Below are 115,343 nucleotides of genomic sequence, written 5' to 3'. Positions count from 1 at the left end.
GGCTCGAGGACGTTCCTGAAGATCACAGGCTGTTGCGCGAAGAGGTCTTCGGGCCGGTGGCGACGTTCGAGACCGTCACCGGAACGCCGCAGCTGTTGCGGCGTCTCGCCGAAGCGGGCGATGCCCTTCATGCAGCGATTTTCACGCGTTCGTTGGAAACATCGTTGTCCGCGTATGGCGCGGCGAATGCAGCGGCGGTCATCGTCAACGACAGCACCGATTTCAGGATCGATGCCATGCCGTTCGGCGGTGGCGGCGCGGCCGGCCTCGGCCGTGAAGGTGTCGCCGATGCCATCGAAGCCATGGCGGAAAAGAAGATGTATGTAGTTCGGCGCACCGCCTGATCCGGTGCGAGCCTACGGCTCCGCCCATAGCCTCCAGAGATTGGAGCAGGACTTTGCAAGCGAATCGAAGTGCGGCGTTTTGCCCTGTTGCTGAAACAGCTGACGGCGCAGCACTTCCAGATCGAACAGGATCTGCCGCTGGCGCGGATCGCGGATCAGGCATTGCACCCAGCCGACCGCGACCTGCCGGACGCCGGACTTGACCGTTGCCACTCGATGCAACGTATCCGAAGGGTAGAGCACCAACGCACCGGCCTCGAGTTTGTATTCGTGAGTGCCTTGCGTGCTCTCGATCACCAACTCGCCACCGTCATAGTCTCCAGGTGATGACAGGAACAGTGTGAAGGAGAGATCCGATCGCACGCGCGGCTCCTCACCCATGAGGGCGTTATCGACGTGGTCGCCGTAGCTCATGCCAGCGCTGTAGCGGCAGAAGAGTATGGGCCGTAGTGCCTTGGGCATGGCGGCGAGCGCGAATACTTCGTTTGCTGCCAGTGCTCCCACGATGAGTTGCTGCAATTTCTCGTAGTGCCTCGCTCCCGGATCGAGCTGTTCATTGTTCTTTACCAGCGCGGCGGCCCATCCGGCCGTCTTGCTCCCAGTGTGATACGGCTGTTCGGCGAGCAGCCGGTGGACTTCGTGAAGCTGCGTAGGCGTGAGGATATCGGCGATACAGAACATCGGGATCCGCCTGTCAGGTGGCGCTACTGAGAATAATTGTACCAATGTGTCTGGGGCGGATGGCGCTAGAGTGGCTTTTTATTCAAAAATAAATCCACTATACTCTGCCGAGGCCAAGTTGCAGCGGAGCCGGATTCCTCAGCCATGATCTCTACTCCTCAAGGACGCGCGCGTGCCCGTCACGACACGGGTTTCTGGTTTTCCACGCCGAATGGGGTGGCGGCCGAGTTGGCTGCGGCCCGCGGCTTCGGTTACGCCGTGCTCGATCTGGAACATGGCGCGTTCGATCAGAGCGCCCTCGATCTCTTCATTCCGTTGTGCCGGGCGCTTGGGCTGCGCGTGATGGCAAAGGTGCTCGGCCCGCAGGCCGAGGCGATCCAGCAGGCGCTGGATTTCGGCGCCGATGGCGTCATCGTGCCGCACGTGTTGGATATCGATCATGCCCGCGCCGTTTGCGCGCACGCGTCTTATCCGCCACGTGGCGATCGCAGCTATGCGGCAGGCCGCATCGTCGGCTACGGCAAACCACCGACTGGCTTTTTCGCGGCCGAGAACGAGCGAGTCATCTGTCTGCCCATGATCGAGTCGGCCCAGGCGCTTCGGGACGTCGAGCTCATCCTGGCTTTGGAGACTGTCGACGGAGTGTTCGTCGGACCGACTGACCTTGCTCTGTCGCGGGGACGAAGCGAATACGTTTTCAACGGCGAAGACCAACGAGATATCGAGCGAATTGCCGTGGCGGCGCGTGCTGCTGGCAAGCCTTGGGTGTTACCCGCGTGGTCTCCTGCCGAGCGCAGCTTCGCGGCCGCTCATGGCGCGAGCTGGACCGTAGTGGTGGACGAACGCGGCGCGCTCGTCGCCGGACTGGATGGCTTCTTGGATCGCCTGCAGCAGGAGCGCGCGGCATGACTGCTTTTCCGATGATTCGATTGGCGGGCGGTCCGCGGGAGCGCGGCGTAGAGCACGGTCGCCAGGCAGCCGATCGAATTGCGCTGGCGCTGGATTTGTATCGCGCGGAATTCGCGCGTAAGGGCGTGGCATGGGAGGAGGCGCTCGCGTTGGCCAGTGAGTTTCTGACTCACATGCGTGCTTATGATGCGGAGCTCGTTACCGAGCTCGAAGGAATTGCGCACGGCGCGCGGCAGCCACTGCCGGCGATTGTGATCATCAACGCGCGCACCGAGATCATGTATTGGAAAGCGGGCAAGCAGAAGACGCGAGAAGCGCTGGTCGGTGCCGACGAATGTACCAGTGCCGTTGCCATGCCGGAGGCCACGGCCGATCGACGCACGCTGCACGCCATGAATTGGGATTGGCAGGTCGACTGCGCGGAGCTGATCGTCGTGCTCAACATTGCCGCCACCGCCGATGCGCCCGCGATCCTGACGAGCGTGGAGGCCGGGCAGCTCGCACGTCACGGATTCAACGGTGCCGGTATCGCCATCACGATCAACGGGCTGCACAGTAGCCAGGACTACGGTCGCTTCGGCATTCCCAGCCCGATGATACGGCGACGTATGCTGATGAGTACGCGGTTGGCCACGGCGATGTACGCGCTCAACAATGCGCCGCGCGCATTCTCACATTACGTAGCGGTAAGTCACGCGGGCGGCGAAGCGTTCGGTATCGAAGCGACGCCGGATGATCTGTTCGTCCTGTCGCCGCAGAATGGTGTCCTGGTGCACGCGAATCACTTCCAGAGTCCGATCGCTCAAATCAAGCTCACCGATCTGAACATCGCGCGTTTACCGGAAACATTGTACCGCGAGCGCCGCGTGGCTCGGCACCTCGAGAAAGCCGCGGGATCGATCACTGTCGACACAATCAAGGCAGCGCTGGCGGATTCCTATGGCAGTCCCGACGCGGTGTGTCGCAGCCCATCACAGCGGCCCGGAGGCATGGTAACGGGGACTGTCTATACCCTTGTGATGGACGCCGGCGCAAAATCGATGTTGCTGGCGCCCAAGCCCTACCTGGGCGCGCACTACACCGAGTATCGTCTGGATGCTTAGAGCGGGCCGAGTTGGTTGGCCGCGGCACGCGCACCTCACAATATTCATGTGGGGTTGCGTGTGTTTCGCCTGGTTGCTACGTGCCGAGGCGCAGCCCGAGCCTATGCTGCGCGTCGCGCTCGCCAGCGACCTGCGCAGTACCAATCCGGGCATCAATCGCGACTCCGTCACGGATTGGGTAATGACCCATGTCGTCGAGGGGCTGGTCGCGGTGAACGCCGAACTCGCTCCAGCGCCCATGCTTGCGGAGTCGTGGCGCGTTTCTGACGACGGTCGCGAGTACACCTTCCGTCTGCGTTCCAACGTGAAGTTCCAGAATGGCGCGACCCTGCGGGCCGAGCAGGTCGTGTGGAGCTGGCGACGCATGCTCGATCCGCAGACGCGCTGGCCCTGCCTGTCGTGGTACGACGGCAAAGGAGATTCGCGCGTCCTCATCGAATCGGTGGATGAGCTCGACGATCTCACCGTGCGCTTCCGCCTGCGTGAGCCTGATCCGCTGTTTGTGTATCGGCTCGCGGACGTCCAATGCCATGTCGCCATCGTTCACCCGGATTCGCTCGATGCCGGCGGCAAATGGCGCTGGCCTATCGGCACCGGTCCCTATCGGCTCAAGGAATGGCGCCGCGGTCGTTACATCGAGCTGGAGCGCTTCGATGACTACTCGCTCGCGGCTGGGCCCGCGAGTGGCTTCACCGGTCGCAAGGAGGCGATCGTTCGCACGGTCCGACTGGTCGTGATTCCAGACGCGAGCTCCGCGAAGCTGGCTGTGCTCTCCGGCGAAATCGACCTTTGGCCACTGACCGCTGCCGAGGCGTTGCCTGAGCTGCGTCGTGATCCAGGTGTCGAGCTGTTGCACGAAGCATCCCGCGACTGGAGCGTGCTGCTGATGCAGAACCGCGAGGGTGTGATGAGCAATGCCACGCTACGCGCCGCCATTGCGAGCGCTCTCGATCCAGCATTGATCGCGCAGTCGACCATGTACGCCGAGCGGCCGCTGCGACCCTATGGCGTTCCCGCGGAAGACATCGCTCCCGAGATGCTGGCGCGAATCCCGCGCGCCTATCAGCCACAGAGCACACAAGATCTGTTACGACAAGCAGGCTATCGAGGAGAACCCATCGAGATCGATGTGAGTCGTGAGACCGGCAACTACTTCAATGACGCCATTGTCGTGCATGCGTTGCTGGTGCGTGCTGGTATCAATGCACGGATACGCAGCATGGACTGGGCTACGCAATTCAAACGTTATCTCGGACACGAATATCAGCTGAGCCTGTTCGGCTATACGGGCCGCGCCACGGGCCCGATGATGTATTCGGTGTTCGTTTGCGATCCTGCGAAGCGCGCCAACTGTGTCGTAAATACGCCGCGTGCGCTGGACATCGTCCGTGAAATCAACAAGGCAGCTTTGCCCGAGCAGAGATCCGCGTTGATGGGCGAGCTTGAAATCGAAATCGCGCGTGATCGTTCCATCATCGGTTTGTATGCGCCGCTGCGTATCACGACGGTCCGTCGCTCGGTCGTGGGATACGAGACCTGGGCACTCGGCATGCCGCGGTTCTGGGGCGTGAGCGTGACCGCATGGTGAGCTTCATCCTGAGGCGCATCGCGCAGGGGCTGCTTACGTTGGCAATCGCGGGCACGGCGGTGTTCCTGCTGATTCGCGTGATTCCAGGCGATCCGGCGCAGATGCTGGTGGGCGATGTCGGCGATCCCGCCATGGTCGCGTCGATGCGCGCGAGTCTTGGGCTCGACCGGCCATTGCCGCAGCAATGGTTGCTGTTTGTCACCGACCTTGCGCGCGGCGATCTGGGTGCGTCCATCATGACCGGCGAGCAAGTGCGCGACGTGATCATGCAGGCGTTTCCCGTCACGGCCTCGGTGGTGTTGTTGGCAACGACGATTGCGGCGTTGATCGGCATCCCCGCGGGCATGTGGGCCGCATGGCGACAGGGGCGGGCAGCCGACTATCTGTTGATCGGTATCACATCGCTGTTGTTGTCGGTGCCCACGTTCTGGTCTGGCTTGATCGTGCTCGTGATCTTCTCGGTCGAGCTCGGCTGGTTGCCCGCGCTGGGATATGTGCCGCTGACCGAGGATCTGCGCGCGGGCTTGATCGCGTTGATCATGCCGGTCGGCGTGCTGACGCTCGCGGAGCTCGCGACGCTAGCGAGAATGATGCGTTCCTCGACGCTCGAAGTCCTGCGGCTCGACTACATCACCAGCGCGCATGCCCGCGGCATCGCGCCCTGGTCGGTACTGCTACGTCACGTGTTTCGTAATGCATTCGCGCCGACCCTGACGACGCTGGGCTTGATGCTCGGCCACTTGCTGGGCGGCGTGGTGGTCATCGAGAAGATCTTCGGCCTGCCCGGGATCGGCCGCCTGTTGGTGGACTCCATCGTGCAGCGTGACTATCCCATCGTGCAGGGCTGCCTGTTGTTTGTCGCATTCGTCTTCGTGATCGTGAACTTGATCGTGGATCTGCTGTACGCCGCGCTCGATCCGCGGGTCAGGGTTTGAGCATGCGTGGCTTCAAACTTGGCATGGGTGGAATGAGTGGCGCCGTGTTGCTCGGGGTCATGGTGTTCGTGACGCTCGTCGGGTTGGTGGTGTTGCCGCACGATCCGATCGCATTGGACTTCACGCGACGGCTGGTGGCGCCGTCCGCTACGAACTGGTTGGGAACGGATCAGTTCGGGCGCGACGTGCTCAGTCGCGTCATGCTCGGCGGGCGCGGCAGTCTGTCGGTCGCCTCGCTCACGGTGCTGATTACGGTCGCGATTGGCCTGCCTTTTGGCGCGCTCGTGGCATACATCGGCGGCTGGTTCGAGCGCGTGAGCATGACGATACTCGACGCATTGCTCGCATTCCCCAGCTTGCTGATCGCACTCGGCATCATGGCCGTGATCGGTCCGTCCACTTCGGGTGTCGTCGTCGCACTCACGATTGCATATACGCCAGGTGTGGTGCGCGTGACTCGATCGGTCGCGCTGAGCGTGCGCGAAACGGGATTCGTGCAGGCGAGCGAAGTGTTGGGTCACAGTTCGGCACACGTAGTTTGGCGGCATGTCATTCCCAACTGCATCGCACCGATCGCGGTCATGGCCACGTCTTTGTTTGCAGCGGCGTTGCTTGCGGAGAGCGCGCTCAGCTTCCTGGGCGTTGGTTTGCCGCCGCCGACGCCCACGTGGGGCGGGATGCTCGCGGACGGTCGGCCGTTTCTTTCCGAGGCGTCCTGGCTATCACTGTTCCCGGGGCTTGCCATTGCCCTCTCATTGCTCGGTTGCAATTTGCTCGGCGATGCGTTGCGTGATCGGCTGGATCCGCGCATGCGTTCCGCGGGAGGCGCCACATGAGCGCAGCGCCAACAAAACTCGTGGACATCCGAAACCTGTCGGTCGCCGCGGCCGGCCAGCACCGTCCCATTCTCGACAATATTTCCATCGACATCGAAGCCGCCGAGGTCGTCGCCATCGTGGGCGAGTCGGGCTCCGGCAAGAGCACGCTGGCACGCGCCACCATCGGTCTGCTACCGCGAGGAGTGCAGGTGAGTGGCGGCAGAATCGAAGTCGCCGGTGTTGAGCCGTCGCGGCTGGGCGAGAGCGAGTTGCGAAGCATGCGCGGACGGATGACGGGCATGGTGTTTCAGGAGCCGATGAGCTCGCTCAATCCCACCATGCCGGTCGGCATGCAGCTGACCGAGGTTTGTCGTACGCACTTGGGAATGAATCGCGGCGAGGCGGACGATAGGGCGGCGGCCATGCTCGAGCGCGTGCGTATTCGCGATCCGCGGGCGGCGCTGCGACGCTACCCGCACGAGTTCTCGGGCGGCATGCGTCAGCGGCTCATGCTGGCGGCGGCGTTGCTTCACCAGCCAAAGCTGCTGATCGCCGATGAGCCGACCACTGCGCTGGACGTCATCGTTCAACGTGAAGTGCTGGAGCTGATGACGGAGCTGGTACGTGAGATTGGTGCCGCGTTGTTGCTGGTCACGCACGACCTGGCTGTAGTTGCGGCGTACGCGCAGCGAGTTGCGGTGCTCGATTCGGGGCGCCGTGTCGATTGGGGGCCGGTCGCGGATGTGATTCTGAGTCCGCGTGAGCCTCACGTGGAGCGGTTACTCGCGGCATTACCGACGGGCCGTCGTACCGATGCGGCGACGCCTGCCGACGCGGCGGCGCCCGTGCTCGAGATCGAGCAGTTGTGTGTGACCTATCCAGGTCAGCGCAGGCTGCCGTGGTTGCCTCGCGTGGACCGCGTAGCGCTGCAGTCGGTCACGCTGAACGTCGGCGCGGGCGAAACACTGGCCGTGGTTGGCGAATCGGGCTCGGGCAAAAGCTCGCTGGCTCGGGTGCTGGTGAGACTGCTGCGTCCCGCGTCTGGCTGCGTGAAGTTCACGGGCCGGGACATTGCGCAGCTCACCGGAGCGGCATTGCGTGAAGCGCGGCGTGAGCTGCAAATCGTCTTTCAGGATCCAGCGTCGGCGCTCGATCCGCGTATGACACTGTTCGAGATCGTTGCAGAGGGATTCCCGCCGAGCGTGTCACGCGAGCGCGGCGAAGCGCGACGTCGTGTCGCGGATCTGCTTCTGGAAGTGGGTCTGGAGGAACGTTTCCTCGATGTGTTTCCTCATCAACTGTCCGGCGGTCAGCGCCAACGCGTTTGTATAGCTCGCGCATTGGCACCGCAGCCGCGAGTGCTCGTGGCCGACGAAGCGGTATCAGCGCTGGATCTATCGGTGCAGTCGCGCATCCTTGCTCTGATCGAGAGTCTGCAGCGCAAGCACGGCTTCGCGTGCATCTTCGTAACTCACAATCTGGCCGTCGCCGAGCGCATCGCGGATCGCGTCGCTGTGTTGTATCGAGGCGAGCTGGTCGAGTGCGGAACCACGGCGGAAGTGCTCGACCAGCCAGCGCATCCCTATACACGCGCGTTGCTTGCCGCTTCACTGGAGCTCGGGCCGGTTGCTCCTGGCAAGTACGGCCTGCGTGCGCGTTCGTAACTACTTCTCGAGAGCATTGGCATGAAGGCTGTACTACTGCAATTCAATTCCAGCGACGACAAGCAGGCCAACCTGGCCATGGCGGAGCGTCTGATTCGTGACTCCGCCGCGGCCGAGCGCCCCGACCTGATCGTGCTGCCGGAGATCTGGACCTATCAAGGTGGCAACCCGGAAGGCGCACGCGCGGCGGCCGAAGTGGCGGGAGAGGGGCCAGCGTTTCGATTGCTCGCTTCTTTGGCCCGCGAGCTGGGCTGCGTCATTCACGGCGGCAGCATCAACGAAAGCGCCGACGGTCGCATGTACAACGCCTCGTTCGTGTTCGATGCCGGCGGGCGGCAAGTGGCGCGTTATCGGAAAATCCATCTGTTCGACATGATCGGCCCCGACGCCTCCGTGCATAAGGAGTCGGCGCTGTATTCGCGCGGCAGCGAGCTGGCGACGTTCAACGTCGGTGAGTTCTCGCTTGGCTGCGCCATTTGCTACGACTTGCGCTTTCCCGAGCTGTTCGCGGCGCTGGCGAAACGCGGTGTCGACGCGATTGTGGTGCCCGCCGCTTTCACGCTGGTCACTGGCCTGGCGCATTGGGAAGTGCTCTGTCGGGCCCGCGCCATCGAAACACAAACTTATTTCCTGGCGGCGAATCAGAGCGGGCCGTACCGGGTGGGCAACGAAGTGCGTGCCAATTTCGGCAACACCATGGCGATCAGCCCGTGGGGACAGGTAATCGCGCGAGCCGAGGATGGCATCGGTTACGTCGCCGCCACCTTGCAACGTTCCTCTGTCGTGGACGTGCGCAACCGGATGCCCGTGGCACACCACCGTGTGCCGTTCCAATGACAGATGCAGTGGTCGGATCGAGTGTTTATTTACGAGGCAATGTCATGAATCGAAGCAGTTTGAAGATGTGGAGCGCGCTCGGTGTGTTTTCGATGGTGGGTGCCGCGGCGCCGGCCGTTGTCGCCGAGACCGCGAGCGCGCCGTCGGCGGCGGGCCAGGACGAATTTGCCGGCGGCTCGCTGTCGCATGCGCTGGACAAGGTGTTCGCTGGCGAGGGCGGCGAGGGCGGACTGGGCTTCACCAAGATGACTCGTGCTTTCAGCGTGCCGGCGCTCACGACGAATCAGCTGCGACAGGTATTTACCGGCAACACGCTGGGGCAGAGTGGCAAGATCGCCGCGCATCTGCGCCCTGATGGCAAGGTCGAAGGCTGGCACAACGTCGATACCGAAGTGAAGTTCGAGCGGTGCCCGAAGGTGAATGCGGAGGGTGACGGTCTGTTCATCCACGACGAGACTCAGTGCATGCAACGCACGTTCACCGAATTCAAGAACGCCACCTGGTCGATCAAGGGCGATCAGCTCTGCCTGCCCAAGGCGGCGGTCGCTGCTGGCGAAGGTACCGCCTGCTACTACGCGGCGCTGGTCCTCAATAGCGTCGTTGTGTTCGGCGAGGACGGCAAGATGGAGGGCAAGGGCAACAGTCTCTGGCGCGGCTCGGTCGTGCCGAAAATGCCGGCGGCGAACAAGTAGGCGGGGCTATCCTGGGGAGTGTCACGGATGACTCTCCTTGACTCGCCGGTCGCCGGGGTACCATAGCAACGGTTCCTCCAACGTCAAACAGTCTGCATGTCCTCAGCCAAATCAGCTGCCGCGCCTAAACCGGCCTCGAAGGCCGCGCCGCGCGCCGGCAAGAAAAAGCTTCCCGTCAAGAAGAGCCGGGATGTTCTGCAGGGGCGCCTGGCCCGGCAGATCCTGCAGCACATGCGCGATGCCGGTTTGAGCATCGGCGACCCGCTGACCGAGCGCACCCTGGCAAAGCAGTTCGGGGTGTCGCGCTCGCCGGTTCGTAATGCTCTGAAACTGCTGACCGAGCAGCAGCTGATCAAGTTCGAGCCGGCCACCGGCTACCAGGTCGCGCTCGCCAATTCGGAGCTCGAGGCGAGGCTGGCGGATGTCCCGGACACCGCCGCTGACACACTTTACATGACCATCCTCCGGGATCGTTTTGCCGACCGTATCGATCGCCAGATCGGCGAATCCGAAATCAAGCGCCGCTACAACGTGTCGAGCGGCCTGCTGATGGACGTGTTGTTGCGCATGTTCGATGAAGGACTGATCCGCCGCAGCCAGGGACATGGCTGGCTGTTCACTCCCATGGTCAACACCGTGGAAGGTTACCGCGCCAGCTACGAATTCCGTCTGGCCCTGGAGCCCTCGGCGATGCAGTCGTCGCGTTACAAAGTGGATCCGGTGCAGTTCGAGCGGCTATACGCCGAACAGATGAAGCTGCTCAAGGGCGACATGGGCGACCTCACCGGCCGCGAGTTCTTCGAATACAACACCCGCTTCCACGAAACGCTGGTGGAGTTCTCGCAGAACGAGTTCCTGTTGCAGGCGATCCGTCAGCACAACCAGCTGCGCCGAGTGGTCGAGTACGAATCTTTCTATCAGCGTGCACGCGTCGCCGATTCGGCGCGTGAACACCTCGCGGTTCTGGATGCCCTGAAGAAGGGTGATCTCGAATGGGCCGCCACGTTGATGCGTCGACACCTGCAGGTGGCCGGCGAAACACTTTCCGCCTTCCGCGGCGGCGAAGCCGGGCCCACGGCCAAGGCTTGATCCCTGGCGCGGGCAGGCACGCCCGCGCCGTTCCCAGATCTGTTCAAAGGAAGACGCGTCAGCCATGGCTTACGCGGCATTATTTATTGCTATTGGTCCTATCTTTGGCGTTCTGTTTTGTGAAAGTCTATTGCATGTGGTTTTCTTTTTAATCATTATACCAGTCAAGCGCTACGCGCTTGGGGATGTGGGTAATGACAAAAGATAGGAGGGGAGACATGCATAAGTTCAGGCTCGATCTGTCCCTGGCGTCGGCGCTCGCTCTGGTCAGCGTGCCGGCGTTCGCGGTCGCCGGCGAGGACGCGGCGGTCGAGGAAATCGTCGTCCAGGCCTCGCGCGTGGGCATGAGCGCGAAGTCGCTGCCCAACAAGATTGAAGTGTTCCAGGAAGACGAAGTCCGGTTGCAGCAGACGCTGGCCGTGACACCGACGGAACTGCTGTCGAACCTGGTGCCGAGTTTCGCGCCCAGCCGTCAGAAGCTGAGCGGCGGCGGTGAAACATTCCGAGGCCGCACGCCGCTCTATCTCGTCGACGGTGTGCCGCAGTCCACGCCGCTGCGTCCGGGTGGCCGCGAAGGTGTCACGATCGATATGGAGGTGATCGAGCGTGTCGAAGTCATCTTCGGCGCCAATGCCATTCAGGGCTTGGGCGGTACCGGAGGCATGATCAACTTCATCACGGTCAGCCCGCCGCGCAGCGGTGAGTTGCATCAACGCGCTTCGGTGAGCGTCTCCAACAACGACGATTTCGACAGCGACGGCTTCGGCTGGCGCGCCCACTACCTGGCGGCACAGAAGCTCGGCGATTTCGACGTGACCGGAGCGGTCTCGTATGAAGAGCGCGGCGTGATGTTCGACGCCAACGACCAGACCATCGGTATCGAGAACATGGACGGCGACATCGCCGATTCCTACAGCCGTAATTTCTTCCTGAAGTCAGGCTGGGAGCCGGATGAGAACCAGCGCCTGCAATTGATGGTCAGCGACTTCTATCTCGAGCAGAACGGCAACTATGTGCGCATCGACGGCAACCGCGCCCTCAAGCGTCCAGCCATCTCGGTCAAAGGCGATCCGCTCGGCGAGCTGCCGTTCAACGACGTGTTGACGATGTCGCTCGACTACACGCATAAAGCGTTGTTCGGCGGAACGTTTGCCGCGCAGGCGTATTACCAGAACTTCGAGTCGCTGTTCGGCGGCGACATCGTTGCGTCGTTCCAGGATCCGGCGATCGCCCCGGTGGGCACGCTGTTCGATCAATCGCAGAACAACTCGGAGAAGTACGGCTCGCGCCTCACGTACGGCAAGCAGCACATTGCCGGCACGCCCGTCGATCTGATCGTGGGCTATGACTTCTTGCGTGATCTCACGTCACAGCCGCTGGTTGCGACCAATCGCGTGTCGGTGCCGCCGACCACGTTCTACAACCACGCTGCTTTCCTGCAGCTCAACTACAAGGCTCTGAGCTGGTTGTCGCTCAGCGGCGGTGCGCGTTATGAGTACGCCGAGCTCGAAGTGCCGACCTATGTCACTCGCGCCGGCAATCGTGCGGACTTCCAGCGCGTCACCGTCGAGGGCGGCAAGCGCGACTTCGACGAAGTGCTCTACAACTATGGCGCGGTCGTCGATGCGACCGATGAGCTGAGTTTCTATGCCTCGTACGCCCAGGCGTACTCGATGCCCGATGTGGGCCGGGTGCTGCGCTCGGTGTCGACCTTCGGCACCTCGGTCGACACGCTGCTGGATATCGGTCCGCTGGTGACGATCAATCGTGAGATCGGCGGCTCGTACAAGATCGAGCTCGGCGAGGTGCGAGTGGCGCGCTTCGAATCCAAGTCGGACTATGGTCAGCGGCTGCTGCCTCGCCTCGATGGCACATTCGATCTGGCGCGACAGGCCACCGAGACCAGCGGTTGGGAATTCTCGGTCAAGGTGGAGCCGGCTCAGTGGCTGGCATTCTCGGTCGACTATTCGATGCTGGATGGCGAGTACGACAGTAACTCCGATGGTCGGTTGGACTCGGACCTGGGCGCCAGCGAAGTCGGTGCGAACCGTTGGCTCGTCGGCGTCGATTTCACGCCCCAGGGAATTTTCAGCGCCCGCTTGCAGGCCTCCAAGTACGAGGACCGCGATTTCCACAACGCCGCCGGTGCTTTGACGGCCCACTTCGATGGTTACACAAACGTCGATGCGACCGTGGCAGCGGCGTTCAAGTGGGCGACGGTGAGCCTCTCGGTGAGCAACCTGCTCGACGAGCAGTACATCACTTACTACGGTCAAGCGGCGACCACGGCGCCGTCGCTCTACTACGCAGGCCGCGGACGGACCATCACGCTGCGCACCGCCACCTCGTTCTGAGTAGAGCGCATGACGAAACAGCAGGTTCGCCACCTCCGCCTCGCACTCGCGCTGATGGCCGCCGGGCCATCAGCGTCCTCTCAGGGTAGCACCGTCGACGCGTTCACGCCGGTGCAGCCGGAGACCTTCGCGACACCAGGCGCGTTCTCCAACGCCTGGGCGGATTTCGATGCTGACGGGGATGCGGATCTTGCCGTGAGTTTCCGCAGCGGCGCGGTGCGCCTGTATCGCAACGATCACGGATCGTTCAAAGAGGTGGGCGCACAACTCGGCTTGCCGACCGAGGGGCCAGAGGCGCGGGCGCTGGCTTGGGGCGATTTCGACGGCGACGGGGATCCGGATCTGTACGTGGGAGCGAAAGATCGCGGCTATCTGTTCAGGAACGATCGCGCCAAAGGCTTCAATGACGTCGCCGCGGAGCTGGGCATAGCGCCTGGCGCGATCACCAGCCGCCATGCGAGCTGGATCGACTACGACAACGATGGCGATCTCGATCTTCACATTGCCAATCGCTCCGGAGCCAACCTGCTGTTCCGGAACGACGGTAGTCGATTCGTCGAGACGGCCGCCGCGCTCGGGCTCGCCGATCAGCGACGCACCGTGGGAGCGTGCTGGTTCGACATGGATCAGGACGGCGACCTGGATTTGTTTCTGGCCAATCAGGGCGGCGACACCGATGCGCTCTATCGCAACGACGCCGGCAAATTCTCAGATATCGCGGGCTCGCTGGGCGTGGCGAGCAGCGGGCGCGACTCATCCGAAGGCGGCGTGGGCTGCACCGTCGGCGACTATGACAATGATGGCGATCTCGATTTCTTCGTTGCCATGTACGGCGTGAGCCGGCTGTACCGCAACGACGGCGGCGCTTTCAAAGACGTGGGCGGGGAGGCGGGCGTTGCCGTCGAGGGACACGCGGTGTCCGCGAGCTGGGGTGACTACGACAACGACGGCGATCTCGATCTGTACGTCACCGATTATCACAAGGAGGGTGAAGTCTCTCGACCGGCATCGCATCTGTTCCGCAACGACGGCGGCAGGTTTTCGAACGTGCTCGGCCAAGATAGTCCGCTCAATGCGGCGGATCACGGCGTGCAATGGGCAGACTTCGATAGTGACGGCGACCTCGATGTGGCGCTGACGCAAGGCTACTCGACCGATGCGGGCGAGCCGGTGTTTCGTAACGAGATGAGCCCGCAGGCGCGTGGACGTTCCATGCAAGTCGCAGTCGTCGACTGGCGCGGCCGCGCGACCCGAGTCGGTAGCGAAGTGAGGGTGTTCGACCCAGCCGGTCGCCTGCTCGGTACTCAGATTGTTTCCAGCGGTGACGGCTACAACGCGCAGAGTGCGATGCCCGTGCGCTTCGGGTTCATCGATGCGAAGCGGGTGACCGTCGAAGTCACCTATCTGACGCCGCGTGGACGCAGGCAGCAGCGTCTCGAGAACGTGAAGCCGGCGCAATGGGTCAGCCGCCCGCTGCGGGTTCGAGAGCGATAACAGACATTCATCCGAAGAGGCCGATCATGGTGAGAGTCACAGGCGCAGCGTTCGCGCTGCTGATTTCCGCACTGGCGTTCATAGCGCCCACCGCCGCGCAGGAGCGGGTGAGTCCGTACGATAGCAGCGACGTCATCGTCGAGTTCAACGTGATGGTTCCGATGCGCGACGGCGTGCGGCTGGCCACGGACGTCTATCGACCCGCAGCTGATGGCAAATATCCAGTGATTCTCGCGCGTGATCCCTACGACAACGGCTCGGATGACGATTCGGTGGCTGAAGGACACGCCTGGGCGAAGCGCGGCTACGTGTTTCTGCATCAGGACGTGCGCGGCCGCTACGATTCCGAAGGCAGCTTCTACACCTATTCGTCGGAAGGGGCGGACGGCTATGACTCTCAGCAGTGGGCTGGTTCGCAGTCCTGGTCGAGCGGCAAGGTCGGCATGCTCGGCGGCTCCTATCTCGCATCGGCGCAGTGGTTGAGTGCTCATTTGCGTGCACCGTCGCTGGTTGCCATCGCTCCGCGAATGACTCCCTACAACTACTACAAGGACGTCGCGTACCCGGGCGGCGCGTTGTCGTTGTCGTCACGCATCGATTGGGCAACGCTCATGGCCGGCCACACCAATCAGACGCGCAAGTACGATTGGAAACGAATGATGCGCCACCTGCCGCTCGCGACCATGGATCGGGCGCTGGGCCGCGACATGCCGCATTGGCGCGATTGGATCGCGCACCCCAGCTACGATTCTTTCTGGGAGGCATTGGACGTGGAGTCGCGCGCCGCCGAGACGGATGTTCCGGCGTACAGCATCGCCGGTTGGTACGACGTGTTCCAGCGCGGCAGTCTCACAAGCTTCTCCGACATGCGCACCAAGGCGCGCAGCCCACGTGCCCGCAACGGTCAGAAGCTCATCATCGGTCCGTGGCCGCACGCCGAGTTTCCCAAGCAACAACTGGGCGATCTGGATTTCGGGCCCGACTCCGTGGTCAAGTTCGAGACGCTACACCAGCGTTGGTTCGACTACTGGCTCAAAGGTCAGGACAACGGCGTGATGCAAGAGGCGCCGGTGAAGCTCTTCGTCATGGGCGAGAATCGCTGGCGTGACGAGCAGGAATGGCCGTTGGCCCGCGCTCAGTACACAAAGTTCTACTTACGCAGCGCCGGCAAGGCGAATACTCGCGCCGGCAACGGTCGATTGGAACGCACCGCGCCGGGCGCTGGCGAGCCGACGGATAGTTATATCTACGACCCGGAGAATCCGGTGCCGACCATCGGCGGCAATCTGATGTTTGCTCCGTTGCCGGCCGGCCCATTCGATCAGTCCTCGCTCGATGGCCGCGACGATGTGCTGATGTTCAGCACCGCGCCGCTGGACAAGGACGTCGAAGTGACCGGGCCGATTCTGGTGACGCTCTATGCCGCGTCCACCGCGCGAGACACCGATTTCACGGCCAAACTGCTCGACGTTCATCCAGACGGCAAGGCCTACAATCTGGTCGACGGCATCATCCGTGCGCGCTATCGAAAGTCGTTCGAGCAGCCGGCGTTGATCGAGCCGGGGGCCGTGAACGAGTACGTCATCGACCTGTGGGCCACCAGCAATCTATTCAAGAAAGGTCATCGCATCCGCATCGACATATCGAGCAGCAACTTTCCACGTTTCGATCGCAATCCGAACACGGGCAATGCCTTCGCCACGGATACCGGAACGCAATCGGCAACGCAGACCGTGTATCACAACAAGCGTTATCCGTCGCATGTCACGCTGCCGCTGATTCCGAGATAGCCCATGTCGGCGCAACCTCGAATCGTCCCCGTGGCGGAGCGCGCAGGCGAACGCGACACCATTCGTTCCATCGTCGGCGCGTCTTCGGGCAACCTGGTCGAGTGGTATGACTGGTACACCTACGCGGCGATGTCGTTGTACTTCGCGGACGCCTTCTTTCCCGGATCGAATCGTACTGCGCAGTTGCTGAACACCGCGGCCATCTTTGGTGTCGGCTTCCTGGTGCGGCCGCTCGGCGGCTGGCTGATGGGAACCTATGCCGATCGTCACGGCCGCAAGGCGGCGCTCACATTGTCGGTGCTGGTCATGTGCGCCGGATCGTTGATCATCGCGCTCACGCCGAAGTATGAAACCATCGGTGTCGCGGCTCCCATCATCCTGGTATTCGCCAGGCTGCTGCAGGGAATCAGCGTCGGCGGCGAGTACGGCGCGAGCGCGACGTATCTTTCCGAGATCGCGGCGGAAAATCGCCGAGGGTTCTACTCGAGCTTCCAGTACGTCACGCTCATCATGGGCCAGCTGCTGGCGCTCGGGACACTGATGCTGCTTCAGTTCGTGTTGCTGACGCCGGAGCAGTTGGAAGACTGGGGCTGGCGTATTCCGTTCGTCATCGGCGCAGGCTGTGCCTTGGTCGCGCTGTACATTCGTCGCAACCTGGTGGAGACGGAATCATTTACGCACGCAAAGCCACGAACGCCCGGCGTGAGTGTGTTGCGTACGTTGTTGGGTTACCCGCGACAGATCGCCATCGTGGTGGGGCTCACCATGGGCGGCACGCTCGCGTTCTACACATTCACCACCTACACCCAGAAGTTCCTGGTCAACACCGCGGGCATGAGCAAGGAGCATTCGACGCTGGTTCTGACAGCGGCGCTGTTCGCGTTCATGTGTTTGCAGCCGGTGTTCGGTGCGTTGTCCGATCGGATCGGGCGGCGACCCTTGCTCATCGGCTTCGGCGTGCTCGGCACATTGCTGACGGTGCCTGCGCTATCGATGCTGGCGACGGTAAGCTCGCCCGTGGTCGCCTTCCTGCTGATTCTCGGCATGTTGATCGTCGTCTCCGGCTACACCTCCATCAACGCGGTCGTGAAGGCCGAACTGTTTCCGGTGGAGATCCGCGCGCTCGGCGTCGCGCTTCCCTATGCGATCGCTGTTTCCGTCTTTGGCGGTAGCGCAGAGTATGTCGCGCTCTGGCTCAAAGAGCTGGGACACGAGGACCTGTTTTATAAGTACGTGGCTAGCTGCATCTTCATTTCCCTGCTGGTCTATCTGACCATGCCGGAAACGCGCAAGGTGAAGCTATGAGTCGCGAGATCCGTCCGGCGCTGAATGATTACGAGCGCGGCGAGACGGCGTACAACGCCTGCCTGGCCGATCAGCGCTTCGGTTACTACCTCTACGTGCCGACCCATTTCTCGTTCGAATCCGCCACGAGCTATAGGCTCGTGGTGCTGGTTCATGGCACGAACCGTACCCCGCAGATCTATCGAAGCTTGTTCGCGCCATTCGCCGAAGAGCATCGCTGCGTCGTGCTGACGCCGCTGTTTCCGGTGGGGATCATCGAGCCGCGCGAGCTCAACAACTACAAGTTCATCAAATTCCACGATATCCGCTACGACCTGGTGCTGCTAGCGATGATCGAGGAAGTCGCGAGCCGCTATGGATTGGACGCCCGGCGCTTCCTGTTGCACGGCTTTTCCGGCGGCGGTCATTTCGCGCATCGATTTTTTTACCTGCATCCGCGTCGGTTGTCGGGTGTTTCCATCGGCGCACCCGGGATGGTGACGTTGCTCGATGAGCGTCAGGACTGGCATTGCGGTGTGCGCGACTTCGAGGAGCAGTTCGGAGTGTCGTTGGATTACGCGTCGATGCGCGCTGTGCCCGTGCAGACCGTGATCGGAGCGGAAGACACCGACACTACGGAAATCACAATCGCACCGGACAGCAGACTGTGGATGGAGGGAGTCAACGACGCCGGCCGCACGCGGCTGGATCGCATCTCATCGCTGCGGGCCAGTCTGGAGCGTGCGGGCATCCAGGTACGTCACGATGTGGTCGCCGGTGTGGCACACCAAGGCTACGAGATTCTCGAACCGGTCAAAGCATTCTTTGCTTCGATACTCAACGTATAACTGTCGAGGGGGATACTGGCGTCATGGCAACGTTGGAAACTCACGGTGTGCGCGAGCCGCCGAGAACACTCGGGGGATTGTTACGTAACGTCGGTCCTGGCGTCGTGGTCGCCGGATCGGTCGTCGGCGCAGGCGAGCTGCTGGTCACGCCGCGCGTCGGCGCGCAGGTGGGTTTCATTTTCCTTTGGGGCGTGGTGTTCGCCTGCCTGGCGAAGTTCTTCATCCAGCTGGAGCTGGGTCGCCAATGCATCTTGCACAACCGCACCACCATCCAGATCCTGGATCGCATCCCCGGGCCGCGCTTTCGTAACACGTCCTGGCTCGTCTGGCTGTGCATCGCCGGCTATCTCTCGGTGACCCTCACGTTGATCGGTATTCTCGGGTCGGTCTCCGGCGTGCTGGCGGTGATTTTTCCCGGGATGTCACCTCGCGCCTGGGCGGTGGTGGTGTTCGTCGTGCTATCCATCCTGTTGTGGCGTGGGCTGTACAAGGACCTGGAAAAGATGGTCATGACGCTGGTCGCCAGCTTCAGCCTGGTCGTCGTCACGTCGCTGTTGCTATTGCAAGGCACGCCGTACGCCATTACGGCTCCGGAGATCGTGTCGGGTTTTGGTTTCGCGCTGCCTGCGGACGGCGCATTCGTCGCGCTCGCGTTGATGGGCGCTGTGGGCACGACAGCCGTAGAGCTGTTCATGTACCCCTACTGGGTGAAGGAGAAGGGTTACCCGGAATTTGTCGGTCCTCAGGAAGACACTCCGGAATGGCGTGCACGCTATCGCGGTTGGATGCGAGTGCTGACCACAGATGCCCTGGTCTGCACGTGCATCGCGCTCTTCGTCACCTGCGTCTATTACCTGCTGGGCGCGGCGGTACTGGCTCGTCTCAAAGTCCTTCCAGAAGGCGTGCGCGTGGTGGAGCAGGTGTCTCTGATCTTCACCAAGAGCTTCGGCGATTGGGCCTTCTACGTGTTCATGGTGGGCGCCCTCTGTACTTTGTTCGCCACCTTGCTGGTATTTTCCGCGTCCTCCGGGCGCATCGGTGCGGACTTTCTGAGACAGATCGGCGTGGGACGGTGGGACGCTGCCGGGCGCGCCCAGAGCGCAGTGAACTGGATGCGCACGCTGCAGATTGCGTTTCCGCTACTGTGGCTGTCGTTCATCCTGGTCGACCTGCGAACGCTGGACTTCGTGCTCAAGGGCGCCAACGCCAATAACATGTTCCTGATCCCGCTGGCGTATGGGGTGTTGCACCTGGCAATGCGTACGCCGACCCAGCAGCGCATGTCACTCGGGGTGGAGTGCTCGCTGCTGTTCACGATCTGGGCCATCTTGAACTTCACGGTGACCAACTTGTTTCATCTGTTTACGGCTTGAGGTCGTGATGCTGAGTCGAATGCTGTGGCTGGCGGTTGCCTGGAATGCGGCGGGGGCCGTCGCCGCGGCCGCTGAACCGACCGTACCGTTGCGGCTCACGCTCGATGAAGCAACCTGGATGTCGCTCGACATATCGCCCGACGGCTCGACTCTGGTGTTCGACGTGCTCGGCGATCTGTACACGTTGCCGGTCGCCGGCGGCGAAGCGATGCGAATCACTCAGGGAGCGGCGTTCGATATGCAGCCGCGCTTCTCGCCGGACGGCAAGCGCATCGTGTTCATCTCCGATCGCGACGGCGGCAGCCAGGTCTGGACAATTCAGTCCGATGGATCGAATCCGCGTGCGGTCACGAGCGACCCGCACGCGAGTTTCTCTTCTCCCGAATGGATGCCTGACGGCACGCGAATCGTGGCGAGCCGTCACGACGATCGGCAGCCCAATACCGCGCTCGATCTTTATTTGCTGTCGCTCGATGGCGCGGCGGGCACCAAGCTGGTCGACAAGCAAAAGGATGCGCTCGGCGCGGCCGTCTCACCGGACGGCCGTTGGATCTATTTCAATCTCACCACGGGTGGCGAAGGCGGCGCCGGCATCGAGCGCTTGAATGCCGCCACCGGCGAGACTCAGCCGTTCGTTCAAGGTTATGGCGGAGCCGTGCGTCCGGCGCTCAGCCCCGACGGCCGTTGGCTCGCGTTCGGACGTCGGTTCGATATGGAGCCGCGCCAGCGCATGGTATTGCGTGACCTGGCCACTGGCGCCGAACGAGTGCTGAACGTCGCTCTCGATTGGGATCAGCAAGGCAATTCTTTGCGCGATATGGATGAGCTGCCGGGATATGCGTTCACGCCAGACAGCTCCGCCATTCTGTACGCGGCGCGCGGCAAGATCCGGCGCCACGATATCGCGCGCGATGTTTCTACGGTGATTCCATTCATCGCGCACTTCGAGCAACAGCTCGAACGACGGCTTGAAGTAAAGAGTCGCATCGACGATGGGCCGGTACAGGCGAAGCTGCTTCGTTGGACTCATGAGAGTCCGGATCGCAAGACGTTGTTCTTCAGCGCCGCCGGCAAGAACTATCGCTATGACATCGCAAAGGCCACGGCACGGCCCATCGGGGACGGCCCGGGCTTGGAATATTCGCCAGCGATTTCACCGGATGGCCGGTGGCTGGCTTACGTGGGCTGGTCCGATCGGGAAGGCGCTCATATTTATAAGACATCGACGGTTCGCGGCCAGCCGATCCGCCTCACCCAAGTGGCAGGTCACTATGAGCACCTGGCGTGGTCGAGCGACGGTCGCAAGCTCGTCTTCCTGCAAAGCTCGGGCGGTGAGGCGCGGGGTGAGCCGAACCTCGAAGAGAACTTGCTGAAAAGTGTGCGTTGGATCGAGACGGCCTCGGCGGGGCCGACCCATCTCGTCGTCGAGGTGCAATCGCGCGGCGACCGTCGCCAGGAAATGCGCCCCAGCTTCGATGCGCGCGGCGAGCGCATCTACTTCTCCGAAACGCCGGCGAAGCGTCAGCCTACGACCTTGTACTCGATCCGCCTGGACGGATCGGATCGGCGCGCACTCATGCGTTTCAACTTCGCCGACGATCTGATGCCGTCGCCCGATGGCAAGTGGATCGCCTTCACCGAGCAGTTCGAGGTGTATCTCGCGCCGCTGTCCGGACCGGTTGGCGACACTCCGGTCGATGTGAAATTGAGTGGCGGAGCCGTGCCCGTCGTCAAGCTGAGCGAAGAGGGCGGTTACTTCGTCAACTGGACGCACGACGGTTCCGCGGTGACCTGGGGCTGGGGGCCGGAATATTTCCGCAGACCGTTCGATGGCTCGCTCCGCGAGGCCGCCAAACCATCGCGTACGGCGATCAAATTGAGCGAACCCCGCGCGGGCGCAAAGGGTGAAGTGCTGCTGCGGGGGGCGCGCATCATTTCGATGAGCGATGCGGGTGTGTTCGAGCGTGGCGATATCCTCATCGCCGACAATCGAATCAAAGCGGTTGCTGCGATGGGCGAGATCGCCGCGCCCTCGGCCAAGGTGATCGACGTGTCCGGCAAGACCATCATGCCGGGATTGATCGATGCCCACGCACACTATCGGGAAAATCGGAACGCGGAAATCTTTGTCGAGAACGATTGGGGCTACGTGACGCAGCTGGCGTACGGCGTGACCACGGTGCGCGATCCCTCGGCGCGTTCGCAATCCATCTTCACCCAGGCAGAAATGATCGAGATGGGCCGCACCCTCGGGCCACGTGTCTACAGCAGCGGTCAACCCATTTACTTCGCCGATACCGCCTTCTCGCGATCCGTCCAGAACCTGGAGGACGCACGCATGCAGGTGAGGCGCCTGAAAAAGCTCGGCGCGACCTCTATCAAACAATACACGCTGCCACGGCGCGATCAGCGACAGTGGCTGGTGCAAGCGGCGCGAGAAGAGGGGTTACCCATCATCCCCGAAGGCTCGCAGAAGATTGCGTTTGACCTGACCCTGCTGATGGATGGCTATACGACGCTGGAGCACTCCATCAAAACGGACACGCTCTATAGAGATGTGCGTTCGCTGATCACCGCCACGGGTACCTACTACGTGCCGACGCTGATCGTCGGGCCGAATGGCTCGGCGGAAGATTATTTCCTGCAGCACAGTGACGTGTTCCGGGATCCGCAGCTCCTGCGCTTTACTCCTTACGAGGAAATTGCCGTCAACGCGCGCCGTCGCGAGATGCGTCCGGAGGAGGATTTCTACTTCATGCAACTGGGCGCAAGCGCCGCGCAGATCGCGCACGAGGGCGGCAGGGTGGTGCTCGGTGCGCATGGCAATCGACAAGGATTGGGTGCGCATTGGGAGCTCTGGGCCATGGCGATGGGCGGCCTGTCGCCGCTGGAAACATTGCGCGCGGGCACGATTGCCGCCGCGCAGGCGCTCGGGCTGGAAGAGGATATCGGTTCATTACAGGCCGGTAAGATCGCCGACCTCATCGTGCTGGATGAGAACCCGCTCGTAGACATCCGCCATAGCAACTCGCTGCGATACGTCATCAAGAACGGTGTGATATGGAACGCGCGGACGATGGATGAGATCTGGCCACAGCAGAGACCGTTCGCCGGGTATTACTGGACGCATTGATCGATTGTCGGGATGCCGCTGTGGCTCACCGATTGTCGTAACGGCTGTAATCGAGCACACCCGCGGTAAGCGGCTCTGCGTGACGATATTTGCTCAGCATCTGATCGCTCACTGACCAGAAGCGAGGATCGGTACGGCGAACCCCGAAACGGTCCAGCAGCGCCCGATAGTCTTCTTCGTTACGCAGTTGCTGGATGCGGCTCACGAGTTGCGGCAGGTCCGCTTCGCTCACGTCGAGGAACACGTTGGGATAGGCGCCGATGACGCCGTTGGCCAAGGTCACACTGTCTTCCGCCACCAGACGGCGATTCGCTTCGCCGAACATGGAGGCGATGTTGGTGTAGGCGCTGTTACTCAACAGCGTGAGCAGGCCATGACCCTTGACGTTGATCAGCGTCACTTGCGGCACGACAGACGCGGCCACGCCGCGCAGGTTATCAAGCTCGGCGAGCGCCGCGATGCTACGGGCCGATAAGCCGGAGCGCGACAGATCGTTGCTCCGATTCAGGATCGGCGCCATTCGTTTGCGGAGCGCGACGAACAGTTCGGTCTTGGGATCGTCGGTGATTGCCTTGAAGGGCGGCAGCAACGCTTCGCGCTCGAAATAGGCATTCAGATATTCACGCACGTCCTTCTCGGCGCCGCGATACCACTGATCGATCTCGGCCTTGCGTCGCTCCGGCGGCAGGAAGCCGACGAAGTTCATTTCCGACTCCATGCGCAGAAAGTCCATATACATGCGGGTCATCGCCTGGTGCGAAGCCGTGCCATACACATCGAAGCCCGCGACCAACAGATAATGGATGCGTTCCAGAATGGGATAGTCGATCAGCCAGGCGGTTTGCGGCTGGGTGCCGACCATCCCTTGCACGACAGTGGCGCTGTCGTAATGACGGAACACGGTGAGCGCGGCATTCGGATTGTGTCCTTCGCCGTTCCAGAAGGTGTTGAGTCCGGCGGCGCGGAGCGCGTCGGCGTTCTTGCGAATGAAATTTCCCTTGGCTTCGAGGTAGCGACGCTGCGCGCCCGCGTAGCTGAGCCAATGGGTCATCGACCACAGTCCGCTTTCGACGCCGGCGGGCAATTTCAGATTCTCGTCCTGATTCGCCAGGAACTGCGAGAACTCCGGGCCGACCGCCGACTCCGGCGACGTGAAGAACACCCAGAACCGATCCTGGATGACGTCGAGTGCAACGTTGCCCCGGCACACCGGCCCCTTGATGAAGTTCATGATGGTGAACTCCGCTTCATCGAGCAGGAAGCTGTAACGCGACCGATAAGGAATGCGTTGGTAGGTGTAGAACGGGTTGGACGCGGTACGCGCGTCATAACCGGGGAGCGATTCGACGGTGTAGTCAGTATCGATGAACCACTTGCGCCACAGATCGCGGCGCGCCGGGGTCAACAGATAGGGCATGTGCGTCTTTGCGACGATGCTCGCGGGATCGCGCCACAGTCGGTAGTACACGCGCGGCACACCGGGATCGTCGTAGGGGCGGCGTGTGCTGATGATGTCGAGCGGTTGTCCGGGCGGTGTGCGTGAGCGGACCACCTTGAAGAACACGGTATCGGCGCCCTTGTCTTCGAAGTAGATGTGGGCGAGATATAAATGTTCGAACACGTAACGCGCGGCGAGCTGATGTTTCAAGCTGTCGCCGTTGAACAGCGTTTCCCAGTAGTTCAGCTCCTTGGTCATCTGGTCGCTGAGCGGTGCGAGCCCCGTGGCCGGCGCTCCCGCTGCCAACCAGCCGATGAGTTTGCCGTGCTCCTGGTCGCTGAGCGGCGGCAGGCCATAGGGCATGCCCCACAGCGGATACTTGTCAGCGAAGGTTTCGAACTCTTCGATTCTCGGGCATTGCTCGGCGCGACCCAGCGAGAAGTCGAAACTCTCCGGCAGGATCTTGCCTTCGGGTAACGGATGCTGTTGTTTGAGCTCGAGCATGCGGGCCAGCAGGCCGGCCTGCAGGTTGGCGGTGCTCTCGTCGCGGCGCTCGTTGAGCACCGGATGAAAGCCGCGTTCGCGCCATTGCGCCGTGGTCTGTGCGTCTTCGAACAGTCGCGACGTTGCGGCGGGTGTCAGTCGGGCGGAGTGATAGACGCGATCCTTGCTCCCTCCGCGCAGCATGCCTTCGTAGGAGTCGAGCTTGAGCTGGCACGGGGCGTCGTAGCAGCCATGACAGACGAGGCAGCGATTCTCCATCAACGGCCGAATGTCTTTTTCGTAAGACACTGGCGCCGAGCTCTCGGGCGTGAATTCTTTGGCCGCCGTCGTGCCGTATTGCGTATCGAGTTTTCGCGCGGCGAGCACGGCGCAGCCGGTGGCGAGCAAGAGCAGGGCGGCAACCAGCGGCCAGCGCAAGGGACGGGCTCGAATGTTCACGGATGCCTCTAGGAAGTGCGCAAACCGCGCTCGATCAGAATGCGCCAGATATCTTCGGCCGAGTCGGCGTAATCGAACAGCTGTAGATCGTCCGGGCTGATCATCGACTCTTCCAGCAGCACCTCGAGGTTCAACAAACGCTGCCAGTAGCGGCGGTCGAACATCACGATGGGAATGCTCGGAGCCTTGCCGGTCTGGCGCAACGTCAGCAATTCGAACAGCTCATCCATGGTGCCAAAGCCGCCCGGGAACACCACCAGCGCGTTGGCGCGCATGGCCAGGTGCATCTTACGCATCGCGAAGTAATGGAAGCGAAACGTCAGCTCCGGTGTGGTGTAGCGATTCGGCAGTTGTTCGTGCGGCAGGGTGATGTTGAAGCCGATGGTCGGCGCGTGGGCTTCGTAGGCACCGCGGTTCGCTGCTTCCATGATGCCCGGGCCGCCGCCCGTCGCGATCACATTGTCTCGCCATCGATCTCTGGGCGCTTTCGCGCCACCGCGCTCGCTCGCGATGCGCCCGAATTCACGCGCGGCCTCGTACCAACCCAACTGCCGCTCCATCTTCTGCCTCTCGGCATCGCTGGGCTGCACGGCCGCCTGCTTCCACGATTCCATTCGCTCCGGCGAGGGCACCCGCGCGCTACCGAAGACGATGATGGTCGAACGCACGCCCCAGTCCCGCAGCAGCAGATCCGCCTTGGAATACTCGAGGGCGAAGCGCGCGGCTCGCATTTCGTCTCGTAGCAGAAAATTGGTGTCTTCGACGGGGAGCAGGAAGCTGGGGGAATTGAGCTGGTCGGTGACCTCGGGAAGCGGGCTGGACATGATCGATAAGTGCCTGAGTCGGTGATTTCAGAGGCGATTTTGAAAGATGGCGCCGGTCGGCGCAACGAAATACGCAGGAACGGCCCGGGGTGGCCGATCGTTAGGGGGTGAGCTGCACGGGTTATACGAGCTGAAGGAGATGGAGGCCAACTCCCCAACGCGTCGATTGAGATCACCGACCTGGCGAGCCGTGCTGAAGTGGACCGCCCTCAGCGTGGCCGGACTGTTCGTTCTAATCCTGCTGTTATTGGCCTTCGCCGATTGGAACCGACTCAAGGGCCCGGTCGAGCGAATGGCCAGCGCGCGGTCGGGTCGGACGGTGAAGATCGACGGGCCGCTCGATGTGCACCTATGGTCGCTGACACCGCGGGCGAGCGTCGAAGGGCTGGTGATCGGCAACCCGCCTTGGGAAGCGAACCGCCCGATGGCGCGCATCGATCGGCTCAACGTGCAGCTGAAACTCCTGCCGTTATTCAAAGGAGACATCATCCTGCCGCGGGTCGAGCTGGTGCGGCCCGAGGTGTACTTGCATCGCGACGTTCAAGGACGCGCGAATTGGACATTCCAGAACACGCGTCCCAGCAATGCACCCGCAGGCAAGCCGCCCAAGCTGCCCGTGATCCGGGATTTTCTGATCGACGACGGTCGGCTGACGATTCGCGACGAGATTCTCAAGCTCAAAGTCGATGGCACCGTGCAGGCGCACGAGTCCATTGCCGAGAAAGAAACGTTCGCTTTTCACGTCAAGGGCAAGGGCACGATCAACGAACAGCCGTTCAATCTAAGCGTGGGCGGCGGCCCGTTGATCAATCTCGATCCGGACGAGCCGTATCCGTTCAAGTTACAAGTGCGGGCAGGGGATATTCGGGTCGAGTCCGACGGCACGGTCAAGAAGCCGTTCGATCTGGGCAAGGTCGCACTCAACGTTCATGCGAAAGGCGGCGACCTCGCCGATCTTTACTATCTGACGCAGCTTGCGTTGCCCAACACGCCGCCGTTTGAGCTGTCAGCGCATGTCGAGCGAAACGTGAAGATGGTGAAGGTGACGAAGCTGGCAGGCAAGGTTGGACAGAGCGATATCGGCGGTGCGCTGACTATCGATGCGTCCCGGAAGCGACCTGCCGTCACAGGAGATCTGCACTCTCGGCAGTTGCGACTGAAGGACCTCGCGGCCTCGCTGGGTTCCGAGCCAGAGACTCCTGGGTCACTGGAAGGTGCGGCTGAGGCATCGAAACCGGCGGCGAAGAATCCGAACGCGCGCTTGTTTCCAACGTCGCATCTGCAGGTCGATCGCGTTCGTGCCATGGATGCGGATGTGCGATTCGAAGCGCGGACCATCGATGCAGGCTCGGTCCCTATGCAGAAGGTTGCATTTCACGTGAAGTTGGACGATGGCGTGCTAGCCCTTGCGCCGTTTGAGCTCGAACTGCCCCAAGGTCAGTTGAGCGGCACCGCTCGAATCGATGCCCGCGGCAAGATTCCGCAGACCAAGCTGGATCTTCGGGCGAAGGATGTGCAGCTCGATCAGTTGAAAGGCAAGAAGCCCGATGCACAGCCGCCATTGACCGGTGTGCTCCAGGGGCGAGCCGTCATCGAGGGCCAGGGGGATTCGGTGCACGACTTGATGGCGGATGCAGACGGGCGCGTCTCGTTCATTTTACCGAGCGGACAGGTCAACGCGGCGTTCGCCGAGCTCACCGGCATCAACGTCGCGCGCGGCTTGGGGCTGCTGTTGAAAGGCGACGATGAGAAGGCGCCGATTCGCTGCGGGGTCGCTCAATTCGAGGTGAAGGACGGTAGGATGCGCGCTGACAATGTGGTCTTCGACACGAAGGATGTGCGCATCCAGGGCCGTGGCGAGATTCGTCTGGGGCCCGAGGAGCTCGATCTTTCCATCAAGGGCGAGCCGAAAAAACTTCGCATCGCGCGACTGCGCACGCCGGTCGAGGTCCATGGGCACCTGCGCGATCCGAGCATCGGCGTGGATGTGGGTAAGGTGGCGACGCAGGGCGCAGTCGCGACCGCAATCGGCGCCGTGCTCACGCCGATTGCCGCAATCGTTGCTTTCGTCGATCCGGGCCTGGCGAAGAACGAAAACTGCGCGGCACTGCTGGACAGCGCTTAGACCGGGTTGTCGTCGATCGAATGCCGGACGTCGGCCAGCAGCTTCATCAGTTGCTCGATCTGTCGCTCGTTCAAGCCCGCAAACATTTTGTCGACCCACGCTTCGTGGGCCCGCGCCATCTTCTGAAACGATTCCCGGCCTTTACGGGTGAGCCGCACCGTGGCTACCCGCCCGTCGTCGGATTCAAACGTGCGTACCACCATCGATTCCTCGATCAGGCGGTTCACGATGCCCGTGACATTGCCATTGGAAACCAGCAGGGCGGCGGACAGTTGGCTCATGGTGAGGCCGTCCGGCTCGCGCTCCAGTGCCGCCATCGCGTCGAAACGCGGCAGCGTCGACTCGAAATCCTGCTCGAGGCGGGCCCGGACGCGCCGCTCGATGATCATCGAGCAGCTGAGCAGCCGCAGCCAAAGGCGCAGGGACGCTTTGCTATGAGGCGCGCCGCCGAGCTTTTCGGCGAAGGCGGGCGGTGGCGCTGAGGAGGAGGTGGACATGGGCGGATCCGGGATACTTTAATGCTAAAAGAGTGTGGGGCGCTCGACAATGCCGATTGCTGCCCGCATCCGGGGGCGCAGGTCCTCCGGCCAAGGCATGGATTTCTTCAGCGCCGTATTCATGCAGACCAGCACGCCCGAGGCGCGCAGCCGCTCAGTGCCATTGGCGGAGACGGAGTAGTTCAGCGTGCAGCTGGACTGCCCGAGGCGGGTGGGCTCGATGCGAATGGTGAGCACGTCGCCGAGCTCGCTGGGCGCTAGGAATTCGCACTCGAGCTTGACGGTCGGCACGCCCATCTGGCGCTGCCGATGCATGCTGTTGAACGGGCACCCCAAGGACTCGAACCAATCCTCGACCGCGCCATTCAACATCTCGAAATAGCGCGGATAGAAAACGATGCCGGCGCCATCCACGTGCGCGAAACGCACCTGGGCCTGGGTCGTGAAGGTCATATCGGCTCCCACCATCGCAGCTTGCGCTCGCCAGTCTATAGGCGCATATTTTAGGCATCAACCAATTTCGGTGGGCTCATGAGAATCGTGTGCATTGGCGGCGGTCCGGCCGGGCTGTACTTCGCGCTGTTGATGAAGCGCAAGCATCCCGCGCACCAGATCACTGTGGTGGAGCGCAACCGGCCCTTCGACACCTTCGGTTGGGGTGTGGTGTTCTCGGATGCAACGATGCAATCGATGCGTCAGTGGGACCCCGAGACCGCCAGCACGATTGAGGACGCCTTCAATCATTGGGACGACATCGAGCTGATCTTCAAGGGGCGCAAGATCCGCACCACCGGTCATGGGTTCGTGGGGATCGGCCGCAAGAAGATGCTCAATATCCTGCAGAACCGCTGCATCGAGTTGGGCGTCGAGCTGGTGTTCGAGCGCGAGGTCAATAGCGACACCGAGTTTCCCGATGCCGATTTGATCATTGCCGCGGATGGCGTTAATTCGAAGATTCGCCTCAAGTACCCGGAGGTCTTCCGACCGGACCTGCAGGTTCGTAACAACCGGTTCATCTGGCTGGGCACCGACAAGGTGTTCGAGGCCTTTACCTTCGATTTTCGCAAGACCGAGCACGGCTGGTTCCAGGCGCACATCTATAAATTCGACGCGGAGACTTCGACCTTCATCGTCGAAACCACCGAGGAGACCTTTAAGGCGCACGGGCTCGACCGGGCCGACCAGGATCAGTCGATTGCCTTTTGCGAAAAAATATTTGCCGACACCCTCGACGGCCACAAGCTGCTGACCAATGCCCGGCATCTGCGCGGCTCGGCGTGGCTGAACTTCAACCGCCTGATCTGCGAGCGCTGGAGTCATTTCAACGGCAACAGCCATGTCGTGCTGATGGGCGACAGCGCGCACACGGCGCACTTTGCGATCGGGTCGGGCACCAAGCTGGCGATCGACGATGCCATCGAGCTCACGCGCCAGTTCGAGATCGCCGGACACGATGCCAAAAACATTCCGGCCGTGCTGGCGGCTTACGAAGAAGTGCGTCGCGTGGATGTGGCTCGTATTCAGAATGCCGCACGTAATGCGATGGAGTGGTTCGAGGTCGTCGGTGAACGGTACGCCGATCAGCTCGAGCCCGAGCAGTTCATGTATTCGATGCTGACCCGCTCGCAGCGGATCAGTCACGAAAATCTTCGCCTGCGCGACAAGCAGTGGCTGGAGGGTTACGAGCGCTGGCTCGCGGCCCGCGCAGGTGTCGACCCTGCGACCTCCGGTGTCGTGCCGCCGATGTTTACTCCTTTCAAGCTTCGCGGCTTGACCCTTCACAATCGCATCGTGGTCTCGCCCATGGCGATGTATTCGGCCAATGACGGCGTGCCCAACGATTTTCATATGGTGCACTTGGGCACGCGGGCGATGGGCGGCGCCGCGCTGGTGTTCCCGGAGATGACGTGCGTCTCGCCCGACGCTCGCATCACGCCGGGCTGTCTCGGGCTTTGGAATGACACGCAAGCCGAAGCGTTCCGTCGCATCGTCGACTTCGTCCACAACGAAACGGGGGCGAAGATCGGCGTTCAACTCGGTCATGCGGGGCGCAAAGGCGCGACCAAAGTGGCGTGGGAGGGCATCGATCAGCCGCTGGAGCAGGGCGCCTGGCCGTTGATCTCGGCCTCCGCGTTGCCTTACCTGAAACATTCTTCGGTCCCGCGAGAGATGACACGAGCCGATATGGATCGAGTCGTCGCGGACTTTGTGGCGGCTGCTGAACGCGCGGCGCAGGTGGGCTTTGACATCCTCGAGCTGCATGCGGCCCACGGTTATTTGCTCTCAAGCTTCCTGTCACCGCTCACGAATGTGCGAGACGATGAGTATGGTGGCTCACACGAGAATCGCGCACGGTTTCCGCTGGAAGTGTTTCGTGCCATTCGCGCTGTGTGGCCGGAGGACTTGCCGATCTCGGTGCGGTTGTCTACTCACGATTGGCATGAGGGCGGCAACACGCCCGAAGATGCGGCGATCTTTGCTCAGATGTTCAAGGACGCGGGCGCGGACTTGATCGACTGCTCCTCCGGGCAGGTGGTGAAAGAGGAGAAGCCGGTCTACGGCCGACTCTTTCAGACGCCGTTTTCAGACAAGATTCGCAATGAGGTCGGCATCCCGACCATCGCGGTCGGCGCCATTTCGGAAGCCGATCACGCCAACTCCATCATCGCCGCGGGGCGCGCGGATCTTTGCGCCGTCGCTCGGCCTCACTTGGCGGATCCGTTCTTTGTGATTCACGAAGCGGCCAAGATTGGCTTCAAGCCACAGGTGTGGCCCAAGCAATACTTGTCAGCCCGCGGTCAGTACGAGGCGAATCTCGCTCGGGCGGCCGCTGAAGCGGCGGGGCGGCCGCGATGACGCGACATGCATTTATCACAGGCGGTGGCACTGGCATCGGCATGGCGATTGCTCTGCGCCTGGCCGCTGACGGATTTTCCGTGTCGGTGGCAGGCCGCCGCGCGTCGCCGCTGAATGAGGTTGCCGCGAAGATTGTCCAATCCGGCGGAAAGGCGATCGCCATTCCAGACTTCGATGTCACGGACGCGGCGGGCGTCGAAGTCGGCGTGGCGAATGCGATCGGGCAGCACGGCGATGTTTCGATACTGGTCAATTGCGCGGGTGAAGCGCCGTCCGCTTCGTTCGATAAGACCACGCTCGCGGCGTGGAATCGGGTTCTCGCCATCAACTTGACCGGCGTTTTTCTGGTAACGCAGGCGGTGCTGCCGTCGATCAAACGCGTCGGCAGCGGGCGGATTGTTAACGTCGCGAGTACCGCAGGTCTCGTCGGATATCCGTACGTGTCCGCTTACTGCGCGTCGAAGCACGGTGTGGTCGGACTAACGCGAGCGTTGGCCCTGGAGCTCGCTCGCACGTCGATCACCGTGAACGCCGTGTGTCCCGGGTTTACAGATACGCCGCTGATCGACAGTGCAATCGAAACCATCGTCGGCAAGACCGGGCGCACTCCCGAGGAGGCGCGGGCGACGCTCGCGCGCAGTAATCCGCAAGGACGGTTGGTGTTACCGGCCGAAGTGGCTGACGCCGTCGCGTGGCTGGTGGCCGAGGGCGCATCGTCGATCACGGGGCAGTCGATCGCGGTCGCCGGCGGCGAGATCATGACGGGCTAGAGGCTGCAGAATCCATGAGTAACCCGATGTTGGATCGTAAGATCGCCTTCCAGGGCTTTCGACCGAAACATTTCCTGTTCGAGACCGATGCCGAAGGGCGGGTGGCCACCATCACCCTCAATCGGCCGGAGAAAAAGAATCCGCTGACGTTCGACAGCTATCAGGAACTGGGCGATTTGTTTCGTGCGCTGAACCGGGCCAGCGATGTGCGCGTCGTGGTGCTGGCCGGGGCCGGCAACAATTTCTGCTCCGGGGGCGATGTGTTCGAAATCATCGAGCCCCTGACCAAGATGGCGATGCCGGAGCTCCTGGCCTTCACTCGCTTGACGGGTGAGTTGGTGCGTCAGATGCGTGCGTGTCCACAGCCGATCATCGCTGCCGTCGATGGTGTATGTGCCGGCGCGGGCGCCATTCTGGCGATGGCTTCCGACTACCGGCTCGCCACGCCGGAGGCGAAGACCGCATTTTTGTTTACTCGAGTGGGTCTGGCCGGCGCAGATATGGGCGCCTGCGGAATTCTTCCGCGCATCATCGGTCAAGGCCGTGCTGCCGAGTTGTTGTTCACCGGTCGTTCCATGTCCGCGGAGGAGGGGCGCGCCTGGGGGTTTTACAACGGGTTGCATGACCGGGCGACGTTGTTGTCCGAAGCGCAGCGCTTTGCGACTGACCTGGCCAACGGGCCGTGGTTCGCGCACTCGATGACCAAGAAGATGCTCGACCAGGAATGGTCGATGAGCATCGATCAATTGCTCGAAGCCGAAGCGCAGGCGCAGGCCATTTGTATGGCGACGGGCGATTTCCGCCGGGCGTTCGACGCGTTTGCAAGCAAGTCCAAGCCGCAGTTCCAGGGAAACTGAACCATGCTTGCTCCCTCTCGCGACCATTTGCAGTGGCCCTTCTTCGGAGCCGAGCACCGCGCGCTGGCCAATGATCTCGATGTCTTTGTTCGAGCCGGTGGGCTCGGTGCCATCGACCATGGGGACGCTGACGCCGCGTGCAAGGCATTAGTTCGGAGACTCGGCGACGCGGGGTTTCTGAGTCATTGCGTTCCGCGAGCGTTTGGTGGTGCAAGCGAGGAGATCGATAGCCGCGCGTTGTGCGTGCTACGCGAGACCTTGGCCTATCACGACGGACTCGCCGATTTTGCATTCGCCATGCAGGGATTGGGGACGGGGGCGATCAGCCTGTCCGGCTCGGAGCAGATGAAACACCGGGTGCTCCCGAAGATCGCGCAAGGCGCATTGATTTCGGCCTTCGCCTTGACCGAGCCCGAAGCGGGATCGGACGTCGCCGCGATGAGTGCTTCTGCTGTCAAAGACGGCAATGAGTATGTGCTCAACGGCGAGAAGACCTTTATCTCGAATGGCGGCATCGCTGACGTGTACACCGTGTTTGCGCGGACGGGTGAAGCGCCGGGCACGCGCGGCATCTCCGCGTTCGTTGTGTTTGCTGATACGTCCGGCTTTGAGATTGTCGAGCGCATCCAAACCATCGCGCCTCATCCGCTGGCGCGGATTCGATTCAACGATTGTCGAGTCCCCGCGACCGACCTGTTGGGCACGCCGGGCGAAGGATTCAAGATTGCGATGCGTACGCTGGATATTTTCCGGCCGTCGGTCGCGGCAGCCGCCAATGGATTCGCTCGACGTGCGCTCGACGAGGCCGTCGTGCATGCACGAGGACGAAAGATGTTTGATGCGACCTTGGCCGATCTGCCCACCACGCAAAGCCGGTTGGGAGAGATGGCAACGGCCATCGATGCCGCGGCCCTGTTGACCTTGCGAACCGCGTGGCAGCGGGATGTGCAGAAACGGCCCACCACCCGTGAGGCGGCCATGGCCAAGATGACTGCGACGGAAAATTCGCAGTGGGTCATCGATCAAGCGTTGCAGCTGTTCGGCGGCCGAGGCGTGCGGAGTGGAGAGATCACCGAGACTCTGTATCGGGAGATCCGCGCCTTGCGAATCTACGAGGGCGCCACCGAAGTGCAGAAGCTCATCATCGGTCGCGAACTGATGAAATCATCGAGTTGAGGACGTATCCAAGATGACCGCCACTCCGCATCGAATTCTGCAACCGTCGGGTTGGGTCAAGCCCAGCGGTTATTCCAATGGCATCGAGGCTCGCGGCCGAACGATTTATGTGGGCGGTCAGATTGGCTGGAACGGTCAAGGCAAGTTCGAGGCGCGCGATCTCGCGGGTCAGGTCCGTCAGACGTTGCAGAACATCGTGGATATCCTGGCGGAGGCGGGGGCCGGGCCGGAGCACGTCACCTCGATGACCTGGTACGTGCTCGACCGCAAGGCGTACTCCGCATCGCTCAAGGAGATCGGTGCCTCCTATCGAGCCACCATGGGAAGAAATTTTCCCGCGATGGCCGTCGTGGAGGTGTCGGGATTGGTCGAAGACGAAGCGCTCGTCGAGATCCAGGCGACCGCAGTTATTCCCGACTAATGCGTGGCGGCGGGCGCTTCAGCCGGCCGCATCGCGAACGCTGAGATCGCCGTAAACATATATTGCGACTGGCTCTGCAAGTCGGTCGCGGTCTGCAGCAGCTTCTGAGCCGCGTGCGCGTCGCGCTGGGTGATCGTATCCATCTGCGTGACGGCTTGACTGATCTGTTCGACGCCGGCCGCCTGCTCGCGGCTGGCGCCCTCGATGTCCTGAATCATCTGGCTGACGCGTTTCACCGAGTCGACCACCAGGCCCATGGAGCTTTCTGCTTCGCCGGCGAGCTCGCTGCCGCGGGTCACGGCCTCGCTCGACGTGCTGATGAGATTTTTGATCTCCTTGGCGGCGGTCGCTGAACGTTGCGCGAGGCTGTGGACCTCTTGAGCGACGACCGCGAAGCCGCGACCTTGTTCACCGGCTCGTGCGGCTTCCACCGCGGCATTCAACGCCAGCAGATTGGTCTGGAACGCAATGCCGTCGATGAGGCCGACGATATCTCCGATCCGCCGAGACGAATCCAGAATCGAGCCCATCGTGGCGTGCATATCGCCGACGATGCGTCGACCGCGTGCGGTCAGCTCGAACGATTCGTTCGCAAGTCCAGCCGCCTGCCGCGCGCCTTCGGTATTGCGCTCCACCGTCGCGGTAATTTGCTCGATCGATGCGGCGGTCTGCTCCAGGCTCGCGGCATGTTCCTGAGTGCGATTGGAGATATCGCTGCTGGCGTTCACCACGTGCGAGACACCGCCGTGAACTTCGGTTGCGGCCTGGTGATTGTCTTTGAGCACGCCATGCAGCTTCACGCGCAGTTGCTCGAACCCTTCAGCGAGTGCATCGATGCACTGAACGGCATCGCTCGAGATGCGTGTCTGCGTGTCGCCGCTCAGGAGTTTCGACGCCGCAGTCTGTAGCTGTCGCACCGGTCTCGCTACGTATCGCTGCACGTAGTAAAGATTGGCACAGACCAAGCTGATAGCTGCCAGGCTCAACCACGCGGTGATGCCCATGCCTGTCGAGCGTACGCTCGTGATCAAGATGGCGGAGAGCAGTGTCATGAGCGTGCCCAGCACGAGCCAGGAGCCTCGCTCCAGCGACAGATGCGTGACCAGCCGTCCCAGTCGACTCACCAGCGACATGTCGCGGATGCGGCCTCGAACGATCTGAATATTGTGAGCCCGACCGTTGCGAATGTCGGCATACACGCGCTCGGCCTGTGCAATCTCCGCTCGCGTGGGCTTGGTGCGAACGGACATGTAGCCGACGATGCGCCCGCGCTCTTCCACCATGGGAGTGACATTGGCGCGGACCCAGTAGAAGCCACCGTCCTTGCGACGATTCTTGACGATGCCGCTCCAGCTCTGGCCGGCGCCAATGGTTGCCCACAGGTCCGCGAACGCCTCCTTGGGCATGTCGGGATGACGCACGATGTTCTGCGGCTGACCCATGCATTCTTCGAGCGAGAACTGGCTGCTCGCGAAGAATGCGGGGTTGGCATAAGTAATCCGGCTGGTGAGGTCCGTATGCGTGATGATGACCTCGTCGTCGGGCAGAACGTATTCGGCCCGGGTCACTGGCCCGTTGTTTTGCATCTTGCAGTTTGCTCTGGACTCTCTTCTTCATCCCTGTTGTCGACCCGGCGGCGGGAGAGTTGAGCCAGGGGTAGCCCTTAGCCTCTAGGGACGAATCCGACGTGACAGGCCGCGCCATGATCGAGCATGTATGCAAGCGCCCGGCTCACGTCAGAGCATCGAACCCGGCTCTGCGCCCGCATCCGTGGCATCGGCGCGTCATGATTTACTAATCGACGTTCAACTGTAAGTTCATGAAACATCGCGACGTTGAGGCGCAACGTCCGCGCCCTGGCGAGCTCAGGCAAGGCGTCTGGCCGACTTATTGCAACATTTCTTTTGCGCTGTCGATGCTGGTGCGCTGAATGAGCTGTTCCAAGGCAGGAGCGGCGGGCGTGCCGTTTGTTAGTAACGACAGCAGCATTCAACACCCCTGTTCGGAGGTCATGCCATGAACATGAATCACTCGAAGGGGCGCAACGCCGCGCACCGCTGGCCAGATCGATCCATTCCTCAGAAGATCAATTTCACACTCACCGGCACCATCCTTTCGCTCGCTGTATCGCAAGCGCTGGCGGATGGCGCCGCGGATGAGAAGCATAAAGTAGAAGAAGTCGTGGTGACCGGTTCTCGTGTCTCCGGAATGAAAGCCGTCGAAAGCTCTTCGCCGGTGCAGATTCTGGATGGCGCGGAACTGGAGTCCGCCGGCAAGCCGGATCTGATGAATGCTCTCGCCAACACCGTGCCCTCGTTTACCGCACAAGCGTTTGGCGGTGACATGGCAAATCAAACATTGCAGGCAAAGTTGCGGGGCTTGAGCCCGAATCATGTGTTGGTGCTGGTGAATGGCAAGCGTCGCCATACCACCGCGAGCCTGGCGGTTCTGGGCGGGCCCTATCAGGGCGGCGCCGGCGTCGATTTGAATTTCATCCCGGTGGAGTCGATCGACCACCTCGAGGTGTTGACCGAAGGCGCGGCGGCTCAGTACGGCACCGATGCCATTGCCGGCGTGATCAATATCAAGCTCAAGAAGGACGACTCGGGCAGCGCCATCAGCTATACGCATGGCGGCTACTATGCCGGCGACGGCGACACCGATTCGATCTCCGGCAGCATCGGATTCGCACCGTCGGACGATTCGTTTCTAAACATCTCGGGCGAGTCGCGGCAGCATGCGCATACCGATCGTGGCGGCATCGATCCGCGAGTCGTGAACCCCGCGAACGTCGACCCTGCGAGCGGTGGCTCGTATCCAAACACGAACATGCCGTTTGCCAAAGGCTACCCGTACCTGAACAACATCTTCGGCGACGCCGAGTACGACATGAAGCTGGCTTCGTTCAATAGCGGGATCATGTTCGGCGAGAGCACGGAGCTTTATGCCTTCGGAACCTGGGGAGAGAAGTACGCCGGGTCCTATGAAAACTACCGGCTGCCGAGCCGCGTATCACATACGGACCCCGACACGGGAGAAGTCACGTACCTGTATCCCTATGGCTTCGACCCGCGAGAGGAAATCGAGGAGACCGACTATCAGCTCACAGCGGGCATTCAGGGCGGCGTCGGTGAATGGCGCTGGGACATCGCGTCCACCTACGGCAAGGACGAAATCGATATGTTCACGCGAGATAGCGCGAATGCTTCGCTGTTCGCAGCCACAGGCGCCACCCCGACCGACTTCTACGATGGGACTTACACCGCGACCCAGTGGACGACGAGTCTCGACATGGTCAAGACGTTCGATCTCGGCATGGCTGGCCCGTTGAACTTCGCGTTCGGCGCGGAATATCGTAAGGAAACGTGGGAAGCCGCGCCTGGCGATGCCGGCTCGCGCTACCTCGAAGGCGGCCAATCCTTCCCGGGCATCGGTCTCGCGGATGCCGGCAGTTTCGATCGCGACAATGTCGCGGGCTATGTGGATTTTTCGCTCCACCCAACCGAAGCATTGCGGGTGGGAATCGCGGGTCGTTACGAAGATTACAGCGACTTCGGCGACACTTCCGTCGGCAAAGCGACGCTGCGCTATGACTTCGGACCTTCCTTCGCATTGCGCAGTACGTTCAGTACCGGCTTCCGCGCGCCGACGCTGGCGGAGTCGTACTACTCCGCCACCAACGTGGGGCCGACTACGGCCTTCGTGCAGATGCCGCCGAATTCGCCGGCCACGCAGTTGCTCGGCCTGGGCGCCGGGCTCCAGCCGGAGAAATCGACGAACTATTCCTTCGGTCTGGTCATGCGGCCGATGGACAGTATGTCGCTGACCTTCGATGTCTACGAGGTGGAGGTGCGCAATCGCATCGCTGCCACGAGTACCTTCTACGGCACCATCGACGGCGAGCTGTTCTCACAAGCCATCGTCGACGCCATCGTCGCCAACGGCAACGTGCTCGACCCTGAGGTCACTGCCAGCGGCGACACCGGCATCAATCTGTTCACCAATGGCGTGACCACGCGGACGCGCGGTGCGGACCTCGTGTTCGACTATCGGACGGAGTACGGCGCGATGCAGGTCGATTGGAGTGCCACTGCGACTTATAACAAGACCGAGGTGACTGCCATTCGCGCCACCCCGCCGGAGCTGGGCACCTCGCAAGCGCTGTTCGACAAGGTGGCGCTGGCAGACCTGCAGGATACCGTGCCGGAATATGTGCTGAATCTGGGCGGCACGTTCCGATGGGACCGGCTGAGCGTGAGCGTTCGCGAGCTGATCTATGGCGAATCGTCGCAATTCGAGAATGACGGCGGCGCCACCAATGGCGACATCATGTTCTATGAAACGACCATCGGGGTCACGCCGATCACCAACCTGGAGGTCTCGCTGGAAGCGATGGCAGGTCTCACATTGACGCTGGGCGCCGTAAATCTGTTCGATGAGATGCCCGAGAAGCGCAACGATGCTTATCGCGCCGTGCAGTTCCGCGATGGCGACAACGGTGCGGTCTCGCAGTATCCGTCGTTCTCGCCGTTCGGCATCAACGGCGGTTATTACTACGGCAAAGTGGCTTACAAGTTCTGAGGTGGCAGGCGGTGGGTGAGCGGCGGGCTCACCCACCTCTCTTGATCATCTTGCGAGCTGCACTTCGATTTCCACCAGCATGCCTGGTGCGACCAGTCCAGCCACTTGCACGGTCGAGCGTGCCGGCAGGTTGGGTTGCTCCTTGGTGCCGAAGAACTGTGAGTACGCCGCCATGAAACCGGCGAAATCCATACGCCCGGCCTTGGCGGGATCGCCGACCAGATACACGGTCATCGCGACCACGTCTTTGAAGCCCAGACCGAGCGAATCCAGCGATTCTTTGATCCGGCCGAACGCACTCATGGCCTGAGTCTGCGTATCGCCCCAATATTCCGGCGAACCTTCGACGGCCTTGGGGTTGGCTGGAGTGGGGGTGATGCCGCTGTGAAAAATGATCGTCTTGCCGGCGGGCACTTCCACGGCGCGAGCGATTGGGAATTTCGAGCCGCCCGTGAGCGAGTGGCGTACGACATCAGCGGCACTGGCGCTGGATTGGAAGGCCAGCGAGGCGGCGATCATAGTAGCGACACTGGCGGCGTGGCGGATGCCTGACATATCAAATTCCTCTTGGCCGAAAGGGAGGTGAAATATAAACAGTCAGCGACGGTCGCGCAGCGTGTTGATATAGGCGACCACGTCGTCAATGGCTTGGGTATCCGGCAGCGTCTCGGCGAGGGCGCGCATCTGAGCGCCGTTAGTATCGCGATGATCGCTGCCGCGCAAGCCAGTCTTGTAGTTCCGCAATTGGGTGACGAGGTACCAATCTGTGCGATCGGCGAGCGCCGGCGCGCTCAGTGCTTGATTGCCTTCGCCGTTCTGACCGTGACAGGGTGCGCATGTCACGTACAGGGTTCGGCCGCGTGCCGCGTCTCCGGCCACGGTCGTCGGCGGCGTCTTTGGCTTGAAGCTCGAGACATATGTGATCGCTGCATCGATCGCAGCCTCATCGCGCAAGCGAACGCCTACTGGCTGCATCTCATGACCTGCGGCGTCGTCTGGATGCGTGCCGCGGACTCCGTCACGAAACGCTTCGAGTTGGCGACGGAGGTACCAGGGTTCCATCGCCGATATTTTCGGTGCGCGAATCGCCGGATTGCCGTTGCCGTGGGCGCCATGACACACGGTGCAATAGGAGAGGTCGGAATTGTCAGCGGCAACGGCCGTCGTGATGAACGCGGCTGTCGCTATCACTGGCAGCCGGGCTTTGCTTGCCTTCATGCCGCCACCACCTGCGTCGCTTGCTCGCGTACGCGTCTGTCGATATCGGCAATGGCATGAAATGCGGAATGGATCGCGCCCTCCTGCCAGCCCGAGTGATAACTCAATTGATCGCCTATCAAGTAGTGAGCGCCGAGCGGAGCTTGCAGGCGCTTGAACCATTGCTCGCGCACCGATTCATCCCATCGCGCGGAGCATCCGAGCATGTGGTTCATTCGATGCCACGGGATACTCACCCCGCTTTCGACGTAGGTGCGGTATCCCGGATGCAGTTTTTCGCCTTGCTGGATGGCCCGCTCGATGCGTTGGGCTGGCGTGAGGCGAGCGAATTTCTCGCCGGTCTCGTCATCGAACGTATAGGCGCCGAGCATGACGCCTTTCTGTCGATGGATGCCGTGTGCCGGATACCACAGCTGCGCGATGTCCTGCATGGTCCAGGAGATACCGCCGTAGATGCCGTCGCGCTCCCAAAAACGTTCCTTCATCTGCAGCCCGATCTTGAACAGCTTGCCGCGTTGGACCGCGGTGAAGCCGTCCGCGTATTCCGGCGGAAAGTTATGATCGATGCCCGCCAGTAGCTGCATCGGAATGCTGTTCAAGCAATAGTCGGCTTGCAGCAGCGTGCGCTGGCCCTTGTGTCGGAAGACGATGTCGACGCCGGCGCCGGTCAGGCGCACCGTTTCGACCTGCGAGTGAGTGCGCACGCAGTCGCCGACTTTCGCCATGAATCCCGCGACGACGCGGTCCATGCCGCCGACCGGTTCCATCATCATCGCGGACTGATCGTCCGATTCGCCGAAACTCATCACGTACATGAATCGCGAGCGCATCAGCTCCGAAATCGGCAGGGGCTGCTTGAGCCGTTCCGGGCCGGTGTAATCGTGCCTGGCGAATCCGGCGCGACCCGAGCCGGTGTAGGTGAAGCGTCCGTCCAGTTCGCCGAACTGGCGCACGTACTCGAGCAGTTGTTTGTAATCGGCGCCAGTGAAGGGCGCGCTCAGTTGCTCCGGCTGTAACGATTTCGCCAGCAGCTCGGCGATGAAGCCGCGCGTATCCGTGATGTATTCACGATTGCGGATGGGCCGGCCCCCGAACATCGCATCGTCCTGGACCAGCGCGCTCCGGTTGTCATTGACGAACGGCGCCAGGGCCACGCCGAGCTCCTTACAGTAGCCGAGCAGGGCGGAGTGATGGCCCGGAATGCGGGCCGGGCCGGCGTTGAAATAAAGATCGGGATCGCGATCGAAGTTGCACGTCTGGGGATAACCGCACTCGTCGACCAGATCGCCGCCACGCAAAGTGAGATTGCGGCCGCCGGCGCGATGGGAGGCCTCGATGACCTGAACGTCGTAGCCTTTGTTCCGTAATTCGTAGGCTGCCGTGAGCCCGGCGATGCCGGCGCCGAGAATGACAACTTTCTTGCGTCGCTTGCCTGTTAAAGGCGCGATGTCCGGGCGAGCAGCGTGAGTGACGGCGGGCATCAGGCCCATTCCGAGCGCTGCCTGATACACGGCCGCGGTGCCGCCGAAAGCACCGACCATATGCAGAAAGCCACGGCGCGACAGTCCCTGGTTCATGGCGGTTGGCAACCCTGCTGATGAGATCGCCCTCCGGACCATACAAGTGATGTGCCAGTTTGCAGGCAGTAACAAATCCGCGAGCTTGCGTGACTTTCTGGTCTCACGCGTGCGTCACATGCACCGCCACGGTTCGTGAGGCGGCGGATCTTGCCTTAGTTGTAAGCAGCTCAGCCCGGTCCGAACGGCGGCCTGAGAAGAATATATCGGTCACCCCCGGTGTCCGGATTCACCGAGTGGATTGTCTCAATCTGGGAGGCTGTAGAGGAGCCAGCTGCGGGAAGGGAGGTTCGTGATGATGTGGAACCCAATTGCGCGGCGAGGGGTGATTGGGAGATCCAGGCAGAACCGGCGCGGTGTCGGGCCATGCCGCCTGAAATCGATCCATGCGTGGCAGTAGCCACTTGGCGGCGAAGGCGGGGCTGACTGTCACCGTCAGCACGCCGCCGGCCGATCCTTCCCTCAGTCGCTTCAGGAAAAGCTCTGATGCCGGGCGCTGGCCTCGAAGCGAAGATAAGCTCGAATAGAGCTGTCACGCGGAGTGATGAGCCATGCTACTGAACGCCGATCTTGCAAAGCGCACTGTGGTTCACGGGGCCCGGCTCGATTGGGTGTCGAGTCCCGCCCAAGGCGTCGAGCGCCGCATGTTGTTTCGTATCGGCGCTGAGAAGGCCCGCGCCACATCGATCGTCCGTTATGCGCCGGGTAGCCGTTTTTCCCGTCACGAGCATGCGGGTGGCGAGGAGTTTCTAGTGCTCGAAGGCGTGTTTCAGGACGAAACCGGAGATTTCCCGGCCGGTACATATGTGCGCAATCCGCCGGGAACGGGTCATGCGCCCGGTTCGGAATCGGGATGCACGATCTTCGTGAAGCTATGGCAATTCAAACAGAGCGATCGCGAGCGCGTCGTGCGCTTGCCGGGTGAGGGCACAGCTGCTTCGCGCATTCTCTTCGAAGGCTCGGACGAGCGCGTCGTGATCGAGGAGTGGCAAGCGAACGCGCAGATCGAACTGCTCAACGGGCCGGGGCTCGAGTTACTGGTGTTGGCGGGCGCCTGCTTCGATGGCATAGATACCCTGGATCGATGGACGTGGCTGCGATTGCCCGCGGGCCAACCGCTGCGCGTGCGCGTGGGGTCGCAAGGTGCGCATGTCTGGTACAAGATTGCGCCACTGTTGCATGAAGATGTGTGTGCCTTCGATGAAAAGTGAAATTGCTGTGGTGGGCGCCGGGCTGGCGGGTCTGTATACGGCTCGTTTGTTGAATGCCGCGGTCGCTGCAATGTGATGCTCACCCTGCGCGCAAAGCGCTGAGCTTCGCCGTGCACGCGCCATCCACTATAGAATAGTCCGAACCATTCAGGTTTCTAGGACGATCCCATGCTCATCGGATTGGCAGCTTTGGAAGGCACGGACTGGACGAGACTGCATCACGCCTATGGCCGCGCGACGGATACGCCGGATCATCTGCGGGCTTTGCTCGGGGAGAATTCCGAAGCGCGCAAGGAAGCGCTCGAGCATTTGTGGACGGCGATCATTCATCAAGGAACGCTTTTTCCGGCCACGGCACCGGTGGCGCGAGTCATCGCGGGATTGCTGACGGATGCGCGCCTGGATCGTGGCGAGTCGATTAGACCCGAGCTGCTGGCGTTTCTGGCGGCCGTGCCTGAATCGCTCGAAAGGGTCGAGAACGACCTCGCGGTGCTCGAGCGCCAGGCCGCTTTCGATCTCGAGCCGTTCCTCGATGCGGAGGATATCTACGAAGCCATCTTCGAGAATGAAGACGCCGTGAATTCCTTCGGGGCGCAAGCGACGCTGGCATGCATCGCGGCTGCGCCGATCCTGATGGACGCGATGTTACAAGCAGCTGCGGATGGCGATGCGATCTGTCGCATGCACGCGAGCAAGGGCGTCGTGAAGTTTGCGAAGGTCGAGTCGTTGCGACATCGCGCCGCCGAGCTCGAGTCGCAGTTGCTCGCTCTGGCTCGGGAGACGTCCAATTCGGATGAGCGCAGCGCCTACGTGCTTGCCGTTGGCGAGCTTGGATATTCGCCCACGACATTCTTGAGCGACAGCTCACCTGCGGTACGCATGTGCGCGGCGCTCGCGCCGAGCCTCTCAACGGATGAGCGCGCTATCAAAGAGCTATTCACAGTGCTGGAGGCTCATGCGGGCGACATCGATGGCTGGTTCGCCGAGCGACCTCCGCAGTTCTCGAGGCGGCCGCGGATCTATGTCGTGCAGCGCCTGATTCAGCAAGTGCGGGATTTCGATCGGCTGGCGAATGCCGCCATCGCGGTGGCCCGCGTGACGAACAAGGGTTCCGTCGAGTATGAATGGGGGCCGTTGTTGATCGCCGCGTTCCCAAAACGGAATGGCGTCATCGAGACCGACGCTCAGCGCCGATACCTGCGTGCGCTGGTGGAGAACGCCGATCTCTGGGACCCCAAGTTCGGCAATGCCAGCGCCTGCTTCAAACGGCTGAATCTTCCCTACGACCGCGACGCCTGCGCCAGGCTCGTGCAAACATCCTGACCGCCCGCCACGTGCGGGTTTTCGCCGCTCGCCTGTCTTATCGGGTGACATCATCCAATGAGCGGGGAGTTTTCAATGGTGTTGCGGGACCGGGATACGTGGCGGTTTTCAACGGCGATTGGCGGCGTGCTCTGCGCGCTTGTCGTGTCCGTATCGAGCATTTCGTTCGCTGAAGCGGCGCAGGCAGAGGCGGCGGTATCGAACGCCGACTCCGTTAACTACGCGATTCCCGCCGGTTCGCTCAGCGGCGCCCTCATGCGCTTCGCCGAGCAAAGCGGCATTCAGCTCGTCTACTCGTCCTCTCTGACCGGCAAGCTCAATTCTCCCGGTCTTTCCGGCCGCTACGCGCCGCGCGATGCGCTGACGAAGCTGCTCGAAGGCACCGGTCTGGTCTACAGATTCACCAGTAGCAAGAACGTCACGGTCGAAAAGGCATCGGATGCAAACAGCACACGGGTGCTGAGCCCCGTGCGCGTCGAGGGTGCCGGTACGAACGGAGTACGCGGCGTAAACGGATCGACTGACATTACAGCCACGGAAGGCACACGCAGCTACACGAGCGATGCGCTCTCCATTGCGAGCAAGACGGCACAGTCCATCAAGGACACGCCGCAATCGGTGAGTGTGATCACACAGCAGCGGATCCAGGATCAAAACCTCACCGACTTCCGCTCGCTGATGGATCAGGCCACGGGCGTGAGCGTGGTCACCGGGGTGGGCTCGAGCCTCGACGGTCCCCTGACGCCCACCTACTTTTCACGCGGGTTCGCCATCGAGCGTTTGCAGATTGACGGCGGTGCCCCGCTGAATATCTCCAACAATAGCGGCAGCAACAGCTTCGCTCTCGTGCCGCAGATCGATATGGGCGTGTACGACCATGCGGAAGTGCTCCGGGGCGCCGATGGTTTGTTCAATGGCTATGGCGGGCCGGGTGGCGTGATCAGCCTGGTGCGCAAGCGACCGCTGGATCAGCCGAAGGTTGTGACGGAGCTCATGGCGGGAAGCTGGAGTAACTATCGGACGATGATCGACGCGAGCGCGCCGCTCGGTTTCGACGGCAAGCTGCGCGGTCGCGGTGTGCTGGTTTATCAGGACCAGGAGTATTTCTACGACATCGCGAGCATGAACAAGACTGTCGCTTACGGGATTCTGGAGTACGACCTGGGCGAGAGGACGTTGCTCGCTGTCGGGTTCAACAGCACGCGTCAGGACGCTGTCCCCTTCATCCGGGGCCTGCCTCGCTGGCAGAACGGCGAGGACCTGCATTTACCGCGCGATACGTGTCTCTGCACTCCCTGGAATCGCTACGACTTCGATACGAAGGATGTGTTCGCGCGCGTCGAGCACGCGATGGGCGAAACCTGGAACCTGAAATTGAACCTGGGAAAAGTGCGTCAGGAGCGATCGCAAAAATACGCCCATACCGCCGGGCTCATCAATCCGCTGACGTCCACCGGCGCAGTCTTACAGACCAGTATCGGCGCACGCGCCAGCGCTCAGAAAACGGCGGACCTCACGCTGACCGGCGGTTTCACGCTGTTCGGGCAGGATCAGAATGTGGTGCTGGGGTTCAACTACTCCAAGGTCGATGGAGGAGGCGGCAAGTCCTTCGATAGTGTGACGACCACCGCGCCCATCGACGTCTTCGCGTTCGATCCCGATGTGTATCCCGAACCGGCGTCCCCTCCGCCGGGCAGTCGCTGGACCTCGTCGGGCTCGACGCAATGGGGCGGCTATACCAACCTGCGTCTGACAGTGTGGGAGCCGCTGCATATCAGTCTAGGCTGGCGATATAGTTACTCCGCCGACGGCGGGGAGACCAGAGAAGACCTGTGCACCAGCACGACGCTCTGCCCGAACGGCAAGATCGGCGATGTGAGAAACAGGGTTACCTACAAGCCCTACAAAACGCACGACTTCAGTTGGCCGCCCGCCTGGTCGCTCGCGTACGACATTACCGAAACGCTGAGCGCCTACGGCAGCTACACCGACATCTATCAATCGCAGGCCAATTTCGTCGATCCCTCCGGCGATCCGATCGGCCCGGTCACCGGGACCAATGTCGAGGGCGGGCTCAAATGGGCCGGCCGTGACGGCAAGCTCAATGCCACGCTGTCCTTCTATCGCATGAAGCAGGAGAACTTCCCGCTCGAGCTCATCGACCATCCCTTGCATAACACGACGACCGACGGCATTCATCGCTGCTGTTACAGCGACGAGCAGGATCGCACGCTGTTCAGTCAGGGCCTGGACCTCGATGTGACCGGTGAGGTGTTGTCCGGCCTGCAGATCTCGACGGGCTACACCTATAACGAAAACGAAAACCGCGGACCCGCGTCAGGGGCGTTGCAGGGCAGGGCACTCAATACCAAGCTGCCGCGCCATCTGCTGAAACTCTGGGGCAGCTATCAATTCGCCGGTACCGGCTGGATGCACCGGCTGAGCGTCGGCGGTGGCGTCAACGCGCAATCGAAGGGTTACTACTCTGGCTCGGTATGTATCCGCTATGTCACACGCCCGAACGGAACGGTGGTCTGCGACACCGGCGGCAGCGTTCCGTATGAATTCGATCAGGGCGCCTATGCAGTGGTGCACGTTCGGGCCGCCTATCAGCTCGATCCGCGCTGGAATCTGGCGCTGAACGTCAACAATTTGCTCGATCGGACGTACTACCAGACCGTCGCCAACACCATTGGCGGCAACTGGTACGGCGAGCCCCGCAGTTTCGCGCTGACGATCCGGGGGCAATTCAAGTAAGGGCTTGCGGATTTCTCCAGCTCGGCACGTTCTCTATATATCTCACGCTGCCGTGCCGAGCTCTCATGTCTTATGCCCTCGCCGAGCCGCTGCTCGAGGCTTTCGAGCAGCACTACGACCAGCTGATCGCGCATGTCCGCCGCAAGGTGGGCTGCGCCGCTGCCGCGGCGGACATCGTTCAGGAGACCTACGTGCGGCTGCGCTCGAGCGCACTGCCAGCGGCGGTCGAGAACCCGCGGGCATTCATCTATCGCGTGGCGACGAATCTGGCGATCAATCATATCCAGCAGCAGCGTGCGCGAGGGCGGTATGTGATCGCGGGCCCGCTGCCGGAGGAAGTGGTTTCGGACGACCGGCCGGTCGATGCGCGACTCAGCGATCAGCAGCTGCTCGCTCACATGGCTGCGGTGGTCGATGAGCTGCCGCCGCGGTGTCGCGAGGTGTTTATTCTGCGCAAGTTTCATCATCTGAAAATGGAAGAGATCGCTGTGCGGCTCGATATCAGCCTCAGCATGGCGGAGAAACATCTGCGTCGCGCGGTGCTTCATTGCACGGCGCGCCAGCAGGAGTTCGAAGGCGCTCCCGGTGCCGGAGAGAGCCGATGAATCGTTCGGTCGACAGTAACGCGCCGGATGGGGCGGCCACCTCGGCTGCCGAGCAGGCGGCTGACTGGTTCGCGCGTCAAGAAACTGGCGCGCTTTCGGAGGCTGCGAATCTGGAATTCCGTGCGTGGCTGGCAGGCGATCCTGCTAATGCGCAGGCGTATGACGCTATCAAATGCATGTGGTCCACTTACGATCTCATTCCTCCGTCTGCCGTCGGTGAACAGCTCGCGGTGGAGTCTTCGAGCAGTACGCGTTTGACGAGCAGCGTGATCGTTAGCCGACGTGACTTCGGCTCTCGCCGTCGACGTTTCCATCCCAAGCTGATCGGAATGATGGCCGCGGCTGTGTGCGCGCTGGCGGTGTTGATCTCGTTCAACTACGGAGCGCGTTGGCAAGCCGACATGTTTACCGCCGTCGGCGAAGTGCGCACCGTCTCGCTGCCCGATGGCTCGACCGTCACGCTGAACACCGATAGCGCGGTCAGGCTGCGCTTTGATGAAAAGCGACGAATCGTTGAGCTTCTGGCAGGCGAAGCAGATTTCAAAGTGACCGCGGATCGCGAGCGACCTTTCATCGTTGAAGCCGCCGGCGGCAGCGCGCGTGCCCTCGGCACGCAGTTCGCCGTTCGCCATGATGAAACGGGCGCGACCGTGACAGTTGAGGAACACGATGTTGCCGTCACTTTCATGAGCACCCCCGGCGCGCAACCTCAGACCCAAACGCTTTCGGCAGGGCAGAGCGTTACCTACAGTTCCGCCGCCGGCCTCCAAGCGGTGCGTTCCGTCGATCTGGACCGCGCGACCAGCTGGCGCCGGGGCTGGCTGAGCTTCGAGGACCGCCCGCTGGGCGAAGTGATCGACGAACTCGATCGTTACCTGCCGGGATGGATCAAGATCACCAATCCGGACCTGCGGGCCCGCCACGTAACCTGCGCCATTCCCCTCGACCAGCCCGCTCTCGCGCTGGATCATTTGAAGCAGACGCTTGGATTGCGGACCGTGCGGCTCACGCCGTATCTCACATTGATTCGAGAGTAAGGGGCAACCTCAAAATCACGTTGGCTGCAGTGCCGCTAGGGCAACCGTTCGGCTTGGCGATGATATTCACCCAATTGCTCCAGGCCCCGGGTTTGATACCCTCTTATTCAGTTCGGTGTCACAGCTCGGAGGGCCCGGTGGACGCTTCCACTTTGGTCATCGCTTTTCTGCTCGTCACCGCCGCCGCTCTGGCTGGTTATTTGATGAGCCAGTGGAGTTCCATTCGCAAAGGCAGCATAGGCATCGGCTGGATTGCAATCAGCATCGGTGTCACTCTGCTGTTGACGACAGCCGCAGTAGTTGTGCTCACGGTAGGTTTGCTGCCTGGGCTGCGGCTGTCGCCAACCATAGAGTCGGCGGAACACACGCGAAAATCTACGCAATCTGACGAACGCATGTTCGAGCGGAAACAAGCGTCGAGGGAACCAATGTCCGCAACGATCAAGGCCGCTGCACCGACCGATCGTGGCGCCAGCTCCGCCGTAGGCCGATACATTGCTGAGGGACACTCCAAGCATCGCACTGGGAACGAGACGGCGTCGGCGCCAAGCTCGCGTGAAGCCAAGAGCAGTGCGATGTCCCAGGAGGCTGGTCTCGTATTCTCAGCAGCGGATCCCTGGGCCGCAACTAACTGTGTTTACGCCTCCAATCCTGACCCAGCGGATCTCACTCGCTGGAGGATAGAAAACGGCTGCGGTGCCCCGGTGGGTGTGGTGCTCGCCTCCTGTTCGAACAGCCAGCCGGAATGCGGTGGCCCGTCATGGGACTACCAGATCGACGGGATGATTCTTCCCGGCAAGGTCCAGCGACCTGTTATCGATGCGGACGAGACCTGGTACGGCAGCCAGATTCGCTATGTCGCCTGCATGGTTGCAGCCCCGCTGACGATTGAGTTGATTGGCCAAAACCTCGAATCCCGCTCATCGCCCTCCTGGTTGCAGCGGTTTGAGGCGGCTCGCAATGGCGATGAGTGTCTGACGCGCGTTCGAAGATTGTCAGATCCGGGGCGCGACTCGGGGAAGTCCATCGATGCTCTGCTCGGCGCGGACGCACCGGGCAAGGTCCATCCAGGCTCTACTTCCGATAACGAATACACGTTGTAGTTCGCACTGCGCGAGTAAGCGCAGGTCGCCACTTGACCTTCCACCGGCTGGAGGAGCTACAAAGTGGCCATGAACGACAGCCGATACACCATTGGCGAGCTCGCCAGAATCAGTGGCGTTGCCGTCCGACGGATTCGCTTCTATTCCGATGAGGGGCTGCTGCCACCGCTGTCCCGCTCGACGGGCAACTATCGTATCTACTCCGATGCTGACGTGGCGCGTCTGCAGCTGATCCGGACCCTCCGGGAAGCGGGCCTCGGCCTGGAGGTCATCGGCGATTTATTGGCGCGGCGACTATCGATTCGCAACGCGCTCGAGTTGCGCCTGCAGGCCCTGGAGGCTGAGCTGACTGCGAAGCGGCGTATCGCCGATTGCATTCGCACCACCCTGGCGTGCGATGAGCCCACCGAAGCCGATCTACGGAGACTATGGACGATGACTACCTTGACCCAGACTCAAGTTCGCGCTGCCGCCCGCCGTTTGCTCGATACAGCGAGTGCGGGGAAGACTCTCAGCGACGAGTGGAAAGAACGCATGCTCGCCGCGAGCACCCCCGAGTTGCCCGCACACCCGACGCCCCAGCAGATCGATGCATGGAACGAAATCGGGGCCATGCTCACGGATGAAACCTTCATTGCCCAGACGCAAGCTGAAGTGAACGGCGCCTGGCCGGAGGAGTTCGATGCCGCGATGTACGCCGAGGCTTCCGATGTCATATCGGCCAAAGTGCGCCAGGCAATCGCGTCCGGCGAGTCGCCTACATCGTCAGCTGGCGAAGCCCTGGCGCGTGAATGGCTCGATGCTTCGGCGCGTGCGATGAAGCGGGAACCGAACAGGGACTTCCTGCAATGGCACCTCGAGCAGTACCGGCAACATCACGCACGCTCAGTTCGATATCAGGAGCTGCTCGCAATACTGCGCGGAGATAGCCCCAGAACCGCGGCCGGCGCCGAGTGGCTGTGGATCCACCAGGCGATGAGCACGCTATTCAAACAATAGACCCTTGAAGCAACCACGCGGACCCGATTTTTCGGGTCTCGCGTGTAAAATCGCGAGATCAGTCGGGCTGGGGTTGCACGATGATAGATCTGAGTAGCGGTCGCGTCGCATGTGGAAGTCTGGTTCTGGAGCCCAATGTTCGTAGCGAACAGTTGTTGACCTTGCCGGGCGTTCGCACAGCGCCGTCAGTTGCCGGGCGCACGAATCTCGCCCTGGGAACGCACTACTGCGGCGGGCAAGCGTGGGGTGTGGGCGCGATGTTCGCTGGCGAGCAGCTCGATATGCTGTTGTTACAGATGCTCCGCGAGGATGAGTCGGATTGGTCTCTGCCGCAGGAAGAGCAGCGGCAACGCGTGCACGATCAGTTCTTGCGGGATCTGTGCGGCGATGTTTCTCGACCCGTCAGGGGCTCGCGCTACAATTTTCCGTGGGGATGGTTGGAGTCGACCCTCGATCTTCGAGGCGTTCAGGCGGTGATCGTCGTCAGTTACGAGGCGTAGCAACGCTCATCTATAGCCTGACATACATACACGCATCGATTGCCTCAGTTCGGAACGGCACGCTGACTTTCATCCAAATCCTGATTCGACGGTCACCTTCGTGGAGTCCTGTTGACAAAATAAGGGGTCGACAGCAAATTCATATCGGCGCGATTGCTTCGGGAGCAACGCGTCGACGATGGACTGCGATTTCTGCGCTAGGGAAGGCGAGGAGATCTCTTGCACTCCTGTTGCGCGCTGACGGCTCACGGATGAATCTGCGAAGGAGTTGCAATGATCAGCTCTCGTGCGCGCTCTCCCTTTGTCCTCCTGATCCTGTTTCTTTCCCTGGCGTCGGCGGCCTTCGCACAAACATTGCCGGTCACATCCACCGGCATGACCGGCGGCAGCTTCGATGTGTCGGCAACGGGACAAGCCACTTACTCGATTCCGATCTGGTCGCCGCCGGGTACCCGAGGGATCGAGCCTCGACTGGCGCTGAATTACTCCAGCCATGCGGGCGGCGGCTTGATTGGGCCGGGCTGGTCGCTGAGCGGCCTGTCGCACATCACTCGTTGTACCCGAACTCACGAACAAGACGGCTTCGCACGCGCCGTGTTTCTGGACTCGAGCGATGTTTTCTGTATCGACGGCCGGCGTCTGCGGCTGACTTCGGGAATTTACGGCACGGCCGGTTCGACTTATCAAACAGAAATCGCCGATTTCTCTTTGACCACGGCGCGTGACACGGCGGGCAACGGGCCTGCATGGTTCGAGGTCAAGACCAAAGAGGGGCTGATCCTCGAATACGGTGGCACCAGCAATTCGCGCGCAGTGCTTGCTTCGGGTACCACTCCCTACATCTGGGCCATATCGAAGATCCGAGATCGTCAAGGCAACAACCTGGTCATCGACTATCAGCTGGAATCCGGCACGCTGCGGCCCACGCTGATTCAATACACGCAGTCGCCGGCGATCGGCGCCACCTACCCGTATGCGGTGCAATTCAACTATCAGACGCGGGACGCAAACGACGTCATGGTGGGCTATGTTGCCGGCGGTCAATATCTGGTCGGCTCTCAGCTGACCAGCATCGATGTCAAGGCAGGCGGCGTCGGCGGTACACTGTTACGACGCTATCGTCTTTCATACACGGACTCTCCGACGACGCAGCGATCCCGCCTCGCGAGCGTGCAGGAGTGCGCCGGCACGGGCGGCACCGACTGCCTCTCGCCAACGACGATCAACTATCAGAACGGACAGATCGGCATCGCCGCGCCGAGCATATCGGCCGGCTCGGTTCCTGCAGGCGTCGCCCGTCAAGTCGCCGATGTGAATGGCGACGGGCGCAGCGACATCATCAACGATATAACTTCCGGCAGCACGCGCACTTACTCGGTCAGTTTCGCCTCGAGCAGCGGCTATCTGGCGGCAGTGAGCACCGGCATCTCCGCGCCCTTGAGCGAAGTTACATTGCTGGATGACTTTCTCGGCAACGGCACGCTGCAGTTTCTCGCGCAGAGTGGCGGCTACTGGTATTTGTATCAATGGAACGGCAGCAGCTTCTCCGCCACCTCGGCGCAACTGCAGGTCGATCCCAATCGCGTCACCGGCACCGCACCCGGCGAAGTCAATGCGCCCAACTTCGCGTCGGCAGACGTCGATGGCGACGGTCTGCCCGATCTGGTCTGGGCAGCCACTTACAACAACGTCCGTTCGGTCTACACGCGCCTGAACACCAGTGCCGGCGGTGTTCCGTCATTTTCCACGACCATGACGAACGCCTATCCGGTGCCCACGTATTTTTCCGGCCTGCTCGGCAACAACAAGTTCTTTGTCGCGCCTCGCCTGGACTTCAACGGCGACCAGCGTGACGACGTCATCATGATCTCGGCGAACACGGGCGGCCAGCTGGTGACATTTACTTCCCGCGAGCTGATTTCACAGGGCACGACATTCGCCACGGGCAGCGATCTGAGCGGGCACTTCTCAGCCGCCAACGCGCTCAACTGGAACAACGACGCTTGCACGGATCTGCAGCTCAATGGCTGGATCAGTATCTCCGCCTGCAACGGCGCGATCGCACAGCAAATCGTGTTGTCACAAGGCGGCATGGCCGGTCTGGATTGGGACGGCGACAATCGCACCGACATCGTCTCGACGGAATTCAATGGCAGCATCGCGGTCCGCCTGTCACAAGGGACATCGCTCTCTGCGCCGCTGCCCAGCGGCCTGCCCAACGGCACATCGATATCGGCACTGGACTACGATGGCGATGGCCTGCACGACCTGATGTCCATCAACAGCGCCGGTGCAGTCACCATCGGTCTGCACAATGGCGCCGGTACGCCGCCCGACCTGGTGAGCTCAATCGTCGATGGTTATGGCATGGCTTTCAGCCCGACCTACAAGACCATCACTCAGAGCAACTACGGCGCGATCTATCCCAATGCGCCCGCCATCGCCTTCCCGGATGTGAAGTACACGCATCCGTTCTACGTCGTGGATCAGTTCTCCGCATCCGATGGCACCGGCGGCACGTACACGAACCAGTTCTTCTACTGGTCTGCCCGCAAGCATGTGCGGGGACGCGGCTTCAAGGGCTTCGCAGCGCGTCGCACGCTCGACAGTCGCACCGGAATGTATCGCTACGAGGAATATCGACAGGACTTTCCATATATCGGCAGGGTATCGGCGGATCGGCTTCTGCAACCGAACAACACCACCGTCGCGGAGTCGACGGTCAACACGCTGCAGAGCGCGCCCCTGGCGACGACGGCGTTCAATCAACGCTACTTCGTTTATCTGTATCAAGCCTCGACCAACACCTATGAGGTGGGCGGTGCCTACAACGGCGCGCAGACCATCAACACGCTGGAGACGAACACCTACGATTCATGGGGCAGTCTGCTCGATCGAGTCGTCACCACCACGGAGATTGGCACGGGACTGAATACCGGAGTGGTCCACACCTCGCGCACTTATGCGCCATCGGTGGTCAACGATACTGCGAACTGGTGTTTGAGCCGGCCCAATCAGGTTCAACAGATCAACAGCCACAGCTCGACCGGCGGCGGCGCAATCACGCAGACCACCGGTTACACGTGGGATACGGTCAACTGCCGCTTGCAACAGGAAGTGACGGAGCCCGGCAGCACGCAGTGGCAGGTGACCGGGGTCTATGGCTACGACTCTGTCGGCAATGTGAATTCCCTGACTGTGACACCGGCGGCCGGGCAGGGGCAGGCGGCACGTACGTTCGGCGTCAACTATGGTTCCACCGGGCAGTTCCCCACCACGATCACCAATGCGAAGTCACAGGTCACGACGTTCGGCTGGGACCTGGTCCGCGGAATACGCACGAGCATCACGGATCCGAACGGCCGTGTCACCTCGCTTACGCCAGACAATTTCAATCGCATCGTACGGGAGCAGCGACCCGATGGCACGGCGACCGACTTTCACATGTACGCCTGCAGCGGTATCACGACCTACTGCGGCAGCAGCGACGTACGGACATATCTGGAGGTCGTCGTGCGCGATACGAATAACGCGGCGATACGGACCGATGTCGCGTCCTTCGATGGTTACGGGCGCCAGAGATACACGTACGAGCAACTGCTCACAGGTGGCATGTCCAGTCGGATCTCGATCTATAACTCGCGCGGTCTGTTGCAAGCCATCAGCATGCCTTTCATCCAGGGCTCTCCCATCTGGTACGCGACCCTGAGCTATGACCTCCTGGGCCGGGCCACTTCCCTGAGCCGCCCCACGAGCGAGAGCAATCCGAGCACGTATCTCACGCAGCTTGCTTATAACGGTCTGAGCATAGTTGCCACAGATCCGCTCAATCGCACGCAAACGCGCTGGGTCAATGCGCTCGGCTCGCCGGTACGCACCGTCGATGCCGCCGGCAACGATACAAACTACGAGTATGACGGCTTCGGCAATCTGCTCAAGACCCGCGATTTCTATGGCAACGAAACCGTGCTGACTTACAGCAATCGCGGCTTCAAGCTGACCAGTAACGACCCGGACATGGGCCTGTGGTCGTACAGCTACTATCCGCTCGGCGAGCTGCGTAGTAAGACGGATGCAAAGGGGCAGGTCGCGTCGTTTACCTACGATGCGCTGTCTCGCATGTTGACGCGCGTGGAGCCGGAAGGAACGACGACCTTTACCTATGACACGCAAGCCAACGGCATCGGTCAACCCGCCTCGATCGTAGCCCCCGGCGGCTATCAGGAAACGTTCAGCTACGACAATCGCGGCCGTATTCAGAATCACAACACCACCATCGACGGCACAACCTACAGTTACGTCTATGGCTACAGCGCGCTGACCGGACTACTGGATTCGCTCACTTATCCGGCAAGCTACGGCACACCCTTCAAAGCTCAGTACGATTACAACTACGGTCAACTGGCGCGGGTGAAGGACTTCGCCGCGCCGACTACTGTGTTCTGGGAAGCGCTGGCCGTCGATGCGCACAGCCGCCCCATTCATCATCAGCTCGGCAACGGCCTGAGCGTGTTGCGCACGTTCGATCGCATCACCGGCCTGATTGATCGGATCGATAGCGGCTTCAGCGGCAGCAACGATCGGCAGCAACTGCAATACACGTGGAGCCCGACCGGCAACTTGATGAGTCGCGCCGATCTGAACCAGGGAACGCTGAACGAATCTTTCACCTACGACGCGCTGGATCGGCTCGACACCGTACAGCGCAACGGCGTACAAACGCTCAACGTCGACTACGATGCCATCGGCAATATCACTTTCAAGAGCGACGTCGGCTCGTACGCCTACCACGCCACGAAGAAACACGCTGTCACGATGGCGGGCTCGAACACCTACGCCTACGATGCCAATGGCAACGTGACCTCGCGCAATGGACTGACCGCGAACTGGTACAGCTACAACCTCCCGGCGCAGATCAACGGTGCCGGTGGCAAGTATGCGCGTTTCTGGTATGGGCCGACTCGCCAGCGATACAAACAAGAGCACCATCAGTACGAGCCCGCCGAAGCGTCGCCGCGCGTGACGCTCTATGTAGGCGGCCTATTCGAGAAGGTGACGCAATCGTATGGCGGCCCCAACGACTACGAGACAGTGTATCGTCACTACATCTTCGCCGGCGGCGAGCGTGTCGCAAGCGTAGTCCGGATCACTTCCGCCGAGGATGGGCAGGTCAGTCAGTCCCACTGGACTGCTTACTACGCGCCCGATCATCTGGGCTCCGCCGACTCTGAATTTCTGCAGGTTGACGGCTTTCCGCCGGTCCAGAATCCGTTCGCGCGCTATTCGAACTCCGTGTTCGGCGAGCGGCGCGATATCGATTGGGATGGCCCAGCGCTGGACGCCAACGCCCCCTGGTTCAATTCCTCCAACCGTGGCTTCACCGATCATGAGCATCTCGACAATCTCGACGGCTTGATCCACATGAACGGCCGGGTCTATGACTCGAGGGTCGGCCGCTTCATGTCGGCGGATCCGTTCGTGCAGTTCCCGTTCGCGGGCCAGGGGCTGAATCGTTACAGCTACGCACTCAACAATCCGTTGCGTTACATCGATCCGTCGGGGTTCGGGCTGTTCGATTTCTTCGATGACCTGTTCGACGGTATCGGCAGCGTCTTCAGCAGCCTCGGCAATTGGCTCGGCAGTGCCGTCGGCTGGGTTCAATGGGCTCGCGACTTCTATCGGGAGGGAGGCAGCGGCGGTCTGCGATGTGCCTCCAACTGCAACCGTGGCGGCTCGACAGAAGCCAATCCACCGCCAGTGCCGCGCGTCCGGCCCGATCCTCCGGGCACGACGCCGAGTCCCGCTCCGCCGCCCCCGCGCGTGCGGCCAGCGCCGGATCCGACTTTACCGCCCGCCGATGGATCGCTCGGAGGCGTAGGGAATTCCGCAGCCGACACGCCCACGGGCGGCAAAGGGGATGGGAAGGGCGCTACTCAGGTTACGCCCACTCCGGCTTGCGAAGGAGCGATGGTGACCGTGATTGGAGATGGGGTGATCATTCCCGTCTTTACTCCTGGCTTGTGTCAGTCCACCGCCGACGCAATCAACAAGGGGACGAGAGATGGCGTCCTGATTGGCTCCGCGGTGGTGGGGACCTATGTCCTGCCATCTTTGGGCAGGGTCGTCGCGGGGCAGCTGCTGCGGAGAACTGTTGGTAATCAGCAGATGACACGGCAGGAGCGGTTGCAGGAAGTTTACCGAAGACTGGAAACGCAGCGAGCCACGACGGCGGAGGAGGCGCAAGCTCAACTCAACAAGACCCTGGAAGCAGTCGAGGATCAATTCAGCGGAGTACCGAAGAATCCCAATCCGGGTCTCAAGCCCGACGGGCGAATGTATGTGCCGCAGGCGGACAATATAAAGCGACTCGCCGATGGAACGATAAGGGCGACGACCCGAGGAAATATCGTCGAGTACGGCCCGGACGGCAGTATTACAATCATCGATCGCGCGACCTTACAGATCGTGTTCCAGCGTGCCGGAGGATTGTGATGGCCGAGATGATCGAGAATGCAAATGCCCTTGCCAGGCAGCTGGCGGAAATCGATGCGCGCACCGATCCGAAGGTCACGTCGTTTCCATCGGGGGCATTCATTCTGGACGTCACGATCGGAGGGGGCAGGTATGCGTTCGAGTATCTTCCCAGCAAGAATGGCTTCGGCGTGTCGCGGATCGACTCCGCGACCTTTGGCTGGGAAGGCTTCGAGTCTTCGTTTGAGGATTTCGACAGCGCGAAGAAGTACATTCTTAACCTGCTGACTGCTGCATCTCGTCCCGTCTGAAATGAAACTCAGCCTCGAAGTCACATTGCTCTATGGCGGCTTCCCCTATGCTTTCGAGATATGGGATCTGCTGGGCCCGACACATCCCGAATACGCGGACCTCGAGGTCCTGGTCGGACGATGCAGATCGTCGATACGGATGCCAATCCGGGTCGCTGGCGGCTACGCCAGGGCTATATAGAGTCCATCGGCGCCACGATGTGGCTTGCAGATCAGTTCTGGAAGATATCCCGGCGCGAACCGCGCAGCGTTGCAGTCGTGCGATGGACTGGTCGTGACTGAGCTGGCTCAGGGTGTCACGAGGGTCGGTACGGCGCTGGATGTGTTTCGGAGCGCCGAGGCTGGAAGGGGATCTGCAGAAGCGAATGAGGATGGCGCTGTTCGGCTGCTAGAAAGCGAAACAACCTTGTTGGCAGGATCCAGTGCGCTCACCGACGATTCGAGCCAACCAAAGTAGTGTTGCCGGACTGTGACAGTGCGCATGTTCGCCGAACTGTAATACTGCGCGGCTAGGCTTTCGCTCGAACCGGTGCATCCAGGCGACTAAAACGAACGGATACGATCTGTCGGCGGCTTGCACCCGGACCTTCCGGATCGATCTCAACAAGCAGCTGAATTTTTCGATAGCGGGGCATGCGGCGGACTCGTACGCTCTAACGGTATGAAGAATCTGTGAAATTTCATACCGGCCGAGGCCCGCCGGCGGGGCTCTGTGGTGTTTCTTTCTCGACTCGAGATGGTTGGAGTGCGCATATGGTGCGGGCGAATGTTCGGCGTAACAGCCTGGTGGGACTGACGGTCCTGTCCCTGCCTTTGGTGAGCTTCGCGGGCGGTGTGCCCACGACGGTCATCGACGAAGTCATCGTCACCGGCCGGTTGGACCGGCTGCAGGGCACCCCGGTGTCCGCCAGCCAGGGCGTCGTGACGGATGAGCAGTTGGATCTCCGCCCGGTACTGCGCACCGGCGAGCTGATGGAAGTCGTGCCGGGCCTCATCGTCACTCAGCACAGCGGCGACGGCAAAGCCAACCAGTTCTTCTTGCGGGGATTCAATCTCGATCACGGCACGGATCTCGCGACCAGTGTCGACGGCGTGCCGGTCAACATGCCGACGCACGGTCACGGGCAGGGTTACACGGATATCAACTTTGTCATCCCGGAGCTGGTGCAGGCGATCGAGTATCGCAAGGGCACGTACTACGCCGAGACCGGCAACTTCTCTGCCGCGGGCGCGGTGAACATGCGGTACCGGCACAAGGTCGATAGCCCGATGTTCGTTGTCGAGGGCGGCCAGGACAACTACAAGCGCGGCATGGCGGCGGCATCGCCGGAGATTGGCGGTGGAACCCTGTTGGTCGGCTTGGAATACGCGCAGATCGACGGCCCGTGGGTGCTCGAAGAAAATTACGATAAGCGCAACGGCCTGCTTCGATACACCCATGGTGCAGGCAAGGACGGACAGTTCAGCATCACCGCGCAAGCGTACGAGGGCGACTGGCGATCGACCGACCAGGTGCCGCTGCGCGCCGTGCGCTCGGGCGAGATCGATCGCTTCGGCTTCATCGATCCCACCGACGGTGGCTCAACCCATCGATACGGTCTCTCGGTGGATTGGAATGCGTCGCTCGGCAAAGGCACGACGACCGGTTTGCTCTATGCCGTCGACTACAACCTCAATCTGATTTCCAACTTCTCTTATTTCACCGATGCCGAGAACGGCGATCAGTTCCAGCAGGTCGACGATCGTCGCATCTATGGTGGCGAGTGGGCCTGGCACCGTCCCTTCGACTGGCAGGGCCGCGAACAGGAGCTCACGACCGGTGTGCAGGTCCGGCACGACGACATCGGCAAGGTCGGCTTGTATCGCACGATCGCTCGCGAGCGCTTCGATACGGTCCGTGAGGACGCGGTAAAGCAGACGAGCTATGCCGTCTTCTCGAGTCTCGATACACGCTGGACCGACAAGTTGCGTACCACCGTGGGGCTGCGCGCGGATCACTTCGATTTCGATGTCGATGCGAATCTCGCCGAGAATTCCGGAAGTGCGAGCGATTCGCTGGTCAGTCCGAAGCTCGCCATTGTGCTGGGGCCGTGGAGCAAGACGGAGTTTTTCTTCGACGTTGGCCGCGGCTTTCATAGCAATGACGCACGCGGTACCACCATCAGAGTGGATCCCGCCGATGGCGTCACGCCGGCCGAGCGTGTGAATCCGCTCGTCAAGGCGTTGGGCACGGATGTGGGACTGAGAACTGCCATCGTGCCGAATACGCAATTCAGCGTCTCGCTGTGGAGCCTGGATCTGGATTCGGAGCTGCTGTTCATCGGCGACGCCGGCACGACCGAGGCCAGCCGCGAAAGCGAGCGGCGCGGCGTGGAAATCGCGGCGATCTGGAATCCCATTCAATGGCTGATCGTCGATGCCGACCTCGCCTGGTCGAAGGCGCGCTTCAGCGATGACGATCCTGCCGGTGACCGCATTCCAGGGGCGGTCGAGAACGTCGCGTCAGTCGGCGTCGCGATCGATCATCCGAGCGGCTGGTTCGGCGGTGCGCGTTTCCGTCATTTCGGCAAGGCGCCGCTGATTGAGGACAACAGCGTTCGCTCCGAGCCGACCACGCTCGTGAACCTCGAGGCGGGCTATCGCTTTGCCAAGCGCTACAAGGTCAGCGCGGCGGTTTATAACGTGTTCGACAGCAAAGACAGCGACATCACCTATTTCTACGAGTCGCAGCTGGCGAATGAGAGCGAGCCGGTGGAAGACATTCACTTCCATCCGGTCGAGCCGCGCACCGTTCGAGTGACCGTCAGCGCCAGCTTCTAGCGCTCGTTACCGTTCCCCGCTCAAGGTTGAACACGCCGGTCACGAGCATTCCGTAATCGGCTTCATTCATCACGCGAACGCGATTTCGGCCGCCGATCTTCGCGGCGTAGAGTGCTTGGTCGGCCAGTTGCAGGGCGCCGCGAGGGGTGCGGGCGGGGGAGGGTTGGATGACCGCGACGCCGATGCTGATGGTGACGGTCGCGGCCGTGCGGGAGCCGCGATGTTCGATTCCTAATTCGTGGACGGAGCGGCGCACGCGATCGGCGAGGGTCATCGCCTGTTCGATGTCGACGTCGAAGAGCATGGCGACGAACTCTTCACCGCCGTAACGGGACAACACATCGAGCGGGCCGCGCACGATCGACTGCAAACAGTCGGCGATCCGACGCAGGCTGTCGTCGCCGGCCTGGTGGCCGTAAGCATCGTTGTAGGCTTTGAAATGGTCGACATCGATCAACAGGAGAGCGATCGTGCGTTTCTCTGCGACCGCCTGCGGCCAAAGGCGCGCCAGGTGCTCGTCGAAGACACGGCGATTCTTGGTGCCGGTCAATGTGTCGTGCTGAGCCAGCTGCGAGATGAGGCGGGTTTCGAGAAAGGAGGTGCGTGACAGTCGTTCGAGATGTCGAGCGGCGATGGCGCATCCCGCCAGGGCAATGAGCAGGAAGGCAACGGCGCGCAGCGCCACGGGCAACGCCAGCCCGGTAAGCACGGCATAAACGACAAAAGAAGCGGCAGTCAGTACGCCCGTGAATAGCGCCGTTCGATAGCTCAGTCCCAGAAAGAAAAACGGGCCGAACAACAGCACCGGCAAGATCATCAACATTTCGCCCTGACCGTCCGCTGCGGCCGCGGTGATGCAACCGGCGACCACCACATTCCTGATGGGAACGATCACCCGGGCGAAAGGTAGAAAGCGGCGCTCCAACGCCGAGCTCCATGCCAGGCACGCCAGTACCACAGTCGCGACGATAACCAAGCCGAGCGCGATCGCAGGGCCGCCCACCGGAAAGCCGGCCGCCGTTTGTTCGACGCCCCGGGCCGCCGCCAGCACGGCGCCGAGGGTGCACGTCACACGAATGAGCAAACGACTGTCGAGCAGATGGGTGCGGACGTACTCCGCCTCCACTTCGGGACTGAAGCGCAGGTCCTGCTGAGCACGCAGCAGCTCCGCCGCATACGGCGAATCCGGAACTGCGTCGAGATTCAGTGGTACCCCCTGGGTCATGCCGCAAGACTAAGCCGTTCTTGCCATAACGAGTGTGACCTGTTCGGAATCTGCATCATGGAAGCAGCAACTGCTTCGTCGGAGTGCGACTGTTGACCGAGTCCACGGGCGCCGGGGCGGGTGCGCCAGCCCGGGCGCTATGACTTGCGTACGCTTGGTTAACATTCGCGCGACGGCTTTAATCGCAGGCAGCGGGAGGCAATCACGATAAGGAGTTGTCATGGATACTCTTGGCAAGAGAGCGATTGCTACTGCGTGTGGATTGGCTTGCACTGTACTTTCGATACCCGCCAGCGCCACGGTCACTTATACCTCCCCCGGCAGCTTTGCCATCGCCTCGGTGGTGAACGACAACGTATTGATCAATCACACCCAGGCCATCGTCACGTTGCAGTCCAATGGTCGGGTGCAGGGTCTCGACACACTGAGCCCCGTCTATCGGGAAGCGGCAGTCCGGGTGCAGAGAGGGACGCTCGAGATGACCGGCAATACGCGCGTCATCGCCGGCCTGAATCAGAGCGGTATCGAAATGACGACTTCCGATCACTCGGATGTGCGCATTGGCGGGCGAGCCGCCGTTCACGGCAACATCAAAGCTGATTTTGCAGTGATCTGGACTGACGAGGCGACCGCCACGCAGCGCCTGTACTTGCAGGAAACGGGTGTGGTGAGCGGCGATGTGACCTTCGGCGGCTTCGTTCGACTACAGGATCAGGCCGTCGTCTCCGGCACCATTCGCGGCGCCATGAATGCCAATCTGCGCCTCGACATGGTCGGTGGCTTCGTGGGCGGCTCCGTCAGTCTCGGCGGGCTGGACAATCACATGGTCAACATGAGCGGCGGCACGATCGCTGGCTCGCTGGGGGGCGCACCGAGTTACGTCGAGATCAACATCAGCGGCGGCTACATCCGTCAGGGCCTTCGTTCCAGTGGCGCTTACGATGGTGTCATACGTGGCGGTTACATCGATGGCGGCGTGGCGATCACCAACTACGTGGCGGGCGGCTCGAATCTCACCGTTCGCGGCGGACGATTCGAGACCACGGCGAGTGACTGGCTGTTCGCGCTGACCGAGCAGTATTCAGACAACAGCCCCTCGACGCTGAAGGTCTGCGGCGGCCAGTTTGGTTATTACGAGCCGGGCACAGGTGTGCTCATCGACGGCAAGACCAACTTGCAGGTCTATGGCGCGGGCCTGACGTACAGCGGTGGCGTGCTGAGCGGGACGCTGCAGGATGGCAGCCCCATCAATGTCGCACTGACATTCGGCCCGAGCTGGACCGGTACGTTCACTATCACCCCGGTAGCAGTCGGAAAGCCGACCTGCTGACACCGAATGCGCACCGGCACGCCTTTCGCGGCCGGTGTCTTTCGCAACCGGCGGCAGACGCGACTACTTCATTCCAATCGAATCATTTGGAGCTCTTGCCCGTGCGTCTCTGATTCAAGCGCTCGACCATGGCTTCGACGTGCATGAATACGTCCTCATGCCGGCCAGCTCACCAATACGGAAGGGCTGCTCGACCGAGACTGCTTCGAATTTGATCATGCTAGTTGGCGCGGGCATCGAGTCCGTCTGGTTCCGAACAGAGGGAAAACACGAACGCACCGACGCGCGCGAAATCGATGAACTCGTCCACCATGTCTCGCAGCGGCTCTTCGGCGGAGCGCACCAGTGTCGCGTGTGCCCGGATCATTCCACTAAAGTAGGAAGAGTGCCTGGCGATGCCAAGCGCGCGTGCCCACTCAGTCGCATCGGCGGCTTCGATTTGTTTGCCATCCTGCATGCCGCCAGGCTGATAATTGTGTCGTATGGCGATCGACGGCGGCGTTCTTTGCCGCGCCGTCGTCACATACGTCGAGCCTCTGGGATGCCAGCCGAACGTCTGGCCCAGATCGCTCAGGAATTCCCACGTGGTGACGGAGCAAAGAAAGCGGCGCACCTCGTGCAGGGGCGCTCTTCGGAGTACAACGATCGCACTGTTCGACATCGAACTGTCACGCCGCTGCGATCGCGCCTTGGAATGATGAGAACTGTCTCGGCGCGTCTCTGATCTCTGCGGGAGGGCGGCCGCGAGGGTCGTGCGCAAGGCGGGTCACATGGGAATAGCCGTTCAACTCTCCGTTCTCAAGATATATCGGTTCAATGACAGTGACGGCCCAGAAGATCGATCCGTTTGGCCGCCGATGCCACCTGTGCTGGGTGGTCGAACCGTGCAGGCGTGCAGCGAGCAGGTCGCGATCCGGTCGAAGAAGCGCGACGTCATGAGGTAGATAAAACTGCAATACATGAGCACCGATGATTCTAAGATCAAAGGCCGTGGCGCCGGGCAACGAATCGTGCCAGGCACGGACCACACCGCAGTGATCGAGTATGGCGATTGCGCAGCCGTCGCTTCTGTCGACGCTCGTTGCGTGGATTTGTGCGCCCAGCTTGATCAGCAAGCGACTTCGCTGTCTGAGGTTCGGGCGCGTGGTTTCCTTCAACAAGCGCCTGAGTTGGCGAGATAGACCGTTCAACATGGGGACTCCGCTGCGATGTGTCGTGGGAGGGGGCTGTGCGCCGCCGGTTGTCATGCGGGCAGAATGACGCAGCAGAATCGCTCGATCGCGAGTGATGAGCGCGGGCAGTGTGCGCCTTGTCGAGGCATATAGATAGTAAAATCGTCTGGCGGCAGCCGGATTCAGGGTTGCTGCAGGTGGAGCCTCAGCGAATACAACGAGCCTATCGGCTGTTCAGCAATGGGGTGCGAATAAGAGTAGGCTGCGCGGCCCCTCAAGCACCTTGCGATGTGACTCATGAATTGGACCCTGGCTGAGAGCAACTGGGCACAGTTTCGCGGCACTGTGAAAGCGCGCTGGCTGAAGCTCGATGACGAACAGTTGCGCGCGATCGCGGGCAATCGAGCCGCACTGTCGAGCGCGATTCAAGATGTCTACGGTATCAATCGAATGGACGCTGAAAAGGAGATCCGGGCCTTCGAAGAACGCAACAAGAGCTACCGACCCAAGTAGCAGACGTTGAGACGGGTTATCGGCCAGTTCGTTTTATTTCAGGATTTTTCCGGCGATGGCGCGATGGCCTTGCGCGCTGCCTGCTGCCGTTGCTTTTCTTCGTTTCGTTTCTTTTGCTGATCTTCGCGACGCTTCTTCTGCTGCTTGAAGTTGGGTGTCTTGTTCAAAGGACTCTTCTGTCATGGAGGAACGTGAGCGGCAGCATAGCAGCATCCTGAGGTGAGCGCAGGATCGCGAGCGGCCTTTTGAATTTATTGCTCGCGGCCTCGCTGGGCCTATCTAATGGCGAGCGAAGCGCGCACACTGGAGGAAATGTTTGTGAGTCGTGCTAGTAAAAAATGCCGCCATGGGTAATGGGAGTCTGCAATGGTAACTTCTCGCCACGCGTTTGAGCTTGGCTCTGCTGTGTCAGGTAGCGTGGCCGATTTTCGTCTGCAAGTGCAGAGAGCTGAGCAAGAACGTGCGGCCGTGCGGGAAGGCGAGCTGGAAGCGCAGGTCTCACCTGTAAAAGATCCGCGCGAGCGCATCGAAATCTGGGAGCGCCTCCATGCATTGCGCCTGCCGCGGACGTCGAATCATCTGCTCCTCAAAGTAATTGCCAAGCAAACGCAACTCACCCTCGGTCAAGTCCACGAGGAGCAGATTCGCAGAGCCGCAGTCGGGGGCAACCTCAGTCGCTAGAAGTCACCCCTTACCGACTTACCAAGGCTGATCGGTCGGCAGCACGAACAACTCGGCGACGTTGACGCGGTCCGGCGCCTGTAAGGCGAACAGCACCGTATCGGCGATATCCGAAGCCTTGAGGAAGGACATCTGTCCCTTCAGACCTTCCATCTGCTCGCGATAGGCGGCGTCGGAAATGTGCTCGAAGAGCTCGGATTCCACCGCACCGGGCTGGATGCAGGTGACGCGGATGTTGTACTTCTTGCCGACTTCCATACGAAGGCCGTCGGAGAAGGCGGCCACGGCGAACTTCGTTGCGCAGTACACCGACAAGCCAGCGAAGACTTTGCGCCCGGCGATCGAGGAGGTGTTGAAGATGTGGCCGGACTTCTGTCGCTGCAGGTATGGCAAGGTAGCGGCAGTCGTGTTGAGGACCCCCTTGATGTTCACATCGATCATGCGATGCCATTCGTCGGTCTTGAGTGCCTCGACGTCGGAGATCGGCATCAGCCCGGCGTTGTTGTGCACGATATCGATTCTGCCATACGTATCTATCAGCTTCTTTACGCCCGCGGTTACGGACGCCTGATCCACGACATCCATCGCGATGGTAATGGCATCGCCGCCGGCGGCGCGGATGTCTGCCTCCAGTTGCTGAAGACGATCGGTGCGGCGCGCGGCCAACCCGACTTTGACGCCGTGAGCAGCGAGCTTGAGTGCCGTGGCGGCGCCGATGCCGCTGGATGCGCCGGTAATCAACGCGACTTTTCCGTTGAGGTTCATGGGATCACCTTTGATGCTTGGAACGACGTGCTACGTATCGAGCACGACGCTTAAGGTGCGTCATCGGAGCCCATGCTTCTGCCGCGGTTCTGCCCGCTCTGTCGCGATTTTGCGCTCAGCCTTGGTCGCGGTACTCGCGTGGCGAGACACCTACTTCGCGACGAAACAGCTGTGCGAAACGACTCGGGCTCGAGTAGCCGACCTCCAAGCCCACTTCGACGATGGATTTGTCCGTCTCGCGAAGTAGTCGCCGAGCCTGATCCATCCGCATGCGGATCTGGAAATGCGACGGCGAAAACCCGGTGCTGCGCTTGAAAGCACGGCTGAAATGGAATTCGCTCAGGCCAGCTTCGCGAGCCAGTCTCTCGAGATGAAACTCCTGATCCAAGTCCGCTTCCATCAGCGCAAGCACCCGTCGCAGCTTGAATGCGGGTAGCCCACTGCGTTGCCGTCGCGCTGGCTTGCCCGACGGATCGGCGTACTCGCGCAGAACGTGAACAGCAAGGCTTTGCGCGATGCCCTGAACGAACAAAGCGCTGGGCTGTCGAGGCGCTTGCAGCTCCGCACGCAGCGGCTCCAGTAGCGAGGACAGCACTCGGTCTCGCTGACCCGACACGTCGCGTAACGCGATATCGAATTCCTTTCCATAGAGCTCGGCAGCGGCGCGATTGAGCAGCGGCAGACCTAGATACAGATGCATGACCTCGAAGGGTGCGGTCTTGGCCGCTGTCCAGCGAAGCTCATAGGGCGTCGGTGTATTCGTCAGGAAGAAGTCACCGGCCGTGACGCGATTGGCTTGCCAGTCACCGTTGATCTCGCGCTCTTCCACCACCGCCGAGCCCGACAGCACCCAGACAATCAGCGGTTCCGGCACCGCCGGGATCAGCAGGACATCTTGTGTCTGACGGCGGCTGAAAATTTGCGCCAGCAGATCTTTCCAGGGTTTGCCGAGGCCGGCGGCCAGCAATGTTCCTGGGATGCGCTCGCCCATGGCTTCGGCGGAACTCAATGTCGAATTGCTCATCGGCCTTGAAACGCGCTCAGGCAAAGATCCACGAAGCTGCGCACTTTGGGATCCATGTAACGGCTCGATGCAAATACGGCGTGGACAGGTGCCGGGATCTCAGCCCAGCCGGGAAGCACGCAGGCCAACGCGCCATCCGCCACCAGCGGCTCAGCCATGAAACGAGGCAGCTGCGCGATCCCAAGTCCCGCCAGCGCTAGATTTTTCACGCCGATGATACTGTTGACGGCGGCGCGTGGAGACTCGGCGATTGTTTCCGTATCTGGACCGTTCACGAGCGTCCAACTCGGGCGGCCGCGCGACGTCTTCATGATGAGGTCGTGATGCTCGAGATCACTGACCGCGGATAGCGCCGGTCCGCGCCTGAGATAATCGGGGGCCGCATACAACCCATACATCACCTCGCCGAGTCTGCGCGCCGAGAGTCCTGAATCCTGTAACGTGCCGACCCGAACCGCGATATCGACTCCTTCATGAATGATGTCGACGAAGCGATTGGTGTATTCCGCCTCCACCGTGACCTTCGGTGCCAATCGCAGAAACTCCGCGATCCAGCCGTCGACGACCATCGTCCCGAATTCAGCGCCCGCAGTGATTTTGAGCAGTCCTCTGGGCTCCCCGGACTGGTGTGCCACCGCGGCCTCGGCCGCCTCAGCGGCGGTCAGGATGCTCACGGCGCGCTCGAAATAGTCGCGCCCGACCTCGGTCACACTGAGGCGGCGTGTCGATCGGGCGAGGAGCTGCGCGCTGAGCTTTTCTTCCATGCGTCGGATGATGCGGCTGACGCGTGCCTTATCGGTGCCGAGCCGTTCCGCTGCGGTCGTGAAGGAACCATCCGTCACAACCGCCACGAAAGTCCTCATCTCAGCAAGATCGATTGATGTGTTCATGGACAACAGTGTTTGGCGGCTTGCTCCATTTATCAACCCGCCAGCCCCCTCTACAGTGCCATCCACGCTCTCTTCAAGTGGATACGCAGCATGAAACAGACAATTGGTATCGTCGGCGCTGGCCTCGTAGGTAAAGCTGTCGCGCATCTGGCCGTCGCGGCGGGATATCAGGTCGTGATCAGCAATTCGCGCGGTCCTGAATCGCTCTTCGAGCTGATGAAGGAACTCGGCCCGCTGGCACGCGCTGGATCGGTCGAAGACGCCATTGCGGCCGGGGATATCGTCTCGCTCGCCATTCCCCTGGCGACGTTTGAGTCCCTGCCGGCCGACAAGTTCGCCGGCAAGGTGGTCCTCGATCAAACGAACTACTATCCCGGCCTCGGAGATTTTCGGCGGGCCGATCTCGATCGGGGCGAGCTCACCTCGAGCGAGCTCGTGCAGCGGCACCTGCGGGGCGCGAAGGTGGTGAAGGGCGTTCACAACCTGGGCTGGCATCATATGCAATACAACGCCCGGCCCCAGGGCGATGCCGAACGGACGACGCTGCCGATCGCTGGTGATGACGCGACCGCCAAGGAAACGGTGACGCGTTTCGTCCAGGCAGTGGGCTACGATGTGGTGGACGCGGGCTCGCTCGCAGAGAGCTGGCGCATCGAGCCCAACACGCCCATTTATTTCTGGCCCTACGTGCCCGCTATTCCGGCGGGGTTGACGGAGCGTGAGGCGAAGCGCCTCTATCTGCAGCCGGGCAAGCCTCTTTCGCCCGTCGCGGCACGCAAGCTGATCGACAGCACACAGCGTCCTTCACCCATCGGCGGAACGTTGCAGGGGCTGCCACCGATCCATGTCGCCCTGTTCCTCGAACTGGCCAGTGCGGACACCGTGCAGAGATAGGAAACAACCCATGTCGAAAACATTAGCTGACAAAACAGCGCTGGTGACGGGCGGATCGCGAGGCATTGGCCGAGCGATCGCCGAACGGCTCGCGGCCGAGGGTGCGACGGTCGCCATCACTTACAATCAGAGCCGAGCTGGCGCGGAGGAGACTGTCGCAGCCATTGAAAAGGCGGGCGGCAGCGCATTTGCGCTTCAGGCGGATCTGGTCGACGCAGCGGTTATTCCAGGATTGTTCGAACAGCTCGACCGTGAGTTCGCCGATCGGAAGGGCAGTCGAGCGCTCGATATTCTAGTCAACAATGCCGGCAACTCGGGATGGGGCGGTCTTGCAGATGCGACACCTGACAGCTGGAACACGATGTTCGCGGTCCACGCCCGCGCGCCGTTTTTCATCGTTCAAGCCGCGCTGAGTCGTCTTGCCGAGGGCGGACGTATCATCAACGTCTCATCGGGTGCCGGGATACGGCCACTACCGGTCGTTCCGATCTATTCCATGGCAAAGGCGGCCATCAATAACCTGACTCATGCGCTCGCGATGGAGCTCGGACCGCGCAGGATCACCGTGAATGCCGTAGCGCCGGGTTGGATCAGAACAGACATGAATGCCGCGGTCCGCGAGAACGCGGAGATGGTCAAGGCCATTGAAGCCGATACCGCGCTGGGACGTTTTGGCGAGCCTTCGGAGATTGCCGCCGTGGTGGCGTTCCTGGCTTCCGATGAAGGCCGTTGGATTACCGCCCAGGTGATCGAAGCGAGCGGCGGCTTCAAGCTCTGATCGTCGATGGCAGTGAGTTGTGCTGCTGGCGTAGTATCCACGCACTTCAGGTCGGACGCAGGCTGGCAAGCTAAAACAAGTCAGGCATGTTCAACCTATTTGCAGCCAGGAGCTCCAGCAACGTCCAGATCGCGAAGTCCGCGACGCATTTGCTTGCGCTCATGAAGCAGGCGATCAGCTCACGTCAGGCGGCGATCGATGCACAAGGCGACGCGCATCACGAGATCGACCTTCGCCTCGTGACGAGGATCGGGCAGGCCCTGACACCGCTCATCGGCCCCAGCGAAGGCAAGGGCGCTGTCTGGTTTCAAAGCATGGACTGGTATGGCGATGGGATCCGGCACCTGGAGTTTCAGCCGAACCGTTTTCCGGTGCATTCCATTCCGAAGCTTCAAGCGCTGCTTCAGGATGAGTACAGTCCCTTTGGCATTCTCTGCTGGACACCCTTTGAGCCGAACGTACGCGCCGAACAGGAGCAGGGGCTCGTCATCTTTTCCGATACCCTGGTGATGACAGCAAGGGTCGCGAGCCAGATGACGGAGCATCGGAAGTCACGGAGTTGAGGCGATGGCTGATGAGGCTGACAGCATCGTCAAGCTGCTGATCGCGGCGGGTGCGAAGGTGAATGTGTTCAATGAACGGCGTATCAGTCCTTTGCGCCAAGCCCTAGGAAAGCTGCCCATCCACATCGAGATCGTGCGCACGCTCCTGGCTGCGAGCGCGAGCATTCACGTGTACATTCGTGTACGGTAACCAGGTCAGATACGAGGAGTCGAGGGCACACACGGATGAGTTACACCTTGCAAGTGATTGTTGGCGCCAGCGACATGGTGGAGATATGTCGCAGTGAGGGCCTCGCGTATGTCGCGTTGACGGACCGGCTAGCGCTGGTCCCCTTGAACCTGGCTTTGAGGGAGCGCTTCGATATTCCGAATTTGCCGCTGACGGATGAGGACGAGGAGCCTGTGCTGCCCGAGTCGCTGGGCGCGCTCGGTAGAAAGTTGTCGAAGGATGGAACCGTCGCGTACTTAGAGGCGCAGTTCTTCGGCGGCGCTGGTTCGCAGGCCCACGTCTTGTTCCGCCAAGGGACAATGATCGGCGAGCCCGTCGTTGCAGGGGACGCGATCAATCAGGCGCTCAGGCAATTCGGCGTGCAGTCGAGCTCGGGTGCCGACGAGTTCGATGGGGTGGGGCTGGGGCGGCATCGACACACAGACCGCTGGTTGACCGATCGTAAATGACGCCGGCTCTCGGGCTCGCTCCGGCACAATATTTTTCGCTCGGGGGTATCGATTTGCCGCAAACTCGCTCTATCCCATTCGGGTAGGGGGCATTCGGGAGGCCGCTTGGCGGCGGATGACAGGCAGAGGCGGGTCGATGATCTGGTCGAGCGGCATGGGGGACGTCTGCAGCGATTCCTCCGAAGGCGCGTTCGTAATGCCGCCGACATTCCCGATGTCATTCAAGAGGTCTTTCTGCGCCTGTTGCGGGTCCCGAATCACGAAACCATCCGCGCTCCCGAAGCCTATATTTTAACGATTGCCCGCCACGTAGCTCAGCAGCACGCCCTGCAATCAGCCGGGAGCGCCGCGTCCGTCGAGCTCGAGACCGTGCTGTCGGAGCTGCGAGCGGTGCCTGAAACCGATCCGGCTCTCGCCGTCACTGCGGAGCAGTGCGTTGAGGAGCTGGATCGCGCGCTGCTGCAGCTCTCGCCCAAAGTGCAGGCGACCTTCCTGCTCTACCGGCGTGACGGCATGTCCATGGATGAGATCAGCGCGCGATTGGGAATCTCCCGTCCAATGGCCAAGAAGTACCTGGCTCGGGCGCTGGTTCACTTTCGGAAACGGCTTAAGGACATGGAGTAGGGTGGCTCTATGCACCGCGAGACACGCTCCACTCTGAACAACCAGATTTCCGAAGAGGCGGCTGAGTGGTTTGTCGACTTCCGCACCGGAGAGATCGACGCGTCGGGCCGTCGTGCATTCGATGACTGGGTACGCCGCTCCCCGGAACATCTTCGCGCCTATCTGGAATTCGCGACGATCTGGAATCAGACCGCCGCTATCGATGCCGCGCGGGCGCTCGACATCGACGCGCTCATCGCGCTCGCCCGTTCGGAAGGTAGCGTCGTTTCCTTCGAATCGGCAGAGCCTTCGCCGCGCCCTCGTGCGATGAGAAAATGGCGGACGGTCTCGCTTGCCGCGTCCTTACTGGTGGTTCTCGTCAGTGCGCTGACCTGGTTTCTGTTCTACCGAATGCCCGTCTATGCCACGCAGGTAGCAGAGGAGCGCTCGTTCAGGCTCCCCGACGGTTCGACGGTCGAGCTCAACGCTCGCTCGCGGCTGCGCGTGCGCTTCACGGATGCCGAGCGAACCGTGGATCTTTTGGAAGGCCAGGCGCTGTTCCACGTGGCCAAGAGTCCGCAGCGTCCGTTCGTTGTACACAGCGGTCAGACACGAGTTCGCGCGGTCGGAACAAAATTCGATGTTTATCGCAAGCCGCAGGGAACTGTCGTTACGGTAGTGGAAGGGCGCGTTGCCGTCTCTGTCGGCTCGGCGAGTCCCGAAGCACCATCTGCGTCCAGCGCGAGCGAGCCCGGCGCAAAGATGTTTCTTTCCGCGGGTGAGCAGGTCACTGTGACGGCACATGAGATTCCGCGGCTCGTGCAGGCGAACGTCGAGGCCGTCACGGCGTGGACCCAACGACAGCTCGTGCTGGACGCCATGCCGCTGATTCAGGTCGCGGAGGAGTTCAATCGCTACAGCACGCGCAAGCTCATCGTCGAGGATCTCGGCTCGCCTGCGCTTCGATTGAGCGGAGTGTTCGCCGCCGACCCGGATTTCCTGATTCGATATCTGCGAGATCGGCGGGATATCACCGTACAGGAAACGGAGACCGAGATTCATATCGTCCGGCGACCCGCGCACTAGGAATATTTGTGCCCAAGGGGGTATCGGCTTTCAAAAAATGCACTCTGGCTCGTATGAGTTCGTCGCCAAACCAGGCGACGGCCATAACAAGCCTCATCAGAGGCGGGGGAGTGCTCGTGCGTACCAGTGTTGCTGTCGGGGTCGTGTTTCTATCGCTGACCGGGCTCAGTCTTTCCGATAGTGTCAGAGCCGCCATCCGCAAGCCGACGAGTATTCCGGCGCAGGACCTCGGCCACGCGCTGACAGTGTTGGCGAAGGAGCGAGGCCTGCAGCTCGTCTATGTCGCTGATGAGGTCGACTCGATACACACCGCCGGCGCCTCCGGAAATCTCACCTCCGAGGAGGCACTGACTCAGCTCTTGAGCGGTACCGGCTTCACTCACCGAGTCTACGACGATAACGCCGTCGGCATCGTACCCATCGCCAGCGAGTCCGTCAGCAGCGCGCCAGCGTCTTTGCAAGACTCGAACGTCGATCAGCTGGAGGAAGTCATCGTCACCGCCACCAAGCGAAGCGAGCGCGCGATCGATATTCCGCAGTCGATCAGCGTCATCGGCAAGGATTTTCTGCAATCCCTGCATGTGACCGGGCTGACCGATGTGGCCTCCCAGGTACCCGGGTTGGTTGTTACAAACTACGGCTCTCCCGGCAGAACTTCGATCACTCTGCGCGGGCTCGCCTCGCAAGGTGCCGGCGCACTGGTGTCCACTGTCGTTGACGATGCAGCGGTGGGTTCCAGTGCCGGGTGGGCGGGGCAGGACTCCTTGCAGCTGGATCTGCTGCCCGACGATATACAACGCATCGAAGTACTGCGAGGGCCGCAAGGAACATTGTATGGCGCCAACTCCATGGGAGGCGTAGTGCGCTATATCACTGTGGACCCCGATGTGAATGCCAATGACCTTCGCCTCGGCGCCGAGGGATTTTCGTACGCCGGCGCCTCGAAGGCCGGCTATGCGGGACACATCGCTCTGAACCAGTCATTGGTGCCGGGCTCGCTGGCCGTCAGGGCGAGTGTCTACGATCGGCGCACTCCCGGAAACTTCGACAATCCGGTGCGCGGGACCCGCGATGAAAATCCTTATTCAAAGCGCGGTGGCCGGTTGGCCTTGCTGTGGCAGCCCGCCGATACATTGAAAGTGAAGCTGCAGGGGTTCTATTCCGAAATCGACTCAGACAATCGGAACTTCTCGCGCGCCGCCCTGACCGGAACGACGTCGCCCTACGGCGTCGGAGCGCCACTGGAGGGCTGGCTGACATTCGGCCATCGCCTGCCGGAACCCTTCAAGAACGAAGTCGTGTACACCGCCGCGACGGTCAATTGGGATGCCGGATTTGCCGACGTGACCTCCGCGACGAGTTATTCCCGTACGCTGTCGCAGGTCGATTCCGATTCGACGGTGTCTTATCTGGCTTTGTTGAACGTGTTCGATCCTGCCATCGGTGCTAACGGGGCCGCGCTTGGCGGCGCGACCTTCGTTGCGAAAAAGATTTCCGAGGAGCTGCGTCTGTCTTCCAAGGAGGGCGCCCCGCTGGATTGGCTCGCGGGCTTGTATGTGACCCACGAGAAGGCGCAAAACAACCAGTTCGTCTCGGCGCTCGATTCATCGCTGCAGCCGGTTGCCGGGCTGAGCCCGTTCGCGACCATCCACTTGCCGACGCAATATGACGATGTCGCTGTGTTCGGCAATGTGACCTATCACTTCACGCCGTCCTTGGACGTCACCGTGGGCGTTCGCGGGTCCAGGGTAAGACAGGACTTTCGCCTCGCGAAGGGCGGCCCGCTGTTCGGCGGCATCGAGACCGTCGAGCTGGCCGACTCGAGCGAAAATGTTTTCACGTACGCCGTCAGTCCACGCTACCGCATGGGAGCGGACGCAATTATCTATGCGCGTGCGGCCACGGGATATCGGCCCGGCTCCCCGCAAGCCACCTATCCTCAGTATCCGGAGATCCCTTCACAGACCGACTCCGACCGCACGGCGAACTACGAGATCGGCTTCAAGGGCGATTTCCTGGAGCGGCAGCTGACGCTCGATGCCGCCGCCTATCAGATCGACTGGACCCGCATTCAAGTCCCGTCAGCCACGCACGATGGCGCGCTCACTTATCAGGTCAATGCCGCCACTGCTGTCAGTCGGGGAGTGGAGGCATCGCTGGGCTACGCGCCCAACCGCCAGGTGCGCCTTGGATTGAGCGCCTCGCTGTCCAAAGCCCACTTCACGCAAGGCGATCCTAACGGCAATTTTACTGATGGGGCGGCATTGCCGCTGGCGCCGAAGTGGACCGGATCCGCGTTTGCGAATGTGACGATGAATCCGATCGGGCAGTGGCTGCCGTCCTTCTCCACGAATGTTCGCTACGTCGGATCCACGTTCAACTTTGCATCCAGCATGGCTTCGGCGGTGAAGTTTCCGGATTACGTGATTGCGGATGCGGCCGCGGAGATCGACAACGGGCAAACCCGGATTTCGCTCTATGTGCGTAACCTGGGCAACCGGTATGTCTACACAGGGGGCGGGGCGACCGTCGATGGCTTGACGGGCGCCATCTATGTTTTGGGGACGACGCTCGCGCAAAGAACGATCGGGCTCAGTGTCGACTGGCGCCTGTAAATGAAATGGCTCACACGGATCGGGCTCGGCCTGCTGGCTTTGCTCGTCATGGTCACGCTGTTCGGAGCAGGTTACGAGATGCTGGCGCGGCATCGGGCGGCGCGAGACTTCCCGCCCACGGGACGGCTCGTGGATATCGGCGGGCGCAGGATCCATCTGGACTGCCGTGGAACCGGCTCGCCGACCGTGGTGTTCCAGTCGGGCTTCGATCAGCTGGGATCGCTGAGCTGGATGAAAGTGCACGATGCCATCGCGGGGTTCACTCGTGCCTGCGCGTACGACCGCGCCGGGATCATGTGGAGTGACTCGACGACCACGCCTCACGACGGTAAGTCGATCGCACGGGATCTGCATTTGGCGTTGTCATCGGCCGGTGAGCAGGCTCCGTTGGTTTTGGTGGGGCATTCTTTTGGCGGCCCCTTGTCCATGGTCTATACCCACGATTATCCGGATCAGGTGGCCGCGCTGGTGCTGGTGGATCCGGGACATCCCGACCAGGAACAGCAGATCGCCACGCTGTCGCTGCCAAAAAAATCACAGGGCAAAGGTTTGCTCGATGTCATGGCGGCGCTGTCGTGGACCGGGCTTCTGCGAGTGGCTGGTTCATCGGATCCCTCGTTTCCACCCGAAGCGGTGCGAGCTTCGAGCGCTTATGTCAGCAAATCGTTCTCCGCAGCGCTGGCCGAGGATCACAGTGCGCCACAGACGATGGCGCAGGCAGGCGCCGTTCGTTCATTCGGCGATCGTCCGTTGATCGTGCTCGGTCGGGAGGAATTCATCAGCCCGGCAGCGCTTGCACCGCTCGGTGTTTCCAAGCAGGACGCTGAGCGGTTCAATGCGGGTTGGAAGCGCTTGAATGAGGATGAGGCCTCCTGGTCCACACGGGGTCAGTTGCGACTCGTGCCCAACTCCGGCCACTACATTCAGTTCGACCAGCCGGCCTCGGTGATAGGCGCGGTTCGCGAGGTCGTCGATGAGGTTCGCGCGGCCTCGCGTGTTACGGTCAACCCGCAATCACGGGCCAAGAAAGTCCTTCTTGCCAATTTCGACACCGTTGTGGCGGAGGATGCCGTATGCCGTCGTGACGTGAAAATGAATATTGGGTAGCAGGTGGTTCATGAGATAGGGGAGTCCCTGCATGCTCTTGGTGCTGCTGCGACTCTGCCATGAGATTGTCTTGTCTTCGCTCCCGTCGATCTGTGCTGGTTGCAGGGATTCCAAATACGTAATGGTATTGCGAATACGCAGCGCCAGATCTTGAAATGTCGCTTCTTTGTCTTCGTAGGCGGGAAACTCCACGCCTGCAAGACGACCCGCACCGCTTCTCGCTGTGTCTGTCGCGATCTGAACCTGTCGAACCAGCGGGAACATGTCCAGATAAAGACGACTGTTCAGTAAGACTGAGTCGTCAATCTTACGCGCTTGCGCGTGAGCGGCTGCCTTCTCGAGGATCGAAGCAAGATTGTTGAGCGAGCGGATGAACGCTGGCACTGAAGCTTGATACATGGAAATGGTCATGGGTGTCTGAGGTCTAACTCATCAGGGCGGGGTTTCATCATAGTCATCTTCAGAGGGTTGACAAGCCAGTTGTTCCGCTCGGCAGAGAGCCCGGTCAGAATTCGTGTTAGATAGGGATCATTGAACCAAGGCAAGGAAGTACGCTTGTCCAGCAAGAGGCAGTCTTTGACTTTCTGCGCCGCTGTCATGGCGCTCCTGGCGATGATCCCGGCTGCGTGCAAGCGCCCTGCGCCCGAGCCATCGGCACCCGCTATAGAGTTCCTGACCGACACGTTCGATCTTGATGACCTCGGCTGGATGTCCGAACAGGCGGACGAAAGCGGAGTTGATCTCGACGTGAGCGGATTGTGTGCGATCGACAAAGACGTCGCTGTTCTCTTCGGAGGCCTGCGCGTCCCTGCCGGCACGATCCGCTCTTTCTTGCTGCGGACCGCCGATGGTGGCAGGACCTGGCATGAGGTCATGCCCGCTGTTCGCGGCAGTGAAGTGACGCATGTCACCTTCACAGACGATCTGCACGGTTGGGCGCTCGCGCTGTGGACTGTCGAGGGGCCCGGCACGATGCTCCTGTCTGGCTCGGTGGACGGAGGCCGAACCTGGCGTCAGCTTACAGAGATACAACGCTCGGAAGGCCACGCTGTACCGGACGGTTGGCCTCTGACCCTGACCTTCGCCGATGCATCGACGGGGGAAATCGAAATTGCCTATGACGGAGAATCTGCGTCTCTCAATGATCCTTCGCTCGTGGTCGAAACGCTCGTGTCTGACGACGGCGGCTCGAGCTGGAACATGGTCGGACGCGAGACGCGATCGGTGCCGCCCGAGGAAGCACCACCAGCGAAGGAGTGCGGTTTCAACACCACCGACTGGATACTCGACGTACCCTCAGGCGAGGAACAGTCAATCACCGTTCGGCGCTTCGATCGCCAGCGGAACCGTTGGCGATCGATGACGCTGCCACGGCATTTGCGATACGAGCGTGGGCGCGTCGTGCCGTTACGGTAAATGCGCCCGGTCGGTAGTACTGCCGTATCGGAAACTAGTATACGAACGGGATCAGCCGCTTCGTCCGCCGCTGATAGCTCGCGTATGCTTCCCCCAACCCCTGCTCGAGTGCGCGCTCCTCCACTCGAATCCGATACGAGAAAACAATCACTACCGGTACCAGCAGTAGCATCGACCAGATATTGCCGATGCACAGCACGAACCCGAGGAACTCCAGGAGCACCCCGGTATAACTGGGATGACGAACAAACCGATACGGCCCCGTGTCGATGACGCGCTGACTCCTGGCGATGCGCACATCCACGGTGAAGTAGGCCCCGAGATAGAAGATCGCATACCAGCGCAGGGCTGCGCCGCAAACGAAGATGGCGACACCCACCACCCGCATCAGCTCGACATCGCGGAATCGGCCCTCGGGAAACGCGCCCGCGACAACGAACGCCGCCGTAAGGCTCACGGCCACCATGATCCAGATGAGCCGGAGCGACCCTGCATCCGATGCAGCATCCTGCTTGCCGCGACGTTTGGCGATGGCCAGCAACGCCTCGGATGCTCCGAAGATCAACCCAACTGCCAATGTCACGTTCTGATTCATCCGCCAGCCTCATCCATCTGAGCAAATGTCAACGCTTCCGCATCCATGTCGACCCACGGCGGACGACAGCCTCCAGCACACGAAGCCAGTCTCGATCACTGGGTCTCCATGTGTGCGGTCCAAAATCGGCAGTCGCGGACAATATACGATACTCACGAGACGTCCGGTGACCGATTTGGGTCGGCGACTGCCGTCCGGCGCAGCGCTCTTGAGCGCTCAGTAGCATTCAAATAGATGGTGGAGATATGTCGCAGTGACGGCCTCGCGTATGTCGAGTTGCGGTTTGAGCCAAGTGCTGCGTCCATGCCAAAGCGTCGCCCGCGATCGGGCCATGGCCAGGGATGGTGAATTGGCGAGTGGGATAACGCTCCGCGAGTCGAGCCAATGTGGCGGGATACGCCGCCAGATCAGAGTCGCCGGGAGTACCACCTGCAACATCGTTTTGTATCGTTGGTCGGAGCAGGCATCCGCCAAAGAGCGTGCGGCTTTCCCCATGCCAAACTGTGATGTTGTCGCGCGTATGACCCGGTCCGGGAAAGAACAACTCGACCGGCTCGATCACGACCGGGCCTCGCTCCAAACCCGCCAGCGGTTGCGGAATTGGGAATCCGTAGGCCTGTGCTAGTCCCACGGTGTACGGATGAGCTAAGACAGGGATGTTGGCGGCTCGCATCGCCTCAATACCGCCTGTCCGGTCAGCGTGAAAATGGGTGGCGATTGCTCGCGTTACGCGTTGGCCCGTTACCTCTCTGGCAAGGCGGAGAAGTTGCTTGCCCTCGTCTCGGGTGCACCCTGTATCGACGAGGATCGCGCCGGACCGGTCAGCGATGATAAGGCCGTTTGCCGGGACGATCACGTTTCCTTCAATCTCAAACGTAAAGCATGTGATCCAGACATTGGTTGTGAGCGACTTGATCCAGAGCGTCCGACTCACACGGCGCATGTCAGCTACAGGAAGCCCGAGGATGTCCGGAGCCCCATCAGAAATGGCCCATGCGGGTGTCGCGCTGAACGCAGCGATCGCTGCAAGCAGGCTTCGTCGACTGAGCGTCAGGCTAAGATGAGCGGGCGCGCGGTCGTTCATACGTCTTGCTCCTAGTCGCCGGTTCCGTCGTGAGGGCTGACACGATGACGTGCACCCAGGCTTCCCTCGACTCCGGGAGCATCGAACGATCCAAACGAATGGACGTGATGCCATGGCGGCGCAGTGCGCTGTCCACCGAATCTGCCCGTACATCGTCCAAGCAATTCCATGCACCGCGAAACATGCCCGCCAGCGTTGTTAGTTCCGAGCGGCCAAGGTCAGGGAAGTCATCAAGCTCGACAATCATGGAGAGTTCAGTGGATGCAGGCAGTTCCGAAGAAGCGCGACACGATGTTCGGGCTCCAATGCGTTGCGATTTAGAGGTACCGATGGATCGTTTGGCATCGGATTGTAATTCAAACTCGCTGGACGCGGGGGGCAGTCGGTCGACTGTCCGGGTGAAGGGATTTGCCTCGTTCCTGCGTTGCCGATCAGGATTCGAGTCCGTTAGCGTGGCTCGCACGGGCGCGGAGGTTTCAGCTTTATTCTGCGGCGGCTTTGATCTTTCGGAAGTATGCATCCAACGTGGTCGATTGGCGGCCCCTGAGTTGCTGCTCCACGGCGCTGTGCGGCCAAGTCTCCACTCCACGGGCGCCCGCCTGAAACGTTCGCAGTTCGCGGAAAGGATGCTCCTTGCTGTGTATCGACCACGTGCCGCCGATGTGCCGTTTCATGACCTCGCCGACATAGGCGCCCAGGTCAAAGATAATCGCATCGATCTCTGGATCGTTGTCCGAAAGCGTCCGGCGCACACGCTCAATCAATGCATCGGCATGGCCGAGGCTTGCCTCGGAATAATCGAGCGTCACGTCGAACCTGCCGAGGGCCAATCCGACCGCGCCTTCCGCCGCAAGCGACATCTCTTGGTTCGTGCGTAATCCGCGTTCCGAGAGGGGCAGATACTCCAGCAAATTCATATCGCGATGGGTTAGATCTACTTCCGCGCGCAGACGCTCCACTACCGAGTGCGGATTCAACCGTTCAGCCCTGGTCATGAACTCTGGATCGGAAGTGTCACCGCCAGTAATACACACGCCGATTGCGATACGCTCCCGGCGCACTCCTGTGCCGAAAATGCCGTCGCGATCCATGGCCTGCAATGTTTCGATGCACAGTTTCTGTAACGTGCCGTCGAACGTCTCATAGAGTTGCGTCCGCTCGGCCTCGCGGAGCAGATCATTGACCTCGTCGAAAGGCCACGCCGCTCGATACCAGCCGTCCTGCGGGCTTCCCCACCGGAATGCGGAGCGGACCGCCGCGACTGGGTCCAGTGTCTCAAGAGGCTTCAGCTTCTCAAGCTGCTCAAGGGCGTATCGAGTCAGTTGCTCCTGCGTTCCTATCGCGCCTAAAACCGCAAAGCCATCCTTCGTGCACTCGAAAAGGAACGCGTAGAGCGTTTCGCGAGGTTGGATGCGCGAAATCTCCCGGAGCTGGGTTTCTGCAGCGGTACGCAGGGCGGCGCAGATGCGTTCTATTGTCACTGTTGGCTCGGTATGGGTGGTCATGCTGTGTTCCTGACGGATCGCGGACGATTATGAGACAAGTTGAGCGCTGGAACTAAGCGGAGCGTAGTGGCCCTCTGTGGAATGGTCGGCCGCTGGCGGTGCCGTGCTCCCAAGCGCTCAGTGGCCTTGAGTGGACGCAGGTAGTTCCCAAGGAGCGCTACGCATATCATGGTCGCCGGGACGGCTAAACGAACGAGAAGACGGAATGGAACTGCTTCCCTTGGATGACCCACGTTGGGCGGCGTACCGACGCGGATACAATCGTGTGCCATTCGACGTTGTTTCTCTGATTCGCCGGTTACAGCAAGAGGGGACCTCAGATAAGTTCTGGGAACTTGTCTGGGATGAGTTGCATCACCAGGGCGATGTGGGTGAAGCGTCATACGCGCTCGTGCCCTATCTCGTCGAGTACCAATCTCGTCAACGCGATCTCGACGAGCAGTTATTCCACTACTGCGTAGTGATCGATCTGGCGCACCCGGAGAACAACAACCCTCCGATCCCGCCAGAACTCGAAATTTCCTATGCCAAGGCACTTCGCAAGCTTCCCGTTATCGGAGCGGATCTGCTGCGGCGGGGGTGTGGGGAGGCGGTCGTTATGGGCGTCGCTGCAGCTACCGCGCTGGCCGCTGGTCATCGGGTGCTCGCACGGGCCTACCTTGACTTCGGACGCAGCGACGCCCTCGAATATCTGCGGAGTCTCAATGGGTATGAGCCCGGCCCGGACGACTAGGAAGTCAGCGGGCATGCCATGATGCGCGCCTCATGTCGAGGCCCTGCGCTACCGGCGCGACTCGGCGCGAGGTCGCGTGATCAACTGCACGTGGCCGACGCGTCACACTGACGTCCGCTTTGTGTCGCAACGTCTGCCCGGTGCACCTGTTCAAGTAGCGCTCGAGGGCGCTCAGCTGAATGCAGGAAATTCCGAAGATGGGAGTTGGTCTGTTCCTGCAGTGCCCGTGCGGATACCTGTGAGGTGACACACGACTTGTGTGCCTGCCTCGCTAGCTGAGCGACTAATAGGGCAACATGGCATGCTAGACGCAATCTCGCCGACGGCAGCTCATTCCCTATGCTCAATTGCGATTTCTATGCGCATGCACTCGACCCGCCAATCAGCCAACATCTTCGGCGTGCATTGGGCGTGTCATCTTCTGCCTCCGTAAGTAGATCACTTGTGCCGTGATCCCGACGATGAGCGCGACTAGCAGGCTTGCTTGCGCTCCTATGAGCAGCGGCGAGTTCAGATCTGTAACAAGTGGATGGCCATCTGGCACCCGACGTGAAGTCTCGCTGACAGCTGGAACCGCCAGAAAAAATGCGGTGAGGGTCAGGCAGATGGTTTCTGTGTAGACGCCTGCGCGCCCGAGTCGCTGCGTGAGGCCGACGCCGTAACCGGCGAGCAGCAGTATCAGCGTGACTACACCGATGGCGTTGCTTGCCGGCTGATGTGCTACCGAGAAAACCGTGGCAGCGCCTATCAACATCGAAATGAAATAGATCGTGCCCGGCCGGGATCTAGGAACGATGCGGCCGTGGCGAGCGAACATGTAAATGGCCAAAGGGATGGCCGGCAAGCTACCGAGCGTATGCGCCCAGCCTGGAGGGGAAATTCCAAACATCGTAGTGGTCCTATGCATATCGGAATCAGCACGCTGCGCGCCGCGAGCAGCGTCAAGACCATGTCGGCCTGCAACGCCTGCCTCGGCGTCTCAATCTTGGACACGCCGTTGACTTGCCTACCTGAAGCACTGCCCGCAGCCCTCAATCGAAATCGGTGGCGATGGCGAGCGGGCGCCATGCGTCAAAGTCTTTGCGGAACGCTGCTAGCTTGCGATCGGCCATGGCATAGGCAGCCGGCCCCAAGGGCAGATGCAAGGGTGGGTTCTCGCTATCGACCGCTTTCAAGATCACGGCGACCGCCTTGGCTGGATCGCCGGTCTGCTTGCCGTGGTTGCTGTCGCGGTACACGCGTCGCTGGCCTGCGGTTTGGCCATAGTCGCTCATCTGGCGCCGGGCCATGGTAATCGAACGACCTAGGAACGCCGTGCGAAACGGGCCGGGCTCGACGATGATGACGCGCAGGCCGAGCGGGGCGACCTCCTGGTCCAGTGCCTCGGACAAGCCTTCAACCGCAAACTTGCTGGCGTTGTAGTAGCCCGAACCTGCCGTTCCAGCAATTCCCGCGCCGGACGACAGGTTTACGATGCGACCACCGCGCCGCTTGCGCAGTGCCGGTAATGCCGCGCGGGTGACTTCGATCAGCCCGAACACATTGACCTCGAACAGGGGGCGGTACTCCTCGGGCGCTGTTTCTTCGATCGCGCCGAACAGGCCGTGGCCGGCGTTATTGACCAGCACGTCCAGACCGCCGAAAACTTCGGTAGCCAACGCGACCGCAGTGGTTGACGTTTCCGGCCGCGTCACGTCGAGGGCGCATACATATACCGTCTTCGGGAACTGCAGTGCCAGATCTCGCAGCGTCTCCGGGTTGCGAGCCGTTGCTACCAGTTGATCGCCACGCTCCGCGACAGCACGAGCGAGGTGTTTGCCCAGGCCGCTGGAGCAGCCGGTAATCATCCAGGTCTTCTTCATCTGTTTCTCCTTTCGCTCATTGTCGAGCCTCAGTACGTTCGATTTGCTCGTCGCTTCCAGCTCAGTCCGGCTGCGAGTGCGAGCGCTGCACCTATGGTCAAGCAGGCCAGAGCAAAGCCGAGCCGCACGTCCTGAGCGCTCGCACCATCAGGGGCGATCGCGAGGAACAGTCCGCCGACCATGGCGACGCTCACTGCGGCGCTGATCTGCAAGGTGGCGTTCACCAGGCCCGAAGCCAGACCCGCCCATCGCGCATCGACATGGTCCACGTTCGAGCGCACCAACGCGGGCAGCGCGATGCCTTGCCCGGCGCCGATCAGAAACAAGGGCAATGCGAGCCATGACGGCGCACCGGCAACAGCCAGCGCCGCGACCACGACGAGACCGAGCACCTCCAGCAGCATGCCGAACGCAGCTGTGCGCGAACCCATCCTCCGGGCAATGTGAGGGCTGACCAGTGGACCGAGGAAGAAGCCAATGCCGAGCGGCAGGATCGCCAGGCCGCTTGCCAGTGCATCGTGGGCCAGGCCGATCTGTTCGTATGCTGCGAACACCAGGAAGAATGCAGCGAGCGAATAGAAAAAGAAGGTCGATGCCAGGCTGCGTCGCAGACCATGCACGGCCAGAAGCGAAGGCAGAACGAGAGGTGTCCTGTCGGCGATCTCCTGTGCCTTCTCGTAACGCCAGAAGACGAGCAACAATGGAATGCTCAGGATCAGCAGTGCCATACACCACCATGGCCAGTGGTGCTCCCGTCCCTCGATAGGCGGTACCACGAGAGCGAGCAAGCCGGCCGCCAGCAACAGCGCTCCCGGCACGTCCAGGCGTGCCGAATGCTCGAACCGGCTCTCACGCAGCAGCACCCACGCCGCTGGAACGGCGAACACCACGATGGGAAGATTGATCAGAAAGACGCTGCGCCATCCCAGTCCCCACGGACTGGTCGAAACCAGCACACCCCCGAGCAGTTGACCAGCCACGGAAGCCAGGCCGAATGTCGCGCCGTACAGACTGAGCGCGCGGTTCTTCTCGCTTGCCGAAAAGATGGCGTGTATCGAGGCCAATGATTGCGGCGCCATGATTGCCGCCGATATCCCTTGCAGCAATCGGCCGACGACGAGCACGGCCGGTGATGGTGCCAGACCACACAATGCCGAAGCCACGCCAAAGCCAACCAGGCCGCCGATGAATATGCGCTTTCGGCCGTAGAGATCGCCTAGTCGGCCACCCAGGATCAACGTGACGGCATAGGCTGCGGCGTACATCGAGATCATCAACTGCGAGACGTCCGCCGAGGCGTGCAGGTCTGCACGGATGGCGGGCAGCGCCACGTTGACGATGAAGAAGTCCAGCGGCGGCAACAGTGTGCCGGTCAGCAGGACAGCCAGGGCGAGCCAGCGGCGGGGATCAGAAGTTGCTGCCGCGGCGGCTTGAGTCAACGCAGTCATGTCGTGAGATTCCAGATGAGGCTTGCCCGGAACGGGCCAGCACCGACCCAACCAAGTGAGCGCGATGGTGATACCGACAGGATTGTTTGTGGACTGCCATTCCTGCATATTTCTTGTGCATTTTTGAACGGGGTCCGTGGCGTGGAGTGGAGCGACGTCCAAATTTTTCTGGCGGTAGCCCGCGGTGGTTCTTTCGGCGAGGCCGCCCGGAGACTGGGCGTGAGCCATCCGACGGTGGGTCGCCGAATAAAGGCCCTTGAAGATGAAGCAGGACAGCCGCTGTTCCGCAGGACGCAGGACGGGCTGGTGCTCACAGACGCCGGCGACGGCGTGCTGTCTCTAGCGGAAGCCATGGAAAATTCTGCGCTCTCGATGGAAAGGCGCTTGGCGGGCAACCACGAACGTCTCGAAGGAATCTTGCGGATATCGTCAGCGGATTGGTTTGCTGGCTATGTTCTGGCTCCCGTCCTGGCCGAACTGGGGCGCCGTCACCCGGCTGTTGTGCCGGAGGTGATCGCGAGCTACCGACTGCTCGATCTTTCACGTCGTGACGCCGACGTAGCGTTTCGTATCGTGCCCTTCAGCGAGCCGGACATTGTTCAGCGCCGCTTGATGAGCATGTCATACGGTCTTTATGGCTCGCCCGAAACCGCACGTGCAGTTCAGGCCGATCCGGCATCAGTGGGGCTCATTCTCATGAATACGGCTCAATCCCACTTTCCAGATGTCGCTTGGCTAATTGATAAGTTCCCGCTTTCACGGCGTGCCTTCACAAGCACGAGCCGAAGCGTTCAGGCGCAGATGTGCCTGCGAGGCATGGGCATCGCAGTGTTGCCAAGGCCGCTTGGCGATGCATTACCTGGGTTGCAGCGAATCGACACGCCGGATCCACCTCCGTCGAGAGATATCTGGGTGGGTTATCACCACGACTTGCGGCATATGGATCGGTTGCGCGCGATGCTGGATATCGCCGATACGGTGCTGTCGAGTTCCACGATTGCAGCACATTGAGCCGGCCATCACGGCGGCCCCACGAGCAGCTTTCATCAGGCATGAAGAACGCGACACCAACAGACACTCAAGCAAAGAAAAAACTCATCACAGTCGCTGATGCTGCAGTCAAGTTGATTGGCATGCTCGTTACGATAGAGAGCTGCCATTGATGTCGCCTCACAAGTCGCTGGTTCCAGCTCGCAAAGGTAATGCACCTTTGCTTGCGGCACATTGGCGGCGATGGTCCGCTCAGCGCGTTTGCAGTCCGCTTTCGAAAATTGAAGTTGACCGTTCTGGGGGGCGAAAGCGGCCGGCCGATGCAGCGCTCCTCAGCGTTCAGTGGATGCAGATAATTCCGAAGAGGGGCTACGCGATGTTCCTGCGGTCCAGGCGCGGATACGCGTGCGTTGACCGCGAGATGCCTACTTTCGACAGATGCCTCGCAAGACTTCGTTGGCTCCGCGACCGATTGCAGACCAGCTCGACTACCGGACTAAGTGGCATCGGAACCTGAGGTGCCGCCACGTTCACGCGAGTAAAGGCCGATGAACCAGAATGCCGCTGCGGTCGGGGCGCCCATCGATACCGTGGAGAAGATCGGATTCAGCGCTGCGGAACGCGGGAACCACTCGGCGCTCATTGAAAGCGCCACGCCAGGCATCGCGCCTAGAATGGCCCCAGCAATGACATAGTGAGTCAGCCGAACCCAGCCCTTGCGCTGCAGGTACTCATGCAACGGCATTCCAGTCAGGAGTGCCATGACATACGAAGTTCCCAGCATCAGCATCTGATCGATGCGGCCGGGCTCGGTGAAACCCGAAAACAGTTGCGCCGCTAGCGGGCCGAGTGCCGGCGCGACGAGAAAAGCTAGAATGATTCGCCAGTTCATCTGCAGGCACTGTTGGTCTCGTTCGATCTTGATAGCTATCATCGGCTAAGAACTGAAGTCGCGGAAGCGATCTGCGTCACGTTCGAATCGATCTTAGCTCATGATGCCTCACCGGCCTCCTTTCGTGATCGGCCGCGCTTTGCGAGCGGGAACGTGGTGGAGGTCTGTAGATTCGTGCGGAGCGGTTCCGATGAAGCGCTAGGCGCTGTTCCTGCGGTACCGATTCGCGTTCGGGTGAGATGATGAAGGGGCCACGAGTTCTGCTGCTCTAGAGTCACCAAGGCCCAAGTAGCAGCATTGTGGCAATCGACAAACAGAAAATCACAGCTCCGGCGAGGGTCCGGTATGCGAGCTGTCGCTTGCGCGGGGTAGGCTGCTTACCCGGCAAAGGTAATCCGGGCATTCCCCACAAACGCAAGTATTGTTTGTAACTATGCACCGCCAGCACGAAGCCGGAAAGACATGCGCTGAGTAGTATGATTAGAACAGATATATGCATGCGCTGCGCCCGTTCGTGTGGAACCTCAAAACTACAACATCGCTGCCCGAAAAACTTCGGATTGTGAACCGTCGCTAGCAAACTGCCGACACCATTCTGATGTACGGCCTTTGACGCGAACACCCAAAGCATCGCTCCGAGATACCGTCGCGGTCGAGCAGGAAGTGGTGCCGGGTCGCTGGAGTTGCACGGACTTTAGCGGCGTTCAGCGGAATGGTTCCGATGAAGCGCTACACGGTTCGAGTACGATGATCGTTCAGGGCATCCGTCACTCCCGCCACATTGGCGTGCTTGCGCGGGCGGCTGCTGACGATGAAGTCATTCGCTACTTCACCATGGCGAAATCGCGATGAAGAAGCCAAGCTTCCATTGAGTTGACGCCCAGGATGCTCGTGCCTCTGTACACCCAACCAAGCAGCAAATTCAGTTCCGCATACGCAATCAATTTTTCCTCGTACTCTCAACCAAGGGAGTCGACGAAAGGGCGGCCATCCAGCCGGAAATCTTTTTGTCCTGAGACCTTCATCCGCCAAAGACTTTAGCAGCACAGGGAAACTGGCCGGCGTCAGAACTTGCAGTTTCGTTGGTACGAGGATTGCTGAGCAGGGACCGACCATGACACGCTCGGAGTATGACGCCGGCATACGCTAGCGCAGCGGCAGCCTGGCGCCGATATAGTTCGCGACGTTGACGGCATGCGGATGGCCACGATTGGACAGCACGATCGTGTGGTAACCCGAGTCAGGATATGCCGCGAAGTCGGCGTTGATGCCGGGGGCGCTGCCGCCATGGCCATAACAGGATGCGGCATTGCGGACCGCGACGCGCAGGCCGAGCGACCATTGGGCACTTCCCGCCGCAACCCGCGCGCGGGTCAGCAGGTCGAGATGGGTCGCATCGAGCAATCGCGTTTCGCGCAGGGCGGCGGCAAAAAGATGCAGATCACCGAGAGTGGAATAGCCGCCGCCGGCGGGCAGGCCGACATAGAAGGGCAGTGGCTTCAGTCCGGTCTGTGCCGCGCCCGTACAGGGCTCGGCGGTATTCGCGTAGGACGCGAGAGGCGATGTCGATGTCATGCCGGCGATGCGGAAGACGTGCGTGTCCAGATAGGCGTCCCAAGGCACGCCCGAAACCTGCTCGACGATCGCCCCGAGCACGATGAACCCAAAGTTGCTGTAACCCCAGCGTGATCCGGGCGGGAAAGCAGGCTCCCTGTTTCCGAACAAGCGCACGAAATCGGACGGGGTGCGCAGCTCAGCCTGGTGCGCGTCATAGTCGGCGCCGAAGAAATCGCCGGTGCCGCCGCTGTGGGTGAGCATATGTTCGACCGTCACCTGTCGGGCGAGCGATGTGTCCGGATAGGCCGGCAACAATGTCGCGATCGTGTCGGTCAGGCGCAGCCTGCCGTGTTGGACGAGTTGAAGCACCGCGACGGCGATGAACATCTTGCCCATCGAACCGATGCAGAAGCGTGTGTCCGGCGTCGTCGCGCGCACTGGCGCGACGGTTCGGGTGCCATAGGCTTCGCGGAACAGGATCCTGTCGCCGTTTGCGACCAACACGGCACCGGAGAAGCGACCGCCCGCCGCTTCGGCGCGAAGTTTGCGGCGGAGCTGTTCGAGCGCCTCTCGCTCACTCAGCCGGCGCACCGAGAAATCGGTCGGCGGCGGTGCGCCGAGGAAGGACAGGTCGTCGATTCGCCCGTCGCCGATCGTAAGCACGACCTGAGAGAACCGGTCCCAGTTGCGGTCTCGCACCCAGGCGGTGATTTCTCGCGGCCCGGTCTCCTCACTCCGGAGCAGGATGAAGCCGCCGGAGGCCTCGCGAAGACCTAAATCGTCATCCAGATAGGGGACCAGGAGCGGGATATGCTCACGCACGAACGCCGCATAGGTCGAGGCGCGAGCGTTGTTGAAAGCAGCCAGCCATCGCGCGAGCCATTGTCGGGACGTGACGGCAATCGATGTGGCATTGTTGGTGCGCGCCGATGAAGGTAGCGAGGCCAACGCCAGCGACGCGCTCACAACGAAATTACGCCGAGTCAATCTCACTGGCAGTCCTCGTTGGTGTTGTTCGCTCAGAGCCCACGGCCGCAGACTGCGACGATGCGCTCCGCATAACAAATTCGTTTTCGCTTGCAGACAGATTGCGTAGGTGCCTACCATTCTGTCAACATTCAAAGTAGGGGCATCATCAAAGCAATGGATTACACCAAGAGTATGGGCGGAGCGGCGCTCGGCGCCCGCTTGCGTCGACTGTCGGAAGCAATCGATCGTGATGCAACCCGCGCCTACGCGACTATTGGCATCAGATTTGAGCAGCGCTGGTTCGGCGTACTCAATCAGCTGGCGCTCAACGGCCCGATGACGGTCAGCGAACTCGCCGCGGCGCTACGCATCACTCGTGCTTCCGTGAGCCAAACACGCCAGTCGCTCGAGGATGCGGGAATTGTCGGAACGGAAGAACATTCATCGGACGCAAGGCAGCGCCACTTGGTGCTGACCAATGTGGGCTCGAAACTGATTCGCCGCCTAAAGCCTCTTTGGCGAGCCATGCATGATGCTGCCCTGGAGGTCAATGCTGAGGCCGACAACGCAGTCGCCGCGCTCGACCGTCTGGACGAGGTTCTCGCTCGTCAATCGATGTTCGATCGCATAATGGAAAGGCTCCCGCGGGCCGACAACGATCCCAAACCTCGGTCGGCGAAGCCATAGTTGCACCCGCAGTCAGGCAATCTGCTTTGAGCACGCAGAGCGAGCGCTTCTGAAGATCGAATCGTCGCTTGGGTCAAAACCTGCCGCGCGACACTATCCGTGCAGCACTCAAAAGCGCTCAGCAGCTCGCAGTGGAATAGTCGCGGAGAAGCGCTACACGCTGTTCCGGCAGTCCCGATGCGCGTCCAAGTACGGTAGCAATCTCACCAGTGTGCGCGCTGACCGGACTCGCAGTTTGGCTATGGCAGCGAATAGCCGCAGAGATAGAAAGTCTTCTTCGGGATCTCACTCATTAGGCCCACCACTCGGGATTGCCCACTCGAAAAAACGCTCGAATCTGCTTCAGTAAGTATGGTGCCAACGGCGGATGCTGCGACCTGGCGCATGGAATTCGTCGGAGCATGGTTCTGCGCAACAGTCGCCCATGCAAACGCTTCGATAATGTCCCGTGGAAAGCCCAGCGTACCGTTCTTGTATGCTGCCGACAGGGACAACTGTGCGCCCGTGTCGCCATTCTTGGCGGCGCGAACTATCCACTTCTTTGCTTCAGCTGGATCTGAGTCGGCGAGTGCTACGCCCAGAGCACCAGCAGCGCCCTCACAGCCACCCGAGGCAGAGCTGCGCAGCAGTGATATTGCAGCAAGGCGATCATCATTCATGGTGAGCATGGTGAGCATGGCGAGCATGAATTGCGCCACCGCGTCGCCAGTGGGAGCGATGGCGCGAAGTTCAGCAATGAATGGCGATGGATCCGTCCTGCCGTCTCGTACGCGAAAGGAGTGACTTGCAAATGCCTCTTGGAATGCTACGGATGGCGTTGGTGTCTCCGCCGCCGAAGAGGTACTCACGCAAATCAACAACAACGAGCAGATCATCAAGATCAGGGACTGTTGCATGCTCATGACTTAACACATATCCAGGGGGTGTGTACGTTGTGGTTTTTTTTGGGTGGTTCACGGCGAATCCTGCGCTCGAACCTGCGCTCGAACCTGCGCTCATCCAGGCAGATTGCTGCGGCATTCAGCAGCCTTCGGTGGAATGATACCGTAGTAGCGATTTGCGATGTTCCTGCAGTGGCCACCCGCGTTCGCGTTCGGTAGTTATCGGTGCGGATTGGCCTCAGGAGGCGTACCAGGCGTCTTCGACCAACTCTTCCAGTCGGCGAGTGAGGCCGTCGAACAGTTCCACTACGTCTGGCAACTCTCCGTCCTCGACGCGTTTAGAGAGCATGGTCCTGGGAAATGCCAGTAAGCTGGTCCGCTTGTAGCGAATCGCTGGGTCGCGGCCGTATTCGTGTGCTCGTCTCCGGGTGCCGCCTCCAATAGTTCCACCTCACCGCCATGCTTGGGGATTCGGAGCAGACCCACTCGCCGTGGCTGACCCTCGAAACTATAGGTTGCCCAGTGCTCGTTCTCTGCGGTCTTCACGATTCTGACGTAGAAGGCCATGGCTCGATTCCGTTCGGATGATTGGCGCGGCTCACTTCACCACCTCAATTTCGACCAAGCTGCCATCTGGTATCTCCGACTTCTCGATTCCCCGTAACAAGTAGGCCTCCTTCTCGAGTGGCTGCTGTTCCCGACGAATAAACCACTCTTTGAACGCTTCGGTGGTCACCTTAGAAGAGTCCGGTCGGGTGATTGTGGCACGCAGTGTCTTTCCGACCGGTAGTTCCGTTGTTTCGCCGATCACTACGACCGTTCCCCGTCCTGTGATATTGAATCGTTCCTCGATCAGGAATCGTCGCGAACCATTCATGTCTACGCTCATTGCCGGCTCCACGCCGATTATGCACGATTGCACACGTGAACTGCCGGAAATGGCGACCAGGTGCTACACGCTGTTCCTATGATCGCGATCCGAGTCCGCGTGAGACAATCGCGCTGCGTGCGTTGGCCCCGACCGGAATTGCGTAGACGTGGGCGGTCTTCCACAGAATTGTTCCGAAGAAGGGATTTGAACCTGCCGCCAATACGTTCATCGGGCCGTGTCATCGACATCCGTGCCCATTGCCGGCAAATCGAATTCACCTTGCGTGCGGAACCGCAGGCTGTTGAAGGTCGAGCCGTTGAGCTTGCCTTTCATTTCATAGGTGATCGTCCCGCTGCCGCCGCGGCGGATCATGTCGACGGCCTGGCGTGCCATGCTAAAAGCGGAAACGGTGACGGGCACGCTGATGACGGCGTCGCCGAAGCGCGGCACGCTTCCGCTAGCGTCGGTGACGCCGGTGGCGAAGGTCTTGCCCTGCACGTTCATTTCGACCGCCACGCCGTTGTAGTCGACGGGTGCGTCGTTTGGATTCTGCACGCGTAGTTTCACGAGCATGCGCAGCTCCAGCCCTTGGCCCTGAAGCGGCTCGATGCCGGCAACCGTCACCTGGAGTGGATCGTGCCCGCGAAGGGACGCGCAACCTGCCAATGCCACCAGTGCGAACGCGAGCAGTATGAGACGTCGGACGATCATGCGAGGGCCCCTTCAGCCGCGGTTGTATTCAGTCTGCCTGTCATTCGCGGATCTTCAATAGGTACAGCGCAGGCCCGTCCCGAAATCCGCTGCCGAGTGCTACGATGGCCGCCGGCGGTGGTCAGGGACTCGAGCAGGAGGATAGCGATGTCGACTCGTATGTTAGCTGCGCTCGTAATGACATTCATCGCGACGGCGGCGATGGCTCACTCCACCTTGAAGAGCACGGTTCCGCCCAGCGACTCGGTCCTGTCGGCGTCGCCGCCCGAAGTGGTCATCAACTTCAACGAGCCTGCTCGTCTGGTCTCTGTGATCGTGGCGCGAGCCGGGGCGCCAGAGCGGAAGTTGCAGTTCACGCCCGTGGCGGAAAGCACAACGTTCAATGTTGCCGCGCCGGCCCTGGAGAACGGGCGGAACGAAATCAAATGGCGGGCCTTGTCGAAGGACGGTCATCCGATCAGCGGCACGATCGTCATCGTCGTGAAGCCCGCTGCGGCGACACCAAAGTCGCCCTGAGCTTCACTCGCCCTGGTGAGGCGACGTGTATGTTGTGAGGATCGCGGTCGCAATGAGTACCGCACCGATGCAAATCAGCTCTGCGTCAATCATGCGGCCTAGCGAGCGTGCGGCGCGCACATCGCCAGCGACCAGCTGAGGGGTGAGACGAATTTTGTTATAGCTGGCAAGCCCGAGGGCGATGCCGACTATGGCGATCTTCACAGCCAGCCACTGCCCGTAACCGGACAGCCACGGATCGCGATCGAACTCGACCAATGCGCCGACGAGCAGCAGTCCGGCGATAACCAATCCGCCGACCAGGCCGAAAGCGATCGTGCTGAAGCGGCGTACGAGTGTGGCCGCTTCGTTAAAATCTGCGTGCAAGCACGCATCTCGTAGAACCCAAAGCGCTGCAAACCACCACGCCGCCAGCGACACATGCAGGAGCGCAACGAGTCCCGTGGTGAAGCCCTCTGCCGCTGCATGACCGTTGAATGCGAAGGATGCCGTGACGAGTATTGCGTTGCTGAGCTGCATGGCTCGAGCGGACTCGCCGTCGTGGGCGCCCAAGAGGAGAAGGGCCGAACCGGTGACTTGCAGGCAGATCGCCGCACCGACCCCGGAAAGGAACACGGCTGAGAGCGTGGCGGTGTCGAATTCTCCGCCGAGCCGGAAGATCAAACATACTGCATTCGCAAGGGCGGCAAGAATCGTGAGCGCTGCTCCTCGCTGCGACAGTTGCGACAGAAAGCGCACGCTGTCCGGTTGGGGGCGCAGTGTGGCCTGAGCGAAGACGGCGCCGGCGCCGGCGAGAATTCCCGCGTAGAGCAGCGCCTTGAGCATCATGGAGAGTGCATCGAGCATTCAATTCATCTCCAGGCCGGTGAGCGCATCCTGCGCCGCGCTCCAACTCTTTGCGGCAAGGGTCGAAAACGTTCGAGAAGCGGCATTTGACGCTTGCCGGCATCCTATCCAGCGGCCCGGTTGCGGTAAACATCGTGCAATGAGGCGGTGTGCAATCAAGGGGTGCTGAAGCGATGTTGCGATCGATCTGGATCGTTGTGGGATTGGCGGTGTTGTTGGTAGGGCAAGGAGAGGCGGCGGACCTGGCCGAGGTCGACTCCGTCAAGGTAACTCACAGGTCCATAACACTGCGTAACGGGCGTCATCTTGCATACACTGCGCGAGCAGGGTTCCTGCCGTTAGTGAACGATGCGACCGCCGAGACGACCGCTCATGTGTATTTTGTGGCTTACACGGTCGATCAGAAGCCTGACGCACAACCGAGGCCGCTGACTTTCTTTTTCCCAGGAGGCCCGGGCGCCACGCAGACGCTCAGCAAGCAGGGGCCGAGGCACGTTCAGGTGGCGGAGGGCAAGGCCAGGATAGTAGACAATCCCGACACCCTGCTGGGCGCCACCGATCTGGTCTTCATCGATCCGGTGGGGACGGGCTACAGCCGGATGACCAAGCCGGAGTACGCATCGCTCTTCTATAACATCAAGGGCGATCGCGACTCGCTGGTGGAAGTGATGCGCCTCTACCTGCAAAGATACGATCTGTTCGAAAGCGATCTCTTTCTGAGTGGCGGCAGTTGGGGCAGCGTTCGCTCGATTCTCGTGGCCGACGCCGCGATGAAACGTGGCATCCCCATTCGTGGGATCATGATCAGCGCCGAGGGGGCGAGCCTCGCACTGATTGGCACCGACACTGCCTTTGCGAATTTGATTCCTGGCTTTGCCGTGGTTGCGCAGGCGCACGGCAAGTTGCCCGCCGACCTGCAGGGCGATAGAAGCAAAGCGATTGCCGAAGCAAAGGCCTGGGCCACGGACGTGTACCTGCCTGCGTTGGCGAAGGGCAATACGCTTTCTAACGAACAGCGACACAGCATCGCGGTACAGATGTCGCGATTCTCCGGGCTCAAGCCGGAGGTGGTCGAATCTCATAACTTGAGAGTCGGTGCGGAGGTATTTGCCAACGAGCTGTTGCGCGATGAAGGCAAATCCGTCGGGTTCTACGACACTCGCATCGCCGGCCCCGCTCAGACGGGAGCCTACGATGCAACCAAAGATCCTTCGCTGATGGCTCGTGGCGTCGCTTATCCCAGCCTGGCCGAGCGTCATCTGCTCAATCGCGAGCTCGGGATGGTCTCCAGCAACTACTACGCGGGACCGTTCGGCGGTGGCTGGCCTGTTCGCGAAGGGTTCGAGGATTGGATGGCGGTCAAGTGGGGCTTCAGTCTGAATCAGGAGCCGGTAGGCGAGGGCGTCGAGATCGTTCTGCCCACGCTGATGAGCATCGTCGACAGCGGGGTCCGTGTGCTGATCGGGATAGGCTACTACGATTGGGCATGCCCGCCGTTCGGAGCGGATTACGTTGCGTCACGCGTTCCTCCGAACCAGAAGGATCGGGTCCGCGTGATTCACTACGAATCAGGGCATGGCGTTCCGGAGGCGCAGTTCGGCGCGGATGCGTCCGCGTTCATGACAGAGGTCCTAAAACTTCCGAAGACGACGAGCCCGAGCAACGTGGATATGTAGCGGGGACCAAGGCGCGCGACTTACTTCCAAACGTCGCGCGCCACTCGGGCCAGATTTCCGCCCATGATGGCTGCCACCGCGGACTCGCTATAGCCACGAGCCAGAAGCAACTCGGCAATTTGCGGAAACGTTTCTGGCGGCGCGAGCTCTATCCCGTTCGGATACTTTGCGGGCGGATAGGACTCGGGATGCGCCTTCACGAACGCAGCCACTTCGCTTTGATCGAAAGCGTAGTCGAGCCCGATGGCCACGTGCTCGGCGCCGATCAGATTCACCGCGTAGTCGATGTGGCGCACGATGGTTTCGGCGCGGCTATCGTTGTCGCCCAGAAAGATGCCCACGCCGTTGATGCCCACCACGCCGCCGGTCTTCGCGCACGCGCGCATGGCTTCGTCGGTGATGTTGCGAGAATGTTCCCACACGGCACGAGGATTCGAGTGTGAAAAGATGACGGGCTGGCGTGCTGACTCCAGGATCTCCATGGCGCTACGCTGGCCTATGTGCGAGCAGCAGACGATCATCCCGACACGCTGCATCTCCTCCAACACCGCGCGGCCGAGATCGGTCAAGCCTTTGTCTTCATCCTGGCAGCCGCCTGCAAGCGCGTTGGTCCGGTTGTACGCGAATAACATCCAGCGCACTCCGAGATCGTAGTACAGCGACACCATGCTGGCCTGTTCGAACAGCGGATTGCCGCCTTCGATGTTGAAGAAAACGGCCAGCTTGCCTGCGCGTTTGGCGAGCTCGATGTCTTCGAAGCGGCCGACGAGTGCATAGTCAGTCGCGTGAGCTTGCAGCCAGTGCCGGAAGTCGGCGATGAGCTTGATCGTGTCTTCAGGCGGCGCGGCGTCGAAGCCGACATTCAAGCCGACCACATCGACTCCCGAACGACGGTGGCGCTGCAGGTCCGCCACCGACTCGGCGCGACCGGTCCGGATCGTCGTGCAGGTATGGTTGTCCCATATCAGCGAACGAGCGAACAATTCGTGCACTGCCGGGGCGGCCTGCTGGTTACTGTCGATCATTCCCATTCTGGTCTCCTACGCTTCAGCGCTATGCATCTTACGGCCTGCATGTCGCTACGGCGACGGGGTGGCTGGCGATACACTCTTGATCGCATCCTGAAGGGGACGATGGGTCACGAATGCGCGCACGTCGGCCGTGAACTGGGCAAGGCCGGCCTCATCGGAGTACAGCATGTGTCCGCCGGGATAGTAGGCAATCGAAGTGCGGTCGCCGGGAAGATCGAGCATTGCGTACAGCGATTCCGTTGAGCCGGTGGAGCTGGTCGCATCGAAGATTCCCTGCGTGACGAGCAGCCGAAACTTCGTGTTCGCGCGCATGTGCTCGCTCAGCACCACGTCCAGGGTCGGGGCGGGAGCCTTGATGTAAGACCAGCCATCTTCGTATCGATAGGGATCGGGAACGACCGAAATGTAAGTCCCCAGCCCGCTGACTTTCAGGTCTCGTTCGGCGTAGCGCTCCATGTTGGCGGTCAGGCCGGCCGTCAAGGCCGACCAGTCGCGCTGATCGTCCGGCACGCTGGCGGAGGCGGACTCGGTTTCGCGCCCGTCGAATTGCAACAGCACGCGACCCTGGTCCTTCAGCAGTTCGCGCCGCAGATCGCCAATACGCAAGTTGTTTGCGAGGTAGTAGGCGGCAGGAATTCCCGTCAGTGCCGCAAGCCGTGACGCGATCCGCTCGCGGCCGGTTGCGTCGAGTCGGTTGCCAAGTAGCAAAGCCTCGGCATATTCCGTTCGCCCGAACGCTCGCGCCTGGTCCATGGCTTCCCGCACGGTCTGATGTTTGTTGTCGATTTTGCCGTGATACCAGGCGAGAGCCGCGGCGTCGGGAAGGCGCGAAATTGCGTAGACGATATCGAGACTGCTGCGCCGTGCGATGCTGGTCGGCCCGTTATACCGAATCGCCTGCGACACCATCACCAGGCCGTCGATGAGAATCTTTGGGTTCGCGAGAGCGAGATCTCGCGCAAGCGCCACGCCACGCAAGGTGCCGTAGCTTTCGCCAAGAATGTATTTCGGCGAATCGAGCCGGTTGTTCACTGTCAGCCAATGAATCATCAGCTGCGCGATGGAGTAGGAATCGCCGTCGATGGAATGGAAGTCGACCTTCGCGCCGGGCAGCATCCGACTGTAGCCGGTATCCGCCGGATCGATGAATACCAGGTCCGCGGTGTCGAGCACCGAATACACATTGTCGATCAGCGGTGTTTTGGGATCGGATTGCGCAGCCGTAGTGAACGGCGTCATTCGTTTCGGCCCGAGTGCGCCGAAGTGCAACGTATTCGACGCGCCACCGGGGCCGCCGTTGAACACGAAGATGACGGGGCGAGACGAGGGCGACCCTGCGGCTTTGGCGACGTGCGCGAACGTGAACATGCTCGCGGCGGGTGTTCCGTCCGGACCCTTGACGATGGTTTCAGCCACCGTTGTTTGGTAAGCGACCTTCTTGCCGCTGAACAGGCCGCGATGGTTGCTTACGAAACGACGCGGACCCGGCTCGGCACTCACGTTGATAGTGGGCCACGATGAAGGCGAGACATCGCCGAGCGTTGCCGCGGTGCTGCTCAGGCAGGCCAGGATCAGTGTGAGTGCAATCAATGTTTTCATGGCGATAGGCTCAGTCGTCATTCGCGAATCATTGCGACCAGATACACGCGAAGATTGTCTTCGTGGCTGGTGTTCTCGATACCGTGGGCGACACCGTTCGGTGTGAATACATGGTCGCCGGCGGTGACGGGCACGGATTGTCCGTCGATCTGCATTTGGCCGCTGCCGGAGAGAATGTAGTAGAACTCGTCGAACGAGCCTTCCTTCTCATCGCCCACATTGTGGGTGTGCACGCCTTCGCTGGCGCCCGGGGGAATGTCGTAGATCAGCAGCACCGCTGGCTTAGACGCTCGGTCGTCGCGGAAAAAGAATTTGATGTCGATGGCGCCTTTGCCCTCGTGCACGTTCTTGAGGTGCATGACGCCAGAATCGTGGCGGTCGTTGCGATGTTTGTATGGGTGTAAGGAAGGTGTCGTCATATCGAGCCCATGAGCCTTTTTGAACGCCATGGCAGCGGAAAGCGATGCCGCGGCAGCTGACTGCAATGCTGCTCTCCGCGTAAAGCGGCCGGTGGGTGGGGTTGGGCTATTCCCATCATCCGCCTTCATTTGAGCTCTCCATCCGGGCAGGCGTGCCGTTCGCCGATTGTAGTGAGAGCCCATCACCGGGCGATCGGGCCGCAATCGCTGGCGCCCGAAATCCAAAGAACCATGCCGAGTTGGCCAAAATCCGGCCAGGCGGGCGCCGTTATATTCGACCGGGTCATGCCGCGACCAGAAACTGGCTCTGCATCAACGAGCACGGCGCTGCATGACGGGGATACCAGGCATGTCAACGATCTGGCTCAGCCGATGAGAGGGGCGAGGGGCGGCGACATGCTCGCATTCAACAACAGCCTGGGGAGTGTTCAAGTGAATTCACGGCTTGCATGGTCGATTCCATTGCTTGGCTTGGCGGGAGTGGCCGGCGCTCAGAGCGATTCGTCAGTGGCGGTGGTGGAGGAGATCGTCGTCACCGCGCAGAAGCGAGCCGAACGCGTGCTCGATGTGCCAGTGGCAGTGACCGCGGTCGATGCATCGTCCCTCAGAGATCAGAACCTCGTCAGCTTGCGTGATTACTCGACGCGCATTCCAGGCTTGCAGTACGCGGGTGGCTCACTGAGAGAGCTGTCACTTCGCGGTATCACGACTGGCGGCGGCACGAGCCCGACCTTGGCAGTGACCATTGACGATACGCCGTTCGGCTCGACCACGTTTCTCGGGCAGCCGCGCTTTCCGGACTTCGATCCCTCCGACATGCAGCGAATCGAAGTGTTGCGGGGGCCGCAAGGCACGTTGTACGGCGCGGCCTCGCTCGGTGGCTTGATCAAGTTCGTGACGGTGGACCCCAATCCGGATGAATTCTCGGGACGACTCGAAGTGGGCGCCAACGCTGTTTCGGGTGGCACAGAAGGATATTCCGTGCGCGGCGCGGCCAACATTCCGTTGATGACCGACAAGATGGCCGTACGCGTGAGCGCCTACACGCGTCAGGATCCTGAGTACGTCGACAACATCTTTGCCACGAACAGCGGCAAGGATGTGAACGAAGTCGACGTGAAGGGCGGTCGGGCCGCCTTCCTCTGGAACGTGACGGACGCGATCACGGTCAATCTTTCGGCACTCACGCAGCGCACGGAGACGATCGACGGAGCGATCATCCGTCTCAATCCGCTGCCGACCGACTATCGCCCGTTGTTCGGCGACATGACCCGCAATACCTCGAGTCAGGTGGGCGAGTCCAACTACGATTTCTATCAAGCCCGGATCAACTTCGACCTGGGCAGCAGCGACATCACCTCGATCTCGTCCTGGAATGAGAGCGAATTTGTCGACGACAGCGATGTAACGACCACCTTCCCATTCGTCTTCAACCAGCTGCCGAACTTCCCTCCGCCGGTCTACGGCGGCTCGCCGGCGGGCTCGGTGGTGCGGCTCCAGAATGGATCGTCGACGGACAAGTTCACCCAGGAAATTCGCTGGGCCTCCAGCGGCGAGCGCAAGCTCGACTGGATCGCGGGCTTGTTCTACACGAAGGAGGAGTCCTCGACCTTGCAGATCGTCAAGGCAGTGAATCCTTCCGGTGGGGAGATCGGTACCGCGGCCATCTTTGATATTCCGACCGACTTCGAAGAGCGCGCTGTGTTCGGCGATCTCACGTACCACTTCACTGACAAGTTCGACGTGCAGGTGGGCGCGCGTTACAGCGAGAACGAACAGAACAACGGCGCCACCTCGACCGTGGACCCGGCGGCCGTGGTGTTCTTCGGTGACAACGAGACGAGCTCGACACCCTCGGAAGATGACAAAGTCACCTGGCTGTTCACGCCGCGATATCGATTCTCCGACGACTTCATGGCGTTCCTGCGGGTCGCCACCGGCTATCGTCCGGGCGGCGCCAACAACAATACGCCCGGGGTGAATCTGACCTTCGGTCCTGACACCGTCACCAATTACGAGCTGGGCTTCAAAGGCTATCTGCTCGATCGCACGGTCACCTTCGACGCGTCCGTGTTCCAGATCGATTGGCAGGAGATTCAGCTGCAGGCCACCGATGCCGGCAATCTGGCGTTCATCACCAACGGCGGCGAAGCCCGCAGCCGTGGACTGGAGCTGGCACTGCAAATCAATCCATTGCAGGGCATGACGATCGGTCTCAACGGCACGTACACCGAGGCGGAGCTGAGTCAGGACATTCCGACGCCGTCGATCAACCCGGCGACCGGGCTGCTCAATCAGGGCCTCAACGGACGCGACGGCGACCGGTTGCCCTATGTGCCGAAGTTTGCCGGCAATCTGTCGATCGACCAGAGCTGGGAATTGGGCGGCTATAGCGTCTTCGTGGGCGCGAGCTTGAGCCACATCGGAAAACGCGATGCGCTATTCACCTCGACGGGTGCGCCGGCGGCACTGCAGGCGCAGCGGATTTCCTTGCCATCTCACGAGGTCATCGATCTGCGTGCGGGCCTTCGGACCGACGTGTGGCATCTGAATCTGTACGTGAGGAACGTCGATGATGAGCGCGGTTTCGTCAACATCGACAATCGTCAAGGCAAGACCTCCGCGGTGAGTGCGCAATACATCCTGCCTCGCACGTATGGATTGAGCATCGCCAGAGATTTCTAGCTCGCGATAAAAGAGACCTGCAATCTCCAGCACGGGATTGCAGGTCAACTCGCAGGGGAACTCGAGAGCGTTAGCGGCGAAGTCGTTCGCCGTCGGGATCGATGGCCGGCTGCGACAGGATCTTGCAGGCGCGGCGCTCGCCGAGAATGGTGATTGACAGCTCACGGTCCTCCGCCGAGATGGAGCTGTCCACGTAACCCATGACCAGGCTGACGCCGGCGCAATGACCGTAGCCGCCGGACGTTGCGAAGCCAACCAACCGATCGCCCGAATAGATGGGCTCATAGCCCGCAGCGTCGGCATCGTCGCTGGCCACTGTCAGTGTCACCAGGCGACGCGCCGGTTGCTCATCGCGCTCGCGCAGAGCCGCTTCGTAACCGATGAAGCCGCCGCGCTTGAAGTCGACGAATCGATCCAGGCCGGACATCTTTGCTGTGTAGTCTCGCGAGAACTCACGCGACCAGATGCCGTAGCTTTTCTCGAGCCGCAGCGATTGGATGGCATAGACGCCGACCAGGCGTGCGCCAAGTGAGGATCCCACCTCCAGAATCCGATCCAGCAGCGACGACAGGTGCTGAGCGGGCGTGTAGATCTCATAACCGAGTTCGCCGGTCACCGACAGGCGGCCGACGATCGCTGGCGCAAAGTGAGCGTCCAGGTGTCGCACGCTCATGAACGGCAGCGCTTGATTGGAAACATCCGATGGGGTGAGCTCGCTCAGCACATCGCGGGCACGGGGGCCGAAGATCGCGACACCGCCGTATTCTTCGCTGACATTGCGTATGTCCACGCCGTCCTGCGCGAGATGTTCGTTGAACCAGCGCATATGAAAGCTCTGGAGATAGCCCGAGCCGCCGATCAGGAATCGATCCTCCGCGAGCCGCATGGTCGTGAGATCGCCCATGAGCCGACCTGAATGACTCAGCATCGGAGTGATACGAACCTTGCCGACTTCGGGAATCCGGCCAGCAAGTACGCGAGCGAGAGCGCTCTCCGCTCGCGGACCCGTGATCAGATATTTCGCAAACGAGGAGATGTCCAGGATGCCGGCGGTCTCGCGAGCGGCGTGACATTCCTCGGCAACGGCAGGGAAGGCGTTCGAGCGTCGCAGGCTGGGTGTTTCTTTTGCAGGCTCGCCTTTGCGGGCAAAATACAGCGGCACTTCCAAACCGTAACTCACGCCGAATACGCCATTCGCCGCCTGCAGCGTTGCATGCACAGCCGAAGTCTTGGCCGGCCGACCCGCGGGCCAGTATTCGTTGGGGTAGGCCATCTGAAAGCGACGAGCGTAGAACTCGCGTGCCTTCGCCACAGTGTAGTTGCGTGACGCTGCGTACGGCCCAAAGCGCGCGACATCCATTGCATAGATTTCGCCTTCAGGCTCGCCCGAGACCATCCATTGAGAGAGCGCCAGGCCGACGCCGCCGCCTTGTGCGAAGCCGGCCATCACGCCGCACGCCGCCCAATAGTTTTTCAGGCCCGGCACCGGACCGACCAGCGGATTGCCGTCAGGCGTGAAAGTGAAGGGACCGTTGACGATCTTGCGGATGCCGGCATTGGACAGCGAAGGGAAGCGCTGGAATCCTTTGTTGAGCGCATCGGTGAGCCGATCGAGATCGGGGGCCAGCAGCTCGGTCTGGCCGTAATCCCAAGGGGCGCCGTTCAACGCCCAGGGCGTGGCGTCGCGCTCATAGACACCGAGCAATACGCCTTTGCGCTCCTGTCGCAGATAAATCTCGCCATCGAGATCCAGCACCAGGGGGATTTCGCCCGACATCTGTTCGAGCTCGGGCAGATTCTCGGTCAGCAGATAGTGATGCTCCATGGCGACGATGGGCAGATTCACGCCGGCCATCTGGCCAACCTCTCTGGCCCACAAACCGCCGGCGTTGACCACATGCTCCGCTTCGATCGTTCCTTGATCGGTGACGACGCGCCACGTGCCTTTGGTCGTCGCTTCGAGCTCCAGCACGCGCGTGTGCCGATAAATTTCCGCACCTCTCTGGCGTGCAGCTTTCGCGTACGCGTGGGTTGCGCCGTACGGATCGAGATGTCCTTCCATCGGATCGTAGATGGCGCCATACACGCCTTTCACATCGATGAGCGGGCACATCTCGCGAATCTCTTTCGGTCCCACCAGCTCGGTCTTGAGACCGAGGGTGCGATGGCGTGCCCAATCGCTACGCAACTGTTCCCAGCGCGCGGCCGTCGCCGCGACATTCAGGCCGCCTGTGAAGTGCAGGCCGACGTCCTGACCGGACACCTTTTCGATCTCGCGATACAGGTCGATGGTGTAGGCCTGCAGCCTCGACACGCCCGGATCGCTATTGATGGCGTGGAAGCCGCCCGCCGCGTGCCAGCTGGAGCCGGCAGTCAGCTCCTTACGTTCGCACAGGACTACATCGGTCCAACCGAGCTTGGTCAGGTGATACAGCACACTGCAGCCGATAACGCCGCCGCCAATGACGACGACCCGAGCATGAGTTTTCATCAGGATCCCGCAACGAATGGTCGAAGGGGAATCTTAGAGAGCCGGGCTCGCGAGCGATCCGCCGATGCTTGGCGATAGCGTGCTATTTGTTTGGCGTTCGGGTGGCGGTTGGACTAGCGAGGCTTACCGCGTCGCACGTCCTTCGGCCGCATGCCGAAATGCCGAAGGAACGCGGTGGCGAAGGAGGTCTGATGCTTGTAGCCGACCGCTTCGGCGACCCGCGCCACCGGTATCGACTCTTCGCGCAGCATGGTGAGTGCATGCTGCATGCGACAGCGAACGCTGAAATCGAAAGGAGTCTCGCCGAAAATCGCTTTGAAGCCCTTCTTCAGCGTGGTCTCGTTCATGCCGGCCGCGCGAGCCACTTGTCGGATGGTCGGCGGCGTGGTGATTTGTTTCATCAAGTAGTTGCGGGCCGCATGGAGACAGCGCAACTCGCGTTGAGAGTACTGCTCGTTCGGCGCGCTCGAGAGGGTGCTGAAGCCGCCGACCGCGCTACATAACAACTCCAAGGTCACAGCTTCGGTATAGACCAGCGCCAGGGCGCCGCTGTAGGGATTGTTCACCAGCTTGGAAGCCAGCTCGAACATTTGCGCCGAGAGCGGTAACTGACAATAGTTGATCTGGCCACGGCCACCGGTCACGAACGGTTGCAACTGACTCGGCACGTCCGCGATGGTGGTGAGGAAATGATCGACCAGGAATTGAGGCTCTACCGTGATGACCACGCATTTCTCATGCGCGCTCGGCGCGGTCCACTCGCTCACTTCCAGGCCTTGCGGCTGATTCCAGATCAGCAGCGCGGGCCGGTTGACTCGCAGCGGCTCGGTGCGGCTCACGGCCATGGTCAGATCGCCGGACAACCGGAAATTGAATTGCACCAGGCCATCGCCGGGGACCAGTTCGAAGCGCGGATCGCGATAGGCGAAGTTCTCGATCACCACGAACACTTCGTCGCGGATACGGGTGAATTCCCAGAAGCCTTCGCCTTCCTCGGGGGTGAGTGCGATGCGTGCGCCGAGCAGGTCCCGCTTGAGATGGCGGAAGACGCGCTCGACTTGCGGGGCGCGCTCCAGGTTGGCGAAGGCATCCGCCAGGGAATGGCCGGGCCCCGCGAGGATGGCCCGAAACAATCCACCTTTATTGCTGCCGCCCTCGGCGTCGGTGGCGTCGGCGTTGGACGATTTGTCGGCGTTCATCGAGCGATTCGAGTATAGCCTGAGCACCCCACCGATCTCCTAAGAATTGTTTCGCTTTACCAAAGTTCGAGCGCGGTGCGCCGACCTACAGTGCCGTTCCTGCGCGCTCCAGATCGCGGCGCATGTCCCGTCCAGCAGCCCAGAAATGGTACGCCGCCCAGAATCCAGTCAACGTCGTGACCGCCAGTGCCCAGCGCAACGATTGCGCTCCCGCCGTGGAGTGGGCCAGAAACGCATCGCTCATCAGCCCGATGATCTGCGGGGCCAATGCCAGGTTCGCGACATTGGCGCCGAACAGCAGCACCGCGCAGCTCAAGGCACGCATGCGCGGCAGCACCAGGCTCTGCGTCAGCGTCAAGATGGGCGCCAGATTGAGATACGCGACGGGCACGAACAACCACAGCAGCGCACTGGCCAGCGACAGGCTGTCGGTCGTGTAAACGCCGATCGAGGCGCACGTGCCAAACAAGGTTGCGAGGCCAACGGTCCATACTTGCCAGCGCGGATCGCGTTTGGCGAAGTAGTGGATGAGCAGGCCGCCTGCCACGATGCCGATCGCACCGGCGATGCCGGAAATGGTGCCGGTCAGTGCGCCCGCGGCTCCGGTCGTGAGATGGTGGGAGCGTTGCAGGAATGCCGGCGTCCACCACAGCAGGCCCCAGCCCCAGTAGGTCACGACGGTGCCGCCTGCGAGAACATGCACCAACGAGCGCTGCGTCCGCATGAAGGCCAATGTTTGTTTGAGCGTCGGTGCGTCATCCGCCTCAACCTTGTCGAGCACGCCGCGTACCGGCTCTTGCAGGGTGAATCGTACGATGAGACCCATCACGATGCCTGGAATGGCCAACGCATAGAAGGCGCTACGCCAACCGTATTCATCGGCGATCATGCCGCCGCCGGTGGAGCCGAGCATCGAGCCGGCCGCGGCGCCCAGCGCGAAAATCGACGTTGCCATGACTCTTTGCGAGAAAGGAAACAAATCGGCGAGCATCGATTGAGACGCCGGTGTGCCGCCTGCTTCGCCGATGCCGACGCCGATGCGCGCGAACAGCAGCTGCGTGAAATTCGCAGCGGCTCCGCACGCCGCAGTCATCGCGGACCAGATGCCAATGGACAGAGCAATCAATCCGCGGCGCTCGATGCGATCGGCGAGGATGCCCAGGGGAATGCCCATGCCGGTGTAGAAAATGGCGAGCGCGGTGCCGGTGAGAAATCCGATCGCCGTGTCGCTCAACTGCAGCTCGGCCTTGATGGGCTCGATCAGCGTCGAGATGACGTAGCGGTCGGCGATGTTGAATACGTACACCGCCGTCAACACGGCCAGTGCGTACCAACGACGCGAGCTCGCGGCGTGCTCCACAGATGCTGCTGGCAACGCGGTGCTCATCGATGGACGTTCCCCCCGTCTTTGCGGATGAAGCGTCATCATAACCACATTACCGAACGTATCGGCAGTGGGTGGGGGCGTCGGTCAAATGCCGCATCGGCTAAAAAATTCGACAGCGCGCCAAGATTCGTGAACAGCCGTTGGCTAATTATTCGCAGCGCCAATGAGTGAGTTGGGGACGCACATCATGAGCCGACGCACGGCGTACTGGACCTTGCTGGTGGTTACGCTCGTCGTCGGGCTGAACTACATGGATCGCTATGTGCTGGCGATTCTCATCGAGCCCATTCGCGCGGATCTGCAGATTACGGACACCCAGATCGGCCTGCTCACCGGCGCGGCGTTCGCGCTGTTGTACTCGACGCTGGCGATTCCGATTGCCAGGTTGGCCGAGCGTTACAATCGCGTCGTCATTCTCACGTGCGCGGTGTTGCTTTGGAGCCTGGCGACGGGGTTGTCGGGTCTGGCGAACGGGTTCGTGTTTCTGCTGCTGGCACGAATGCTCGTGGGCTGTGGCGAGGCGGGCGCGATGGCGCCCTCGCTATCGATGGTGGCGGATTTGTTTCCTATCGAGCGCAGGGCCACCGCGATGTCCATCATCGGGCTCGGCTCGGCCGCCGGCAACACCGTGGCGCCGTGGATCGGCGGCTGGCTGCAATCGACCGTCGGCTGGCGAATGTCGTTCGTTGCGTTGGGGCTGGTGGGCGTGCCGCTTGCGTTGTTGCTGATCTTCACCGTGCCTCATCCGCGGCGTGGGTTGTCGGATGGCGCTGCGGCAGTGGTCGAGCCGCTGCCCTTTGGCATCGCCATCCGGCGCTTGTTTCAGCGACGGACTTTCACGCTGTTGACGGCGGCGCTGATTTTGATGTCGATCGCGGAGTACAGCATGATCTTGTGGATGCCGTCGCTGTTTCATCGCAGCTTCGGCGTGGAGTTGCAGGATCTCGGCGCACGCCTGGCGCTGTTCCAGGGTGTGCCGTTTTTCCTCGGCACTTACTTTGGCGGCGTCGCGGCGGATCGGCTGTACAAGCACGATCCTCGCTGGATCATCTGGGTGCCCATGATCAGTGTCATGTTGACCGCGCCCGCCGTCTTCTGGATGTGCATGGCGCAGAGCGAGAATACGATGCTCTGGTTGCTGATCGTGCCGTCGTTTGCGAATGGCGTGTACATCGGGCCTTGCTATGCGCTCGTGCAAAATCTTTCAGCTGTTCACTCCCGAGCCACTGCGACGGCGGTGCTGGCCTTCACGGTGAATTTGATCGGTGCCGGCCTGGGGCCGCTGCTGCTTGGAGCGCTGAGCGGTCATTTGACCGCGGAGTTCGGCGAACAGTCATTGCGTTACGCGTTCTACGCCCTGGTGCCGCTCTACGTCTGCGCCGCGCTGATCTTCATTCCCATGGCGTTTCAGTTGCGATCCGATCTGGAGAATGCGCGACAGGACACGTTGGGATTGTTGGATGAGCCCGTCACTGCGCACGCAAGAAAAATTGGAGCAACACAGACCCATGCATCGACGTAAGTCAGTCATCTCAGCGGTTGTGCTCGGTAGCATTCTGGCGCTACCCGCCGCCGCACAGTGGAAGCCGGAGCTCAAGCATGCTCCAGCCATCGCGTCCAATCGAAGCGAGACGAGCGCGGCGCCCGCGGCCAGCGTGAAGGACGGATTCACCTTCGCTGCGGGCGGCGATCTGCTGGGGCTCTACAACCCTCGGCTTGCGATGAACGATCCGGCGTTGCTGAAAGCGCTGGAGCTGTTTCAGAAGTCGGATGCGGGCTTTGCCAATCTGGAAGCCAATCTGTTCGACACCTGGGATTTCAAAGGCGCTCCGGCGGCGGAAAACGGCGGCTTCGAACAGGGCGGCATCGGCAGCGGTCCGCTTCTTCCCAAATCCGTCGCGGCCGATCTGAAGCGGTTCGGGATCACGATGCTGTCGACCGCGAACAATCATTCGTTGGATTGGGGCGTCGAGGGACTGGCCGAGACGTTGAGGAATCTCAACGAGGCGGGCCTGGTCCATGCCGGCGCCGGTCTGAGCCTTCAGCAGGCTCGTGCTCCGGGGTATCTGACAACCTCGCGCGGCCGTGTAGCGCTCATCGGAGCGGCAACGACCTTCATGCCCATGTCACCCGCAGGCGCGGGCGGAGGCGATGGTCGTCAGTTCAAAGCGCCACGCCCGGGTATCGCGGCCATTCGTAGTCGACCGATCGCGTTGGTGACGGCGCCGGAGCTCGAGGTGATGAAAGGAATTGCCAAGCGCCAAGGAAAGCTGGTCGATCCGGGCGATACGGAAGTCACGTTGACGCCCAATGAGGCAATCTTCATTCAACAGACCTTTCGTTTGTCCGACCGGACCGGGCTCACCTACGAGTTGAACCAGGAAGATCGTGATGGGGTGCTTCGCGCGGTTCGCATGGGTAAGCAGGGCGCCGACCTTGCTGTGTTCTCCATTCATGCTCATGAGACGGAGAGCGGTGGACAGGAACTGGACGCCGCGCCCGACACATTGGCGCCCGCGGACTTCATGCAGGGATTGTTTCATGATGCTATCGACACCGGTGCGGACATCGTCGTCACGCACGGGCCGCATGTGCTGCGCGGTGTGGAGATCTACAACGGCAAGCCGATCTTCTACGGGATGGGCAGCCTGTTCTTCGAGCTGGGCACGGATTGGCGCCGCGAGTGGTTCGAGAGCGTGATCGCAATCAGCGAGTTCCGCGGCGGTCGAGTTGCCGAGGTGCGGCTCTATCCAATTACCTTGGGGCTGCCGGAAGAAAAGCGCTCGAGGTTGGATCAGGGTACGCCGCGCCTGGCCACCGGCGAGGCGGCCCGCCGCATTCTGGAGTCGCTGCAACGGTCATCGCAGCGCTATAACACCAAGATCAGTATCGAGAACGGTATCGGCGTGATTCGCGTCGGATCATAAGGCGAGTTCGCGCAGATATCGTCCTACGAACTGCGCCGGCATGCTCTCCAGGGTCGAATAGGGCCCTGGAGAGTAAGCAGTCGAGCGAATGCCCGCGGCGTTTCGCTCGATGAGCGCCTTGTCCTGAACGGTTGTGACATCCCACAGCCACACCAGCTTCTCGATATCCACATCAGGTTCGCGCGCCTCGCCATCCACCAGCCAGGTCAGCACGACGTCGGTCGTTTCCGGGCCGGTCGGTAGGAATTGAAACAGCCGAACGTAGTCGTTGAGCGCTGCGATGTAGACGAACGGATCGATACGAAGGGTGCTGACGCCACCGTCGAACCTGCTTTGTTCTCCCATCAACGGCGCTGCCGGTTCGCCATCCTTGGTTTGCGTCTTGCAGCCACCGCCGATCGGTGCGCGCGTGGCGCCGTAACTTTGTACCGGAGCGGTGAAGTTGAATTGTTGGTTGCCGATGGGCGAGTCCGGGTTGGCTTGGTTACGCAACCATTCCTCGAGGGTCTGTTGCCACCGGGCCGCGCCGTCGCTCGAGACGCGACCCAAGGCATCGACGTGTCGCATCACGCTGCAATACTCGGGATGAGCGGGAAAACAGTGATAGCACTCCATGAAATTTTCCATGACGAGCTTCCAGTTGCCGCGCGTCGGATAGTGTCGGCGGGCGGCGATGCGTGCGTTGGGTACGCCGTGATAAATCAGTGCCGGCTCGAGCGCCTGTCGCACCGGCTCCAACGATTCAAGCTCGCCTTGCAAGCTACCCAGAATGACGCCACCGATCTCTTTCACCGGTGCGGGACGCAGGCCCAACTGACTCGTATCGATGCCCTCGGGCAGGGCCGGCGCGGAGCGCAGCGTGCCGTCCAGTCGATACGTCCAGGCGTGATAGGGGCACATCAAGCTGGCAGCTTTGCCGTCGGCATCGCAGATACGTGAGCCACGGTGTCGGCACACGTTGAAGAAGCCTCTCACCGTGCCATCGTTGCCGCGAACGATGATCAGCGATTCACCGAGCAGGTCGCGCACGATGAACGAGCCGCTTTCGCGAACCTCGCTGCTGTGGCCGAGCACATACCACTGCCGGGCCAGCCACGTCTTACGCTCCAGGTCATAGATTTCCGCCGACGTGTAGAACGGTTGCTCCAACGACCAACCGGGCCGTTGCCGTGCGATGAGTTCTTGCAGGTTCATGCGTCGGAGTGTGCCACCTTCGCGCTGGCTGCGGAGCCGGTCGGCCGCATCGCTTTTAGGAGGTCGGATGTATTCTTTTGGCGTTGAGGCTGTGGCGATACCCGTGCCGGGTGCTCGCCTATCATTGACGATTCGGACGCACGTACCGGTTCAAGGGAGAAGGTCGGATGGGGAACGCATTCAAGCTCAAGGCCGCGTTGAGTCTGTGCCTGCTGGGCTCGACATGGTCGGCAACGGGTGCGGATCTGGAAATGACCATGAAGCCGGTGCGAGACGGCGGTTCGGAGGTCACGGTCGACGCGACACGTGCCCTACAATCGCGGCGCGCTGTACTTTGCCGATCTGGACGCGCGCATCCGAGCGAAGTCAAAGGGACAACGCAAGCTCGACGATTTTCTGCGCCCCATGTTTGTATCGCGGGAGAAAGGCGTTCGCTTCGACCACGATGCCTGGATGGCGATGCTCACGCGCGAGCTGGGCAAATCGGCGGCCGAGGAATTTCCGCGCGTGATCCTTCAAGGTGAGATGCTCACACCCGCAAAGAATGCCTTCGGCCCGTGTTTCGAGCGCAGGCCAAAAACCTATGATGTAGCGGGGACGGCAGTGTCTGGCTACGAATGGGTCCGCATTGCCGGCATTCCGGAGAACACCTGTCGCGCCTGGTAAGTGCGCTGCCACAAGCAACGCTGTTGGCAATCGGGCGCAGAAATGTTTGCGAAGCGGTTTATCGCGATTTTACGGGCTGCCTGAGCACTCCCACACATTGCGAAGCCTTCGAGCGTGGTTCAAATTTTCCCCAGCTGACAACGAGAGCAGGGGATGACGATGAGCACGACTCCGCGCTGTTTTCCACTCTATCTACTGGCTGCGACGATAGCCTACGTTCCACGTCCGGGGTCGGCGGCCGAGCCCGCTCGCGCGACCCTCGAAGAAGTGATTGTCACTGCACAGAAGCGCGAGGAACGACTCATCGATGCGCCGGTTGCGATCACCGCGGTCGGCGGGGATGCGTTGAATGAACAAAACATCGTGCAGATCAGCGACTACTACTCGCGTATACCGAATCTGCAATACAACGGCGACAGCACCTACGATCTCTCTTTGCGTGGCGTGACGACGGGTGGCGGTACCAATCCAACGCTCGCGGTTCTGATCGACGATGTGCAGTTCGGGTCGAGCACGTTCTTTGGACTGGGCAACAGCCGGTTCCCCGATTTCGATCCTGGCATGCTCGAGCGCATCGAAGTGCTGCGCGGTCCGCAAGGCACTTTGTATGGCGCTTCCAGCCTGGGTGGCCTGCTCAAGTATGTAATGCGCAAGCCAGACCCTGAGCGATTCTTCGGCCGCGTCGAAGGCGGAATGAACACGGTGGAGGATGGCGAGTCCGGGTGGACGGGGCGAGGCTCGGTCAACATTCCTTTGGCATCCGAGCAAGCTGCGCTGCTGTTGGGCGCCTTCGTGCGGGAAGATCCCGCTTATATCGACAATGTCCGGCCCACGCTGGCGGCGGAAGATGTCAACGATGCGCGAACGCGCGGCGGGCAGGCGAGCTTTCTGTTCAAGCCCAGCGATAACCTGTCGATTACGCTGTCGGGTCTCCGCCAGGAGCGCGATGGGCATTTCGGCACCGGCATCCAGGTGCAGACCGACGCGGCCGGTGTGCCTACGTATGTGCCGACGTTCGGCACCGACACTTCGATCAATCTGGCGGCCACGAGTGACGAAGGTACTCAACAGCTCTACTCGGGACGGATCGAGTGGGAGGTTGGCGGCGTTCAGCTGCTGTCGCTGACCTCCTGGGGTAAGAGCGAAGGCGTCAATCGCCGTGACGTTAGCGCTGTGTTCGGTTTCATCCCGGCTTTCTATGGCACGGGCGCCGGCTCGTCGGTTTCGATCGATGACGCGGCGGAGACCGAAAAATTCGCCCAGGAATTTCGGGTCAGCGGCAAGACCGATCGCCTCGACTGGCGCGTCGGTGCGTTCTATACGAAAGAGGATGGCAATGTGATCCAGCAGCTGTCCTTGTTCGATCCGGGCGGCAGCCAGGTCGCGACGCCTTTCCTGGGGCAGGGACCGATCTCCTACAAGGAATACGCGGGCTTCGGGGATGTCGTGCTCCATGTGACGGATAAATTCGATTTGCAGGTGGGCGCCCGCTACGGCAAGAACAAACAGGAGTACACCAACTCGAACACCGTCGATACAACGATCGAGCCGGTGTTCGGACCGACCACGGTGTTTCCGGTCGCGACCTTCGATGAAGACACGGTGACGTGGGCACTGTCCCCGAGCTATCACTTCACGCCGGACGTGATGGGTTATGCGCGCATCGCAAGCGGCTATCGCCCGGGTGGCCCGAACACCAGCTTGCCCACGATTCCCCGCACCTATGATTCCGATTCAGTCGTGAATTACGAAGTCGGTGTGAAGGGGATGCTGGCCGAGCGGATTTTCTCCTTCGACGCCGCGCTGTTCCAGATCGACTGGAAAGACATTCAATTGCAGAACACCGACTCGGTCTCTCAATTCATCTTCTTCTCGAATGGCGGTGAGGCTCGCAGCCGGGGCTTGGAGCTCACCTTGGGCTGGCGGCCGTTGGAGGGCCTGAGCATCGACGGCAATGTCGCGCTGTTGGATGCGGAGCTGTCGCAGGCGTTGCCACAGAGTGCCACCGCGGACACCCTGGTGGGCTTCAGTGGCGACCGCTTGCCGGCATCCGCGAAGACGTCAGGCAATCTATCGATCCAGCAAGACTTCACCTTCAGTTCGTTCAGTCTGTTTGTCGGCGCGAACTGGAGCTACGTTGGCGAGCGTAAATCCGCATTCGTCAACTCAGCAGTGGCCGACGCCAGAACTCGTTTCGACTTGCCCAGCTATTCTGTCGTCGATCTGCGTGCTGGCGCGACGTTCAACGACCGCTGGCACCTGAATCTCTACGCCCGCAATGTGCTCGATGAGGACGGCGTGGTGTCAGCCGACAACCGCAACGGCACCAATGTCACCATCGTCAACTTCCTGCAGCCACGAACCCTCGGCATGTCGGTCTCGCTGGACTTCTGAGCGGTGCCGACGCGTTAGCGTCGGCCAGTCCGCACCGTGAATTCCAGACCAATGGTCCGAGGACGATTCACGTAGACAGTGCGTCCCGCTCCGGGCAGCCCGAACGCATATCCGCCACCGGCGAGGATCGAGCCGTCATCCCAAAGGTTGTCGACATACAACGCCGCTTCCCAGGAGTCCTTGCTCATGCCGAGTTGCAGGTTGCCGATGTCATAGCTCGGTGCGGGCTGATCGAACGCGATTGTGTTGAGTCGATAGTCGACCCGCTGCACGCGCTCCCCAACATACCGATACTCGAGTTGCACGAAACCATCGACGCTGGCTCCCATCGGCCGGGTGTAGCGAGCGTAGGCGTTGCCGCTGAAGCGCGGCGAGAAGGGCAAGCGATCGCCCTTCGAGCCATTGATGCCGGGCGGCGTGTCCTTATCCAGCGTTGCATCGATCCACGATCCGAAGACCGACCATTGCAATGCGCCGGCACGGCCGATCAATTCGAGTTCGACACCGCGGCTGGTCGCCTTGCCGCCGTTGCCTGTGAAGCTGAAGCCGCATTCCGGCTGGAAGCGCTGAGTGAGCTGAATGTCACGATAGTGCATCTCATAGACGCTGAGGTTGGCGATCAGCCGGTCATCGAGCCAGGACGTTTTGGCGGACAGCTCATAGTTGCGCAAATGTTCCGGGCCGAACGACAGCGGCGCGGATGAGCCGCAGACGTCAGCGGGCACGATCTCATTGGCGCCGCCGAGCCGGAAGCCTTCGGAGGCTTGGGCGGCGATCATGACGTTGTCCGCAAGCTTGTAGCTCAGCACCAGCTTGGGATTGAAGTCCTCCGT

98 protein-coding genes and 1 pseudogene (2 of these 99 only partly in view) are annotated in these 115,343 nt (G+C 61.2%); 59 read left to right on the top strand and 40 right to left on the bottom strand.

From position 1 onward, the window contains the following. A protein-coding gene (locus ACFPN2_RS25450; protein WP_380601855.1) for an aldehyde dehydrogenase family protein crosses the window boundary here: on the top strand, positions 1–344 show its final stretch. It extends 1,060 nt beyond the left edge of the window; only the last 344 of its 1,404 coding nucleotides appear in the window; its start codon lies off the left edge, out of view; the stop codon is at positions 342–344. A gap of 12 nt (positions 345–356) precedes the next feature. Here ACFPN2_RS25450 and ACFPN2_RS25445 read toward each other — a convergent pair whose 3' ends face one another. Then, complete coding sequence (locus ACFPN2_RS25445; protein ID WP_380601853.1) at positions 357–1,025, bottom strand: Fe2+-dependent dioxygenase; 669 nt, start codon at positions 1,023–1,025, stop codon at positions 357–359. 144 nt (positions 1,026–1,169) lie between these two features. Here ACFPN2_RS25445 and ACFPN2_RS25440 point away from each other — a divergent pair, with 144 nt between their 5' ends. The 16 genes from ACFPN2_RS25440 (at position 1,170) to ACFPN2_RS25365 (ending at position 22,936) form a co-directional block, all read left to right on the top strand. After that, on the top strand, positions 1,170–1,934 hold the full coding sequence (locus tag ACFPN2_RS25440; RefSeq protein ID WP_380601851.1) for an HpcH/HpaI aldolase family protein: 765 nt from the start codon (positions 1,170–1,172) through the stop codon (positions 1,932–1,934). Beyond that, positions 1,931–3,037: a C45 family autoproteolytic acyltransferase/hydolase gene (locus ACFPN2_RS25435; protein WP_380601849.1), complete on the top strand. Its 1,107-nt coding sequence runs from the start codon at positions 1,931–1,933 to the stop codon at positions 3,035–3,037. Before ACFPN2_RS25440 ends, ACFPN2_RS25435 begins: the two co-directional genes overlap by 4 nt. Positions 3,038–3,095: 58 nt before the next feature. Continuing rightward, complete coding sequence (locus tag ACFPN2_RS25430) at positions 3,096–4,625, top strand: ABC transporter substrate-binding protein (protein WP_380601847.1); 1,530 nt, start codon at positions 3,096–3,098, stop codon at positions 4,623–4,625. Further along, positions 4,619–5,560, top strand: coding sequence for an ABC transporter permease (locus ACFPN2_RS25425; RefSeq protein ID WP_380601845.1), 942 nt, complete (start codon positions 4,619–4,621; stop codon positions 5,558–5,560). Before ACFPN2_RS25430 ends, ACFPN2_RS25425 begins: the two co-directional genes overlap by 7 nt. Before the next feature lie 2 nt (positions 5,561–5,562). Beyond that, the gene (locus ACFPN2_RS25420) at positions 5,563–6,396 is read left to right on the top strand and encodes an ABC transporter permease (RefSeq protein ID WP_380601843.1); all 834 of its coding nucleotides are present in this window, start codon (positions 5,563–5,565) and stop codon (positions 6,394–6,396) included. Further along, a complete protein-coding gene (locus tag ACFPN2_RS25415; protein WP_380601841.1) occupies positions 6,393–8,042 on the top strand; it encodes a dipeptide ABC transporter ATP-binding protein in 1,650 nt (549 codons plus the stop codon). Before ACFPN2_RS25420 ends, ACFPN2_RS25415 begins: the two co-directional genes overlap by 4 nt. 21 nt (positions 8,043–8,063) lie before the next feature. After that, positions 8,064–8,879 carry a carbon-nitrogen hydrolase family protein gene (locus ACFPN2_RS25410; RefSeq protein ID WP_380601839.1) on the top strand — a complete coding sequence of 272 codons (816 nt, stop codon included), beginning with the start codon at positions 8,064–8,066 and terminating at the stop codon, positions 8,877–8,879. Between the two features lie 44 nt (positions 8,880–8,923). Further along, on the top strand, positions 8,924–9,571 hold the full coding sequence (locus ACFPN2_RS25405; protein WP_380601837.1) for a hypothetical protein: 648 nt from the start codon (positions 8,924–8,926) through the stop codon (positions 9,569–9,571). Positions 9,572–9,667: 96 nt separating this feature from the next. After that, on the top strand, positions 9,668–10,660 hold the full coding sequence (locus tag ACFPN2_RS25400; protein WP_380601835.1) for a GntR family transcriptional regulator: 993 nt from the start codon (positions 9,668–9,670) through the stop codon (positions 10,658–10,660). A 218-nt stretch (positions 10,661–10,878) separates the two neighbouring features. After that, positions 10,879–13,014, top strand: coding sequence for a TonB-dependent receptor (locus ACFPN2_RS25395; protein WP_380601833.1), 2,136 nt, complete (start codon positions 10,879–10,881; stop codon positions 13,012–13,014). Between the two features lie 9 nt (positions 13,015–13,023). Continuing rightward, a complete protein-coding gene (locus ACFPN2_RS25390; RefSeq protein ID WP_380601831.1) occupies positions 13,024–14,508 on the top strand; it encodes a CRTAC1 family protein in 1,485 nt (494 codons plus the stop codon). Positions 14,509–14,534: 26 nt separating this feature from the next. Next, positions 14,535–16,298 (top strand): CocE/NonD family hydrolase, encoded by a 1,764-nt coding sequence (locus ACFPN2_RS25385; RefSeq protein ID WP_380601829.1) that lies wholly within the window; start codon positions 14,535–14,537, stop codon positions 16,296–16,298. A gap of 3 nt (positions 16,299–16,301) precedes the next feature. Further along, positions 16,302–17,603, top strand: a complete 1,302-nt coding sequence (locus ACFPN2_RS25380) for an MFS transporter (RefSeq protein ID WP_380601827.1) — start codon at positions 16,302–16,304, stop codon at positions 17,601–17,603. Next, on the top strand, positions 17,600–18,430 hold the full coding sequence (locus ACFPN2_RS25375) for an alpha/beta hydrolase family protein (RefSeq protein WP_380601825.1): 831 nt from the start codon (positions 17,600–17,602) through the stop codon (positions 18,428–18,430). Before ACFPN2_RS25380 ends, ACFPN2_RS25375 begins: the two co-directional genes overlap by 4 nt. 23 nt (positions 18,431–18,453) lie before the next feature. After that, on the top strand, positions 18,454–19,803 hold the full coding sequence (locus tag ACFPN2_RS25370; protein ID WP_380601823.1) for an Nramp family divalent metal transporter: 1,350 nt from the start codon (positions 18,454–18,456) through the stop codon (positions 19,801–19,803). A gap of 7 nt (positions 19,804–19,810) precedes the next feature. After that, entirely contained in the window at positions 19,811–22,936 is a 3,126-nt protein-coding gene (locus ACFPN2_RS25365; protein WP_380601821.1) for an amidohydrolase family protein, read from the top strand. A gap of 25 nt (positions 22,937–22,961) precedes the next feature. Here the strand turns inward: ACFPN2_RS25365 and ACFPN2_RS25360 are convergent, their stop codons facing one another. Both ACFPN2_RS25360 and ACFPN2_RS25355 read right to left on the bottom strand, forming a co-directional pair. Continuing rightward, positions 22,962–25,316, bottom strand: a complete 2,355-nt coding sequence (locus tag ACFPN2_RS25360; protein WP_380601819.1) for a fatty acid cis/trans isomerase — start codon at positions 25,314–25,316, stop codon at positions 22,962–22,964. Between the two features lie 8 nt (positions 25,317–25,324). Beyond that, positions 25,325–26,140 carry an LOG family protein gene (locus tag ACFPN2_RS25355; protein WP_380601817.1) on the bottom strand — a complete coding sequence of 272 codons (816 nt, stop codon included), beginning with the start codon at positions 26,138–26,140 and terminating at the stop codon, positions 25,325–25,327. 166 nt (positions 26,141–26,306) lie between these two features. Between ACFPN2_RS25355 and ACFPN2_RS25350 the strand changes: the two genes are divergently transcribed. After that, a complete protein-coding gene (locus tag ACFPN2_RS25350; protein WP_380601815.1) occupies positions 26,307–28,265 on the top strand; it encodes an AsmA family protein in 1,959 nt (652 codons plus the stop codon). Here ACFPN2_RS25350 and ACFPN2_RS25345 read toward each other — a convergent pair. Next, the gene (locus ACFPN2_RS25345) at positions 28,262–28,654 is read right to left on the bottom strand and encodes a MarR family winged helix-turn-helix transcriptional regulator (RefSeq protein ID WP_380601813.1); all 393 of its coding nucleotides are present in this window, start codon (positions 28,652–28,654) and stop codon (positions 28,262–28,264) included. The two genes, ACFPN2_RS25350 and ACFPN2_RS25345, sit on opposite strands and share 4 nt — an antisense overlap. Before the next feature lie 132 nt (positions 28,655–28,786). Then, positions 28,787–29,215, bottom strand: a complete 429-nt coding sequence (locus tag ACFPN2_RS25340) for an acyl-CoA thioesterase (protein WP_380601811.1) — start codon at positions 29,213–29,215, stop codon at positions 28,787–28,789. A 78-nt stretch (positions 29,216–29,293) separates the two neighbouring features. On the opposite strand from ACFPN2_RS25340, the gene ACFPN2_RS25335 reads away from it, so the two are divergent. Genes ACFPN2_RS25335 through ACFPN2_RS25315 form a run of 5 tightly spaced genes read left to right on the top strand, consistent with a single transcriptional unit; the run spans position 29,294 to position 34,842 of the window. Further along, positions 29,294–31,618 carry a bifunctional salicylyl-CoA 5-hydroxylase/oxidoreductase gene (locus tag ACFPN2_RS25335; RefSeq protein ID WP_380601809.1) on the top strand — a complete coding sequence of 775 codons (2,325 nt, stop codon included), beginning with the start codon at positions 29,294–29,296 and terminating at the stop codon, positions 31,616–31,618. Continuing rightward, positions 31,615–32,388: an SDR family NAD(P)-dependent oxidoreductase gene (locus ACFPN2_RS25330; RefSeq protein WP_380601807.1), complete on the top strand. Its 774-nt coding sequence runs from the start codon at positions 31,615–31,617 to the stop codon at positions 32,386–32,388. Before ACFPN2_RS25335 ends, ACFPN2_RS25330 begins: the two co-directional genes overlap by 4 nt. A 14-nt stretch (positions 32,389–32,402) precedes the next feature. Continuing rightward, entirely contained in the window at positions 32,403–33,245 is an 843-nt protein-coding gene (locus tag ACFPN2_RS25325) for an enoyl-CoA hydratase family protein (protein ID WP_380601806.1), read from the top strand. 3 nt (positions 33,246–33,248) lie between these two features. Then, on the top strand, positions 33,249–34,421 hold the full coding sequence (locus ACFPN2_RS25320) for an acyl-CoA dehydrogenase family protein (RefSeq protein ID WP_380601804.1): 1,173 nt from the start codon (positions 33,249–33,251) through the stop codon (positions 34,419–34,421). A 13-nt stretch (positions 34,422–34,434) separates the two neighbouring features. Next, the gene (locus ACFPN2_RS25315) at positions 34,435–34,842 is read left to right on the top strand and encodes a RidA family protein (RefSeq protein WP_380601802.1); all 408 of its coding nucleotides are present in this window, start codon (positions 34,435–34,437) and stop codon (positions 34,840–34,842) included. Here ACFPN2_RS25315 and ACFPN2_RS25310 read toward each other — a convergent pair. Further along, a complete protein-coding gene (locus tag ACFPN2_RS25310; RefSeq protein WP_380601800.1) occupies positions 34,839–36,428 on the bottom strand; it encodes a methyl-accepting chemotaxis protein in 1,590 nt (529 codons plus the stop codon). The two genes, ACFPN2_RS25315 and ACFPN2_RS25310, sit on opposite strands and share 4 nt — an antisense overlap. A 430-nt stretch (positions 36,429–36,858) precedes the next feature. Between ACFPN2_RS25310 and ACFPN2_RS25305 the strand changes: the two genes are divergently transcribed. Beyond that, a complete protein-coding gene (locus tag ACFPN2_RS25305) occupies positions 36,859–39,423 on the top strand; it encodes a TonB-dependent receptor plug domain-containing protein (protein WP_380601798.1) in 2,565 nt (854 codons plus the stop codon). A 45-nt stretch (positions 39,424–39,468) separates the two neighbouring features. Here ACFPN2_RS25305 and ACFPN2_RS25300 read toward each other — a convergent pair whose 3' ends face one another. The 4 genes and pseudogenes from ACFPN2_RS25300 to ACFPN2_RS25285 form a co-directional block, all read right to left on the bottom strand. Next, entirely contained in the window at positions 39,469–39,978 is a 510-nt protein-coding gene (locus ACFPN2_RS25300) for a RidA family protein (RefSeq protein WP_380601796.1), read from the bottom strand. Positions 39,979–40,020: 42 nt separating this feature from the next. Next, positions 40,021–40,641 (bottom strand): c-type cytochrome, encoded by a 621-nt coding sequence (locus ACFPN2_RS25295; protein WP_380601794.1) that lies wholly within the window; start codon positions 40,639–40,641, stop codon positions 40,021–40,023. Continuing rightward, the gene (locus tag ACFPN2_RS25290) at positions 40,638–42,218 is read right to left on the bottom strand and encodes a flavin monoamine oxidase family protein (protein WP_380601792.1); all 1,581 of its coding nucleotides are present in this window, start codon (positions 42,216–42,218) and stop codon (positions 40,638–40,640) included. Before ACFPN2_RS25290 ends, ACFPN2_RS25295 begins: the two co-directional genes overlap by 4 nt. A 355-nt stretch (positions 42,219–42,573) precedes the next feature. Further along, positions 42,574–42,699: pseudogene (locus tag ACFPN2_RS25285) on the bottom strand (LysR family transcriptional regulator); the annotation flags it as partial. 70 nt (positions 42,700–42,769) lie between these two features. Here ACFPN2_RS25285 and ACFPN2_RS25280 point away from each other — a divergent pair. The 11 genes from ACFPN2_RS25280 to ACFPN2_RS25230 all read left to right on the top strand — a co-directional run bounded on the left by ACFPN2_RS25280 (position 42,770) and on the right by ACFPN2_RS25230 (position 61,355). Continuing rightward, positions 42,770–43,429 carry a cupin domain-containing protein gene (locus ACFPN2_RS25280; protein WP_380601790.1) on the top strand — a complete coding sequence of 220 codons (660 nt, stop codon included), beginning with the start codon at positions 42,770–42,772 and terminating at the stop codon, positions 43,427–43,429. Positions 43,430–43,597: 168 nt separating this feature from the next. Continuing rightward, entirely contained in the window at positions 43,598–44,752 is a 1,155-nt protein-coding gene (locus ACFPN2_RS25275; protein WP_380601788.1) for a hypothetical protein, read from the top strand. A gap of 75 nt (positions 44,753–44,827) precedes the next feature. After that, positions 44,828–47,509, top strand: coding sequence for a TonB-dependent siderophore receptor (locus ACFPN2_RS25270; protein WP_380601787.1), 2,682 nt, complete (start codon positions 44,828–44,830; stop codon positions 47,507–47,509). Between the two features lie 65 nt (positions 47,510–47,574). Next, on the top strand, positions 47,575–48,114 hold the full coding sequence (locus tag ACFPN2_RS25265; protein ID WP_380601785.1) for an RNA polymerase sigma factor: 540 nt from the start codon (positions 47,575–47,577) through the stop codon (positions 48,112–48,114). After that, the gene (locus ACFPN2_RS25260; protein ID WP_380601783.1) at positions 48,111–49,151 is read left to right on the top strand and encodes a FecR family protein; all 1,041 of its coding nucleotides are present in this window, start codon (positions 48,111–48,113) and stop codon (positions 49,149–49,151) included. The genes ACFPN2_RS25265 and ACFPN2_RS25260 overlap by 4 nt, the downstream gene beginning before the upstream one ends. A 137-nt stretch (positions 49,152–49,288) precedes the next feature. Continuing rightward, positions 49,289–50,254, top strand: coding sequence for a hypothetical protein (locus ACFPN2_RS25255; RefSeq protein ID WP_380601781.1), 966 nt, complete (start codon positions 49,289–49,291; stop codon positions 50,252–50,254). 69 nt (positions 50,255–50,323) lie between these two features. Beyond that, the gene (locus ACFPN2_RS25250; RefSeq protein WP_380601779.1) at positions 50,324–51,253 is read left to right on the top strand and encodes a MerR family transcriptional regulator; all 930 of its coding nucleotides are present in this window, start codon (positions 50,324–50,326) and stop codon (positions 51,251–51,253) included. 80 nt (positions 51,254–51,333) lie between these two features. Then, complete coding sequence (locus tag ACFPN2_RS25245) at positions 51,334–51,753, top strand: hypothetical protein (RefSeq protein WP_380601777.1); 420 nt, start codon at positions 51,334–51,336, stop codon at positions 51,751–51,753. Between the two features lie 273 nt (positions 51,754–52,026). Beyond that, a complete protein-coding gene (locus ACFPN2_RS25240) occupies positions 52,027–58,245 on the top strand; it encodes an FG-GAP-like repeat-containing protein (protein WP_380601775.1) in 6,219 nt (2,072 codons plus the stop codon). After that, entirely contained in the window at positions 58,245–58,535 is a 291-nt protein-coding gene (locus ACFPN2_RS25235; RefSeq protein WP_380601773.1) for a hypothetical protein, read from the top strand. Before ACFPN2_RS25240 ends, ACFPN2_RS25235 begins: the two co-directional genes overlap by 1 nt. Before the next feature lie 672 nt (positions 58,536–59,207). Continuing rightward, positions 59,208–61,355: a TonB-dependent receptor gene (locus ACFPN2_RS25230; RefSeq protein WP_380601771.1), complete on the top strand. Its 2,148-nt coding sequence runs from the start codon at positions 59,208–59,210 to the stop codon at positions 61,353–61,355. Here ACFPN2_RS25230 and ACFPN2_RS25225 read toward each other — a convergent pair. After that, complete coding sequence (locus tag ACFPN2_RS25225; RefSeq protein WP_380601769.1) at positions 61,339–62,580, bottom strand: GGDEF domain-containing protein; 1,242 nt, start codon at positions 62,578–62,580, stop codon at positions 61,339–61,341. The two genes, ACFPN2_RS25230 and ACFPN2_RS25225, sit on opposite strands and share 17 nt — an antisense overlap. A gap of 220 nt (positions 62,581–62,800) precedes the next feature. On the opposite strand from ACFPN2_RS25225, the gene ACFPN2_RS25220 reads away from it, so the two are divergent. After that, on the top strand, positions 62,801–63,910 hold the full coding sequence (locus tag ACFPN2_RS25220; protein WP_380601767.1) for a bactofilin family protein: 1,110 nt from the start codon (positions 62,801–62,803) through the stop codon (positions 63,908–63,910). A gap of 220 nt (positions 63,911–64,130) precedes the next feature. Here the strand turns inward: ACFPN2_RS25220 and ACFPN2_RS25215 are convergent, their stop codons facing one another. Both ACFPN2_RS25215 and ACFPN2_RS25210 read right to left on the bottom strand, forming a co-directional pair. Beyond that, complete coding sequence (locus ACFPN2_RS25215; protein WP_380601765.1) at positions 64,131–64,571, bottom strand: hypothetical protein; 441 nt, start codon at positions 64,569–64,571, stop codon at positions 64,131–64,133. 7 nt (positions 64,572–64,578) lie between these two features. Further along, positions 64,579–65,103: a hypothetical protein gene (locus ACFPN2_RS25210; RefSeq protein ID WP_380601763.1), complete on the bottom strand. Its 525-nt coding sequence runs from the start codon at positions 65,101–65,103 to the stop codon at positions 64,579–64,581. Between the two features lie 276 nt (positions 65,104–65,379). On the opposite strand from ACFPN2_RS25210, the gene ACFPN2_RS25205 reads away from it, so the two are divergent. Continuing rightward, positions 65,380–65,595, top strand: a complete 216-nt coding sequence (locus ACFPN2_RS25205; RefSeq protein ID WP_380601762.1) for a CsbD family protein — start codon at positions 65,380–65,382, stop codon at positions 65,593–65,595. 38 nt (positions 65,596–65,633) lie between these two features. Here the strand turns inward: ACFPN2_RS25205 and ACFPN2_RS25200 are convergent, their stop codons facing one another. Beyond that, positions 65,634–65,762 carry a hypothetical protein gene (locus tag ACFPN2_RS25200; protein WP_380601761.1) on the bottom strand — a complete coding sequence of 43 codons (129 nt, stop codon included), beginning with the start codon at positions 65,760–65,762 and terminating at the stop codon, positions 65,634–65,636. Between the two features lie 199 nt (positions 65,763–65,961). Here ACFPN2_RS25200 and ACFPN2_RS25195 point away from each other — a divergent pair, with 199 nt between their 5' ends. Then, positions 65,962–66,276: a hypothetical protein gene (locus ACFPN2_RS25195; RefSeq protein WP_380601760.1), complete on the top strand. Its 315-nt coding sequence runs from the start codon at positions 65,962–65,964 to the stop codon at positions 66,274–66,276. Positions 66,277–66,294: 18 nt separating this feature from the next. Here the strand turns inward: ACFPN2_RS25195 and ACFPN2_RS25190 are convergent, their stop codons facing one another. The 3 genes from ACFPN2_RS25190 to ACFPN2_RS25180 form a co-directional block, all read right to left on the bottom strand. After that, on the bottom strand, positions 66,295–67,041 hold the full coding sequence (locus tag ACFPN2_RS25190; protein ID WP_380601759.1) for an SDR family oxidoreductase: 747 nt from the start codon (positions 67,039–67,041) through the stop codon (positions 66,295–66,297). A 115-nt stretch (positions 67,042–67,156) separates the two neighbouring features. Then, positions 67,157–68,065 (bottom strand): helix-turn-helix domain-containing protein, encoded by a 909-nt coding sequence (locus ACFPN2_RS25185; protein ID WP_380601758.1) that lies wholly within the window; start codon positions 68,063–68,065, stop codon positions 67,157–67,159. Beyond that, entirely contained in the window at positions 68,062–68,955 is an 894-nt protein-coding gene (locus ACFPN2_RS25180; protein ID WP_380601756.1) for a LysR family transcriptional regulator, read from the bottom strand. The genes ACFPN2_RS25185 and ACFPN2_RS25180 overlap by 4 nt, the downstream gene beginning before the upstream one ends. 90 nt (positions 68,956–69,045) lie before the next feature. On the opposite strand from ACFPN2_RS25180, the gene ACFPN2_RS25175 reads away from it, so the two are divergent. The 9 genes from ACFPN2_RS25175 to ACFPN2_RS25135 all read left to right on the top strand — a co-directional run bounded on the left by ACFPN2_RS25175 (position 69,046) and on the right by ACFPN2_RS25135 (position 77,279). After that, positions 69,046–69,849: an NAD(P)-binding domain-containing protein gene (locus ACFPN2_RS25175; RefSeq protein WP_380601754.1), complete on the top strand. Its 804-nt coding sequence runs from the start codon at positions 69,046–69,048 to the stop codon at positions 69,847–69,849. Between the two features lie 10 nt (positions 69,850–69,859). Further along, positions 69,860–70,627 carry an SDR family NAD(P)-dependent oxidoreductase gene (locus ACFPN2_RS25170; protein ID WP_380601752.1) on the top strand — a complete coding sequence of 256 codons (768 nt, stop codon included), beginning with the start codon at positions 69,860–69,862 and terminating at the stop codon, positions 70,625–70,627. A gap of 161 nt (positions 70,628–70,788) precedes the next feature. Beyond that, the gene (locus ACFPN2_RS25165; RefSeq protein WP_380601750.1) at positions 70,789–71,190 is read left to right on the top strand and encodes a hypothetical protein; all 402 of its coding nucleotides are present in this window, start codon (positions 70,789–70,791) and stop codon (positions 71,188–71,190) included. A gap of 4 nt (positions 71,191–71,194) precedes the next feature. Continuing rightward, positions 71,195–71,380 (top strand): hypothetical protein, encoded by a 186-nt coding sequence (locus ACFPN2_RS25160; RefSeq protein ID WP_380601748.1) that lies wholly within the window; start codon positions 71,195–71,197, stop codon positions 71,378–71,380. 35 nt (positions 71,381–71,415) lie between these two features. After that, positions 71,416–71,868 (top strand): hypothetical protein, encoded by a 453-nt coding sequence (locus tag ACFPN2_RS25155; protein WP_380601746.1) that lies wholly within the window; start codon positions 71,416–71,418, stop codon positions 71,866–71,868. A gap of 105 nt (positions 71,869–71,973) precedes the next feature. Then, positions 71,974–72,492 carry an RNA polymerase sigma factor gene (locus ACFPN2_RS25150; protein ID WP_380601744.1) on the top strand — a complete coding sequence of 173 codons (519 nt, stop codon included), beginning with the start codon at positions 71,974–71,976 and terminating at the stop codon, positions 72,490–72,492. Positions 72,493–72,501: 9 nt separating this feature from the next. Then, entirely contained in the window at positions 72,502–73,557 is a 1,056-nt protein-coding gene (locus ACFPN2_RS25145; RefSeq protein ID WP_380601742.1) for a FecR family protein, read from the top strand. A gap of 116 nt (positions 73,558–73,673) precedes the next feature. Then, positions 73,674–76,172: a TonB-dependent receptor gene (locus ACFPN2_RS25140; RefSeq protein ID WP_380601740.1), complete on the top strand. Its 2,499-nt coding sequence runs from the start codon at positions 73,674–73,676 to the stop codon at positions 76,170–76,172. Next, positions 76,173–77,279, top strand: coding sequence for an alpha/beta fold hydrolase (locus ACFPN2_RS25135; RefSeq protein WP_380601738.1), 1,107 nt, complete (start codon positions 76,173–76,175; stop codon positions 77,277–77,279). Here the strand turns inward: ACFPN2_RS25135 and ACFPN2_RS25130 are convergent. Beyond that, positions 77,187–77,690 (bottom strand): DUF1993 domain-containing protein, encoded by a 504-nt coding sequence (locus ACFPN2_RS25130; protein WP_380601736.1) that lies wholly within the window; start codon positions 77,688–77,690, stop codon positions 77,187–77,189. The two genes, ACFPN2_RS25135 and ACFPN2_RS25130, sit on opposite strands and share 93 nt — an antisense overlap. A 144-nt stretch (positions 77,691–77,834) precedes the next feature. Between ACFPN2_RS25130 and ACFPN2_RS25125 the strand changes: the two genes are divergently transcribed. Beyond that, on the top strand, positions 77,835–78,695 hold the full coding sequence (locus ACFPN2_RS25125) for a WD40/YVTN/BNR-like repeat-containing protein (protein ID WP_380601734.1): 861 nt from the start codon (positions 77,835–77,837) through the stop codon (positions 78,693–78,695). Positions 78,696–78,729: 34 nt separating this feature from the next. On the opposite strand, the gene ACFPN2_RS25120 is transcribed toward ACFPN2_RS25125, so the two are convergent. From ACFPN2_RS25120 to ACFPN2_RS25105, 4 genes are all read right to left on the bottom strand, one after another. Next, positions 78,730–79,290, bottom strand: a complete 561-nt coding sequence (locus ACFPN2_RS25120) for a methyltransferase family protein (protein ID WP_380601733.1) — start codon at positions 79,288–79,290, stop codon at positions 78,730–78,732. A 226-nt stretch (positions 79,291–79,516) separates the two neighbouring features. After that, a complete protein-coding gene (locus ACFPN2_RS25115) occupies positions 79,517–80,374 on the bottom strand; it encodes an MBL fold metallo-hydrolase (RefSeq protein WP_380601731.1) in 858 nt (285 codons plus the stop codon). Next, on the bottom strand, positions 80,346–80,558 hold the full coding sequence (locus tag ACFPN2_RS25110) for a DUF6210 family protein (RefSeq protein WP_380602837.1): 213 nt from the start codon (positions 80,556–80,558) through the stop codon (positions 80,346–80,348). Before ACFPN2_RS25110 ends, ACFPN2_RS25115 begins: the two co-directional genes overlap by 29 nt. A gap of 298 nt (positions 80,559–80,856) precedes the next feature. Next, a complete protein-coding gene (locus ACFPN2_RS25105) occupies positions 80,857–81,879 on the bottom strand; it encodes a DUF4303 domain-containing protein (RefSeq protein WP_380601729.1) in 1,023 nt (340 codons plus the stop codon). 205 nt (positions 81,880–82,084) lie between these two features. On the opposite strand from ACFPN2_RS25105, the gene ACFPN2_RS25100 reads away from it, so the two are divergent. Then, positions 82,085–82,612, top strand: coding sequence for a hypothetical protein (locus ACFPN2_RS25100; RefSeq protein ID WP_380601727.1), 528 nt, complete (start codon positions 82,085–82,087; stop codon positions 82,610–82,612). A gap of 382 nt (positions 82,613–82,994) precedes the next feature. Here ACFPN2_RS25100 and ACFPN2_RS25095 read toward each other — a convergent pair whose 3' ends face one another. From ACFPN2_RS25095 to ACFPN2_RS25085, 3 genes are all read right to left on the bottom strand, one after another. Beyond that, entirely contained in the window at positions 82,995–83,501 is a 507-nt protein-coding gene (locus tag ACFPN2_RS25095) for a hypothetical protein (RefSeq protein ID WP_380601725.1), read from the bottom strand. Positions 83,502–83,643: 142 nt separating this feature from the next. Beyond that, positions 83,644–84,474: an oxidoreductase gene (locus ACFPN2_RS25090; protein WP_380601723.1), complete on the bottom strand. Its 831-nt coding sequence runs from the start codon at positions 84,472–84,474 to the stop codon at positions 83,644–83,646. 29 nt (positions 84,475–84,503) lie between these two features. Next, a complete protein-coding gene (locus ACFPN2_RS25085; RefSeq protein WP_380601721.1) occupies positions 84,504–85,922 on the bottom strand; it encodes an MFS transporter in 1,419 nt (472 codons plus the stop codon). Positions 85,923–86,063: 141 nt separating this feature from the next. Between ACFPN2_RS25085 and ACFPN2_RS25080 the strand changes: the two genes are divergently transcribed. After that, positions 86,064–86,933 (top strand): LysR family transcriptional regulator, encoded by an 870-nt coding sequence (locus ACFPN2_RS25080; protein ID WP_380602835.1) that lies wholly within the window; start codon positions 86,064–86,066, stop codon positions 86,931–86,933. A 475-nt stretch (positions 86,934–87,408) separates the two neighbouring features. Here the strand turns inward: ACFPN2_RS25080 and ACFPN2_RS25075 are convergent, their stop codons facing one another. Then, on the bottom strand, positions 87,409–87,804 hold the full coding sequence (locus tag ACFPN2_RS25075; protein ID WP_380601720.1) for a hypothetical protein: 396 nt from the start codon (positions 87,802–87,804) through the stop codon (positions 87,409–87,411). Between the two features lie 609 nt (positions 87,805–88,413). On the opposite strand from ACFPN2_RS25075, the gene ACFPN2_RS25070 reads away from it, so the two are divergent. Beyond that, complete coding sequence (locus ACFPN2_RS25070; protein ID WP_380601718.1) at positions 88,414–88,656, top strand: hypothetical protein; 243 nt, start codon at positions 88,414–88,416, stop codon at positions 88,654–88,656. Positions 88,657–88,950: 294 nt separating this feature from the next. On the opposite strand, the gene ACFPN2_RS25065 is transcribed toward ACFPN2_RS25070, so the two are convergent. Further along, a complete protein-coding gene (locus ACFPN2_RS25065; RefSeq protein ID WP_380601716.1) occupies positions 88,951–90,327 on the bottom strand; it encodes a serine hydrolase domain-containing protein in 1,377 nt (458 codons plus the stop codon). Positions 90,328–90,504: 177 nt separating this feature from the next. Here ACFPN2_RS25065 and ACFPN2_RS25060 point away from each other — a divergent pair, with 177 nt between their 5' ends. Continuing rightward, a complete protein-coding gene (locus tag ACFPN2_RS25060) occupies positions 90,505–91,017 on the top strand; it encodes a MarR family winged helix-turn-helix transcriptional regulator (RefSeq protein ID WP_380601714.1) in 513 nt (170 codons plus the stop codon). A gap of 239 nt (positions 91,018–91,256) precedes the next feature. Here ACFPN2_RS25060 and ACFPN2_RS25055 read toward each other — a convergent pair whose 3' ends face one another. From ACFPN2_RS25055 to ACFPN2_RS25040, 4 genes are all read right to left on the bottom strand, one after another. Beyond that, a complete protein-coding gene (locus tag ACFPN2_RS25055; protein ID WP_380601712.1) occupies positions 91,257–91,919 on the bottom strand; it encodes an SEL1-like repeat protein in 663 nt (220 codons plus the stop codon). Between the two features lie 217 nt (positions 91,920–92,136). After that, entirely contained in the window at positions 92,137–92,340 is a 204-nt protein-coding gene (locus ACFPN2_RS25050; RefSeq protein ID WP_380602833.1) for a DUF3806 domain-containing protein, read from the bottom strand. 156 nt (positions 92,341–92,496) lie between these two features. Beyond that, positions 92,497–92,787: a hypothetical protein gene (locus ACFPN2_RS25045; RefSeq protein ID WP_380601710.1), complete on the bottom strand. Its 291-nt coding sequence runs from the start codon at positions 92,785–92,787 to the stop codon at positions 92,497–92,499. Positions 92,788–92,994: 207 nt separating this feature from the next. Next, positions 92,995–93,480, bottom strand: coding sequence for an LEA/WHy family protein (locus ACFPN2_RS25040; RefSeq protein ID WP_380601708.1), 486 nt, complete (start codon positions 93,478–93,480; stop codon positions 92,995–92,997). Between the two features lie 147 nt (positions 93,481–93,627). Here ACFPN2_RS25040 and ACFPN2_RS25035 point away from each other — a divergent pair, with 147 nt between their 5' ends. Beyond that, positions 93,628–93,996 carry a copper resistance CopC family protein gene (locus ACFPN2_RS25035; protein WP_380601706.1) on the top strand — a complete coding sequence of 123 codons (369 nt, stop codon included), beginning with the start codon at positions 93,628–93,630 and terminating at the stop codon, positions 93,994–93,996. A 3-nt stretch (positions 93,997–93,999) separates the two neighbouring features. Here ACFPN2_RS25035 and ACFPN2_RS25030 read toward each other — a convergent pair whose 3' ends face one another. Further along, positions 94,000–94,842 (bottom strand): copper resistance D family protein, encoded by an 843-nt coding sequence (locus ACFPN2_RS25030; protein WP_380601704.1) that lies wholly within the window; start codon positions 94,840–94,842, stop codon positions 94,000–94,002. Between the two features lie 173 nt (positions 94,843–95,015). Here ACFPN2_RS25030 and ACFPN2_RS25025 point away from each other — a divergent pair, with 173 nt between their 5' ends. Further along, the gene (locus ACFPN2_RS25025; protein ID WP_380601702.1) at positions 95,016–96,518 is read left to right on the top strand and encodes a S10 family serine carboxypeptidase-like protein; all 1,503 of its coding nucleotides are present in this window, start codon (positions 95,016–95,018) and stop codon (positions 96,516–96,518) included. A gap of 20 nt (positions 96,519–96,538) precedes the next feature. Here ACFPN2_RS25025 and ACFPN2_RS25020 read toward each other — a convergent pair whose 3' ends face one another. From ACFPN2_RS25020 to ACFPN2_RS25010, 3 genes are read right to left on the bottom strand one after another with little or no spacing between them, the layout of a single operon-like run. Beyond that, positions 96,539–97,549: a dipeptidase gene (locus ACFPN2_RS25020; RefSeq protein ID WP_380601700.1), complete on the bottom strand. Its 1,011-nt coding sequence runs from the start codon at positions 97,547–97,549 to the stop codon at positions 96,539–96,541. Positions 97,550–97,597: 48 nt separating this feature from the next. Beyond that, the gene (locus ACFPN2_RS25015) at positions 97,598–99,169 is read right to left on the bottom strand and encodes a S10 family peptidase (protein WP_380601698.1); all 1,572 of its coding nucleotides are present in this window, start codon (positions 99,167–99,169) and stop codon (positions 97,598–97,600) included. Then, entirely contained in the window at positions 99,166–99,696 is a 531-nt protein-coding gene (locus tag ACFPN2_RS25010; protein ID WP_380601696.1) for a cupin domain-containing protein, read from the bottom strand. Before ACFPN2_RS25010 ends, ACFPN2_RS25015 begins: the two co-directional genes overlap by 4 nt. Before the next feature lie 267 nt (positions 99,697–99,963). Between ACFPN2_RS25010 and ACFPN2_RS25005 the strand changes: the two genes are divergently transcribed. Then, positions 99,964–102,252, top strand: coding sequence for a TonB-dependent receptor (locus ACFPN2_RS25005; protein ID WP_380601694.1), 2,289 nt, complete (start codon positions 99,964–99,966; stop codon positions 102,250–102,252). Positions 102,253–102,322: 70 nt separating this feature from the next. On the opposite strand, the gene ACFPN2_RS25000 is transcribed toward ACFPN2_RS25005, so the two are convergent. The 3 genes from ACFPN2_RS25000 to ACFPN2_RS24990 form a co-directional block, all read right to left on the bottom strand. Then, entirely contained in the window at positions 102,323–104,743 is a 2,421-nt protein-coding gene (locus tag ACFPN2_RS25000; protein WP_380601692.1) for a GcvT family protein, read from the bottom strand. Between the two features lie 113 nt (positions 104,744–104,856). Further along, positions 104,857–105,942, bottom strand: a complete 1,086-nt coding sequence (locus tag ACFPN2_RS24995) for a helix-turn-helix transcriptional regulator (protein ID WP_380601690.1) — start codon at positions 105,940–105,942, stop codon at positions 104,857–104,859. 85 nt (positions 105,943–106,027) lie between these two features. After that, positions 106,028–107,329 (bottom strand): spinster family MFS transporter, encoded by a 1,302-nt coding sequence (locus ACFPN2_RS24990; protein ID WP_380601688.1) that lies wholly within the window; start codon positions 107,327–107,329, stop codon positions 106,028–106,030. Positions 107,330–107,516: 187 nt separating this feature from the next. Here ACFPN2_RS24990 and ACFPN2_RS24985 point away from each other — a divergent pair, with 187 nt between their 5' ends. Both ACFPN2_RS24985 and ACFPN2_RS24980 read left to right on the top strand, forming a co-directional pair. Further along, positions 107,517–108,851 (top strand): spinster family MFS transporter, encoded by a 1,335-nt coding sequence (locus tag ACFPN2_RS24985; protein WP_380601686.1) that lies wholly within the window; start codon positions 107,517–107,519, stop codon positions 108,849–108,851. Then, positions 108,838–110,256: a CapA family protein gene (locus tag ACFPN2_RS24980; protein WP_380601684.1), complete on the top strand. Its 1,419-nt coding sequence runs from the start codon at positions 108,838–108,840 to the stop codon at positions 110,254–110,256. The genes ACFPN2_RS24985 and ACFPN2_RS24980 overlap by 14 nt, the downstream gene beginning before the upstream one ends. Here the strand turns inward: ACFPN2_RS24980 and ACFPN2_RS24975 are convergent. Then, positions 110,251–111,450 (bottom strand): aromatic ring-hydroxylating oxygenase subunit alpha, encoded by a 1,200-nt coding sequence (locus ACFPN2_RS24975; RefSeq protein ID WP_380601682.1) that lies wholly within the window; start codon positions 111,448–111,450, stop codon positions 110,251–110,253. The two genes, ACFPN2_RS24980 and ACFPN2_RS24975, sit on opposite strands and share 6 nt — an antisense overlap. Before the next feature lie 306 nt (positions 111,451–111,756). Here ACFPN2_RS24975 and ACFPN2_RS24970 point away from each other — a divergent pair, with 306 nt between their 5' ends. Further along, positions 111,757–112,116, top strand: a complete 360-nt coding sequence (locus ACFPN2_RS24970) for a hypothetical protein (protein ID WP_380601680.1) — start codon at positions 111,757–111,759, stop codon at positions 112,114–112,116. 159 nt (positions 112,117–112,275) lie between these two features. Further along, positions 112,276–114,510, top strand: coding sequence for a TonB-dependent receptor (locus ACFPN2_RS24965; RefSeq protein ID WP_380601678.1), 2,235 nt, complete (start codon positions 112,276–112,278; stop codon positions 114,508–114,510). A gap of 14 nt (positions 114,511–114,524) precedes the next feature. On the opposite strand, the gene ACFPN2_RS24960 is transcribed toward ACFPN2_RS24965, so the two are convergent. Further along, positions 114,525–115,343, bottom strand: partial view of a TonB-dependent receptor gene (locus tag ACFPN2_RS24960; RefSeq protein WP_380601676.1) — the end only. 1,455 nt of this gene lie beyond the right edge of the window; 819 of the gene's 2,274 nt are visible here — the last part of the coding sequence; the start codon falls outside the window, past its right edge; it ends in the stop codon at positions 114,525–114,527.

The sequence above is a fragment of the Steroidobacter flavus genome (assembly GCF_042651805.1).
Classification (GTDB): Bacteria; Pseudomonadota; Gammaproteobacteria; order Steroidobacterales; family Steroidobacteraceae; genus Steroidobacter; species Steroidobacter flavus.
This window is presented reverse-complemented; position numbering and strand designations above follow the sequence as displayed.

Bases quoted from the DNA above. Each gene is read 5' to 3' on its own strand.
- ACFPN2_RS25155 (WP_380601746.1), top strand. From the start codon at position 71,416: ATGAGTTACACCTTGCAAGTGATTGTTGGCGCCAGCGACATGGTGGAG.
- ACFPN2_RS25220 (WP_380601767.1), top strand. From the start codon at position 62,801: ATGGATACTCTTGGCAAGAGAGCGATTGCTACTGCGTGTGGATTGGCT.
- ACFPN2_RS25110 (WP_380602837.1), bottom strand. From the start codon at position 80,558: ATGTTTCGCGGTGCATGGAATTGCTTGGACGATGTACGGGCAGATTCG.
- ACFPN2_RS24980 (WP_380601684.1), top strand. From the start codon at position 108,838: ATGCATCGACGTAAGTCAGTCATCTCAGCGGTTGTGCTCGGTAGCATT.
- ACFPN2_RS25300 (WP_380601796.1), bottom strand. From the start codon at position 39,978: ATGTCAGGCATCCGCCACGCCGCCAGTGTCGCTACTATGATCGCCGCC.
- ACFPN2_RS25320 (WP_380601804.1), top strand. From the start codon at position 33,249: ATGCTTGCTCCCTCTCGCGACCATTTGCAGTGGCCCTTCTTCGGAGCC.
- ACFPN2_RS25310 (WP_380601800.1), bottom strand. From the start codon at position 36,428: ATGCAAAACAACGGGCCAGTGACCCGGGCCGAATACGTTCTGCCCGAC.
- ACFPN2_RS25015 (WP_380601698.1), bottom strand. From the start codon at position 99,169: ATGACGACTGAGCCTATCGCCATGAAAACATTGATTGCACTCACACTG.
- ACFPN2_RS25120 (WP_380601733.1), bottom strand. From the start codon at position 79,290: ATGAATCAGAACGTGACATTGGCAGTTGGGTTGATCTTCGGAGCATCC.
- ACFPN2_RS25145 (WP_380601742.1), top strand. From the start codon at position 72,502: ATGCACCGCGAGACACGCTCCACTCTGAACAACCAGATTTCCGAAGAG.
- ACFPN2_RS25210 (WP_380601763.1), bottom strand. From the start codon at position 65,103: ATGTTGAACGGTCTATCTCGCCAACTCAGGCGCTTGTTGAAGGAAACC.
- ACFPN2_RS25235 (WP_380601773.1), top strand. From the start codon at position 58,245: ATGGCCGAGATGATCGAGAATGCAAATGCCCTTGCCAGGCAGCTGGCG.
- ACFPN2_RS25130 (WP_380601736.1), bottom strand. From the start codon at position 77,690: ATGACCATTTCCATGTATCAAGCTTCAGTGCCAGCGTTCATCCGCTCG.
- ACFPN2_RS25245 (WP_380601777.1), top strand. From the start codon at position 51,334: ATGATAGATCTGAGTAGCGGTCGCGTCGCATGTGGAAGTCTGGTTCTG.
- ACFPN2_RS25185 (WP_380601758.1), bottom strand. From the start codon at position 68,065: ATGAGCAATTCGACATTGAGTTCCGCCGAAGCCATGGGCGAGCGCATC.
- ACFPN2_RS25165 (WP_380601750.1), top strand. From the start codon at position 70,789: ATGAAGCAGGCGATCAGCTCACGTCAGGCGGCGATCGATGCACAAGGC.
- ACFPN2_RS25105 (WP_380601729.1), bottom strand. From the start codon at position 81,879: ATGACCACCCATACCGAGCCAACAGTGACAATAGAACGCATCTGCGCC.
- ACFPN2_RS25270 (WP_380601787.1), top strand. From the start codon at position 44,828: ATGGTGTTGCGGGACCGGGATACGTGGCGGTTTTCAACGGCGATTGGC.
- ACFPN2_RS25375 (WP_380601825.1), top strand. From the start codon at position 17,600: ATGAGTCGCGAGATCCGTCCGGCGCTGAATGATTACGAGCGCGGCGAG.
- ACFPN2_RS24995 (WP_380601690.1), bottom strand. From the start codon at position 105,942: ATGAACGCCGACAAATCGTCCAACGCCGACGCCACCGACGCCGAGGGC.
- ACFPN2_RS25240 (WP_380601775.1), top strand. From the start codon at position 52,027: ATGATCAGCTCTCGTGCGCGCTCTCCCTTTGTCCTCCTGATCCTGTTT.
- ACFPN2_RS25440 (WP_380601851.1), top strand. From the start codon at position 1,170: ATGATCTCTACTCCTCAAGGACGCGCGCGTGCCCGTCACGACACGGGT.
- ACFPN2_RS25425 (WP_380601845.1), top strand. From the start codon at position 4,619: ATGGTGAGCTTCATCCTGAGGCGCATCGCGCAGGGGCTGCTTACGTTG.
- ACFPN2_RS25295 (WP_380601794.1), bottom strand. From the start codon at position 40,641: ATGAAGGCAAGCAAAGCCCGGCTGCCAGTGATAGCGACAGCCGCGTTC.
- ACFPN2_RS25020 (WP_380601700.1), bottom strand. From the start codon at position 97,549: ATGGGAATGATCGACAGTAACCAGCAGGCCGCCCCGGCAGTGCACGAA.
- ACFPN2_RS25345 (WP_380601813.1), bottom strand. From the start codon at position 28,654: ATGATCATCGAGCGGCGCGTCCGGGCCCGCCTCGAGCAGGATTTCGAG.
- ACFPN2_RS25400 (WP_380601835.1), top strand. From the start codon at position 9,668: ATGTCCTCAGCCAAATCAGCTGCCGCGCCTAAACCGGCCTCGAAGGCC.
- ACFPN2_RS24990 (WP_380601688.1), bottom strand. From the start codon at position 107,329: ATGAGCACCGCGTTGCCAGCAGCATCTGTGGAGCACGCCGCGAGCTCG.
- ACFPN2_RS25115 (WP_380601731.1), bottom strand. From the start codon at position 80,374: ATGAACGACCGCGCGCCCGCTCATCTTAGCCTGACGCTCAGTCGACGA.
- ACFPN2_RS25355 (WP_380601817.1), bottom strand. From the start codon at position 26,140: ATGTCCAGCCCGCTTCCCGAGGTCACCGACCAGCTCAATTCCCCCAGC.
- ACFPN2_RS25405 (WP_380601837.1), top strand. From the start codon at position 8,924: ATGAATCGAAGCAGTTTGAAGATGTGGAGCGCGCTCGGTGTGTTTTCG.
- ACFPN2_RS25335 (WP_380601809.1), top strand. From the start codon at position 29,294: ATGAGAATCGTGTGCATTGGCGGCGGTCCGGCCGGGCTGTACTTCGCG.
- ACFPN2_RS25385 (WP_380601829.1), top strand. From the start codon at position 14,535: ATGGTGAGAGTCACAGGCGCAGCGTTCGCGCTGCTGATTTCCGCACTG.
- ACFPN2_RS25180 (WP_380601756.1), bottom strand. From the start codon at position 68,955: ATGAACACATCAATCGATCTTGCTGAGATGAGGACTTTCGTGGCGGTT.
- ACFPN2_RS25390 (WP_380601831.1), top strand. From the start codon at position 13,024: ATGACGAAACAGCAGGTTCGCCACCTCCGCCTCGCACTCGCGCTGATG.
- ACFPN2_RS25260 (WP_380601783.1), top strand. From the start codon at position 48,111: ATGAATCGTTCGGTCGACAGTAACGCGCCGGATGGGGCGGCCACCTCG.
- ACFPN2_RS25000 (WP_380601692.1), bottom strand. From the start codon at position 104,743: ATGAAAACTCATGCTCGGGTCGTCGTCATTGGCGGCGGCGTTATCGGC.
- ACFPN2_RS25175 (WP_380601754.1), top strand. From the start codon at position 69,046: ATGAAACAGACAATTGGTATCGTCGGCGCTGGCCTCGTAGGTAAAGCT.
- ACFPN2_RS25330 (WP_380601807.1), top strand. From the start codon at position 31,615: ATGACGCGACATGCATTTATCACAGGCGGTGGCACTGGCATCGGCATG.
- ACFPN2_RS25085 (WP_380601721.1), bottom strand. From the start codon at position 85,922: ATGACTGCGTTGACTCAAGCCGCCGCGGCAGCAACTTCTGATCCCCGC.
- ACFPN2_RS25250 (WP_380601779.1), top strand. From the start codon at position 50,324: ATGAACGACAGCCGATACACCATTGGCGAGCTCGCCAGAATCAGTGGC.
- ACFPN2_RS25035 (WP_380601706.1), top strand. From the start codon at position 93,628: ATGTCGACTCGTATGTTAGCTGCGCTCGTAATGACATTCATCGCGACG.
- ACFPN2_RS25325 (WP_380601806.1), top strand. From the start codon at position 32,403: ATGAGTAACCCGATGTTGGATCGTAAGATCGCCTTCCAGGGCTTTCGA.
- ACFPN2_RS25315 (WP_380601802.1), top strand. From the start codon at position 34,435: ATGACCGCCACTCCGCATCGAATTCTGCAACCGTCGGGTTGGGTCAAG.
- ACFPN2_RS25205 (WP_380601762.1), top strand. From the start codon at position 65,380: ATGAATTGGACCCTGGCTGAGAGCAACTGGGCACAGTTTCGCGGCACT.
- ACFPN2_RS25265 (WP_380601785.1), top strand. From the start codon at position 47,575: ATGTCTTATGCCCTCGCCGAGCCGCTGCTCGAGGCTTTCGAGCAGCAC.
- ACFPN2_RS24965 (WP_380601678.1), top strand. From the start codon at position 112,276: ATGAGCACGACTCCGCGCTGTTTTCCACTCTATCTACTGGCTGCGACG.
- ACFPN2_RS24985 (WP_380601686.1), top strand. From the start codon at position 107,517: ATGAGCCGACGCACGGCGTACTGGACCTTGCTGGTGGTTACGCTCGTC.
- ACFPN2_RS25195 (WP_380601760.1), top strand. From the start codon at position 65,962: ATGGTAACTTCTCGCCACGCGTTTGAGCTTGGCTCTGCTGTGTCAGGT.
- ACFPN2_RS25055 (WP_380601712.1), bottom strand. From the start codon at position 91,919: ATGAGCATGCAACAGTCCCTGATCTTGATGATCTGCTCGTTGTTGTTG.
- ACFPN2_RS25365 (WP_380601821.1), top strand. From the start codon at position 19,811: ATGCTGAGTCGAATGCTGTGGCTGGCGGTTGCCTGGAATGCGGCGGGG.
- ACFPN2_RS25030 (WP_380601704.1), bottom strand. From the start codon at position 94,842: ATGCTCGATGCACTCTCCATGATGCTCAAGGCGCTGCTCTACGCGGGA.
- ACFPN2_RS25090 (WP_380601723.1), bottom strand. From the start codon at position 84,474: ATGAAGAAGACCTGGATGATTACCGGCTGCTCCAGCGGCCTGGGCAAA.
- ACFPN2_RS25025 (WP_380601702.1), top strand. From the start codon at position 95,016: ATGTTGCGATCGATCTGGATCGTTGTGGGATTGGCGGTGTTGTTGGTA.
- ACFPN2_RS25075 (WP_380601720.1), bottom strand. From the start codon at position 87,804: ATGAACTGGCGAATCATTCTAGCTTTTCTCGTCGCGCCGGCACTCGGC.
- ACFPN2_RS25010 (WP_380601696.1), bottom strand. From the start codon at position 99,696: ATGAAGGCGGATGATGGGAATAGCCCAACCCCACCCACCGGCCGCTTT.
- ACFPN2_RS25275 (WP_380601788.1), top strand. From the start codon at position 43,598: ATGCTCATCGGATTGGCAGCTTTGGAAGGCACGGACTGGACGAGACTG.
- ACFPN2_RS25095 (WP_380601725.1), bottom strand. From the start codon at position 83,501: ATGTTTGGAATTTCCCCTCCAGGCTGGGCGCATACGCTCGGTAGCTTG.
- ACFPN2_RS25420 (WP_380601843.1), top strand. From the start codon at position 5,563: ATGCGTGGCTTCAAACTTGGCATGGGTGGAATGAGTGGCGCCGTGTTG.
- ACFPN2_RS25380 (WP_380601827.1), top strand. From the start codon at position 16,302: ATGTCGGCGCAACCTCGAATCGTCCCCGTGGCGGAGCGCGCAGGCGAA.
- ACFPN2_RS25280 (WP_380601790.1), top strand. From the start codon at position 42,770: ATGCTACTGAACGCCGATCTTGCAAAGCGCACTGTGGTTCACGGGGCC.
- ACFPN2_RS25415 (WP_380601841.1), top strand. From the start codon at position 6,393: ATGAGCGCAGCGCCAACAAAACTCGTGGACATCCGAAACCTGTCGGTC.
- ACFPN2_RS24975 (WP_380601682.1), bottom strand. From the start codon at position 111,450: ATGAACCTGCAAGAACTCATCGCACGGCAACGGCCCGGTTGGTCGTTG.
- ACFPN2_RS25370 (WP_380601823.1), top strand. From the start codon at position 18,454: ATGGCAACGTTGGAAACTCACGGTGTGCGCGAGCCGCCGAGAACACTC.
- ACFPN2_RS25005 (WP_380601694.1), top strand. From the start codon at position 99,964: ATGCTCGCATTCAACAACAGCCTGGGGAGTGTTCAAGTGAATTCACGG.
- ACFPN2_RS25435 (WP_380601849.1), top strand. From the start codon at position 1,931: ATGACTGCTTTTCCGATGATTCGATTGGCGGGCGGTCCGCGGGAGCGC.
- ACFPN2_RS25410 (WP_380601839.1), top strand. From the start codon at position 8,064: ATGAAGGCTGTACTACTGCAATTCAATTCCAGCGACGACAAGCAGGCC.
- ACFPN2_RS25215 (WP_380601765.1), bottom strand. From the start codon at position 64,571: ATGTCGAACAGTGCGATCGTTGTACTCCGAAGAGCGCCCCTGCACGAG.
- ACFPN2_RS25160 (WP_380601748.1), top strand. From the start codon at position 71,195: ATGGCTGATGAGGCTGACAGCATCGTCAAGCTGCTGATCGCGGCGGGT.
- ACFPN2_RS25340 (WP_380601811.1), bottom strand. From the start codon at position 29,215: ATGACCTTCACGACCCAGGCCCAGGTGCGTTTCGCGCACGTGGATGGC.
- ACFPN2_RS25100 (WP_380601727.1), top strand. From the start codon at position 82,085: ATGGAACTGCTTCCCTTGGATGACCCACGTTGGGCGGCGTACCGACGC.
- ACFPN2_RS25445 (WP_380601853.1), bottom strand. From the start codon at position 1,025: ATGTTCTGTATCGCCGATATCCTCACGCCTACGCAGCTTCACGAAGTC.
- ACFPN2_RS25170 (WP_380601752.1), top strand. From the start codon at position 69,860: ATGTCGAAAACATTAGCTGACAAAACAGCGCTGGTGACGGGCGGATCG.
- ACFPN2_RS25040 (WP_380601708.1), bottom strand. From the start codon at position 93,480: ATGATCGTCCGACGTCTCATACTGCTCGCGTTCGCACTGGTGGCATTG.
- ACFPN2_RS25190 (WP_380601759.1), bottom strand. From the start codon at position 67,041: ATGAACCTCAACGGAAAAGTCGCGTTGATTACCGGCGCATCCAGCGGC.
- ACFPN2_RS25135 (WP_380601738.1), top strand. From the start codon at position 76,173: ATGAAATGGCTCACACGGATCGGGCTCGGCCTGCTGGCTTTGCTCGTC.
- ACFPN2_RS25290 (WP_380601792.1), bottom strand. From the start codon at position 42,218: ATGAACCAGGGACTGTCGCGCCGTGGCTTTCTGCATATGGTCGGTGCT.
- ACFPN2_RS25395 (WP_380601833.1), top strand. From the start codon at position 10,879: ATGCATAAGTTCAGGCTCGATCTGTCCCTGGCGTCGGCGCTCGCTCTG.
- ACFPN2_RS25305 (WP_380601798.1), top strand. From the start codon at position 36,859: ATGAACATGAATCACTCGAAGGGGCGCAACGCCGCGCACCGCTGGCCA.
- ACFPN2_RS25045 (WP_380601710.1), bottom strand. From the start codon at position 92,787: ATGAGCGTAGACATGAATGGTTCGCGACGATTCCTGATCGAGGAACGA.
- ACFPN2_RS25060 (WP_380601714.1), top strand. From the start codon at position 90,505: ATGGATTACACCAAGAGTATGGGCGGAGCGGCGCTCGGCGCCCGCTTG.
- ACFPN2_RS25225 (WP_380601769.1), bottom strand. From the start codon at position 62,580: ATGACCCAGGGGGTACCACTGAATCTCGACGCAGTTCCGGATTCGCCG.